The organism is Azospirillum brasilense (assembly GCF_008365405.1).
Classification (GTDB): Bacteria; Pseudomonadota; Alphaproteobacteria; order Azospirillales; family Azospirillaceae; genus Azospirillum; species Azospirillum brasilense_D.
Map to the genome: position 1 here is coordinate 1 of NZ_QOKV01000004.1, position 112,877 is coordinate 112,877.

At 69.2% G+C, this 112,877-nt stretch carries 102 protein-coding genes, 1 tRNA gene and 1 pseudogene (1 of these 104 running past the window's edge); 63 read left to right on the forward strand and 41 right to left on the reverse strand.

The genetic code is table 11. The features are described 5' to 3' along the window. The 3 genes and pseudogenes from DS837_RS08520 to odhB form a co-directional block, all read left to right on the forward strand. Positions 1–293, forward strand: a pseudogene (locus tag DS837_RS08520) (succinate--CoA ligase subunit alpha); the annotation flags it as partial. A 150-nt stretch (positions 294–443) separates the two neighbouring features. Then, positions 444–3,368 (forward strand): 2-oxoglutarate dehydrogenase E1 component, encoded by a 2,925-nt coding sequence (locus tag DS837_RS08525; protein ID WP_149164348.1) that lies wholly within the window; start codon positions 444–446, stop codon positions 3,366–3,368. A 42-nt stretch (positions 3,369–3,410) separates the two neighbouring features. Continuing rightward, the gene (odhB, locus tag DS837_RS08530; protein ID WP_149164349.1) at positions 3,411–4,661 is read left to right on the forward strand and encodes a 2-oxoglutarate dehydrogenase complex dihydrolipoyllysine-residue succinyltransferase; all 1,251 of its coding nucleotides are present in this window, start codon (positions 3,411–3,413) and stop codon (positions 4,659–4,661) included. 141 nt (positions 4,662–4,802) lie between these two features. Here the strand turns inward: odhB and DS837_RS08535 are convergent, their stop codons facing one another. Continuing rightward, complete coding sequence (locus tag DS837_RS08535) at positions 4,803–7,016, reverse strand: ATP-binding protein (RefSeq protein WP_247889828.1); 2,214 nt, start codon at positions 7,014–7,016, stop codon at positions 4,803–4,805. Between the two features lie 281 nt (positions 7,017–7,297). On the opposite strand from DS837_RS08535, the gene DS837_RS08540 reads away from it, so the two are divergent. The 3 genes from DS837_RS08540 (at position 7,298) to DS837_RS08550 (ending at position 10,510) form a co-directional block, all read left to right on the forward strand. Further along, positions 7,298–8,677 (forward strand): diguanylate cyclase, encoded by a 1,380-nt coding sequence (locus DS837_RS08540; protein WP_149164350.1) that lies wholly within the window; start codon positions 7,298–7,300, stop codon positions 8,675–8,677. A 131-nt stretch (positions 8,678–8,808) separates the two neighbouring features. Beyond that, positions 8,809–9,963: a cell division protein ZapE gene (gene zapE / locus DS837_RS08545; protein ID WP_149164351.1), complete on the forward strand. Its 1,155-nt coding sequence runs from the start codon at positions 8,809–8,811 to the stop codon at positions 9,961–9,963. 166 nt (positions 9,964–10,129) lie between these two features. After that, complete coding sequence (locus DS837_RS08550) at positions 10,130–10,510, forward strand: hypothetical protein (RefSeq protein WP_149164352.1); 381 nt, start codon at positions 10,130–10,132, stop codon at positions 10,508–10,510. Between the two features lie 12 nt (positions 10,511–10,522). Here the strand turns inward: DS837_RS08550 and DS837_RS08555 are convergent, their stop codons facing one another. Together DS837_RS08555 and pdxY are read right to left on the reverse strand one after the other, a co-directional pair. Beyond that, positions 10,523–11,101, reverse strand: a complete 579-nt coding sequence (locus DS837_RS08555; RefSeq protein ID WP_149164353.1) for an LOG family protein — start codon at positions 11,099–11,101, stop codon at positions 10,523–10,525. 47 nt (positions 11,102–11,148) lie between these two features. After that, positions 11,149–12,009, reverse strand: a complete 861-nt coding sequence (pdxY, locus tag DS837_RS08560) for a pyridoxal kinase PdxY (RefSeq protein ID WP_149164354.1) — start codon at positions 12,007–12,009, stop codon at positions 11,149–11,151. A gap of 165 nt (positions 12,010–12,174) precedes the next feature. On the opposite strand from pdxY, the gene DS837_RS08565 reads away from it, so the two are divergent. Beyond that, positions 12,175–13,056: an HpcH/HpaI aldolase/citrate lyase family protein gene (locus DS837_RS08565; RefSeq protein WP_149164355.1), complete on the forward strand. Its 882-nt coding sequence runs from the start codon at positions 12,175–12,177 to the stop codon at positions 13,054–13,056. Positions 13,057–13,085: 29 nt separating this feature from the next. On the opposite strand, the gene DS837_RS08570 is transcribed toward DS837_RS08565, so the two are convergent. Further along, positions 13,086–13,604 carry a hypothetical protein gene (locus DS837_RS08570; RefSeq protein ID WP_149164356.1) on the reverse strand — a complete coding sequence of 173 codons (519 nt, stop codon included), beginning with the start codon at positions 13,602–13,604 and terminating at the stop codon, positions 13,086–13,088. A gap of 199 nt (positions 13,605–13,803) precedes the next feature. On the opposite strand from DS837_RS08570, the gene DS837_RS08575 reads away from it, so the two are divergent. Continuing rightward, positions 13,804–14,124, forward strand: coding sequence for a con-10 family general stress protein (locus DS837_RS08575; RefSeq protein ID WP_149164357.1), 321 nt, complete (start codon positions 13,804–13,806; stop codon positions 14,122–14,124). A 102-nt stretch (positions 14,125–14,226) separates the two neighbouring features. Here the strand turns inward: DS837_RS08575 and leuB are convergent, their stop codons facing one another. Together leuB and leuD are read right to left on the reverse strand one after the other, a co-directional pair. Further along, positions 14,227–15,342 (reverse strand): 3-isopropylmalate dehydrogenase, encoded by a 1,116-nt coding sequence (leuB, locus tag DS837_RS08580; protein WP_149164358.1) that lies wholly within the window; start codon positions 15,340–15,342, stop codon positions 14,227–14,229. 137 nt (positions 15,343–15,479) lie between these two features. Continuing rightward, on the reverse strand, positions 15,480–16,091 hold the full coding sequence (leuD, locus tag DS837_RS08585) for a 3-isopropylmalate dehydratase small subunit (protein ID WP_014241647.1): 612 nt from the start codon (positions 16,089–16,091) through the stop codon (positions 15,480–15,482). A gap of 261 nt (positions 16,092–16,352) precedes the next feature. On the opposite strand from leuD, the gene DS837_RS08590 reads away from it, so the two are divergent. The 32 genes from DS837_RS08590 to DS837_RS08745 all read left to right on the forward strand — a co-directional run bounded on the left by DS837_RS08590 (position 16,353) and on the right by DS837_RS08745 (position 51,100). Further along, complete coding sequence (locus tag DS837_RS08590; RefSeq protein ID WP_149164359.1) at positions 16,353–17,981, forward strand: hypothetical protein; 1,629 nt, start codon at positions 16,353–16,355, stop codon at positions 17,979–17,981. A gap of 55 nt (positions 17,982–18,036) precedes the next feature. Continuing rightward, on the forward strand, positions 18,037–19,077 hold the full coding sequence (locus DS837_RS08595) for a glycosyltransferase family 2 protein (protein WP_149164360.1): 1,041 nt from the start codon (positions 18,037–18,039) through the stop codon (positions 19,075–19,077). A 2-nt stretch (positions 19,078–19,079) separates the two neighbouring features. Continuing rightward, positions 19,080–19,514, forward strand: coding sequence for a GtrA family protein (locus DS837_RS08600; protein WP_149164361.1), 435 nt, complete (start codon positions 19,080–19,082; stop codon positions 19,512–19,514). A 152-nt stretch (positions 19,515–19,666) separates the two neighbouring features. Next, on the forward strand, positions 19,667–19,981 hold the full coding sequence (locus DS837_RS08605) for a hypothetical protein (protein WP_149164362.1): 315 nt from the start codon (positions 19,667–19,669) through the stop codon (positions 19,979–19,981). A 75-nt stretch (positions 19,982–20,056) separates the two neighbouring features. After that, positions 20,057–20,893, forward strand: coding sequence for a diaminopimelate epimerase (gene dapF / locus DS837_RS08610; RefSeq protein WP_149164363.1), 837 nt, complete (start codon positions 20,057–20,059; stop codon positions 20,891–20,893). Positions 20,894–20,922: 29 nt separating this feature from the next. Further along, positions 20,923–22,182 carry a tRNA (N(6)-L-threonylcarbamoyladenosine(37)-C(2))-methylthiotransferase MtaB gene (gene mtaB, locus DS837_RS08615; RefSeq protein ID WP_149164364.1) on the forward strand — a complete coding sequence of 420 codons (1,260 nt, stop codon included), beginning with the start codon at positions 20,923–20,925 and terminating at the stop codon, positions 22,180–22,182. Positions 22,183–22,198: 16 nt separating this feature from the next. Then, a complete protein-coding gene (ftsY, locus tag DS837_RS08620; RefSeq protein ID WP_149164365.1) occupies positions 22,199–23,461 on the forward strand; it encodes a signal recognition particle-docking protein FtsY in 1,263 nt (420 codons plus the stop codon). 82 nt (positions 23,462–23,543) lie between these two features. Further along, complete coding sequence (locus DS837_RS08625; RefSeq protein WP_149164366.1) at positions 23,544–25,073, forward strand: AMP nucleosidase; 1,530 nt, start codon at positions 23,544–23,546, stop codon at positions 25,071–25,073. Between the two features lie 87 nt (positions 25,074–25,160). Beyond that, positions 25,161–26,237: a lipid A deacylase LpxR family protein gene (locus DS837_RS08630; protein ID WP_149164367.1), complete on the forward strand. Its 1,077-nt coding sequence runs from the start codon at positions 25,161–25,163 to the stop codon at positions 26,235–26,237. 273 nt (positions 26,238–26,510) lie between these two features. Continuing rightward, a complete protein-coding gene (locus DS837_RS08635; RefSeq protein WP_149164368.1) occupies positions 26,511–27,086 on the forward strand; it encodes a septation protein A in 576 nt (191 codons plus the stop codon). A 34-nt stretch (positions 27,087–27,120) separates the two neighbouring features. Continuing rightward, positions 27,121–28,038, forward strand: a complete 918-nt coding sequence (puuE, locus tag DS837_RS08640) for an allantoinase PuuE (RefSeq protein ID WP_149164369.1) — start codon at positions 27,121–27,123, stop codon at positions 28,036–28,038. A gap of 181 nt (positions 28,039–28,219) precedes the next feature. Then, positions 28,220–29,353, forward strand: a complete 1,134-nt coding sequence (locus tag DS837_RS08645) for an SPOR domain-containing protein (RefSeq protein ID WP_170295788.1) — start codon at positions 28,220–28,222, stop codon at positions 29,351–29,353. A gap of 219 nt (positions 29,354–29,572) precedes the next feature. Then, a complete protein-coding gene (locus tag DS837_RS08650) occupies positions 29,573–29,989 on the forward strand; it encodes a response regulator transcription factor (protein WP_149164371.1) in 417 nt (138 codons plus the stop codon). Beyond that, positions 29,986–32,193 (forward strand): 3'-5' exonuclease, encoded by a 2,208-nt coding sequence (locus DS837_RS08655; RefSeq protein WP_149164372.1) that lies wholly within the window; start codon positions 29,986–29,988, stop codon positions 32,191–32,193. Before DS837_RS08650 ends, DS837_RS08655 begins: the two co-directional genes overlap by 4 nt. After that, positions 32,190–32,438: a hypothetical protein gene (locus DS837_RS08660; RefSeq protein ID WP_211102148.1), complete on the forward strand. Its 249-nt coding sequence runs from the start codon at positions 32,190–32,192 to the stop codon at positions 32,436–32,438. The genes DS837_RS08655 and DS837_RS08660 overlap by 4 nt, the downstream gene beginning before the upstream one ends. 1 nt (position 32,439) lies before the next feature. Beyond that, on the forward strand, positions 32,440–35,178 hold the full coding sequence (locus DS837_RS08665; RefSeq protein ID WP_149164373.1) for a sensor histidine kinase: 2,739 nt from the start codon (positions 32,440–32,442) through the stop codon (positions 35,176–35,178). A gap of 180 nt (positions 35,179–35,358) precedes the next feature. Continuing rightward, a complete protein-coding gene (locus DS837_RS08670; RefSeq protein WP_149164374.1) occupies positions 35,359–35,670 on the forward strand; it encodes an STAS domain-containing protein in 312 nt (103 codons plus the stop codon). Further along, positions 35,655–36,032 carry a response regulator gene (locus DS837_RS08675; protein ID WP_014241666.1) on the forward strand — a complete coding sequence of 126 codons (378 nt, stop codon included), beginning with the start codon at positions 35,655–35,657 and terminating at the stop codon, positions 36,030–36,032. The genes DS837_RS08670 and DS837_RS08675 overlap by 16 nt, the downstream gene beginning before the upstream one ends. 30 nt (positions 36,033–36,062) lie before the next feature. After that, positions 36,063–38,303 carry a chemotaxis protein CheA gene (locus DS837_RS08680; protein ID WP_149164375.1) on the forward strand — a complete coding sequence of 747 codons (2,241 nt, stop codon included), beginning with the start codon at positions 36,063–36,065 and terminating at the stop codon, positions 38,301–38,303. Between the two features lie 10 nt (positions 38,304–38,313). After that, positions 38,314–38,871: a chemotaxis protein CheW gene (locus DS837_RS08685; RefSeq protein ID WP_149164376.1), complete on the forward strand. Its 558-nt coding sequence runs from the start codon at positions 38,314–38,316 to the stop codon at positions 38,869–38,871. Positions 38,872–38,995: 124 nt separating this feature from the next. Continuing rightward, positions 38,996–41,923 (forward strand): methyl-accepting chemotaxis protein, encoded by a 2,928-nt coding sequence (locus DS837_RS08690; protein ID WP_170295789.1) that lies wholly within the window; start codon positions 38,996–38,998, stop codon positions 41,921–41,923. Beyond that, a complete protein-coding gene (locus DS837_RS08695; protein WP_149164377.1) occupies positions 41,920–42,840 on the forward strand; it encodes a CheR family methyltransferase in 921 nt (306 codons plus the stop codon). Before DS837_RS08690 ends, DS837_RS08695 begins: the two co-directional genes overlap by 4 nt. A gap of 3 nt (positions 42,841–42,843) precedes the next feature. Then, entirely contained in the window at positions 42,844–43,470 is a 627-nt protein-coding gene (locus DS837_RS08700) for a chemotaxis protein (RefSeq protein ID WP_014241672.1), read from the forward strand. Between the two features lie 3 nt (positions 43,471–43,473). Then, a complete protein-coding gene (locus DS837_RS08705) occupies positions 43,474–44,538 on the forward strand; it encodes a protein-glutamate methylesterase/protein-glutamine glutaminase (protein ID WP_149164378.1) in 1,065 nt (354 codons plus the stop codon). Between the two features lie 11 nt (positions 44,539–44,549). Continuing rightward, a complete protein-coding gene (locus DS837_RS08710) occupies positions 44,550–45,716 on the forward strand; it encodes a methyl-accepting chemotaxis protein (RefSeq protein WP_149164379.1) in 1,167 nt (388 codons plus the stop codon). A gap of 113 nt (positions 45,717–45,829) precedes the next feature. After that, positions 45,830–46,135, forward strand: coding sequence for an STAS domain-containing protein (locus DS837_RS08715; RefSeq protein WP_014241675.1), 306 nt, complete (start codon positions 45,830–45,832; stop codon positions 46,133–46,135). 5 nt (positions 46,136–46,140) lie between these two features. Next, the gene (locus tag DS837_RS08720) at positions 46,141–46,869 is read left to right on the forward strand and encodes an ATP-binding protein (protein ID WP_149164380.1); all 729 of its coding nucleotides are present in this window, start codon (positions 46,141–46,143) and stop codon (positions 46,867–46,869) included. Next, a complete protein-coding gene (locus DS837_RS08725; RefSeq protein ID WP_149164381.1) occupies positions 46,869–48,044 on the forward strand; it encodes a response regulator in 1,176 nt (391 codons plus the stop codon). Before DS837_RS08720 ends, DS837_RS08725 begins: the two co-directional genes overlap by 1 nt. After that, on the forward strand, positions 48,041–49,243 hold the full coding sequence (locus tag DS837_RS08730; protein ID WP_149164382.1) for a PP2C family protein-serine/threonine phosphatase: 1,203 nt from the start codon (positions 48,041–48,043) through the stop codon (positions 49,241–49,243). Before DS837_RS08725 ends, DS837_RS08730 begins: the two co-directional genes overlap by 4 nt. Positions 49,244–49,267: 24 nt before the next feature. Further along, positions 49,268–49,723 carry a putative toxin-antitoxin system toxin component, PIN family gene (locus DS837_RS08735; RefSeq protein WP_149164383.1) on the forward strand — a complete coding sequence of 152 codons (456 nt, stop codon included), beginning with the start codon at positions 49,268–49,270 and terminating at the stop codon, positions 49,721–49,723. Positions 49,724–49,837: 114 nt separating this feature from the next. Then, entirely contained in the window at positions 49,838–50,269 is a 432-nt protein-coding gene (locus tag DS837_RS08740) for a hypothetical protein (RefSeq protein WP_149164384.1), read from the forward strand. A gap of 255 nt (positions 50,270–50,524) precedes the next feature. Next, entirely contained in the window at positions 50,525–51,100 is a 576-nt protein-coding gene (locus tag DS837_RS08745; RefSeq protein WP_237904919.1) for a DedA family protein, read from the forward strand. A gap of 78 nt (positions 51,101–51,178) precedes the next feature. On the opposite strand, the gene DS837_RS08750 is transcribed toward DS837_RS08745, so the two are convergent. From DS837_RS08750 to DS837_RS08760, 3 genes are read right to left on the reverse strand one after another with little or no spacing between them, the layout of a single operon-like run. Next, a complete protein-coding gene (locus tag DS837_RS08750; RefSeq protein WP_149164386.1) occupies positions 51,179–52,336 on the reverse strand; it encodes a PP2C family protein-serine/threonine phosphatase in 1,158 nt (385 codons plus the stop codon). 19 nt (positions 52,337–52,355) lie between these two features. Further along, a complete protein-coding gene (locus tag DS837_RS08755) occupies positions 52,356–53,138 on the reverse strand; it encodes an ATP-binding protein (RefSeq protein ID WP_149164387.1) in 783 nt (260 codons plus the stop codon). 7 nt (positions 53,139–53,145) lie between these two features. After that, positions 53,146–53,451 carry an STAS domain-containing protein gene (locus DS837_RS08760; protein ID WP_149164388.1) on the reverse strand — a complete coding sequence of 102 codons (306 nt, stop codon included), beginning with the start codon at positions 53,449–53,451 and terminating at the stop codon, positions 53,146–53,148. A gap of 237 nt (positions 53,452–53,688) precedes the next feature. Here DS837_RS08760 and DS837_RS08765 point away from each other — a divergent pair, with 237 nt between their 5' ends. From DS837_RS08765 to DS837_RS08775, 3 genes are all read left to right on the forward strand, one after another. After that, positions 53,689–56,010 carry a PAS-domain containing protein gene (locus DS837_RS08765; protein WP_149164389.1) on the forward strand — a complete coding sequence of 774 codons (2,322 nt, stop codon included), beginning with the start codon at positions 53,689–53,691 and terminating at the stop codon, positions 56,008–56,010. Continuing rightward, positions 56,007–58,973, forward strand: coding sequence for a hybrid sensor histidine kinase/response regulator (locus DS837_RS08770; RefSeq protein ID WP_149164390.1), 2,967 nt, complete (start codon positions 56,007–56,009; stop codon positions 58,971–58,973). The genes DS837_RS08765 and DS837_RS08770 overlap by 4 nt, the downstream gene beginning before the upstream one ends. 95 nt (positions 58,974–59,068) lie before the next feature. Further along, on the forward strand, positions 59,069–60,409 hold the full coding sequence (locus tag DS837_RS08775) for a DUF1329 domain-containing protein (protein WP_149164391.1): 1,341 nt from the start codon (positions 59,069–59,071) through the stop codon (positions 60,407–60,409). A gap of 33 nt (positions 60,410–60,442) precedes the next feature. Here the strand turns inward: DS837_RS08775 and DS837_RS08780 are convergent, their stop codons facing one another. Together DS837_RS08780 and DS837_RS08785 are read right to left on the reverse strand one after the other, a co-directional pair. Further along, a complete protein-coding gene (locus tag DS837_RS08780; protein WP_014241688.1) occupies positions 60,443–60,667 on the reverse strand; it encodes a hypothetical protein in 225 nt (74 codons plus the stop codon). Continuing rightward, positions 60,664–61,119 (reverse strand): Fur family transcriptional regulator, encoded by a 456-nt coding sequence (locus tag DS837_RS08785; protein WP_149164392.1) that lies wholly within the window; start codon positions 61,117–61,119, stop codon positions 60,664–60,666. Before DS837_RS08785 ends, DS837_RS08780 begins: the two co-directional genes overlap by 4 nt. A 465-nt stretch (positions 61,120–61,584) precedes the next feature. On the opposite strand from DS837_RS08785, the gene DS837_RS08790 reads away from it, so the two are divergent. Continuing rightward, entirely contained in the window at positions 61,585–63,021 is a 1,437-nt protein-coding gene (locus DS837_RS08790) for a DEAD/DEAH box helicase (protein ID WP_149164393.1), read from the forward strand. A 23-nt stretch (positions 63,022–63,044) separates the two neighbouring features. Here the strand turns inward: DS837_RS08790 and DS837_RS08795 are convergent, their stop codons facing one another. The 9 genes from DS837_RS08795 to DS837_RS08835 all read right to left on the reverse strand — a co-directional run bounded on the left by DS837_RS08795 (position 63,045) and on the right by DS837_RS08835 (position 71,372). Next, positions 63,045–63,554 carry a hypothetical protein gene (locus DS837_RS08795; RefSeq protein WP_149164394.1) on the reverse strand — a complete coding sequence of 170 codons (510 nt, stop codon included), beginning with the start codon at positions 63,552–63,554 and terminating at the stop codon, positions 63,045–63,047. Positions 63,555–63,744: 190 nt separating this feature from the next. Continuing rightward, positions 63,745–64,179: a VOC family protein gene (locus DS837_RS08800; RefSeq protein ID WP_149164395.1), complete on the reverse strand. Its 435-nt coding sequence runs from the start codon at positions 64,177–64,179 to the stop codon at positions 63,745–63,747. A 109-nt stretch (positions 64,180–64,288) separates the two neighbouring features. Continuing rightward, positions 64,289–64,894, reverse strand: a complete 606-nt coding sequence (gene gstA, locus DS837_RS08805; protein WP_149164396.1) for a glutathione transferase GstA — start codon at positions 64,892–64,894, stop codon at positions 64,289–64,291. Positions 64,895–64,974: 80 nt separating this feature from the next. Next, a complete protein-coding gene (locus tag DS837_RS08810) occupies positions 64,975–66,060 on the reverse strand; it encodes a sn-glycerol-3-phosphate import ATP-binding protein UgpC (protein WP_149164397.1) in 1,086 nt (361 codons plus the stop codon). Between the two features lie 3 nt (positions 66,061–66,063). Then, positions 66,064–66,936 carry a sn-glycerol-3-phosphate ABC transporter permease UgpE gene (gene ugpE, locus DS837_RS08815; RefSeq protein WP_149164398.1) on the reverse strand — a complete coding sequence of 291 codons (873 nt, stop codon included), beginning with the start codon at positions 66,934–66,936 and terminating at the stop codon, positions 66,064–66,066. After that, complete coding sequence (gene ugpA / locus DS837_RS08820) at positions 66,933–67,817, reverse strand: sn-glycerol-3-phosphate ABC transporter permease UgpA (RefSeq protein ID WP_149164399.1); 885 nt, start codon at positions 67,815–67,817, stop codon at positions 66,933–66,935. The genes ugpE and ugpA overlap by 4 nt, the downstream gene beginning before the upstream one ends. A gap of 172 nt (positions 67,818–67,989) precedes the next feature. Then, positions 67,990–69,327 (reverse strand): sn-glycerol-3-phosphate ABC transporter substrate-binding protein UgpB, encoded by a 1,338-nt coding sequence (gene ugpB / locus DS837_RS08825; RefSeq protein ID WP_149164400.1) that lies wholly within the window; start codon positions 69,325–69,327, stop codon positions 67,990–67,992. A 314-nt stretch (positions 69,328–69,641) separates the two neighbouring features. Continuing rightward, the gene (locus DS837_RS08830) at positions 69,642–70,034 is read right to left on the reverse strand and encodes a hypothetical protein (RefSeq protein WP_149164401.1); all 393 of its coding nucleotides are present in this window, start codon (positions 70,032–70,034) and stop codon (positions 69,642–69,644) included. A 207-nt stretch (positions 70,035–70,241) separates the two neighbouring features. Beyond that, positions 70,242–71,372, reverse strand: a complete 1,131-nt coding sequence (locus DS837_RS08835) for a sensor histidine kinase (protein ID WP_149164402.1) — start codon at positions 71,370–71,372, stop codon at positions 70,242–70,244. A 198-nt stretch (positions 71,373–71,570) separates the two neighbouring features. Here DS837_RS08835 and DS837_RS08840 point away from each other — a divergent pair, with 198 nt between their 5' ends. Then, positions 71,571–72,389, forward strand: a complete 819-nt coding sequence (locus DS837_RS08840; protein ID WP_149164403.1) for a M48 family metallopeptidase — start codon at positions 71,571–71,573, stop codon at positions 72,387–72,389. 63 nt (positions 72,390–72,452) lie between these two features. Beyond that, positions 72,453–73,637: a multidrug effflux MFS transporter gene (locus tag DS837_RS08845; RefSeq protein ID WP_149164404.1), complete on the forward strand. Its 1,185-nt coding sequence runs from the start codon at positions 72,453–72,455 to the stop codon at positions 73,635–73,637. Here the strand turns inward: DS837_RS08845 and DS837_RS08850 are convergent. Beyond that, positions 73,621–74,106: an MgtC/SapB family protein gene (locus DS837_RS08850; protein ID WP_149164405.1), complete on the reverse strand. Its 486-nt coding sequence runs from the start codon at positions 74,104–74,106 to the stop codon at positions 73,621–73,623. The two genes, DS837_RS08845 and DS837_RS08850, sit on opposite strands and share 17 nt — an antisense overlap. A 442-nt stretch (positions 74,107–74,548) precedes the next feature. Here DS837_RS08850 and DS837_RS08855 point away from each other — a divergent pair, with 442 nt between their 5' ends. Beyond that, positions 74,549–75,685 carry a type III PLP-dependent enzyme gene (locus DS837_RS08855; RefSeq protein ID WP_149164406.1) on the forward strand — a complete coding sequence of 379 codons (1,137 nt, stop codon included), beginning with the start codon at positions 74,549–74,551 and terminating at the stop codon, positions 75,683–75,685. A 163-nt stretch (positions 75,686–75,848) separates the two neighbouring features. On the opposite strand, the gene DS837_RS08860 is transcribed toward DS837_RS08855, so the two are convergent. Further along, positions 75,849–76,067 (reverse strand): DUF1127 domain-containing protein, encoded by a 219-nt coding sequence (locus tag DS837_RS08860; RefSeq protein ID WP_145622892.1) that lies wholly within the window; start codon positions 76,065–76,067, stop codon positions 75,849–75,851. Positions 76,068–76,378: 311 nt separating this feature from the next. Between DS837_RS08860 and DS837_RS08865 the strand changes: the two genes are divergently transcribed. Together DS837_RS08865 and DS837_RS08870 are read left to right on the forward strand one after the other, a co-directional pair. Continuing rightward, the gene (locus tag DS837_RS08865) at positions 76,379–77,065 is read left to right on the forward strand and encodes an HAD family hydrolase (protein WP_149164407.1); all 687 of its coding nucleotides are present in this window, start codon (positions 76,379–76,381) and stop codon (positions 77,063–77,065) included. Positions 77,066–77,076: 11 nt separating this feature from the next. Next, positions 77,077–77,436 (forward strand): cupin domain-containing protein, encoded by a 360-nt coding sequence (locus DS837_RS08870; protein ID WP_247889829.1) that lies wholly within the window; start codon positions 77,077–77,079, stop codon positions 77,434–77,436. A gap of 7 nt (positions 77,437–77,443) precedes the next feature. Here the strand turns inward: DS837_RS08870 and DS837_RS08875 are convergent, their stop codons facing one another. The 6 genes from DS837_RS08875 to DS837_RS08900 all read right to left on the reverse strand — a co-directional run bounded on the left by DS837_RS08875 (position 77,444) and on the right by DS837_RS08900 (position 81,029). After that, entirely contained in the window at positions 77,444–77,821 is a 378-nt protein-coding gene (locus DS837_RS08875; protein WP_149164408.1) for a hypothetical protein, read from the reverse strand. A 147-nt stretch (positions 77,822–77,968) separates the two neighbouring features. Then, the gene (locus DS837_RS08880; protein ID WP_149164409.1) at positions 77,969–78,373 is read right to left on the reverse strand and encodes a gamma-butyrobetaine hydroxylase family protein; all 405 of its coding nucleotides are present in this window, start codon (positions 78,371–78,373) and stop codon (positions 77,969–77,971) included. Continuing rightward, entirely contained in the window at positions 78,373–78,609 is a 237-nt protein-coding gene (locus DS837_RS08885; protein ID WP_149164410.1) for a Trm112 family protein, read from the reverse strand. Before DS837_RS08885 ends, DS837_RS08880 begins: the two co-directional genes overlap by 1 nt. A gap of 56 nt (positions 78,610–78,665) precedes the next feature. Beyond that, entirely contained in the window at positions 78,666–79,361 is a 696-nt protein-coding gene (locus DS837_RS08890) for an LON peptidase substrate-binding domain-containing protein (protein ID WP_149164411.1), read from the reverse strand. 96 nt (positions 79,362–79,457) lie between these two features. Beyond that, positions 79,458–80,408 (reverse strand): thioredoxin family protein, encoded by a 951-nt coding sequence (locus DS837_RS08895; RefSeq protein WP_149164412.1) that lies wholly within the window; start codon positions 80,406–80,408, stop codon positions 79,458–79,460. A 54-nt stretch (positions 80,409–80,462) separates the two neighbouring features. Beyond that, positions 80,463–81,029: a prolyl-tRNA synthetase associated domain-containing protein gene (locus tag DS837_RS08900; RefSeq protein ID WP_149164413.1), complete on the reverse strand. Its 567-nt coding sequence runs from the start codon at positions 81,027–81,029 to the stop codon at positions 80,463–80,465. 164 nt (positions 81,030–81,193) lie between these two features. Here DS837_RS08900 and DS837_RS08905 point away from each other — a divergent pair. The 5 genes from DS837_RS08905 (at position 81,194) to DS837_RS08925 (ending at position 86,953) form a co-directional block, all read left to right on the forward strand. Further along, positions 81,194–81,268 (forward strand) — tRNA-Gly (locus DS837_RS08905). A 615-nt stretch (positions 81,269–81,883) separates the two neighbouring features. Continuing rightward, on the forward strand, positions 81,884–82,561 hold the full coding sequence (locus tag DS837_RS08910; protein ID WP_149164414.1) for an RraA family protein: 678 nt from the start codon (positions 81,884–81,886) through the stop codon (positions 82,559–82,561). A gap of 80 nt (positions 82,562–82,641) precedes the next feature. Continuing rightward, complete coding sequence (locus DS837_RS08915; protein WP_149164415.1) at positions 82,642–83,571, forward strand: AEC family transporter; 930 nt, start codon at positions 82,642–82,644, stop codon at positions 83,569–83,571. 545 nt (positions 83,572–84,116) lie between these two features. Beyond that, positions 84,117–85,100 carry a tripartite tricarboxylate transporter substrate binding protein gene (locus DS837_RS08920; RefSeq protein WP_149164416.1) on the forward strand — a complete coding sequence of 328 codons (984 nt, stop codon included), beginning with the start codon at positions 84,117–84,119 and terminating at the stop codon, positions 85,098–85,100. Between the two features lie 155 nt (positions 85,101–85,255). Beyond that, the gene (locus tag DS837_RS08925; protein WP_149164417.1) at positions 85,256–86,953 is read left to right on the forward strand and encodes a methyl-accepting chemotaxis protein; all 1,698 of its coding nucleotides are present in this window, start codon (positions 85,256–85,258) and stop codon (positions 86,951–86,953) included. Between the two features lie 89 nt (positions 86,954–87,042). Here the strand turns inward: DS837_RS08925 and DS837_RS08930 are convergent, their stop codons facing one another. Together DS837_RS08930 and DS837_RS08935 are read right to left on the reverse strand one after the other, a co-directional pair. Then, the gene (locus tag DS837_RS08930; protein ID WP_149164418.1) at positions 87,043–88,014 is read right to left on the reverse strand and encodes a tripartite tricarboxylate transporter substrate binding protein; all 972 of its coding nucleotides are present in this window, start codon (positions 88,012–88,014) and stop codon (positions 87,043–87,045) included. Between the two features lie 247 nt (positions 88,015–88,261). Further along, complete coding sequence (locus tag DS837_RS08935; RefSeq protein WP_149164419.1) at positions 88,262–89,929, reverse strand: HD-GYP domain-containing protein; 1,668 nt, start codon at positions 89,927–89,929, stop codon at positions 88,262–88,264. Positions 89,930–90,160: 231 nt separating this feature from the next. On the opposite strand from DS837_RS08935, the gene DS837_RS08940 reads away from it, so the two are divergent. From DS837_RS08940 to DS837_RS08960, 5 genes are all read left to right on the forward strand, one after another. Further along, a complete protein-coding gene (locus DS837_RS08940; RefSeq protein WP_149164420.1) occupies positions 90,161–95,017 on the forward strand; it encodes an NAD-glutamate dehydrogenase in 4,857 nt (1,618 codons plus the stop codon). A gap of 129 nt (positions 95,018–95,146) precedes the next feature. Further along, positions 95,147–96,781 carry a tetratricopeptide repeat protein gene (locus DS837_RS08945; protein ID WP_149164421.1) on the forward strand — a complete coding sequence of 545 codons (1,635 nt, stop codon included), beginning with the start codon at positions 95,147–95,149 and terminating at the stop codon, positions 96,779–96,781. 68 nt (positions 96,782–96,849) lie between these two features. Beyond that, positions 96,850–97,065 (forward strand): hypothetical protein, encoded by a 216-nt coding sequence (locus DS837_RS08950; protein WP_149164422.1) that lies wholly within the window; start codon positions 96,850–96,852, stop codon positions 97,063–97,065. Positions 97,066–97,073: 8 nt separating this feature from the next. Beyond that, the gene (locus DS837_RS08955) at positions 97,074–98,378 is read left to right on the forward strand and encodes an MFS transporter (protein WP_345772113.1); all 1,305 of its coding nucleotides are present in this window, start codon (positions 97,074–97,076) and stop codon (positions 98,376–98,378) included. Between the two features lie 81 nt (positions 98,379–98,459). Then, entirely contained in the window at positions 98,460–98,711 is a 252-nt protein-coding gene (locus DS837_RS08960) for a hypothetical protein (RefSeq protein ID WP_149164423.1), read from the forward strand. A 133-nt stretch (positions 98,712–98,844) separates the two neighbouring features. Here DS837_RS08960 and purH read toward each other — a convergent pair whose 3' ends face one another. From purH to htpX, 6 genes are all read right to left on the reverse strand, one after another. Further along, a complete protein-coding gene (gene purH / locus DS837_RS08965) occupies positions 98,845–100,449 on the reverse strand; it encodes a bifunctional phosphoribosylaminoimidazolecarboxamide formyltransferase/IMP cyclohydrolase (RefSeq protein WP_149164424.1) in 1,605 nt (534 codons plus the stop codon). 368 nt (positions 100,450–100,817) lie between these two features. Continuing rightward, entirely contained in the window at positions 100,818–102,449 is a 1,632-nt protein-coding gene (locus DS837_RS08970) for a heparinase II/III family protein (RefSeq protein WP_149164425.1), read from the reverse strand. Positions 102,450–102,597: 148 nt separating this feature from the next. Then, the gene (locus DS837_RS08975) at positions 102,598–103,914 is read right to left on the reverse strand and encodes an RsmB/NOP family class I SAM-dependent RNA methyltransferase (RefSeq protein ID WP_149164426.1); all 1,317 of its coding nucleotides are present in this window, start codon (positions 103,912–103,914) and stop codon (positions 102,598–102,600) included. A gap of 87 nt (positions 103,915–104,001) precedes the next feature. Further along, entirely contained in the window at positions 104,002–104,736 is a 735-nt protein-coding gene (locus DS837_RS08980; RefSeq protein ID WP_149164427.1) for a hypothetical protein, read from the reverse strand. A gap of 8 nt (positions 104,737–104,744) precedes the next feature. After that, positions 104,745–105,677 carry an exopolyphosphatase gene (locus DS837_RS08985; protein WP_149164428.1) on the reverse strand — a complete coding sequence of 311 codons (933 nt, stop codon included), beginning with the start codon at positions 105,675–105,677 and terminating at the stop codon, positions 104,745–104,747. Between the two features lie 91 nt (positions 105,678–105,768). Then, positions 105,769–106,659, reverse strand: a complete 891-nt coding sequence (gene htpX / locus DS837_RS08990) for a zinc metalloprotease HtpX (protein ID WP_149164429.1) — start codon at positions 106,657–106,659, stop codon at positions 105,769–105,771. A gap of 168 nt (positions 106,660–106,827) precedes the next feature. Here htpX and DS837_RS08995 point away from each other — a divergent pair, with 168 nt between their 5' ends. The 3 genes from DS837_RS08995 to DS837_RS09005 all read left to right on the forward strand — a co-directional run bounded on the left by DS837_RS08995 (position 106,828) and on the right by DS837_RS09005 (position 108,096). After that, positions 106,828–107,010 (forward strand): DUF1674 domain-containing protein, encoded by a 183-nt coding sequence (locus DS837_RS08995; RefSeq protein WP_149164430.1) that lies wholly within the window; start codon positions 106,828–106,830, stop codon positions 107,008–107,010. Between the two features lie 163 nt (positions 107,011–107,173). Next, a complete protein-coding gene (locus DS837_RS09000; RefSeq protein ID WP_247889830.1) occupies positions 107,174–107,659 on the forward strand; it encodes a thermonuclease family protein in 486 nt (161 codons plus the stop codon). Positions 107,660–107,739: 80 nt separating this feature from the next. Continuing rightward, complete coding sequence (locus tag DS837_RS09005) at positions 107,740–108,096, forward strand: hypothetical protein (RefSeq protein ID WP_149164431.1); 357 nt, start codon at positions 107,740–107,742, stop codon at positions 108,094–108,096. A 69-nt stretch (positions 108,097–108,165) separates the two neighbouring features. Here DS837_RS09005 and acs read toward each other — a convergent pair whose 3' ends face one another. After that, a complete protein-coding gene (acs, locus tag DS837_RS09010; RefSeq protein WP_149164432.1) occupies positions 108,166–110,106 on the reverse strand; it encodes an acetate--CoA ligase in 1,941 nt (646 codons plus the stop codon). A 341-nt stretch (positions 110,107–110,447) separates the two neighbouring features. On the opposite strand from acs, the gene DS837_RS09015 reads away from it, so the two are divergent. Further along, positions 110,448–110,753 (forward strand): hypothetical protein, encoded by a 306-nt coding sequence (locus DS837_RS09015; protein ID WP_149164433.1) that lies wholly within the window; start codon positions 110,448–110,450, stop codon positions 110,751–110,753. 45 nt (positions 110,754–110,798) lie between these two features. Here the strand turns inward: DS837_RS09015 and DS837_RS09020 are convergent, their stop codons facing one another. The 4 genes from DS837_RS09020 to DS837_RS09035 all read right to left on the reverse strand — a co-directional run. Continuing rightward, complete coding sequence (locus tag DS837_RS09020; protein WP_149164434.1) at positions 110,799–111,212, reverse strand: EVE domain-containing protein; 414 nt, start codon at positions 111,210–111,212, stop codon at positions 110,799–110,801. Between the two features lie 16 nt (positions 111,213–111,228). Then, a complete protein-coding gene (locus DS837_RS09025; RefSeq protein WP_035669394.1) occupies positions 111,229–111,513 on the reverse strand; it encodes a YciI family protein in 285 nt (94 codons plus the stop codon). A gap of 210 nt (positions 111,514–111,723) precedes the next feature. After that, complete coding sequence (locus tag DS837_RS09030; RefSeq protein WP_149164435.1) at positions 111,724–112,734, reverse strand: NAD(P)H-dependent glycerol-3-phosphate dehydrogenase; 1,011 nt, start codon at positions 112,732–112,734, stop codon at positions 111,724–111,726. 84 nt (positions 112,735–112,818) lie between these two features. Then, a protein-coding gene (locus DS837_RS09035) for a GNAT family N-acetyltransferase (RefSeq protein ID WP_149164436.1) crosses the window boundary here: on the reverse strand, positions 112,819–112,877 show its 3' portion. Its footprint extends 409 nt past the window's final position; 59 of the gene's 468 nt are visible here — the last part of the coding sequence; the start codon falls outside the window, past its right edge — the gene reads right to left on this strand; the stop codon is at positions 112,819–112,821.

Consider the following 112,877-nt stretch of genomic DNA (forward strand, 5'->3'; position numbering starts at 1 on the left):
TCCTGAAGGACCCGGAGACCGAGGGCATCATCATGATCGGCGAGATCGGCGGCGACGCCGAGGTCAAGGGCGCGGAGTTCATCCGCGACTCCGGGACCAAGAAGCCGGTCGTCGGCTTCATCGCCGGCCGCACCGCGCCTCCGGGCCGCCGCATGGGCCACGCCGGCGCGGTGATCTCCGGCGGCAACGACACCGCGGACTTCAAGATCGACTTCATGAAGTCCGTCGGCATCGCCGTCGCCGACAGCCCCGCGAGCCTGGGCTCCACCATGCTCAAGGTCTTCAAGGGCTGATAAAGCGGTCGGCGGGACCCCATATTCCCGCCGACTGCCGAAGGACCGCCGGCCCCCGCGTCTCCACCCGGAGATCCGGGGGCCGTCCGGACCCCAGCGACAAGCAAAAAAACTCTCTGAGGGAACCGGGCAAACGCCCGAGGCAAACAAATGTCCGCTAATCTGGAGAAGACCTCGTTCCTGTTCGGCTCGAACGCCGAATATGTCGCGGAGTTGTACGCGCGCTTCCTGAAGGACCCCTCCTCGGTGGATTCGAGCTGGAACGGCTTCTTCAGGGAGCTGGACGACGACTCCCGCGCCGTCCTGAACGAGCTGAACGGCCCGTCCTGGAGCCTGGAGGAGGGCACGCTCGCCAACGGCGCGCTCGACCCCGTCGCCGCCTCGCTGGACAGCATCGGCGCCCCGGCCGCCACCAACGGCAACGCCGGCCTCGTCGCCCACGCCCAGCAGGTCTATGGCGGCATCAGCCACCAGCAGCTGCGCGCCGCGACGCTCGACAGCATCCGCGCGCTGATGCTCATCCGCGTCTACCGCGTGCGCGGCCACATGAACGCGCATTTCGACCCGCTGGGTCTCGAGAAGCGCGAACCGCACCCGGAACTGGACCCGGCGACCTACGGCTTCGGCCCGGGCGACATGGACCGCCCGATCTTCCTGAACTATTCGCTGGGCCTGGAGACGGCGTCGCTGCGTCAGATCCTGGAGATCCTGCAGAAGACCTACTGCGGGAACATCGGCGTCGAGTTCATGCACATCCAGGACCCGGAAGAGAAGGCCTGGATCCAGGAACGCATCGAGGGCGGGCGCAACCACACCGAGTTCACGGTGAACGGCAAGCGCGCCATCTACGAGCGACTGATCGCCGCCGAGGGCTTCGAGAAGTTCCTCCAGCTGAAGTACACCGGCACCAAGCGCTTCGGCCTTGAGGGCGGCGAGTCGATGATCCCGGCGCTGGAGCAGGTCCTGAAGCGCGGCGGCCAGCTCGGCCTGAAGGAGGTCGTCGTCGGCATGGCCCACCGCGGCCGGCTGAACATGCTGACCAACTTCATGGGCAAGCCCTTCGCCGCGGTCTTCTCGGAGTTCCAGGGCAACCCGTCCAGCCCGCAGGACGTGCAGGGCTCCGGCGACGTGAAGTACCATCTCGGCACCTCGTCGGACCGCGACTTCAACGGCAACATCGTCCACCTGTCGCTGACCGCCAACCCGTCCCACCTGGAATGGGTGAACCCGGTCGTGCTGGGCAAGGTGCGCGCCAAGCAGGCGCAGCGCAACGACCTCGACCGCGAGCAGGTCATGGGCGTGCTGATCCACGGCGACGCCGCCTTCGCCGGTCAGGGCATCGTGGCCGAGACGCTGGGCCTGTCGGAGCTGCGCGGTTACCGCACCGGCGGTACCGTGCACTTCATCATCAACAACCAGATCGGCTTCACCACGAACCCGACCTATTCGCGGTCCGGCGTCTACTGCTCGGACATGGCGAAGATGGTCCAGGCGCCGATCTTCCACGTCAACGGCGACGACCCCGAATCCGTCGTCCACATCAGCCGCATCGCCGCCGAGTTCCGCCAGAAGTTCAAGCGGGACGTGGTGATCGACATGGTCTGCTACCGCCGCCACGGCCACAACGAGGGCGACGAGCCGGGCTTCACCCAGCCGCTGATGTACAAGAAGATCCGCGCCCACGGGACCACGCGGGAGCTGTACGGCAAGCAGCTCGTCGAGGAGAACGTCCTCACCCAGGCCGAGTCCGATCAGATGATCCAGGACTTCATGAAGAAGCTGGAGGGTGAGTTCGAGGCCGCCAACTCCTTCAAGCCGAACAAGGCCGACTGGCTGGAAGGCAAGTGGTCGGGCCTGGAGGCCGCGAAGACCGACGACGAGCGCAAGGGCAACACCGGCGTGGCGATCGACGTGCTGCGCGAGGTCGGCAACAAGCTCTGCGAGTATCCGAAGGACTTCGCGATCAACTCGAAGATCGCCCGCCAGCTCGAGGCCAAGAAGAAGTCGCTGGAAACCGGTGAGGGCATCGACTGGGCGACCGCGGAAGCGCTCGCCTACGGCACGCTGCTGGTCGAGGGCAACGGCGTCCGCCTGTCGGGCCAGGACTCGGGCCGCGGCACCTTCTCGCACCGCCACGCGGTGATGTACGACCAGAACACCGAGAACAAGTACATCCCGCTGAACCACCTGCGCCCCGACCAGGGCCCGTTCGAGGTTCATGACAGCCCGCTGTCCGAGGCCGCCGTGGTCGGCTTCGAATACGGCTATTCGCTGGCCGAGCCGCACAGCCTGACCCTGTGGGAGGCGCAGTTCGGCGACTTCGCCAACACCGCCCAGACCATCATCGACCAGTTCCTCTCGTCGGGCGAGTCGAAGTGGCTGCGCATGTCCGGCCTCGTGCTGCTGCTGCCGCACGGCTACGAGGGCCAGGGTCCGGAGCACTCCTCGGCCCGTCCGGAGCGCTTCCTCCAGATGTCCGCCGAGGACAACTGGCAGATCTGCAACCTGACGACCCCGGCGAACCTGTTCCACGCCTTCCGCCGCCAGATGCGCCGGCCCTTCCGCAAGCCGCTGGTGCTGTTCACGCCGAAGTCGCTGCTGCGCCACAAGCTGTGCGTCTCCAGCCTGTCGGAGCTGGCCGAGGGCACGAACTTCCGCCGCGTGCTGGGCGAGACGGCGACGGACCTGCTGCCGAACGAGCAGATCCGCCGCATCGTGGTCTGCACCGGCAAGGTCTATTACGACCTGCTGCAGGAGCGCACCGCGCGCGGCATCAAGGACGTGGCGCTGGTCCGGTTGGAGCAGCTCTACCCGTTCCCCCGCTCCGCCCTGACCGAGGAGTTCGCCCGCTACCCGAACGCCGAGGTGGTGTGGTGCCAGGAGGAGCCGGAGAACCAGGGTTATTGGGCCTTCGTCGACCGCCGTCTGGAAGGCGCCCTCACCTCGATCGAGCACAAGGCCTCGCGCCCCAGCTACGTCGGCCGCCCGGCCGCCGCGTCGCCGGCCACCGGCCTGCTCAAGCGTCACAACCAGGAGCAGGCGAAGCTTCTGGAAGACGCGCTCGTCATCCGCTGACTCGACGCCCAGGCGTAGAACAAGAAAGTACGAGAGGAACTTATGGCTACCGAAATCAAGGTCCCCACCCTGGGCGAGTCCGTCTCCGAGGCGACCGTTGCCCGCTGGCTGAAGAAGGTCGGCGACGCGGTCGCCGCCGACGAGGCGCTGGTCGAGCTGGAGACCGACAAGGTCACGCTTGAGGTGAACGCCCCGTCCGCCGGCACGCTGGCGGAGATCGTCGCAGCCGACGGCGCCAACGTCGGCGTCGGCGCCCTGCTGGGCGTGCTGGGCGAGGCCGGCGCCGCCGTGGCCGCCCCGGCCAAGGCCGCCGCTCCCGCCGCCGCACCGGCTCCGGCCGCTGCCCCGGCGGCGGCTCCGGCCCCGGCGGGCGCCACCGCTCTGGCCGACGCCGGCCCGGCGGCCCGCAAGCTGGTCGCCGAGAAGGGCCTCGACGCCTCGCAGATCGCCGGCACGGGCAAGGACGGGCGCATCACCAAGGGCGACGTGATCGACCACGCCGCCAAGCCGGCCGCGGCCCCCGCCGCCGCTCCGGCCGCCGCCCCGCAGAAGTACCAGTGGACCGCCGGCACCGCGGGCGACCGTCCGCGCGCCGCGCAGGAGGAGCGGGTCCGCATGACCCGTCTGCGCCAGCGCATCGCCGAGCGCCTGAAGGAGGCCCAGAACAGCGCCGCCATGCTGACCACCTTCAACGAGGTGGACATGACCAACGTCATGGCGCTGCGCAACGAGTATAAGGACTTCTTCGAGAAGCGCCACAAGGTGCGTCTCGGCTTCATGTCCTTCTTCGTGAAGGCCGCCATCCAGGCGCTGAAGGAGATCCCGGCGGTCAACGCCGAGATCGACGGCACCGACCTCGTCTACAAGAACTACTACGACATCGGCGTCGCCGTCGGCACGCCGCAGGGTCTGGTGGTTCCGATCGTCCGCGACGCCGACAAGCTCGGCTTCGCCCAGATCGAGGGCAAGATCGGCGAGCTGGGCAAGAAGGGCCGCGACGGCAAGCTGTCGATGGACGAGCTGACCGGCGGCACCTTCACCATCTCCAACGGCGGCGTCTACGGCTCGCTGATGTCCACCCCGATCATCAACCCGCCGCAGTCGGCGATCCTGGGCATGCACAAGACCCAGGAGCGTCCGGTCGTCGTGAACGGGAAGATCGAGATCCGTCCGATGATGTATCTGGCCCTGTCCTACGACCACCGCATCATCGACGGCAAGGAGGCGGTGACCTTCCTCGTCCGCATCAAGGAGAACATCGAGGACCCGCGGCGCCTGCTGCTGGACGTCTGATACGCACAAGGGAACACCGACAAGGGGATTGCGGGGGGCACCGTCCTCCCGCACCCGACCGCCGGGGACGAAAGCCTCCGGAACCTGAGGAAAGGCGCCGCAAGGCGCCTTATTTTTTGCCGTCACACCGTCGAACGCCCATCACACCAGCACGGCGGCGATCCGGGCAGCGGTGTCCTCCGGCTTCACCACCCGCTCGGCGGGCAGGCGCAGCGTCATGGTCGTCCCGGAGCCCAGCGTGCTGACGCAGGTCAGCGAGCCGCCGTGCAGCTCCATGAAGTTCTTGGAGATCGACAGTCCCAGCCCGGTGCCCTCGAACTGGCGGCTCGCCGAGTTGTCGGCCTGTCGGAAGGGCTGGAACAGATGCTCCATGAAGTCCTTCGGGATGCCGATCCCGGTGTCGGCCACCGACAGGGCCAGGGCGCCGTCCTCCTCGACGCGGGCGGCCAGGGTGACGCTGCCGCCCTCCGGCGTGAACTTCACCGCGTTGGACAGCAGGTTCAGCAGCACCTGCTTGAAGGCGCGTCGGTCCACCCAGATGGCGGGAAGGCCGCCGGACACGCCGTTGCGCAGGTCCACCCCGCTGTCGGCGGCACGGTCGCGGACCATGGTCAGGCACTGGGCCACCGCCTCGCAGGGGTCGATCACCTCTTCGGACAGCTCGTAGCGGCCCGCCTCGATCTTCGACATGTCGAGCACCGCGTTCACGATGTCCAGCAGATGCTTGCCGCTGTCGTGGATGTCCTTCGCGCAGGATTTCTGGCGGTCGTTGAGCTTGCCGAAGAACTCGCTGTCGAGGATCTCCGAGAAGCCGATGATGGCGTTCAGCGGCGTCCGCAGCTCATGGCTCATGTTGGCCAGGAATTCGGACTTGGCGCGGTTGGCCATTTCCGCCTGGCTCTTGGAGGCGAGCAGTTCGGCCTCCTGCTGCCGGCGCTTGGTGACGTCGCGGATGACGCCGACGAAGACGCGCCGCGCCGCCCCATTCTCCTCCGGCCCACTCTCGTCCGGTCCGCTCTCCCCATCCGGTCCACCCAGCCGCAGCGCGCTGACCGCCAGATTGATCGGGAAGGTGCTGCCGTCGCGGCGCAGCGCCAGGACCTCGCGATCGTTGCCGATGATGCGCGAGCCGGCATTCGGGCGGTAGCCGGCCATCGAACGGTCGTGGCCGGCGCGGAAGCCTTCCGGCAGCAGGATGTTGACGCTCTGCCCCACCACCTCCGCCTCGGCATAGCCGAACATGCGCTCCGCCGCGGGGTTGAAGGTCTCGATGATGCCGCGCGAGTCGATGGTGACCACCGCGTCCACCATGGATTCCAGGATTCCGCGGATGCGGCGGGAGGCGCGCTCCAGCCGGTTCTGGTCCTGCTCCCGCCGGGACTGCTGCCGCTCCACGTACCAGGTCAGCAGGGCGATCACCACGGACATGGCGAGGCCCATGGCGATCCATACCGCGCTGTCGCGCTTCCATTCGCCCAGCGCCTCGGCCTTCGGCAGGGTGGCGGCGACGGTGAAGGGATAATCGGCGACGCGGCGGACGCTGGCGATGCTGGGGCGCCCGTCGGTGGGCAGCACAGTGTCCAGAGTCGCCGCATCCCGCGTGCGCAGCACGGCGTCGACTTCCGGCCAATCGGCCAGCGTGGCGAGGCGCCGGCGGCCCTCGTCCCAGGGGCGGTGGATCAACACCGTGCCGTCGGCCAGCGCCAGGGTGACCGTGCCCTCCAGCCCCAGCCGCAGCCCCTCGAAGCCGGCCCCCAGACGCAACGGATTGATCATGGCGACGACCACCCCGGCGAAGCTGCCGTCCGGGTGGGACCAGCGGCGGCTCATCGGAATGACGTAGGTGCCGGGGAAGGCCATGCTGGGGACCGGCGCGCCGATGTGAAGCCCGCCGTCCGAGGCGTTCTCGTCCCGGTGGGCCGCGAAATAGGGCCGGTTGGTCAGGTCGAAGGCCGGGGGGCTGCTGTCGGCGGAGTGGTGCAGGACGCGGCCCTGCTCGTCCACCACGATCAGGCCGGAGATCGGGCCGATGGCGTCGCGCCGGTTGCGCAGAAGGGCGTTCACCGACGGCGCCGCCGCGGTGCGGGCCTGCGGATGGGTGTCCAGGATGGTGACCAGATCGGACAGCAGCAGGTCCACGCTGAACACCGTTCGGACGGCCTGCTCCTCCAGGATGCGGGCGAGGTTGCGGGTCGAGCGCTCGGCCCCATGGACGGCCTCGGCGTGGCGCTGCCAGACGCCGTAGGCGATCATCGCGTTCACCACGACGATGAAGGCCACCCCGGACGCCCTCATCAGGAAGCGCACCGACCCCAGAATCTCGAACAGCCGCTCCCCCAGTCCGGAGGGTGGCAAGTTCTCATCGCGAACCGGATTGCGGCTGGCCATGGCTGTGAACAAATCTCCGCACGCAGTCCAAACGGGGCCGTTAAGGGACCGACCGCGTGGCATTACCCAACGCAAGACGGTACCGCCCTCGGCCACCGCCAATCTCGCGCGAAAACCATAATGGAAGTTTAACCTTAATGCATCAATGAACCCGACCCGCCGGACGGTCGATTGGCGCTTTGCCTGACGCCCGCCGAGCGTTAAGAATTCGCGGGGGTCGGGGATCGTTGCGCAAAGGAACAGGGACGATGAACAGCCAGAAAGACCGCAAGGCCGCGATCCTCGCCGCCACGCTGTCGTCGCTGTGGACGGACACCGAACCCGCCGTGCGCGAGCGCGTGACCGCCATCGCGCTCGCCGACGCCGACGCGATCTCGGACATCTTCTACGCAATCCTGCTGGACCGCCCGGACAGCAACGCCTTCCTCAGCCACACGCTGGTCCAGGAACGGCTGCGCCCGTCGCTGGCGCGCTGGATCGCCGCTCTCTTCACCGCCTCCACCGACGAGGCCATTGCGGCGGTGCTGGAGCAGAATTACCAGGTCGGGCTGATCCACGCCCGCATCAACATCCCGCTGACGCTGGTCAACGCCGGAATGCGGATCGTCAAGAAGGAGCTGTCCACCCGCCTGCTGGCCGCCGACCTCAGCCGCGCGCAGACCGCGTCCGCCATCCTGTTCGTCGGCGAGTTGCTGGACACCGTGCTGGACAACATGCACGAGGCCTATCTGGGCGACCTGTTGGGCAACGTCCGTCACCAGCAGTCGCTGAAGATGTTCATGAGCGGCCCCAACCTGGCGCTGGAGGGCGAGCGGCTGAAATCATCGCTGTTCGATTGGCTGCGCAACACGGTTGTGTCCTTCTACGCGCACGAGGACAGCAATCACGCGAGCCCGCCGCCCATCGAATCGTCCGATTTCGGCCTGTGGCTGAACCACAAGGCGGAGCTGACCTTCGGCCGCGTGACCGAATTGGACCTCATCCGCGAGCGCACCACCCGCATCAGCGCCAAGGTGACCGCCGCGGTGGAGGGCGGCTTGATCACCCCCGCCTTCGTGAAGGAGCTGAACAACGACGTCACGGAGATCGCCTACGTCCTCGGCACCATCATCGGGAAGGCGATGGAGATCGAAAGCGGGCGCGACCCGCTGACCCGCCTGCTGACGCGGCGCTTCATGCCGGCGATATTCCAGCGCGAGGTGGCCATCAGCCTGCGTCACGGCAAGCCCTTCGCCGTGCTGCTGATGGACGCCGACCATTTCAAGACGATCAACGACACGCTGGGCCATCAGGCTGGCGATTCCGTCCTGTCGGACATGGCCGAACTGCTGCACACCCATGTCCGGGCCGGCGATTTCGTCTTCCGCTACGGTGGGGAGGAATTCCTCATCCTGCTGACCGAAATGGACGAGGCGGCGCTGCGCGTGAAGGCCGAATGGCTGCGTCAGACGGTCGAGGAGCATTGTTTCCATGGCACCGGGGGCGCCGGCAACGGGCTGCGGGTCACCGCCTCCATCGGGGCGGCCCTGCACGAGGGGCACCCGGATTACGAACACACCGTCCGCCGCGCCGACGCCGCGCTCTACGAGGCCAAGCGCCAGGGCCGCAACCGCGTGGTGATTGCCTGAATGGTGATTGCCTGAATGGTGATTGCCTGAATGGTGATCGCCTGAGCGTGGCTGCGTCCCGGCATCGGGCGTTGCCCTGCGGTGACGCATCGGATACGTAAGACCTTTCCCTGCCGAGACCTGCGAATTCCATGTCTGACGGACCGCTTTCGCTCTACCGGGCCCGCCGCGGCACCGGGACGCTGCGCCCCGACCCCGATCAGGAGCTGGCCGCCGAGAAGCTCCAGAGCCTCCACAAGGCGCTGAAGGGCTACAGCCCGCAACCCGCGGGGAAGGCCGGCGGCGCGAAGGCCGGCTGGCTGGAGCGGTTCGGGCTGGGCCGCCCGCGCTCCGAACCGGCGGAGGCGCCGCAGGGCCTCTACCTGTACGGCGGCGTCGGACGCGGCAAGTCGATGCTGATGGACCTGTTCTTCGACACCGCCCCGGTGGAGAAGAAGCGCCGCGTCCATTTCCACGAGTTCATGCTGGAGGTGCACGAGCGCATCCACCAGCACCGCCAGTCGGGCAAGAGCAAAGGCAAGGACGCCGACGACGCTCTGCCCGAACTGGCCCGCGCGCTGGCCGACGAGGCGTGGCTGCTCTGCTTCGACGAGTTCCACGTCACCAACGTCGTGGATGCGATGATCCTCGGCCGGCTGTTCACCAGCCTGTTCGACCTCGGCGTGGTGGTGGTCGCGACGTCCAACTGGCCGCCGGACATGCTCTACAAGGACGGGCTGCAGCGCGAGCTGTTCCTGCCCTTCATCGCCCTGCTCAAGGAAAAGCTCGACGTCCTGGCGCTGGAGGGCCCGACCGACTACCGGCTGGACCGGCTCCAGGGCAAGCCGGTCTATTTCTGGCCGCTCGGCGCGGAGAGCGACGCCAGGATCCGCCGGACCTTCGAGACGCTGACCGATGGCGCCCGGGGCGAACCGGCCCATCTGTCGGTCCAGGGCCGGCGGGTGGAGATCGCCTGCGCCGCCAAATGCGTCGCCCTGGTGGATTTCTGGAGCCTGTGCGGCAAGCCGCTGGGGGCGGCCGACTACATCGCCATCGCGACGCACTTCCACACCGTGCTGATCCACGGCGTGCCGACGATGAAGGACGAGCTGCGCAACGAGGCCAAGCGCTTCATGACGCTGATCGACGCGCTCTACGAGCACAAAGTCAACCTCGTGGTCGCCGCCGAAGGCCCGCCGGAGCGGCTGTACCCCGAGGGCACCCACGCCTTCGAATTCGAACGCACGGTCAGCCGCCTGATGGAGATGCAGTCCGAAGACTACCTGCGCCAGCAGCACCTGACCTGAGGGGCCGGGGCGTAGCGCCTCCGCCCGTGTTACCACGGCGATGCCGCCCTACTCCCGTTTCGCGCCGAAGCTAAACGGGCGCCCGACGTTGTATTGCTGAACGTCGGTCCAACGGCGAGGGAGAGGGCGAGGCATGCCTTGGCGGTCCCAGTGCGGTGCACTGACGATGGCGCTATTTCTGACGGCACCGATCCAGTCCGCCCCCGCCGCCGCGGCGGGCAGCGTCGACTGCTGGCTGCTCGACGGGGAGGCGCTGACCCAGGCGCGCGAGGGCGGCTTGTGCAAGGACGCCTTTTCCCGCAATTCGCAGACCGGGGCGGCGCCGGTCGTCCCGGTCACCGCGGCTCCACTGCCGGCCCGCAAGCCCGACCCGCCCCCGAAGAAGCGGGTCGTCACCGTCCAGCGCAAGGCGAAGGCGCAGCCGGACTCCCAGGCGGCGGCCATCGTCCGGCCCGCGGGCCGGAGCGGAGCGGTCGCCGAGGTGGATTTCGGCACCCAGTTCAAGCGCGACTGGAACGCCCTGATGAAGAAGCTGCTTGAGCCGTAAGGCCCCGCCGGGTCAGGTGCGGGCTTCGTCCAGCCACTTCCTCACCGCGGGCGGCTCGTAGGCCGCGAAGGCGTCCAGGATGCCCGCCGCCGTGTCGCGGACGATCAGCATGTCGCGGTGCTTGGGCTGCATGAAGCGCTCTCCCGCCACATGGTCGAGGAAGCCGGCCAGCCCGTCGTAGAAGCCAGCGGCGTTGAGCAGGCCGCAGGGCTTGTCGTGGCGGCCGAGCTGCGCCCAGGTCCACACCTCGAACAGCTCCTCCAGCGTGCCGATGCCGCCGGGCAGCGCGATGAAGCCGTCCGACAGCTCGGCCATCAGGGCCTTGCGCTCGTGCATGGTGGCGACGATCCGCAGCTCCTGAAGGCCCTGGTGGCCGACCTCCTTGTCCATCAGGAATTGCGGGATGATGCCGGTGACCGTGCCGCCGGCCGCCAGGACCGAGTCGGCGATCCGCCCCATCAGGCCGGTCCGCCCGCCCCCGTAGACGAGGCCGATGCCACGCTCCGCCATGTGGCGGCCAAGCTGCTCCGCGGCCTCGCCATAGGCCGGGTTGGTGCCGGGGTTGGACCCGGCGTAGACGCAAATCCGCATGTCGTTCCTCTGTGCGCGCCGTCTCTCGGACGCGTGTCGTAAGGGGCTTACCGGACGCGGGTGACCGTGAAGCGCTGGCTGGGGTTCACGAACTCGTCCTGCGCCGCGATCAGTTGCAGTTCCCGCGTGCCCATCCGGCGGGTGGTCTGGAAGATGGCGTAGATCGCCGCCGCCGCCTGCTCCAGCGCCTCGGCCGGATCGAAGACCTTCAGGTAATGGGCCAGGAACAGGGCGGCCACCGCGTCGCCCGACCCGTTGGGCGGCGGGTCCAGCGGCAGGCGCGGGGTGGAGACCAGCCACGCGCCATCCCGGTCGTCGGCCAGCATCTCGATGTGGCCGGGGTCGGCGTCCTTACGGGTCAGGCTGGTCACCAGGACCAGCCGCGGCCCGCGCTCCCGCAGGGCGGCGGTGGCGGCCAGCGCGTCGTCCAGCGTTTCCACCGTCCGGCCGGTCAGATACTCCAGCTCGAACTGGTTGGGCGTCATCAGGTCGGCGGCGGGCACGGCGTGGTCGCGGATGAACTCCGGCAGGCCGGGACGCACGAAGAAGCCGCGCCCGACGTCGCCCATCACCGGGTCGCAGGCGTAGACGGCGCGCGGGTTGGCGGCCTTCAGCCGGGCCGCCGTCTCGACAATGACCTGACCCAGCCCGACGTCGCCCATATAGCCGGAGAGCAGCGCGTCGCAGGTCGGGAGAACGCCGCGCGCGGCGACGCCGTCCATCAGGTCGGCCACATGCTCCGCCGTGAAGACCTGCCCGGTCCATTCGCCGTAGCCGGTGTGGTTGGAGAACTGCACCGTGTTCACCGCGATGGCGTCGCATCCCAGCCGTTGCAGCGGGAACACCGCGGCCCGGTTGCCGACATAGCCGTAAGCGACGTGGGACTGGATCGAAATGACGGTCTTCATGGGCGGACGATCCGAAAGGTTGGGGGCGCATCCTAAACCGTCCGCGCCACACGCTGGGGATGTTTCCATGCAGACCAGAGTTTCACGCCCTACGCGCCGCATGGACAGGGCGCGCGGGCGCGGCTAATCCTGCGGCAACGACACGAGACCGCTTGAGGGAATGCCATGGCCGCCACCGCCCGCCCGCGCCGCAGCGTGCTTTACATGCCCGGCTCCAACGCCCGTGCCCTGGAGAAGGGGCGCAGCCTGCCCGCCGACGGGCTGATCCTCGATCTGGAGGACGCCGTCGCCCCTGACGCCAAGGCGGAGGCCCGCGCCACCATCAAGGCGTCCATCGCCGCCGGCGGCTATGGCGGGCGGGAGCTGGTGGTCCGCAGCAACGGGCTGAACACCCCCTGGGGCTACGACGACCTCGTGATGGCCGCCACCAGCGGGGCCGACGCCGTGCTGCTGCCGAAGGTGGAGAGCGCCGACATGGTCCGCCAGGCCGAGGCGATGCTGCGCGCCAACGGCTCGCCGGAAGGACAGACCATCTGGTGCATGATGGAGACGCCGCTCGGCATGCTCAACGCCAAGGAGATCGCCGGGGCCAGCCCGAAGCTGGGCGGGCTGGTGATGGGCACCTCCGACCTCGCCAAGGATCTCCACGCGGCCCACACGCGCGACCGGCTGCCGATGCTGACCAGCCTCGGCCTTTGCCTGCTGGCGGCGCGGGCCTACGGCCTCGCCATCCTGGACGGGGTTCATCTCGACCTGAACGACGACGCGGGTTTCGCCGAATCCTGCGCCCAGGGGCGGGAGCTTGGCTTCGACGGCAAGACGCTGATCCACCCCAAGACCATCGCCGCCTGCAACGCCGCCTTCGCCCCCGGCGAGGAGGAGGTCGCCCAGGCCCACCGCATCATCCAGGCCCACGCCGAGGCCGTCGCCCAGGGCAAGGGGGTTGTTCTGGTGGATGGGCGGCTGGTGGAGAACCTGCACGTCGAGAACGCCCGGCGCCTCGTCGCGCTGGACGAGGCGATCCGGGCGCTGGCGACGGCGGGCTGAGGCCCGCCGCTCCGCTCACCGGGAAACGCTCAGGAATCGCGGCGCGCCTGGGCGTCCTTCACGAACTGCGACACCCGCCCGATCTCGCGCGGGTCGGTGTCGACCGTCCGGCGCCCGCTGGGGATCGGGCGCATGCCCTTGCGGGGGGTGCGTCCGGGCGATGGATGCTGGGGCTCCGCGTCCTTCCTGCGCTTCAGGGCGTCTTGAAGGTTGGCTTGGATGATCTCCCGCCGCCGCTCGGCGCGGAACCGCTCCAGCCGCCCGTTCACCCGCTTCAACGCCCGCGCGTAGACCTGCTTCTTGGCGGACAGGCCGCGCTCGCTGGCGTCGGCCGATTGCTGGCCGGTGCCGCTGGCCTTGCCCCGCCGTCCGCGGCGGCGCGAGGCGATGATGTCGCGCGCCCGGTCGCGCTCCCCGCGCAGCCAGCGGGCGAGCGTCAGGGTTTCGTCAGGCGCCAGGGACTCCAGGTCCGGGTAATGGCTGCGGCGGACCTGCTCGAATTCCTTCTCGGACAACAGCCGTCGTTCGCTCGTGAGTTCGACTCCCATCGTAGACCCTCTCTGCTTCGTGGTCCCGCTTCGGCTTACCCCCGTCCGGTCAACCGATCGGGACGCGAAGCGTTCCCCGGTACTGTCCGATGGATCCTGATGCCACTTAGGGGTGCCGAAGGAATCGGAATCACGACCTCCCCGGAACCAAGTCGCCCCCCATCGGTTTTCCGACATGTGGCAGAGGTGGAGGTTGAAGATGGCCTCGAAAGACAACGGCCAAGACGAAGTCCAAACCGGGAGCGGTCGCACGTCGAACCGCGGCTTCGCGTCGATGGACCGTGACCGGCAGCGCCAGATCGCCAGCAAGGGCGGGGAAAGCGTGCCAGCCGACAAGCGCAGCTTCTCCAAGAACCCGGAACTCGCCGCGGAGGCAGGGCGGAAGGGAGGCCGGAGCGTACCGGCGTCCTCCCGCAGCTTCTCCAAGAACCCGTCCCTGGCCGCCGAAGCCGGGCGGAAGGGCGGGCAGGCGAGCCATGGCGGACGCGGTGCCGCCCTGCGTCCGGGCGAAGGCGACTGACGGCACCGACGAAAAAAGCCCCTCTCCGCATTGGAGAGGGGCTTTCTTTGCGTCGTCCTCTGGTCGGCGTCCTCCGACCCGCCGGGCCGGGGACGCGACCGGTCAGGAGGCCAGCTTGTCCAGCTCGCGCAGGATCGAGTCGCCCATGACGGTCGTGGAGCAGCGGGCCATGCCCGGCGCCATGATGTCCGCCGTGCGCATGCCGCCCGACAGCACGTTCTGCACGGCCTTCTCCAGCATCTTCGCTTCCGTGTCCATGTCGAACGAGTAGCGCAGGCACATGGCGAAGGACAGCAGCGTCGCGCAGGGGTTGGCGAGGTCGCGGCCGGCGATGTCCGGAGCGGAGCCGTGCACCGGCTCGTAGAGCGCCTTGCGCTGGCCGTTGGCGTCCGGAGCGCCGAGCGAGGCCGACGGCAGCATGCCGAGCGAGCCGGTCATCATCGCCGCCTCGTCCGACAGGATGTCGCCGAACAGGTTGTCGGTGACGATCACGTCGAACTGCTTCGGGTTCTTCAGCAGCTGCATGGCGCCATTGTCGGCGTACATGTGCTCCAGCGTGACGTCGGAGAACTCCTCCTGATGGAGCTTCGTGACTTCCTGGCGCCACAGGAGGCCCGATTCCATCACGTTGGCCTTCTCCATCGAGTGGAGCTTGTTGCCGCGCTTGCGCGCCAGTTCGAAGGCGACGCGGGCGACGCGGCGGATCTCGCTGGTCGTGTAGACCTGGGTGTTGACGCCGCGGCGCTCGCCGTTGCCGATGTCGGTGATGCCGCGCGGCTCACCGAAATAGACGCCGCCGGTCAGCTCGCGGACGATCAGGATGTCCAGGCCCCTGATGACGTCGGCCTTCAGGGTCGAGGCGTCGACCAGGGCGTCGAACACCACCGCCGGGCGCAGGTTGGCGAACAGGTTCAGCTCCTTGCGGAGCGTCAGCAGACCGGCTTCCGGACGCTTGGTGTAGTCGGTGGGGTTGTCCCACTTCGGGCCGCCGACGGCGCCCAGCATCACCGCGTCCGCCGCCAGCGCGTCGGCCAGCGTCTCATCCTTCAGGGGAACGCCGTAGGCATCGATCGCCGCACCGCCGACCAGCCCCTCGGTGACGTCGAAGGTGACGTTGCGCTTGCGGTCGAGCCAGTCGATGACCCGGCGCACCTGGCGCATGACCTCCGGACCGATCCCGTCGCCGGGCAAAAACAGAAGCTTCTTGTTGGCGGGCATGGCGCACGCACTCCCCATTGGAGACTTTATCAGTGTTGTCTAATCCGCGGACCGACAGGCCGGAAGGTGGGTCCATCCCCGCCGGTCCGCAAGGCCGTCATGGCCTGTATCGATTGGCCCGATACCGTTGACCCGGATCAGCCCCAGAGCCAGGGCTGGCCGCCGCGCTGCTTGCCTTCATACTGGTCGATGAAGGCGGCCTGCTGCATGGTCAGCCCAATGTCGTCCAGCCCGTTCAGCAGGCAATGCTTGCGGAAGGGATCGACCTCGAAGCTGATCTTGCCGCCGTCCGGACCGGTGATCTCCTGTTTCTCCAGATCCACCGAGACGATGGCGTTCGACCCGCGCGACGCGTCGTCGAGCAGCAGGTCGACCTGCTCCTTCGGCAGCTTGATCGGCAGGATGCCGTTCTTGAAGCAGTTGTTGAAGAAGATGTCCGCGAAGCTCGGCGCGATGATGCAGCGGATGCCGAAATCGGCGAGCGCCCACGGCGCATGCTCACGCGATGAGCCGCAGCCGAAATTGTCACCCGACACGAGGATCTTGGCGCTGCGGTAGGCCGGCTTGTTGAGGACGAATTCCGCGACCTCGGCACCGTCGGGGGTGTAGCGCATCTCGTCGAAAAGATGCTTGCCCAGCCCGGTCCGCTTGATGGTCTTCAGGAATTGCTTGGGAATGATCATGTCGGTGTCGACGTTGATCATCGGCAGCGGCGCCGCAACACCGGTGAGAACCGTAAACTTTTCCATCGCCAGAATCCTGTCGCGCAAAAGAGGCGCAAGCGTGTGCATGCGGAGTTCGGTGAATAGCAGACCCGTCCCGCCATTGCCAGAGGAAGCTTGCCGCAAATGCCGCCCGCGGCGCGCGATTCCGCATCCCGGAACACAGCCGGACGCAACGAAATTGCTCCCGAATTCCCTCCGCCACCTTCAGCCCGGCATCCCGTCCTTGCTGCGGGGCGCTCCCTCGCCTACCAAGGGGCCGACGCTCCCCTGGGTTCCGCGATCTCCATGACATTGCTCCCCGCCGCCCGCCGCCCGCGCACCGCTGCACTCGCCTTTTTGCTGCTGGCCCCGCCGCTCTATGGCCTGCTCGGGCTGGCGCTCGGCATGGACGCCAATTGGGACCTGAGGAACTACCATTGGTACAACGCCTACGCCCTGCTGACCGGGCGGCTGGGCATGGACATGCTGCCGGCGCAGATGCCCAGCTTCTACAACCCCCTGCTGGACGTGCCCTTCTATCTGCTCGCCAGCCATCTGCCGGCGCGCGCGGCGGGCTTCGTCTGGGGGACGCTGCACGGGCTGAATCTGGCGCTGGCCTTCCTGCTGGCCCACGCCACGCTGCGCGTCGGCGGCGCGGGGCCGCGGGTGGCCCTGGCCGCCCTGCTGGCGGTGATGGCCGGCTTCGGGGGCGGCACGCTGGGGCTGCTCGGCACCACCTTTCACGACAACATGGTCAGCCTGGGCGTGCTCGGCGCGCTGGTCGTGGTGGCGGGGTCGCTGCCTCGGCTGATCGACGGGCCGGCGCCCGGCGCCTTCGCGCGGGTGGCCGCGGCGGGGCTGATGGCCGGGGCGGCGATGGGGATGAAGAACCCGACGGTGATCTACGCGGTCGGGCTCTGCCTCGCCTTCCTGGCTGTACCGGCGCGGCCCTGGCGGCGGCTGTGGCTGTCCTTCTTCTTCGGCGTCGGGGTGCTGGGCGGGCTGGCGCTGTGCGGCGGCTTCTGGATGGCCCATTTGTGGGTGGAGTACGGGAATCCCGTCTTCCCGCACATGAACCAGATCTTCAAGTCGCCCTTCGCCGCGCTGTCCGGTTACGTCAACGTCAGCTTCTTCCCGGACTCGCGGCTGGAGCGCCTGTTCTTTCCGTTCTTCTTCCCCTTCGCACCGCTGAAGGTCGGCGAGGTGCCCTTCTTCGACCTGCGCGTCCTGGTGCTGTTCGTCCTTGTGCCCGTGGCCGCCGCGCTGGCGCTGCTCGGGCGGGCGCTCCGCCGACCGTCAGCGGAACTGACCGACACCGCCGCCACCCGCTACCTGCTGACCGCCATGGCGGTGACCTACGCGCTGTGGGTGGGGATGTTCTGCATCTATCGGTATCTGGTGCCGCTGGAGATGCTGGCCCCGCTGGCCATCGTCATGGCGGCGGGCCTGCTGCCGGTTCCGCGCCGGGCGGCACTCGCCCTGGCGGCACTGCTCCTGCTGCTGGTCCAGGCAACCGCCCGCCCCGCCGACTGGGGTCGCGCGCCGTGGAGCGAGCGCTGGGTGGAGGCCGCCGTTCCGCCCATCGAGGACCCGAACGACACGATGGTGCTGATGGCCGGCTACTGGGCGATCTCCCACGTCATCCCGGCCTTCCCGCCGCGCATCCCCTTCGTGCGCATCCAGTCCAACTTCCTCCAGCCGGACTCGGTCGGCAACGGCTACCTCGCCCTGATGCAGGACAAGGTGGGGGCGCACCGCGGTCCCTTCCTGATGCTCAGCACGATCCCCGACACGCCCGGCGCGGCGAAGGCCGCCGCCCTTCTGGGGCTGCGGGTGGCGCAGGACAACTGCCGCGACATCCCCAACAACCTGGGCGAGCCGCTGAACCTCTGCGCCGTGACGCGCATGGCGGACCATGAAAGGTCAGTGGATTAAATCAGGCGATTGTGCTGTTTAACCCTGCATCGGCACCGTTTCGAAGCGCATCGCCATGACCGTCTCCGCCATCGACCGCCCTGCAGCGTCCGCAGCCCCAACCACGGAGCCGGACCCGGACACGGCGCCCGCAATGACGCCCGTGGTGGCCCCGGTGGTGGCGGTGCTCATCCCCTGCTACAACGAGGAGGCGGCCATCGCCGCCGTCGTGCAGGATTTCCGCAAGGCCCTGCCCGACGCGACGGTCTATGTCTACGACAACAACTCGTCCGACCGCACGGTGGAGGTGGCGAAGGCCGCCGGCGCCGTGGTCCGGCACGAGCCGTTGCAGGGCAAGGGCAACGTCATGCGCCGCATGTTCTCCGACATCGAGGCGGACGTCTATGTGCTGGTGGACGGCGACGACACCTACCACGCCCCCTCCGCGCCGCTGATGGTCAAGCGGCTGTGGGACGACCAGCTCGACATGGTCAACGGCGCCCGCGTCACCGAGATCGTCAAGGCCTACCGGCCCGGCCACCGCTTCGGCAACATGCTGTTGACCGGCATGGTCGCGCTGATCTTCGGCAACCGCATCGGCGACATGCTGTCCGGCTACCGCGTCTTCTCGCGGCGCTTCATCAAGTCCTTCCCGGCGCTGGCCAGCGGCTTCGAGACGGAGACGGAGCTGACCGTCCACGCGCTGGAGCTGAACATGCCCATCGCCGAGATCAAGGCCCCCTACAAGGACCGCCCGCCCGGCTCGCACAGCAAGCTGAACACCATCCGCGACGGCGTCCGCATCCTGCGCACCATCGTCAACCTGGTGAAGGAGGAGCGGCCGCTGCCCTTCTTTTTCGCCATCTTCGCGGCGCTGGCCGCAGCGTCGATGATCCTCGCCTGGCCGGTGGTGACGACCTACCTGCAGACCGGGCTGGTGCCGCGCCTGCCGACCGCCGTGCTGTCCACCGGGCTGATGTTGCTGGGCTTCCTCAGCCTGACCTGCGGGCTGATCCTCGACACGGTCACGCTGGGCCGCCGCGAGGCCAAGCGCATGCGCTACCTGTCCATCCCCGCACCGGGCTTCCATCCGGTCCGCAAGGCCGCCGGATCCTGACCATGCGCGATCTCAGCGGCACCCTGTCCGCCGACCGGCTCGGCCGGCTGGCCGTGCAGTTCGGCAAGTTCGGCCTCGTCGGCGTGGTCGGTCTGGTGGTGGACACGGCGGTGGTCTACGCGCTGGTGTTCGGCGCCGGGCTGGAGTTCTTCGCCGCCCGCATCCCGGCCTATCTGGCCGCCGCCACCACGACCTTCGCGCTGAACCGCGCCTTCACCTTCCGCGGGGCCGCCGACGCGCCGCTCTACCGCCAATGGGCGACGTTCCTGGCCGCCAACGCCTTCGGCGGGGTGGTGAACTACGGCGTTTCGGTCGGGCTGGAGGCCGCCCTGCCGCTGGCCGAGGCCCATCCGGTGCTGGCCGTCGCCGCCGGTTCGCTGTCCGGCATGGTGCTGAACTTCGCCGCCTCCAAGCATCTGGTCTTCAAGGACGCCTGATCCTTGGGCTCCTAAGGCACCCCTCTCCTTCCGGATAGCGCCGGAAGTCCCATTGTGCGCCGCCGCAAACACCCGAAGTCCATGGAATGGGGCGCATCCGACGGGAATGGCCCCGACACCGACCTGCCTTGGCAAGGAGCCGGGAGGGAGCCATGAACAACAGCGACGTGCTGTGGGCCTGGGTGGCCGGAGTCACCGTGTCCGTAGCCCTGCTGGTCGGGCTGTCCCGCGCGCACGGACCGCCGACCCACGCCACGGACGGGCATTTCACCCTGCCGGAAATGGCGATGGGCGGCGCGGGTTGGGACTACGAGGCGTGGGAGCGGACCGGCGGAACGCCGCCGCGGCCCGAGTCGGAGGACACCCTCGCCCGGATGCTCGACCTGCTGGAGGGCATCCCCCCGGCATCGGGCGCGCCCCTGCCCGACGGGGACACGGCCGACACCGGCGGAGCCGAAACCCAGTGACCCCGTGAACTGTTTGCCACGACCACCCCGTGCAGCCATGGACTCCGCAGCCCCGGTCGCCATATAACGGCGGTCATGACGCGCGAATTCCTGAAGATGCACGGGCTCGGCAACGACTTTGTCGTGATCGACGCCCGCAACACGCCGTACACGCCGGCCGAGGCCGAGGTGCGTGCCATCGCCGACCGCAAGACCGGGGTGGGCTGCGACCAGTTCATCGTGATCGAGCCGGCGAAAACGGACGGCACGGCGGGCTTCATGCGCATCCGGAACGCCGACGGCGGTGAGGTGTCGGCCTGCGGCAACGCCTCGCGCTGCGTCGGCTGGCTGCTGATGGAAGAAGCGGGGGCGGAGCGCGTCGCCTTCGAGACCAACGCCGGCATCCTTCAGGCCAGCCGCGCCGACAACGGGCGCATCACCGTGGACATGGGTCCGGCCAATCTGGACTGGACGCAGATTCCGCTGGCGGAACCGGCCGACACGCTGCGCCTCGACGCGGTGGCGCACGGCGGCTTCGCCGGCCCCACGGCGGTCAGCATGGGCAACCCGCACGCCGTCTTCTTCGTGGACGACGCCGAGGCGGTGCCGCTGGCCGAGGTCGGCCCGGTGTTCGAGACTCACCCGGCCTTCCCCGAGCGCACCAACGTCGAGTTCGTCCAGGTGCTCTCCCCCACCGCCGTCCGCATGCGGGTGTGGGAACGCGGGGCCGGCGTCACCCAGGCCTGCGGGACCGGTGCCTGCGCCACCGCGGTCGCCGCGATCCGCCGTGGGCTGACCAACCGCAAGGTCGACGTGATCCTGGACGGCGGCACCCTGACAATCGAATGGCGTGAGGACGGCCGCGTGCTGATGACCGGCCCCGTCGCCCTCAGCTACACCGGGCGGCTGTCCGCGGAGTTGGCGGCCACCTGAACGAATAGCCGCCGTTAGGCTGAAAGAGCATGAGCGACACTGTGACCAACGAGCCGGAGATCGTCACCTTCGGCTGCCGCCTGAACACCTACGAATCCGAGGTGATGCGCACCCACGCCCGCAACGCCGGGCTGGAGGACGTCGTCATCGTCAACACCTGCGCGGTGACCTCGGAAGCGGAACGGCAGGCCCGCCAGACCATTCGCAAGCTGCGCCGCGAGCGCCCGAACGCCCGCATCGTGGTGACCGGCTGCGCCGCCCAGATCGACCCGCAGCGCTACGGCGCCATGCCGGAGGTCGATCAGGTGCTCGGCAACCAGGAGAAGCTCCAGCCCGAGAGCTGGGGTCTGGCCCCGGCGGAGAAGGTGCTGGTCAACGACATCATGTCGGTCAAGGAGACCGCCGGCCACCTGATCGGCGGCTTCGAGGACCGGGCGCGCGCCTTCGTCCAGGTCCAGCAGGGCTGCGACCACCGCTGCACCTTCTGCATCATTCCCTACGGCCGCGGCCCGTCGCGCTCCGTCCCCATCGGCGCGATCGTGGAGCAGGTGCAGGCGCTGGTGAAGGCCGGCTACAACGAGGTCGTGCTGTCCGGCGTGGACATCACCAGCTTCGGCCCCGACCTGCCGGGCACGCCGACGCTGGGGCAGATGGTGCGGCGCCTGCTCGCCCTGGTGCCGGAGTTGCCGCGGCTGCGCCTGTCCTCGCTCGACTGCATCGAGATCGACGACGACCTGTGGCGCCTGATCGAGACGGAGCCGCGGCTGATGCCGCACCTCCACCTGTCGCTCCAGGCCGGCGACGATATGATCCTGAAGCGCATGAAGCGCCGGCACAGCCGCGCCGATGCCATCGCCTTCTGCGAGCGCGTGCGCTCCCTGCGCCCCGACATGGTGTTCGGCGCCGATTTCATCGCCGGCTTCCCCACGGAAACCGACGAGATGTTCGAGAACACGCTGCGGCTGGTCGAGGAGTGCGGCCTGACCTGGCTGCACGTCTTCCCCTACAGCCCGCGCCCCGGCACCCCGGCCGCCCGCATGCCGCAGGTCGACGGCGGCGTCCGCAAGGAGCGCGCGGCCCGTCTGCGCGCGCTCGGCGCCGAGGCCGAGGCCCGCACTCTGGCCTCCCTGGTCGGGCGCGAGGTATCGGTGCTGGTCGAGAAGGACGATCTCGGCCGCACCCAGCATTTCGCCGAAATCCGCCTGGGCACGCCCCGGCCTCCCGGCTCCGTCCTGCGCGCCACGGTCACCGGCGTGGCCGGCGGCGCGCTGACCGGCACCCCCCTTTGAGAACAGTGGACACGCCATGATCCTGCGTTGGTTCGGCCGCAAGAAGCCCGAAGAGCAAGCCCGCAAGGACGAGACGACCGCCCCGCTCCCGGAAGCGGTCCCCGCCGAGCCTGCGCTCGCGGAGCCGGTCGCCGAAGAGCTGGTCCAGGAGCCGCCTGTTCCGGAACCGGTCGCCGAGGAGCCGCCCCCGGTGCCCGAGGTGGTGCCGGAACCCGAACTCCCACCGCCGCCCGCGGTCGAAACCCCGCCCCCGCCGCCCATCGCCCCGCCGTCCGAGCCGGAGGAGCGCGAGGACGCGCCGGAGATCGTCCGCGACGACCTTCCCGCGGCGCTGGCGGCCGAGGAGGAGAAGCCCAAGAAGGGCTGGTTCGCCCGGCTGAAGGACGGCCTGTCCAAGTCCTCGTCCAAGCTGACCGAGGGCATTTCCGGCATCTTCACCAAGCGCAAGCTCGACGACGAGGCGCTGGAGGAGCTGGAGGAGCTGCTCATCACCGCCGACCTCGGCCCGACCACGGCGGCCAAGGTGACGGCGGAACTGGCGCGCACCCGCTTCGGCAAGGAGGTCAGCCCCGAGGAGGTCAAGGCCACGCTGGCCGCCGAGGTGGCGAAGATCGTCGGCCCGGTCGCCAAGCCGCTGGAGATCGACGCCACGCTGAAGCCCCACGTCATCCTGGTGGTCGGCGTCAACGGCACCGGCAAGACGACGACCATCGGCAAGCTGGCCCGACAGTTCCGCGCCGAGGGCAAGACGGTCATGCTGGCCGCCGGCGACACCTTCCGCGCCGCCGCGGTCAGCCAGTTGAAGATCTGGGGCGAGCGCACCGGCTGCCCGGTGATCGCCCGCGACACCGGGGCCGACGCCGCCGGCCTCGCCTTCGACGCGCTGGAGGAGGCGCGGCGCCAGGGCGTGGACATCCTGCTGATCGACACCGCGGGCCGCCTGCAGAACAAGGCCGGCCTGATGGAGGAGCTGCGCAAGATCGTCCGCGTCATCAAGAAGGTGGACGAGAGCGCCCCGCACACCACCCTGCTGACGCTGGACGCCACCACCGGCCAGAACGCGCACAATCAGGTGGAGGTGTTCCGCGACATGGTGAACGTCTCCGGCCTGATCCTGACCAAGCTGGACGGGTCGGCGCGCGGCGGCGTGCTGGTCTCGCTGGCCGAGCGCTTCAAGCTGCCGGTGCACGCCATCGGCATCGGCGAGGGCGTCTACGACCTGCGCCCCTTCGACGCCGACCAGTTCGCCAAGTCTCTGATGGGGTTGCCGTCCCAGTAACGGCGCCCCCAGCACGGGCAGGCGGGCGGGGAGAGCGAGAAAGGGACTTCCGGCCGCTTCGCCCAAGCCCTATCTGAAGACCATGACGGCTGCCAAGACCTCCCCCTCCCCCGTTCCTCCCGGTCCTGTCGAGCGCTTCACCGACGCGGACGCCGCCCTGGCCCTCGTCAAGGACCTCTACGACCGCAACACCGCCTATCTGCGCGACCGCTTCGCCGCCTTCACCCGTGGCTCGGACGGCGGACGGCGGGAACAGGCCCATTACCCCTATGTCCGGCTCTCCACCGCCTCGGCGGCCACGGTGGACACGCGGCTGGCCTACGGCTTCGTCGAGGGGCCGGGCACCTACGCCACGACGCTGACCCGCCCCGACCTGTTCGACCGCTATTACCGCGAACAGCTCTCGCTCCTGCTGCGCAACCACGGCGTTCCGTTGGAGGTCGGCATCAGCGACGAGGCGATCCCGATCCACTTCGCCTTCCCCCAGGGCATGCACGTCGAGGGCGACCTGACGCCGGAGCGGCTGGCCGGCCTGCCCGACCTGTTCGACCTGCCCGACCTCGCCCGCATGGACGACACCATCGTCAACGGCACCTACGAGGAGTCGCTGGACGCGGTGAAGCCGCTGGCCCTGTTCACCGCACCGCGTGTGGATTTCTCACTGCACCGGCTGCGCCACTACACAGCGACGGCGCCGGAGGACTTCCAGAACTTCGTCCTGTTCACGAACTACCAGTTCTACGTGGACGAGTTCATCCGCATGGCCCGCGAGATCATGGAGCCGGCCTCCGATCCCGAGCTGGCCGCCTACCGCAGCCAGTACGACCGCTTCGTCGAGCCCGGCGGCATCATCGCCCATAACGCCAATCTGGGGGGCAATCCCGGCGAGGCGCCCACCAACGGCGCGCGGCTGCTCCGCCTGCCGCAGATGCCCGCCTACCACCTGACCCGCCCGGACGGCAACGGCATCACGCTGGTCAACATCGGCGTCGGCCCGTCCAACGCCAAGACCATCACCGACCACATCGCCGTGCTGCGCCCGCACGCCTGGATCATGCTGGGCCACTGCGCCGGGCTGCGCAGCACGCAGCGGCTGGGCGACTATGTGCTGGCCCACGGCTATGTCCGCGACGACCATGTGCTGGACGCCGACCTGCCGACCTGGGTGCCCGTCCCGGCGCTGGCCGAGGTGCAGCGCGCCCTGGAGACGGCGGTGGAGCGGGTGACCGGCCTGTCCGGCTACGCGCTGAAGAGCATCATGCGCACCGGCACCGTGGCGACCATCGACAACCGCAACTGGGAACTGCGTGACCACCGCGAGCCGCTGATGCGCTTCAGCCAGAGCCGCGCCGTCGCGCTGGACATGGAAAGCGCCACCATCGCCGCCAACGGCTTCCGCTTCCGCGTTCCCTACGGCACGCTGCTCTGCGTCTCCGACAAGCCGATGCACGGGCAGTTGAAGCTGCCGGGGATGGCCGACCGCTTCTACCGCGAGCGGGTGGACCAGCATCTGAAGATCGGCGTGCTGGCCATGGAGCTTCTGCGCGAGCACGGCATGGAAACCCTGCATTCCCGCAAGCTGCGCAGCTTCGCCGAGGCCGCCTTCCAGTAAGCCATCTTGCCTCATCCGAAAGTGCAGGCGCCGAAGGGCGGCTGCGTACTATCTTAGGATGCCCGGCAACAAGGAAACTGGACGATTATGGCCGTGCGTGCAGGTTGGAGCGTCATCGCCGCCCTTTCACTCGGACTGGCGACGGGACCGGTGCTGGCCCAGGACAATGTTCCGAAAACCGACAGCGTCCCGAACACGGACACCACTCCGCCAGCGGAAACCACGCCCCGGTCCGGCCCGTCCATCGGCTTCTGGGTCGACAACGACCTGTTCGGCGGCGGGACGGACCGTTACTACACGAACGGAGTCCAGTTCTACTACGTCTCCGGCGACCGCCCGACCTACGGCAACATCGATTGGCTGGCCAACCTCGTCCCCTGGATCGGGGAGCATGGGGTGCGGCGCTACGGCATCGCCTTCGGCCAGAACATGTACACCCCCAGCGACATCACCAAGCCGATCCCCGACGCCACCGACCGCCCCTACGCCGGCTGGCTGTACGGCCGCCTGTCGGTGATTTCGGAAGAAACGCGGCAGGTGGACCGCATCGACCTGGACCTCGGCATGGTCGGCCCGGCATCGCTGGCGGAGCAGACCCAGAAGACGGTGCACCGCATCGTGCCCGGCGCCCGCTGGCCGGAGGGCTGGGACTACCAGCTCAAGAACGAGCCGGGCATCATCCTCAGCTACGAGCATGTCTGGCGCGCCGAGCGCCCGACGCGCATCGGCCCCTTCGAGGCGGACATCAGCCCCCACGTCGCCGGCAGCGTCGGCAACGTCCTGACCTTCGGCGGGGCCGGCGTCACGATGCGGCTGGGCGGCAACATGGCGCCGCCGGTCGGCGCGCTGATCCTGCGCCCGACCGCCAGCATCCCCTATCAGGACAGTGTGGCCGCGGGGGCGCCGCGACCGCCCTTCTCCTGGTACGTCTATGCCGGGGCGGAGGGGCGCGCCGTCGCCCGCAACATCTTCCTCGATGGCAACAGCTTCCGCGACAGCCGGTCGGTGGACAAAAACAACTTCATCGCCGCCTTCCAGCTGGGCGTGACGCTGCGCTACGACCGGTTCGGCATCTCCTACGCCCAGAATTTCCTGTCGCCGGAGTTCGAGGGGCAGAAATCCTACACCAACTACGGCTCGATCCGCGCCTCCTACCGGTTCTGACCGCCTCCATATGCCCTCGGCCTTCGATCCCTCTCCCGCCCCGGGAGAGGGAGGGACCCACCGCGAAGCGGTGGGAGGGTGAGGGTACCGCCAAGGATCAGTGCCTTGATCCTCGCAATACCCTCACCCGGCTCTCAGCGGATGCCATCGTCATCCGCCTGACGCCGTCAGCGCTGGCCTTCGGCCAGTGCGAGAGGCCCTATGGGCCACCCTCTCCCGGGACGGGAGAGGGATTCACTTTATCCCAAGCCCGGTTCGGTCTATGTGAGGGTCATGAACCAATACGCCCGACTGCTGATCGAAGCCGGCCCGCTGGCGGCCTTCTTCATCGCCAATTCCCAGGCCGGCATCATGATCGGCACCGCCGTCTTCATGGTGGCGATCAGCATCTCCGTGCTGGTCTCCTGGCGGTTCGAACGCAAGGTGCCGGTGATGCCGGTGGTCGGGGCGGGCTTCGTCCTGCTGTTCGGCGGGCTGACCCTGTGGCTTCAGGACGACCTGTTCATCAAGATCAAGCCGACGCTGGTCAACCTGCTGTTCGCCGCGGTCCTGTTCGCGGCGCATCTGACGCGGCGCAACGTGCTGAAGCATGTCCTGGGGTCGGTGCTGAACCTGTCCGACGCGGGGTGGCGCACGCTGGCGATCCGCTGGGCATGGTTCTTTCTGCTGCTGGCCGTGCTGAACGAGGTGGTGTGGCGCACCATGTCCACCGACGCCTGGGTGAATTTCAAGGTGTTCGGCATCATGCCGCTGACCTTGCTGTTCAGCGCCCTCCAGGCCCCGCTGATCCTGCGCCATCAGGTGCCGGAGGAGCCGCCGGTCGAGAAGTCCTCCACCTCCGCCTCCTGACCGTCCCCCTCCTCCCTGACGGAGCGCCCCCACCATGTCACACGACTACCCGCGCGACCTGATCGGCTACGGGCCCCGTCCGCCGCACCCTTACTGGCCGGGCGGGGCGCGGGTGGCGGTGCAGTTCGTCATCAACTACGAGGAGGGCGGGGAGAACTGCGTCCTGCACGGCGACGCCGCGTCGGAGGCCTTCCTGTCGGAGATCGTCGGCGCCCAGCCCATCGTCGGCATGCGGCACATGAACATGGAGTCGATCTACGAGTACGGGTCCCGCGCCGGCTTCTGGCGGCTGCACCGGATGTTCACGGAGCGCGGCCTGCCGGTGACCGTGTACGGCGTCGCCATGGCGCTGGAGCGCAACCCGGACGCCGTCCGCGCCATGCAGGACGCCGGGTGGGAGATCGCCACCCACGGCTATCGCTGGATCGACTACCAGCATCTGCCGGAGGCGGTGGAGCGCGAGCACATGCTGCGCGCCATCGAGATCCACACCCGCGTCACCGGCTCCCGCCCGCTCGGCTGGTATCTCGGGCGGTGCAGCCCCAACACCTGGAAGCTGGTGTCGGAGGAGGGCGGCTTCCTCTACAACGCCGACAGCTACGCCGACGACCTGCCCTATTGGGACGACCGCTTCGGCCGGCCGCAGCTGATCGTGCCCTACACGCTCGACGCCAACGACATGCGCTTCGCAACCAACCAGGGATTCAACACCGGCGAGCAGTTCTTCACCTATCTGAAGGACAGCTTCGACGTGCTCTACGCCGAAGGCGAAGACCAGCCGAAGATGATGTCGGTCGGGCTGCATTGCCGTCTGGTCGGGCGCCCGGGGCGCGCCGCGGCGCTGGCCCGCTTCCTCGATTATGTGCGGGGTCACGACAAGGCGTGGGTCGCCACCCGGCTCGACATCGCCCGCCATTGGATGGCCGAGCACCCCTACCGACCGGCGGCCTGAGCCGGGAAAGGGCGTCCCGGGCGCGCTCCCGGCCCAACTTTCTCACGCCAATTCGTCGCATCGGCGTTTGAACCAACGTCGAAATACAGTAGAAGGTCTTTGGATCGTGGCGCGGCCCTTCGAAGCCGCGTCCCCGTGACTGCCGACTTCTTGCGATCTTCAACTGGGTGCGCACGCCGCCGTGACGTTCAAGGATGAGATGAAGGCCGCCGGTCGGACGGCGGATCACAAGGCGCGCCCCATGGCGGATGCCCCCGCCGACGATGGGGGAGAGGCCCGGGACGACATCGCCCGCCTTCTGCGCGCCCTCAACGATGACCTCAAGGCCGACCCGGCGGAAGAGGACGATCTCCTGTCCCCGGACGCCGGGCGGAAGGCGGAGCGGCATCTGCCCATCGGCAAGATCGCCGCGGCGCTCGCCGCCGCCATCGGCATCGGCGCGGTCGTCGTGATGCTGGACCAGGGCGGGGAGGCGCCGTCCGCACCCCCCGCACCGCTCATCACCGCCGTCCCAAGCGCACCGGCCCCCGGCGGCGCTTCGCCCGGCACCGTGACTCCGGCAAAGCCGGAACCGCTGATCACCCGCGCAGCGCCCGCTCCTGCACCGCCCCAGCAGGCGCCGATGCAGACGCAGACCATCGTCGCGCCGCCCACCGTGGCCACGCCGCCCATGGCGCTGCCGCAGATCCCGCCGCCGGCGCTGAAGGTGCCGGAGCCACCGGCTCCGCCATCGCCCGCTCCCACCGTCACCAAGCCGGCCGACCCCGTCCCCGCGCCGCACCCCGTGGAAACGGTGGAGAGCGCGAAAGCCCCGACGCATCCGCCGGCTTCGACCCTGACGGCGCCCCCGGCCGAACCCATCAAGGCACCGGCCCCCGCCAAGGCTACGGAAACGGCGGAACTTCAGGCCATGCTGTCGGCCCCGCCCCCGCCGGCCGCGGCCCAGCGCCCGGCCGCCGCAACGCGCCCGGCGCCGCAGCCTGCCAAGCCGGCGCCCAAGACCGCCTCCACGCCGCCCGCCACGGCTCCATCGTCCGGCGTGCTGACGCCGCCGCCCGCCGCCGCTGCTCCTCCGGACGGGCGCTACACCGTGCAGGTCGGGTCCTTCCAGCAGGCCGACAACGCGGAAGGGCTGGTCCGCCGCCTGCGCGGTCTCGGCTTCAACGCCTACGCGCTGGACTGGACCGACGCCGAGCAGCGGTCCTGGCACGTCGTCCGCGTCGGCGGCTATGCCGACACCGCCGCCGCCCGTCAGGCCGCCGCGTCGCTGAAGGGCAAGGTGGAAGCGCAGCCCATCGTCGTCTCGACGCGCTGACCGCAGGCAACGGCGCTGCCGCGACAAACTGTCGCTCCCGTCTATTCCGCTTCTTTCCTTTCGGAATGCCCGCCCGCAATTTCGGTATTGCGGGCGGGCTTCGTCTTGATCTGTGCTTATCCTTGCCGCTAACATGGGATTGAACAGGCACGCATATTAGAACAAGCGCAGCCGCAAGAAGCCGGCGCATCAGACCGGCGAACCGGAGGAAACCCTGGTATGAAGCCGACGATCCTGGTCGCCGACGATGAGCCCAGCATCGTCCTCTCCCTGCAGGTCCTCTTGCAGAAGGCGGGCTTTGCCGTGCGCATCGCCCGCAATGGCGAGGAAGCCCTTGAATCGGTTGCGGAAAGCACGCCCGACCTAATTCTGCTGGACGCCATGATGCCGCGGCGCGACGGGTTCGACGTCTGCCAGTCGCTGCGCGCCGACCCCGCCTACCAGTCGCTGCCCATCATCATGCTGACGGCCAAGAGCCGCGACGTGGAGCGGCAGAAGGGCATGGCGTTGGGCGCCACCGACTATATCACCAAGCCCTTCTCGACCCGCGACCTCGTCACCACCGTCCGCAAGTACCTGAACCCCGAAAGCAACCAGGACAGCGCGCCGGGCGGGGCCGCGGAGCCTCAACCATGAGCGCCCCGGCGACCACCGGAAGTGCAGGAACCGCCGCTCCGGCAACCGCCCCAGCGGAGCCGCGCCGGATCATCCCGCTGGCCTTCCGCGCCGCCGGCGTCGGCCTGCCCCTGCTGTCGGTGGGGGCCGCGGTCGGCTTCGGCGCGAACGGCGACCCCAACGCCTTCGTCACCTACGCCGTCACCATGACCGCCGCCGTCACCGCCGCGGTCTGGGGCCTGTGGGGGCTGGTCGATCGGCGGCTGCTGCGCGCCTCGGAAACGCTGAGCCGCGAGGCCGGGCTGATCGCCCATGGCGCGGCGGACGGCAAGACCGGCGCCCGCATCCCGCTGGCGCGCTACGGCGATCTCGCCCCGGTGGCCAAGGCGGTCAACGAGCTGTCGGACAAGCTGTCCGCCGCCCGCCGCGACACCGCTCGCACCGTCGCGGAGTCGACCGCCAAGGCGGAGGAGCAGAAGACCCGGCTGGCCGCCGTCCTGCGCGACCTGCATGAAGGCGTCCTGGTCTGCAACCTCAAGCACCAGATCCTACTCTACAACCAGACGGCGCTCGACATCCTGCAACTGGCCGGCGACCTCGGGCTGGGCCGCTCCCTGCTGCATTTTGTGGTGGCGGAGCCGGTGATCCACACGCTGGAGCGGCTGACCCTGCGCGTGCGCGAGGGGCGGCACGTCAACCACGAGCACGGCACCACCGCCCAGTTCGTCGGCGCCACCACCGACGGGCGCATCCTGCTGGCCGGGCGCATGAGCGCCATCCTGCAGGACCCGCCGGAGGGCTCGGACGAGTTGCCGACGATCACCGGTTACGTCATCACCCTGTCCGACGCGACCAGCGAACTGGCCGCGCTCGGCCAGCGCGACGCCCTGCTGCGCGAGGCGACGGAGGGCTTCTGCGCCCCCATCGCCAACCTGCGCGCCGTGCTGGAGACGCTGGAGGACACGCCGGAGCTGGGGCCGGAGGAGCGCGCCGCCTTCCAGGCCGCGCTGATGGAGTCGTCCAACACGCTGTCGGAGCGGCTGGCCCGCGTCACCAACGAGTACCGCAGCGTCGTCACCGGCTCCTGGCCGATGAGCGACATCCACTCCACCAACCTCATCAACCTGATCCGCCACCGGGTCGGGCCGGAGGCGCAGTACGGCGTGACGCTGACCGGCCTGCCGCAATGGGTGCACGGCGACAGCTACAGCCTCGTCATCCTGTTCGGCTATCTGATCGAATACGTCTACGCGCTGACCGGGGTTCCCGCCTACGACCTGTCGGTGGAGACCGGGGACAGCTGGGTCTATCTGGACATCACCTGGCGCGGCCCGTCGGTGCCCAGCGGCATCGTGGACAGCTGGCTCGACCACCCGCTGCCCGACGCGCTGGGCGGCCTGACGGTCGGCGACGTGCTGCAGCACCACAAGAGCACGATGTGGAGCGAGCCGGTGAAGGGACCGGGATCGGAAGGCGAGCTGCTGTCGCGCCTGCGCGTGCCGCTGCCGCCCGCGCTGAAGCCGCCGTCCGCCCACACCGCGGCGCGCGGCGGGGCGCGGCCGGAATTCTTCGACTTCAACCTGCTGCACCAGCCGCTGGCGACCAGCGAGCTTGGCCGCACACCGCTCGACCAGCTCCATTACGTGGTTTTCGACACCGAGACGACGGGCCTGTCGCCCAGCACCGGCGACGAGATCATCCAGATCGCCGCCGTGCGCGTCGTCGGTGGGCGCATCCTGACCGGCGAGACCTTCAACACGCTGGTCAACCCGAAGCGGAGCATCCCGGCGGAATCGATCCCCTTCCACGGCATCACCGACGCGATGGTGGCCGACAAGCCGACCATCGACAAGGTGCTGCCGCAGTTCCGCGGCTTCGTGTCGGGGGCGGTGCTGATCGCCCACAACGCCGCCTTCGACCTGAAATTCCTGAAGATGAAGGAACGGGCCTCGGGCGTGCGCTTCGACAGCCCCGTGCTCGACACCATGCTGCTGTCGCGGATGCTGCTCGGCGAGGGCGGCGACCACACGCTGGACGGCATCGCCGAACGGCTGGGGATCGAGGTGGTGGACCGCCACACGGCGCTGGGCGACAGCCTCGTCACCGCCGCGGTCTTCCTGCGCATGGTCGAGATGCTCAAGGAACGCGACGTCCGCACGCTCGACGACGCCATCCGCGGCGCCAACATCATCGTCGAGCTGGCGGCGCGGGAGCGCGCCTTTTGACCGGGGGACCAACCCTGCACCCCGCTTCCCCGCACCCCGCACCCCCTCCACCGCGTCGGGCGGGCGCCGACCGCCTGATCGCGCTGTTCCTGTTCGGCGTCGTCGCCTTCAACCCGCCGCTGCTGCGCGTCTTCGGCGCCGGGGACACGCTGTTCGGCCTGCCGCTGCTGTACGTGTACGCCCTAGGGGTGTGGGGCGGGGTGATCGCGCTGTCGGCGGTGCTTCTGGAACGCGGGGGGCGGTGACATGCCCTGGCCCGCCATTGTCGCCGCCAGCTTCGCCTACCTGCTCCTCCTCTTCGCCATCGCCTGGTGGGCGGACCGACGGGCGGACGCCGGGCGCAGCGTCATCGCGTCGCCGTACGTGTACGCGCTCTCGCTGGCGGTCTACTGCACCACCTGGACCTTCTACGGCTCGGTCGGGCGGGCGGCGTCGCTGGGCATCGGCTTCCTGCCGATCTATCTCGGACCCACCCTGCTGATGCTGCTGGGGCCGCTGGTGCTGCGCAAGATCCTGCGCATCGCCAAGGCACAGCGCATCACCTCCATCGCCGACTTCATCGCCTCCCGCTACGGGCGCAGCCAGGGGCTGGGCGGGCTGGTGGCGCTGACCGCGGTGATCGGGGTGACGCCCTACATCGCCCTGCAGCTCAAGGCCGTGGCGGTCAGCTTCGACGTGCTGTGGGGCACCGACCCGTCCGGCGCCACCGGCGGCCTGTCCCTGCCCGTCGTCCTGGACAACGCCTTCTACGTGGCGGTCGTCATGGCGGCCTTCGCCATCATCTTCGGCACGCGCCACATCGACGCGGCGGAGCATCACGAGGGCATGGTGGCGGCCATCGCCTTCGAATCCGTGGTCAAGCTGGTCGCCTTCCTGGCGGTCGGCGCGGCGGTGGTCTGGGGGCTGCACGACGGCCCCACCGAACTGTTCGCCACGGCCGCCGAGCATCCGGAGATCCAGGCCCTCTACACCTCCGCCCCGGCGCTGGCCGACGGGTCGTGGCTGACCATGACGCTGCTGTCGATGGCGGCGGTGCTGTGCCTGCCCCGCCAGTTCCAGGTGACGGTGATCGAGAATGTGGACGAGCGGCACCTGACCCGCGCCTTGTGGCTGTTTCCGCTCTACATGCTGCTGATCAACCTGTTCGTCCTGCCGGTGGCGGTGGCCGGGCTGATGCGCTTTCCCGACCGGGCGGTGGACCCGGACATGTTCGTGGTGGCGCTGCCGCTGGCCGCCGGGAACGAGTGGCTGGCCCTGCTCGCTTTCATCGGCGGGCTGTCGGCGGCCACCGGCATGATCGTGGTCGAGGCCATCGCGCTCTCCACCATGGTGTGCAACGACATCGTGATGCCGCTGCTGCTGCGCGCCCGCAGCGCCCGGCTGGAGCGGCTGCACGACCTGTCGCCGCTGCTGCTGACCATCCGGCGCGCCGCCATCGTGGCGATCCTGCTGCTCGGCTACCTGTATTTCCGCATCGCCGGCTCGGCCTACGCGCTGAGCGCCATCGGCCTGATCTCCTTCACCGCGGTGGCGCAGTTCGCCCCGGCGCTGATCGGCGGCGTCTATTGGGCGGGGGCGACCCGGCGCGGCGCGCTGGCCGGCCTCGGCACCGGCATCCTGACCTGGGCCTACACGCTGCTGCTGCCCAGCTTCGCGCGCTCCGGCTGGCTGCCCGCCGCCTTCATCGACCAGGGGCCGTGGGGCGTCGCCCTGCTGCGGCCCTACGCGCTGTTCGGGCTCGACGGGATGGACCCGCTGACCCACACGCTGTTCTGGAGCATGCTGCTGAACATCGGCCTCTACGTGGTGGTCTCCCTGCTCGACCGGCCCGGCCTGGGCGAGCGGGCGCAGGCCACCGCCTTCGTGGAGGTGTTCCAGCACCGCGACACCCCCCTGCCCACCGGCGTCTGGCGCGGCACCGCCACGGTCGGCGATCTGCAGCGCATCGTCGCGCGCTTCCTCGGTCCGCAGCGCGCCGAGGCGGCCTTCGCCCAGCATGTCCGCCGCAACGGGCCGCTGGAGCCGGACCGCCGGGCCGGGGCGGAGCTGGTGCGCTACGCCGAGCGGCTGCTCGCCGGGGCGATCGGCGCCGCCTCGGCGCGGGTGGCGCTGGCCTCCGCGGTGGAGGGCGGCGAGGTCAGCTACCCCGAACTGATGCGGATGCTCGACGAGACCAGCCACGTCATCGAATACAGCCGCCAGCTCGAACACAAGACGGCGGAGTTGCAGCGCGCCTCCGCCGCGCTCCGCGCCGCCAACGAACGGCTGACGGAGCTGGACCGGCTGAAGGACGAGTTCCTGTCCACCGTGACGCACGAGCTGCGCACGCCGCTGACCTCCATCCGCGCCCTGACGGAGGTGCTGCACGACAACCCCGACATCGAGCTGGAGCAGCGGCAGGAGTTCCTCGGCCTCGTCATCACCGAGAGCGAGCGGCTGACCCGCCTGATCAACCAGGTCCTCGACATGGCGAAGATCGAGGCCGGGGAGATCGACTGGCAGGTCCGCCCGATGGACCTCGGCGCCGTGCTGGAGCAGGCGGCGGCGGCCACCGCCCGGCTGTTCCACGAGCGCGGCATCGCTCTGGCCGTCACCATCCCGCAAGGCTTGCCGCCGGTGCGCGGCGACCACGACCGGCTGGTGCAGGTGGCGGTGAATTTGCTATCCAACGCCGCGAAGTTCACCCCGGCGGGCGGACGGGCCTCGCTGTCCGTGGCCGTGGAAGGCGAGGCCTTGCGCGTGTCGGTCACCGACAGCGGCCCCGGCATCGCCGCGGAGCATCAGGCCATCGTCTTCGACCGCTTCCGGCAGGTCGGCGACACCATGACCGACAAGCCGCAGGGCACCGGGCTGGGGCTGGCCATCAGCAAGCGCATCGTCGAGCATCTCGGCGGGCGCATCTGGGTGGAGAGCGTCCCCGGCGCCGGCTCCACCTTCGCCTTCACCGTGCCGTTGGCGGAAGCGCGTGTGGAAGCGGCGCCCTGAATCAATCGGAAGACGAAACAATCGGGACGCCCCGCCCGATGACACCCCTGGTTGACACAGGTCAGTCCAGTTGCCTTAACGAATCCTTATACGTGTTTCAGGCAGGTTTTTTACCAAATGCCGGACATGATCGGTCTCCCGGACGGGGCGTTGCCCGGTCGGGTTGCAAGGAGACGAACGGTGACCTTGATCAAATGGAGCGACGAGGGGGGGACGGTGCGCCTGGGCCTGCCCAGCGATCTCGACCTCGCCATGGCGCAGCCCCTGCTGGACAGCCTGCGCGCCGGCTTCGCCGCCTCCGAGACGGTCATCGCCGAGGCCGCGGCGGTGGAGCGGGTCAGCACCGCCTGCGTCCAGGCGCTTCTGGTCGCCTCCCGGCACGCCGCCGAACAGAACCGCACATTCGCCATCGCCCAGCCGTCCGAGGTCCTGGCGGAAGCCTGCGAGGATCTGGGGCTGGACGGCTGGTTGAAGCAATGGAGCCAAGCGTGAAGAAGAAGGTACTCACCGTCGACGATTCGCGGACCATGCGGGACATGGTCTCCTTCACGCTGAAGGGCGCCGGCTACGACGTGGTCGAAGCCGCCGACGGCCAGCAGGCGCTGGGCGTCATCGGCGCCAACAAGGTGGACCTCGTCATCACCGACCTGAACATGCCGGTGATGGACGGGCTGACCCTGATCCGCCGCCTGCGCGCCACCCCGGCGCACCGCACGCTGCCCATCCTGATGCTGACCACCGAGGCCGACGAGAAGAAGAAGTCCGAAGGCCGTGCGGTGGGGGCGACCGGCTGGATCGTGAAGCCCTTCAATCCGGAGAAGCTGATCTCCGTCGTGCAGAAGGTGTGCGGCTGACGCCGCATCCTGGCTTGTGAGGGGGCGCCCGTGGAAGACCTGAGCCGGTTCAAGCAAACCTATTTCGACGAAAGCGCGGAGCTGCTGGAGGTCGCCGAGGCCGGCCTGCTGCGGCTGACCCCGGGCGAGGTCGATTCCGACGAGGTCAACGCCATCTTCCGCGCCGTCCATTCCATCAAGGGCGGCGGCGGCGCCTTCGGCTTCACCGAACTGGTCGCCTTCGCGCACGAGTTCGAGACGGTGATGGACGGGGTGCGCAACAACACCGTCCCCGTCACGACCGAGCTGGTGGACACGCTGATCCGCGCCAACGACCTGCTGGGCCAGATGCTGGCCTACGCGCGCGAGGGCGACCTCGCCCCGGCGGGGACCACCGACGGCACCGTGGCCGCCCTGCGCCGCCACCTGTCGGGAGGCGCTCCGCAGGCCCAGGCTCCGGCGGCGGTTGCCCCCACCGCCCCGGCACCCGCCCCCGTCTACGCCGACGACGAGGACGACGAGGCCGGGCTGTTCGGCGACGCCATGGCCGCCATCGCCGCCGCCCGTGCGGAGGAGGACCCGGTTCCCCCCGGCAAGCTGCGCTGGACCATCGTCTTCCGGCCGCGGTCCGACCTGCTGATGTCGGGCAACGAGCCGGCCTTCATGCTGCGCGCGCTGCGCCGGCTGGGCGACGCCACCGTCGAGTGCCACACCGACGCCCTGCCCAACCTCCAGAACCTGGAGGCGGAGCTTCTCCACCTCTCCTGGACGGTCACGCTGATCGCCGATCCGGACGTCGATCTGGACAAGATCAACGACGTCTTCGAGTTCGTGGCCGACGACTGCGACATCCGCATCACCGCGGAGGCCCCGCCGCCCGCCGCCCCCGAAGCACCGCCTCCGGTCACCGATCCGGTGCCCGTCGCCACCCCGCCGGCGGTGGTCGCCGCGGTCCCCGAAGCGCCCCCCAAAGCCCCTGGGGCTGAAACCCCGAAAGCCGAAGCCGCCCGCCCGCGCCCCAACGGCGGCGGGGCGGAGCATGCCGGGCTGACCAGCCACACCATCCGCGTCGATCTCGACAAGATCGACCGGCTGGTCAACATGGTCGGCGAGATGGTCATCACCCAGGCGATGATCGCCGAGCATGTGCGCGAGCTGCCCCCCGGCGAGTTCCAGGAGCTTCTGGAAGGGCTGGAGCAGCTGGCCCAGCACACCCGCGAGCTGCGCGAGAGCGTGATGTCGATCCGCGCCCAGCCGGTGTCGAGCGTCTTCTCCCGCATGCCGCGGCTGGTCCGCGAATGCGCCGCCACGACGGGCAAGGAGGTCCAGCTCGTCACCAGCGGCGAGACGACCGAGGTGGACAAGACGGTGGTGGAGAACCTCGTCGATCCGCTGACCCACATGATCCGCAACTCCATCGACCACGGGCTGGAGGGGCCGGAGGAGCGGGAGCGCGTCGGCAAGCCGCGGGCCGGCACCGTGCATCTGTCGGCGCAGCACCGCTCGGGCCGCATCGTCATCGAGATCACCGACGACGGGCGCGGCATCAACCGGCCCAAGGTGCTGTCCAAGGCCATCGAGAAGGGGCTCGTCCAGCCGGGCGCCACCCTGTCGGACGAGGAGATCGACAACCTGATCTTCCTGCCCGGCTTCTCCACCGCCGATCAGGTGTCCAACCTGTCGGGCCGCGGCGTCGGCATGGACGTGGTGCGGCGGAACATCTCCTCGCTCGGCGGGCGCATCGGCGTCTACTCCACGCCGGGCGAGGGCTCGCGCTTCGTGCTGTCGCTGCCGCTGACCCTGGCGGTGCTCGACGGCATGGTGATCTCCGTCGGCGAGGAGCGCTTCGTTCTGCCTCTGACCAACATCGTGGAGAGCCTGCGCCCCAAGGCGGCGGACCTGCACGGGCTGGTCGGCAAGTGCGACGTGATGATGGCCCGCGGCGAGTATGTGCGGCTGGTCTACCTGCACCAGCTGTTCGGCATCCCCGGCGCCGTCGCCGACCCCACCCACGCGCTGGTCGTTCTGGTGGAGACGGAAGACGGCGCCCGCCTTGGCCTCGTCGTGGACGAGGTGCTGGGCCAGCAGCAGGTCGTCATCAAGAGCCTGGAAGCGAACTTCCGCCGCCTCGACGGCGTGGCCGCCGCGACCATCCTGGGCGACGGCCGCGTCGCCCTGATCCTGGACGTCGCCGGCCTGCGCGAGATGAGCCGGCACATGGATTCCAGGGCGCCGCGTCCGCCGTCTCCGCCGGTGGCCGCGCTGCCCGCACCCGCACTCGAACCGGTCTGAGGCCACAGCGATGAGCAGTTCCACCGCGCTCGCCACCGTCGGCGGTATCCGCACCGACGCGCGCAACGACGTCATGGCGGTCAACGCCGCCGAGGAGCAGTACGTCACCTTCACCGTCGGCAGCGAGGAGTACGGCGTCAACATCCTGTCGGTCCGCGAGATCCGCGGCTGGACGCCGGAAAGCCGCCTGCCGAACCTGCCGGACTATGTGCGCGGCGTCATCAACCTGCGCGGCATCATCATCCCCATCTTCGACCTGCGCGCCCGCTTCGGCGGCGGCGCCACGTCGGTCACCAAGCGCCACGTCGTGGTGGTGATCCAGGTGGGAGAGCGCACCCGCGGCATCCTGGTCGACGCCATCTCCGACATCCTGGCGATCGGCCACGACGCCATCAAGCCGCCACCCGACGTGGACGGGGGCATGGTCGACGCCGAGTATCTCAGCGGCCTCTACACCGCCGACGACCGCATGGTCACGCTGCTGAGCGTCGAGAAGCTGTTCTCCGTCGAGAACAGCGAGCTGGACTCGGCGACCAAGGCCCTGCCGGCGCTGGAGCGGGCGTCCTGAACAGCGCCCCACGGAGGTGCCCACACCAGGCGCCGACGGGGGTGCGTCATGTCGCGGCTTTTCACACGGTTTTGTTTCAAATAAGGGCTGACGCCGGTACGACACGGCGGGCAAGGGGGATGGCATGGCGAAAGGCGTCGGTTCGTTCGTTGGGTCGATGGGCATCTCGAAGCGGCTGTGGCTGGCCTTCGCGCTCCTGCTCGCCCTGCTGGCCGCCCAGGTCGCCGCCAGCCTGCTGAGCATCCGCAGCCTGAACGGCAGCGTCGACGCGGTGCTCACCGGCAGTGAACTCGCCACCTTCGCCAAGGACCTCTCGGCCCGCCTCGCCAACCAGCGCATCCACGGGCGCGACTATCTGGTCACCGGCGATCCCGCCGCGCTCAACCGCCAGCGGGCGCTGCGCACCGAGTTCGATCAGGCGCTGGCCGCCCACGGCGCGGCCATCCAGCGCTCCAGCCAGGCGGCGGCCTTCGCCGAGCTGGCCCGGCTGCACACCGAATACCACACCCAGTTCGAGGCGATCCGCGTCGTCCGCGACCGCTACGACGCGGCCATCCGCCAGACCATGGACCCGCTGGGCACCCAGATCACCGAGACGCTGGAGCGCATCGTCGAGGGCGCCCAGGCCACCGGCGACAAGGACGCCGCCTTGGTCGGGGAAGAAATGGAGAAGCACTGGGTGCTGACCCGCCTCTTCGCCAACCGCACGCTCGGCATGCGCGATGCCGCCGCAGCAGGGCCGATGGAAAAGAACCTGGACGAGATGCTGGAGCATGTGCGCGAGGCGCAGGCCCTGCTGACCGAACCCCGCGTGGCGGCGATGCTGCGCGAGGTGGCGGAGCGGGCGCCGGGCTACCGCACCGCCTTCCGCGACGCCGTCGCCGCCGACAAGGAGATCGACCGCCTGCGCGCCGAGATCGTCGCCAAGATCGTCACCGCCCTGACCGCGACGCTGGACTCAATCGCCACCACCATCCACGCCGAGCAGAAGGGGATCGAGACCCGCGCCGAGACGGAGGTGGAGAACAGCGTCCTGCTGGCCCTGGTCCTGGGTGGTCTGTCGCTGCTGCTGGGCATCGGCGCCGCGCAGGTCATCGCCCGCTCCATCACCGGCCCGGTCCAGGGCATCCGCAAGGTGATGACCGACCTCAGCGACGGGCATCTGTCGGTCACCGTCCCCCACACCGACGGGCGCGACGAGCTGGGCGCGATGGCCCGCGCCGTCGCCGCCTTCAAGGAGGACGCGGTGACCGCGGTGCGGGCCGGGATCGCGCTCGACCGCGTGTCGTCCTGCATCATGACGGTGGGCGAGGACGGGACCGTCACCTATTGCAACGCCGCCGCCCTGGCGATGTTCAAGGCCGCCGAGAGCGACCTGCGCAAGGCCTTGCCCGCCTTCGACGCCGCCGGGCTGATCGGGAAGACTCTCGACGCGCTCGACACCGAGGCCCCGCGCCTGCGCTCCAGCCTGACCGACCTCGCCAGCCCCCACAAGGGCATGGTCAAGGCGGGCCGCCGCAGCTTCGAGATCACCGCCAGCCCGGTCGCCGGGCGCCACGGCGAGAAGCTGGGCCTCGTCGTCGAATGGCGCGACCTGACCGCCGAGCTGTCCATCGAGGCGGAGATCGCCGCCATGGTGGACAGCGCCGTGCGCGGCGACTTCACCCAGCGGATCGCGCTCGACGGCAAGACCGGCTTCTTCCGGCTGGTCAGCGAGGGCATGAACCGGCTGGCCGCCAACGTCTCCGGCGTGACCGAGGATCTGGCCGCCATGCTGGAATCGCTGTCGCAGGGCGACCTGTCGCGGCGCATCGACAAGCCGTACGAGGGCGTGTTCCTGCGCCTGAAGGACGATTTCAACGGCACGGCGGAAAAGCTGTCGGAGATCGTCCGCCGCATCAACGGCGCCGCCGAGTCCATCGCCGCGGCCAGCCGCGAAATCGCCGACGGCAGCCTCGACCTGTCCGAGCGGACCGAGCAGCAGGCCTCCTCGCTGGAGGAGACGGCGGCGAGCATGGAGGAGCTGGCGGCCACCGTCCGCTCCAACGCCGACAACGCCCAGCAGGTCAACGCCTTCGCCAACGACGCCCGCCGCGCCGCCGAGAAGGGCGGTCAGGTCGCCGCCAGCGCCGTGGAGGCGATGCGCGGGATCGAGCGTTCGTCGCAGAAGATTTCCGACATCATCGGGGTGATCGACGAGATCGCCTTCCAGACCAACCTGCTGGCGCTGAACGCGGCGGTGGAGGCGGCGCGGGCCGGCGACGCGGGCCGCGGCTTCGCCGTGGTGGCGCAGGAGGTGCGCAACCTCGCCCAGCGCTCGGCCCAGGCGTCCAAGGAGATCAAGACGCTGATCCTCGACAGCGGGGCGCAGGTCAAGGACGGGGTGGAGCTGGTCCGCTCCGCAGGCTCCTCGCTGACCGACATCGTGGCGGGCATCGCGCGGGTCGCCGACCTCGTGTCGGAGATCGCCCGGGCCACGGCCGAGCAGGCGTCCGGCCTGGACGAGGTCAACACCGCCGTCGCCCAGATGGACGAGATGACCCAGAAGAACGCCGCGCTGGTCGAGGAAAGCACCGCCGCCGCCCGCTCGCTGGAGGAGCAGGCCGGGCAGCTCCGCCAGCAGATGGCCTTCTTCTCGCTGGACGCCGGCCACGGCCACGGCGGGTCCGAGCTGGCCCGCCACATCCAGTTGATCGAGAACACCAAGATCGACCATGTGACCTTCCGCGACACCGTGCTGAAGACCGTCCAGGGCCACGGCGAGGCCACCGCGGATCGGCTGGCCGACCATCACGGCTGCCGCCTGGGCAAGTGGTACGACACGGTGAGCGACGCCGCCGTGCGCTCCTGCCCGTCCTTCGACCGGATCGCCGAGCCGCACGCCCGCTTCCACGAAGCCGGCAAGCGCGCCCTGCGCGCCCATGAGCAGGGGGACGACGACGCCGAGGCCCAGGCCCTGGCCGATCTCGACCGGCTGTCGGGCATCGTGCTGGGCCTGCTGGACAAACTCGCCAGCGAAGCGCGGGCCCAGGCCCGCGGGCGGGCGGCATGACCGCGACCCCCAGCCCTTCCCCCGATGCGGCCTTAGAGGCGGCTGACCGCGGCGCCGTCCCCGCGGCGACCTCCGGCCGGCGGGAGTTCCCGTTCGAGCGGCGGCACTTCGACTTCATCGCCCGCATGCTCTACCAGCTCGCCGGGATCGCGCTGGCCCCGCACAAGATCGAGATGGTCTATTCCCGCCTCGCCCGGCGGCTGCGCGACCTGCGCCTGGGCGACTTCGACAGCTACTGCGCCTTGCTGGAGAGCGAGGAGGGGGCGAACGAGGTCGGCTTCCTGGTCAATGCCCTGACCACCAACCTGACCAGCTTCTTCCGCGAGTCGCACCATTTCGACTTCCTGGCGAAGACCGCGGTGCCGGAGATGCGCGCCCGCCACGCCGGGGAGTCCTCCCACCCGCGGCTGCGCATCTGGTCCGCCGGCTGCTCCTCCGGGCAGGAGCCCTACACCATCGCCATGGTTCTGGCCTCCAGCTTCGGGCCGGAGCTGCGGCGCTGGGACGCCCGCATCCTGGCGACCGACATCGACACCCACATGGTCGACACCGCCCGGCGCGGCGTCTATCCCGCCGATCTGGCGAACAGCATCCCGGCCCCGCTGCGCGACCGCTTCACCCGGCGCCAGCGCGAGGGCGGCGAGCCGATGGTGGCGATGGAGGAGGAGCTGAAGCGGCTGATCACCTTCAAGCCGCTGAACCTGCTGGAGCACTGGCCCATGAAGGGGCCGTTCGACGCGATCTTCTGCCGCAACGTGCTGATCTATTTCGACCGCGTCGGGCGGACCCAGGTCATCGGCAACTTCGCCCGCATGCTGGAGCCCGGCGGCTATCTGTTCCTCGGCCATTCGGAGAGCCTGTACGGCGTGTCGGACCGCTTCCGCCAGACCGGCCCCACCATCTACCGGAGGCTGTGACGCATGACCGCATTCGCAAGCCGCCGCGCGGCGGAGGCCCGGCAGACCGGCGGCTACTTCCATCCGCAGTTCCGCGCCCACACGATGAAGGTCTTTCTGGGCCATCATCTGGTCAGCGACCGCTCGGACGTGATGATGGTGACGACGCTGGGCTCCTGCGTGGCCGCCTGCGTCCACGACCCGGCGACGGCGATCGGCGGCATGAACCATTTCCTGTTGCCTGAGGTGCCGGAGTCCGAGGACGCCGGCACCGGGGCGGCGGCACGCTACGGCTCGGTCGCCATGGAGCGGCTGATCAACGACCTGCTGGCCCGCGGTGCCCAGCGCGGGCGGCTGGAGGTGAAGCTGTTCGGCGGCGCCCGCGTCATCGATTCCAGCTTCGACGTCGGCCAGCGCAACGCCGCCTTCGCGCTCGACTACGTGCGGCGGGAGGGGCTGAAGCTGATGGGCCAGGATCTCGGCGGCGCCTCGGCCCGGCGCATCCACTACTTCCCCCACACCGGCAAGGCCATGCGCAAGATGCTGCGGCCGGAAGCCCTGTCGGAGACGGCGAACCAGGAACTGCATTTCCGCTCCAGCCTGCGGCACCAGCCGATCGAGGGCGACGTGGAACTGTTCGGGGAGGACTGAGCCATGACACGCTCCATCCGCGTCGTGATCGTGGACGACAGCAGCCTGATGCGGGAGATGCTGAAGGCCGTCATCTCGGACGAGCCCGGCATCGAGGTGGTCGGCGTCGCCCGCGACCCCTACGAGGCGCGCGACGTCATCAAGCGGACCAACCCGGACGTCGTCACGCTGGACGTCGAGATGCCGCGGATGGACGGGCTGTCCTTCCTGGAGAAGATCATGACGCTGCGCCCGACGCCGGTCGTCATGGTCTCCTCCCTGACCCAGGAGGGGTCGGAGGCGACGATCCGCGCGCTGGAGATCGGCGCGGTGGACTGCGTGGCCAAGCCCGACGGCTCGGAGGGCCACGGCTTCGAGGCGATGGCCCACGAGCTGGTCGGCAAGATCCGCATCGCCGCCACCGCCCGCCTGTCGATGCGGCGGCCCAGGCCCGCGGCCTCGCCCCTCCAGACGCCGCGCCGCGCCGGGTCGGGCACCCGCTTCATCGCCATCGGCGCCTCGACCGGCGGGGTGGAGCGCATCCGCGACGTGCTGGCGGTCATGCCCGCCGACTGCCCGCCCATCGTCATCACCCAGCATATGGGACCGAGCTACGTCCCCAGCTTCGCCGCCCGGCTCGACCGCATCTCGCCGCCGTCGGTGGAGGTCGCCACCCAGGGCGCCCGGCTGGTCCAGGGCAAGGTCTACATCGCCCCCGGCGACCGGCATCTGGTGATCATCCGCGACGCCCAGGGCTATTCCTGCCACATCCTGGACGGCCCGGCGGTCAGCGGCCACCGCCCGTCGGTGGACGTGCTGTTCTCCTCCGTCGCCAAGGCGGCGGGGGCGAACGCGGTGGGGGTGATCCTGTCCGGCATGGGCCGCGACGGGGCTTCGGGCATGCTGGCGATGCGCGATGCGGGGGCCTATACCATCGGCGAACAGGAATCGAGCTGCGTCGTCTACGGCATGCCGCGCGCCGCCCGGGACGCCGGGGCGGTCGCCGTCGAACTGCCGCTGGCGCAGATACCGGCCGAGATGCTGCGCGCGTTCGACGCCATCGGCGAACACCGCACGCGCGCGAACTGAGGAGCAGCACCATGTCTTTCTACGGCCGCGCGCCCCGCCTGGAAGCCGGACCGGAACCGGAGAAGCCGGACCTTCCCGACGATGGCGCTCCCGTGCACAGCCTGCCCGAGATCGGCGAGAAGATCGCGGTCACCGGCGAGCTTCTGGCGACCTGGATGGGCTACGCCGACATCCAGCGCCGCACGCTGGAGGCGGTGCAGAACGAGCTGACGCGCACCTCCTCGACGGTCGAGGACGCGACGCTGGACCTCTCCTCCCGCTTCCGCGAGCTGGCCGAGAAGGCCATGCAGCAGTCGGAGCGGGTGGAGGAGATCGTCGGCATGGCCGGCTCCGTCTCCATCGACGGGGAGCGGGTGCCGATGGACCAGCTGGTCACCGGCATGCAGCAGATGATCGCGGACATGATCTCCAACATCGTCATTCTGTCCCGCCACGCCATGAGCATGGTCTATCTGCTGGACGACGTGCAGAAGGACGTGGCGGAGCTGGAGAAGTCGATCGGCGACATCGACGCCATCAACCGCCAGACCAACTTCCTGGCGCTGAACGCCACCATCGAGGCGAGCCGCGCCGGCGAGGCCGGACGGACCTTCGCCGTGGTCGCGCAGGAGGTGCGCCACCTCTCCCGCTCCACCGGGGCGCTGGCCGACCGCATGCGCTCCAAGGTCACCGCGGTGGTCAAGGGCGTGCGCAACGGCCACGACATCCTGCGCCAGATCGCCGACACCGACATGTCCCCCCAGATGCTCGCCAAGGAGCGGGTGGACAAGACCATGGACAGCCTGGTCGACCAGACCAACCACTTCCAGGCGGTGCTGGAGACGGCGGCGACCGTGTCGTCGGACATGTCCGCCACCATCAGCCGCATGGTCACCGGGATGCAGTTCCAGGACCTGACCAAGCAGCGGCTGGAGGCCATCAACGACAGCCTCGCCATCATGGCGGAAGGGCTGAACGAGCTGGAAAACCGCACCCGCGTCGAAATGCCCGCTTCCTTGGGGCCGCAGGTTCCGCAGGAATGGCTCGACGAGCTGCTGGGCCGCTTCAAGCTGAGCGAGATGCGCCAGCGCTTCGTGCGCCGTCTGCTGCTGGAAGGGACGGCGCTGGACGAGCATGGCGTCCTTGACGTCGATGCCGGCCAGGACGACAGTTCCGGCGGCGACATCGAACTTTTCTGAAGCCGAGGGATTCTGTGGAATCCCCGGCCTGACTTGCCCCATTCTGGCGTGGTCCGCACAAGGCCACCCGCCCCAATGCCCCTTCAGGAACACCCTTCAGGAACACCGGACCGATGGACTACGGAATTGAGGACAAGGAGCAGGAGACCCTGGTTCGGTTGCGCGGTCGCCTGACATTCAACGACCACGCCAAGCTGCGCGCCCTGATCCGGGAGATGCTGCAGAACAAGGCCAAGCGTCAGGTGCTCGACCTCTCCACGCTGGAGTTCGTCGATTCGGCGGGAATCGGCATGCTTCTGATCGCGCGGGAGGAGATGGCGAACGCGGACAAGCAGCTCGTCCTGCGCTCCGCCGCCGGGCAGGTCAAGCGCGTGCTGACGGTGGCCCAGCTCAACAAGATCGTCACGATCGAGGACTGATCCCCTTGGTCCCCTCCCCCACCCACGTTGCCGCCCTGCAAGGCCTGGGCGTGCCGACCGACCGGCTGGAGCGGCTGTCGGCGGCGCTTCGGCTTCCGCACCGGCGGCCCGGCTCCCCGGCGGGGGAGGCGTTCGGCGCCTCCGTGCTGCTTCTGGTGGGCGATGCCGGCGCCGTGGAGGCGCCGGAGTTCTGGCAGCGGCCCTTCGGGGCCTGGATCGAGGTCGCCGGCCTGTCCGACGCCCAGATCGTCGAGGCTGCGCACCGCGCCGCCCGCGCCGACCTGTTCGCCTGCGTGACGACGGTGACCGCCAACCGCCTGCATCTCGCCGGCCGCGTCCTGAACGGGCTGGCCGCCCTGCATCCCATGCCGGAGGCCCAGCGCGACGACATGGAGCTGGCGCTGCACGAAGCGATCAGCAACGCGGTGGTGCACGGCAACCTCCAGGTCGAAGGCATGAAGGGACTGAGCGTGGAGGCGCTGGAGCGCTTCTCCCACGATCTGGCCGCGCGCATGGCCGACCCCACCTTCGCCGACCGCCGGATCGAGGTCGCCGCTTGGCTGGAGAGCGCTTGCGCGGTGGTCGAGGTTGCCGACGAGGGAACCGGCTTCGCCCGGCCGGAGCGCATCGACTACGGCGCCTCGGGCCGCGGGCTGGACCTGATCGCCGCCATCGTCGAGGAGCTTCAGCTTCTCGACGGCGGGCGCCGCATCCGCATGAGGTTTCCCCTCTGATGGACGACGCCATCGCCGCCTGCCGCATCCTGGTGGTGGATGACACCGACTTCAACCGCACACTGATCGGCGCGCTGCTCAGCGAAGCCGGCTTCCAGAACATCGTCTACGCCAAGGACGGCTTCGACGCGCTGGCCCAGATCGCCGCGGAGGCGCCGGACCTGCTGATCCTCGACATCATGATGCCGGGGATGGACGGGTTCGAGGTGTGCCGCCGCCTGCGCGCCGACCACGCCTACGCCGACCTGCCGGTGCTGGTGCAGACCGCCCTGTCGTCCAGCGACGACCGCAACCGCGCCTTCGCCGCCGGCACCACCGACCTGATCTCCAAGCCGCTGGACCGGACGGAGCTGGTCGCCCGCGTGCGCATCCACCTGCAGAACCGGGTGCTGATCCGCAACCTTCAGACCTACCGGGCGCGGGTCGAGGGGGAGCTGGCGATGGCCCGCTCCATGTACGACCATCTGCTGCCTTCCCCGGCGCTGTGCGCCACGCTGACGGACAGCGCGGGGGTGACGCTGCGGTCGCACACGGCGCTGTCCTCCGACCTCGGCGGCGACCTCTGGGGGGTGCTGCCGCTGGCCGGCGGGCGGTTCGGGCTGTTCCTGCTGGACATGGCCGGGCGCGGCGTGTCGGCGGCGCTGAACGCCTTCCGCATGCACACGCTGATCCACGAGCTGGCCCCCCATCTCGGCGAGCGGCCCGGCGCCTTCCTGACCGAACTGAACGAGCGGGCCGTCTGCCTGCTGGAACTTGGGCAGCACGCCACGGTGATCTATGGGGTGGTGGACGGCGCGGCGGAACGCTTCACCTACGCGGCGGCGGCGGCAGCCCCGCCGGTCTTGATACCGCCGGCCCCCTCGCCGCTGGTCTTCGGCGAGGGGGCCGGCCAGCCGGTGGGGGTCGCCACCGGCGCGCACTACGAGGAGCGCAGCCTGCCCCTCCCGCCGAAGTCCGTGCTGGTCCTGCACTCCACCGCGGTGCTGGAGACGCTGGGCGGGCGCAACGGCGGCCTCGCCGCCCTGCTGCGGAGCGCCACCGTCCGGAACGCCATGGCCGACGGCAGCGGCGGCGACGCCTTCACGGCGGTCACCGCGGCGCTCGCCGCCGCCCAGGGCGACGTGCCGCTCGATGACCACACGCTGGTCTGGATCGGGCACGGGGGTGCGCGATGAACAGCCTGCCGGAGGTTCCGGGGCTGGAAACGGCCCGCGTCCTGGTGGTGGACGACAACCGGGTGAACCGCCACCTGCTCCAGGCCCTGCTGGAACGCGGCGGCGTCACCCGCATCGACATGGCGGAGGACGGCAACGACGCGCTGGCCCGGCTGGACGCCTTTCGGCCCGACCTGATCCTGCTCGACCTGATGATGCCGAACCTGGACGGGTTCGAGATGTGCCGGCGCCTGCGCGCGATCCCCGCCTGGAAGGATCTGCCGGTCCTCGTGCAGTCCAGCCTGAACCGGGCCGAGGACCGCGCCAAGGCCTTCGCCGCCGGGGCCACCGATTACGTGACCAAGCCGATCAACGCGGTCGAACTGCTGGCCCGCGTGCGCATCCATCTGCAGAACCGCGCCCTCCTGCACGATCTCCAGCGCTTCCACGAGCGGACGGAGAGCGAACTGTCGCTCGCCCGCAAGATGCAAGAACGGCTGATGCCCTCGCCGGAGCGGCTGGCCGAGGTGGAGGCCGCGGCAGGGGTGGGCATCGCCGCCCATTTCGCCCCCTCGTCGGAGCTGGGGGGCGATTTCTGGGACCTGCGGCACGACGCTATTGCGCCGGGACAGGGACAGGTGCAGGGACAGGGCCGGACCATGCTCTACATGGTCGATTTCTCCGGCCATGGCGTCGGGGCGGCGCTGAACACCTTCCGCCTGCACGCGATCTGCCAGCAGATGGACATGTCCGGCCTGACCCCGGCCGAGTTCCTGTCCACCGTCAACCGGCGGCTGTGCGCGCTGCTTCCCAACGGGCAGTTCGCCACCATGCTGGCCGGGGTGGTCGAGCCGGCGGAGAACCGCTTCGTCTACGCCTCGGCCGGGTCCACGCGCCCGATGGTCTGGGCGCCCGGCGATGCCGCGCCGCTTCTGGGCGACAGCGCCGGCCTGCCGCTCGGCCTGCTGGCCTCGGCGGAGTATGAGGAGCGCTCCCTCCCCCTGCCCCCCGGCGGGCGCCTGTTCCTCTATTCGGACGGCGCCATCGAGATCCCGGTCGGGAGCGACGTTCTGGACGAGCCGGGCCTCGCCGCCCTGGTCGCCGAGCGGATGGGCGAGACCGAGGGCGGCCGTTTCCTGGACGGGTTGCTGGACCGCCTGCGCGCCGTCGGTCCGATCGACGACGACCTGACCGCGCTGCTGCTGACCCGCAAGGGCTGAGCAGGGCATGGAACCGACGGGCGCATGACCGCCAGCCCCCACCACGCCGCCCAATCTTTCCGGGCCGTTCTGGACACCAACATCCTCGTCGGCTACGCCCTGTCGGGCGCCGAGGTGCCCCGCCGCAGCCTGGCCATCCAGCGCAGCGTCGAGGCGGTGCGGGTGCGGGGAGCCGCCTTCGTCTCCGACGCCACGCTGGCGGAGCTGCGGGAGGTGCTGATGCGCCCGGACTTCGACCGCTACCGCCCGGCGGGGGAGCGCGCCGCCTTCCTGGCCGCCTTCGCCGCGGAGGCCCGGCGGGTCGAGCCCGCCCCGGTGGGGCGGCTGTGCCGCGACCCCGACGACGACATGTTCCTGGCCGTGGCGCTGGCCGCCGACGCCGACTGGCTGGTGACGGTGGACCGGCAGCTTCTGTCGGTGCGCCAGGTGGGCCGTACCCGCATCCTGCGCCCCGAACGGTTCCTGGACGCGATCGGCTGACTCCGCGTTTCACAGGTCCGCCCAAAAAGTTTCCACTCGACTTCCGTTCTTCGTTCTCTAGAATGAAAAGAGAACACTTCGCAAACTAGCGGTGAACGGATCGCGGGTGACCGGATGAGCACGCAACCTCTCCTGTTCGACAGCCTGCCCGAGACGGAGCGGGCGCGCAAGCCGGCGCGCCGGTCCCGCGCCACCACCGTGGCGGCGCCGGTGGCCGTGGACGTGGTGCGGGAGGACGTTCCGTCACCATCGGCGCCGCCGCCGATGACCCTCGCGCTCGTCCCGCCGCCGCACGTCCCGATGGCGCCGCGCGCCGACTTCGACCCGGCGGCCCTGACCAACGCGGAGCTGCGGGCGCTGGCGCAGACCCTGCCCGACCAGAAACTGGCCCATCTGCTGATCGAAGCCGCGCGCGAACTGAAGCGCCGCGCCGCTCCGGGGGCCTGGGAGGAGGAAGAGGGAGAGGACGGCCCGTCCGAACCGAATCCCCTCCTGCTGCGCGCCGCCCGGCAGGCGGTCGGCGAATTGTCGGGGGAGGATGGCTGACCAAGTCACGAACACTGACCGATTCACAGAATACGTGTCCGGAAACAAAATAATCCCGCCGCAATAGATCGTTTCGTACCCCAACTTTGTACGGTTCCCTCCCCCCGATTCGGGAATGATTGCGCGACAGGACACGCACTTATGTGCAATGATGTGTCCGTAGCCTGACCAATGGCCGCGCCTGCGTTTCCCTGGCGCCTCGCCGGCGGTCAGAGCCGAAAAGGAACGACCCGCGGGGAGGGTGATTTGGACTGGATGACCTGGCTCCAGGATTGGGGCGATGCCTTCTATCCCCTGGCCTTCATATGGGCCTTCTTCGAAGGCGAGACCTTCGTCATTTTCGGTGGGATGGGCGCGCATCTGGGGATCATCAACCTATACTGGTTGGTTGCCGCCGTGTGGATCGGCAGCTTCATGGGCGATCAGTGCTATTTCTGGATCGGCCGCAAATGGGGCGGCAAGGCCCTGGCCCGCTTCCCGGCGGCGGAGGCCCGCGCGACGCGCGTGCTGTATTGGCTGGAAACCTACGGCGTCGGCTTCATCCTGGCCTTCCGCTTCCTCTACGGGGTGCGCAACATCGCGTCGGTCGCCGTCGGCACGTCCCGCATGCCCTGGCGAAAGTTCCTGTTCTGGAACTTCATCGCCGCCGGCATCTGGGCCTGGAGCTTCGCCGGGGCCGGCTACCTGTTCGGCGAGGCCGCCGCCGCCATCGGCGAGAACGGCCCGAAGATCCTCCTGCTCATCGCGCTGGGCATCGGCGTCACGATCTTCGCGGTGAAGAGCGTGATGTGGGTCCGCCGCCGCTACGCCGCCTCCGAGACGCAGGCGTAACGGCGCCTCTCCCCTCGGCACCAAGGCAAAGGGCCGCTGCGGACTACCGCGGCGGCCTTTCTCCTTTCAAGGGTGCCCTCACGCCCGGCGGGCGATCCACACGGCGGTCAGGTCGTCGCGCAGCGGCAGGCTGGTGCGGGCGTAGAAGCGCTCCAGAAGCGGCCCCAACGGTCGGGCGCGGTTGGCGGCCATGGCGCCGCGCAGCAGACCGGGCACTCCGTCCTGGCCGATCGGATCGTTGTCCGGACCGCTGCATTCGATCAGCGCGTCGCTGTAGAGGAACAGGCAGCTTCCACGCGGCAGGCGCAGGCTGCGGTCGGCATAGACGGCGCGGCGCGACGCCCCCAGCACCAGCCCCGCCGAGTCGAGCAGCCGAAGCTCCCCCGCGATCCCCACCACCGGATTCGGCGCCCCGGCCGAGGCGTAGGTCAACGTGTCGGTGTGCAGGTCGAGGATGCCGAAGAAGGCGGTGGCGAACTGCCCGACCGGCAGCACCTCCTTCAGCGCCCGGTTCAGCCCGGCCAGCCATTCCGAGGGCGGCACATGCTGCATGGGAAAGCGGTCGATCAGCGTGTGCAGGCGGAAGGTGTTGATGGCCGCGGTAATGCCGTGCCCGGCGAAATCGACCAGCAGGAAGGCGACGCGGTGGCTGTCCAGCGGGTAGACGTTCCAGAAATCGCCGCCCAGTTCCGACGAGGTTTCGAAATGGGCGTCCAGCACCAGCTCGTACCGCTCGGCGACCGCCTCCAGCTCCTTCGGCTCGGGCAGCAGGGACAGCTGCATCGCCTTGGCGTGCTTCAGCTCCCGCTCGACCCGCTCGCGGAAGTTGGCGAGGTCGGTGAACAGCTTGCGCTTTTCGAGCTGGTGGCGGACGCGGGCGACGCACTCGCCGGGCTTGATCGGCTTGGAGATGAAGTCGCTGCCCCCGGCCTCGAAGCAGCGAACCTGCTCCTCGTCGCTGTCCAGCGCCGTCTGGAACAGGATCGGCAGCTCCTCGTGGGTCAGCCGCTCGCGCAGGCGCCGGCACATCTCCAGCCCGTCCATCACCGGCATGCTGACGTCGAGCAGCACCAGATCGGGGCTGAAGCTCTCCACCTTGCGCAGCCCCTCCACGCCGTTCTCGGCGACCTCGATCTGGGTCAGCCCGGCGCGGCGGATCATCAGGGCCAGCGACTTCCTGTTGAACTCGTTGTCATCGACGATCAGGACACGGCTGGCGGCGAGGGAAATGGGCATGCGCGGACCCGCCTGTCCGTCACAGGTCGAATTGCAGCAGGGTGCAGCGCCCGCCGTCGGTCACGTGGATGCGCCGGGCCAGCGCCCGCATGAACACGAAGCCGCGGCCCGAATGGGCGCCGCTGTCGGTGTCCTGCGGCAGGGCCGCGGCGTCGAACCCGTTGCCCTGGTCGACCACCGCGATGGACAGGCTGTCGGCGGTCCAGCGCGCGAAGATGTCGATCCGCCGTTGCCGCACGGCGCCGTCGCCCAGCCGTTCGCGCAGCAGCCGGCTGAACAGGCGGTAGCCCTCCGGCTGCTCCTTGGTCGCGCTGGGAATGCCCAGATTGCCGTGGACGATGGCGTTGGCGATGGCCTCGTGCAGGCACAGCTCGACGTTGCCGCGCCGCTCCGGCGTCAGCACACCGCGCCGGGTCAGCTCGTCGCAGACCAGAACCGCGCATTGCAGGCCATAGGCCGTGCCGGTGGTCAGCGACAGGTAGAACCCCCGCTCCACCGGCGGGGCGCCCAGCCAGTCGGCGTCGATGGCGCCGCTCCCCTCCTCCCGCTCCGTCAGCTCCACCGTCAGGAAGCGGTTGAGCCCGAAGGCGCCGCGCAGGATGTCCCGGTCGGCCTGGGCCAGCAGCACCGCGGCCGCGGCCCGGCCATCCACCGCGTCTGCGGCGCCCCCCGCGGCCTCGCCCAGGCCGAAGCGCGCCGCGACCCGCGCGGCGATGTCCGCCGGCACGCGGTCCCGCACCACGCTGAAAGGTCGCACGGCGCCGGCCGGACCGGGGGGAAGACAGGCGGAGGAACCGTCCATCGTCCGCTCACCGCTCGATGGCGACGACTTCGCCGATCCGCGCCAGGTCGATGGATCGCAGCACATCGCCCTGCAGCTTGCGGAGGATCAGCTTGATGTTGCGCTGCTCCGACTCGTCCTGAAGGATCAGCAGCATGCCGATCCCGGCGGAATCGATGAAGGTCAGCCCGTCCATGTCCAGGATGAAGCGGCGCGTGCCCTCGCCGTCGAGCAGCTCCACGATGTCGGGAAGGCTGTCATGGTCGGTGAACTCCAACCGGCCGCTCAACAGCACCTCGATGGTTTCAGAGGACCGGCGCACCTGGAAATTCATGACATCCTCTTGTGTTGCACCGCGCAAGCGGCTCCCCCGAACAGTAGTGCAAGGCCGATCCCCCCTCAAGCTTCAAGCATAGATTTCGTCAATTTTATCGACCACAGGACGAAATTTCACGCTCCACACGCCATAGACGGATGGTGCCGGTTGATAGTACAACCGCACAGCCGGTGAAGGCGGCGCCGTGCCGCCGCTCCGCCCCGGTCATGCGACCCCGCAGCGGGATACCCCTTCATGACGGTGATCGAGCAGGCGTGGAAAACGGTGCCGACGGTGTCGGCGAAGTTCCTGCTGATCCTGATTCCCATCCTGATGCTGACCACGCTCGGCTTCTCCTCGATCTTCTTCTACGGCAAGTACAAGGATCTGCGCGGCGCCCTGCGCGACCGGATCGAGGCGGTGGCGGAGATCAACGCCGTCGCCCTGTCCTCCAGCCTGTGGGCTGTGGACGTTCCGGCCATCCGCAACATCATCCAGGCGATTTCCGTCAACCGCGAGCTTCTGTGCATCGAGGTGGCGGACGAGCTGGCCGACGGCCGTTTCGCATGGCCGGACGCCGATTGCCGTCCCGTCGCCGGGCGCGAGACGGTGCGCCGTCCGATCCAGGTGCAGAACCGCCGGCTCGGCACGCTGACGCTCCATTTCAGCTACGCCCCGGTGGACGAGCAGATCCGTCAGGAGATGGTCAACACGCTGTGGCTCCTGCTGCTGATGCTGGTCGGCACGCTGGTCACCGCGCTGACCGCCCACCGGCTGACCATCGGCGTGCCGCTGGGCCGGCTGATCGCATCCATCCGCACCGCGGAGCAGGAGCATCTGCGCCAGCCCGTGCACTGGTCGTCGGCCGACGAGCTGGGGCGGGTGATCGCCGCCTACAACGGCATGCTGACCCGGCTCGACGAGGAGGAGGCCGCCCTGCGGCAGAGCGAGGAACGGCTGGGGCTGGCCATCGCCGCCACGCGGTCCTCCGTCTGGGATTACGATCTGCGGACCGGCCAGTACTGGTGGTCGAACGAGTTCCCCGCCCTGCTCGGCTACGGCCCGGCCGAACTGGCGATGACCGCGCGAACCTGGGAATCGCTGATCCATCCGGAGGAGCGGCGGCGGGTCATCGCGGAGTCCCGCAGCCGCGTGCGCGACAAGGACAGCGCCCATTCCATCGTCTACCGCATGCGGCGGCGGGATAGCGGCTGGAGCTGGATCGAGGATCGGGCGACGGCCCTGCGCGACGGCGAGGGAACCGCGGTCCGCCTGACCGGCACCATGTCCGACGTGACGGAGCGCATGCAGGCCGAACGGGATCTGGCGCGCGAGCGGAACGTCCTTCAGATCACGCTCGACAACACCGACCAGGGCATCATCATGGTGGACCGCAACCTGCGCGTCGTCATGTCCAACCGCCGCGCGGCGGAGCTTCTCGACGTGCCGGCGGCCTTCCTCGCCCGCAACCCGCTGTTTCCCGAGATCATCCAATTCCAGCGTGCCCAGGGCGCCTTCGAGGATTTCAGCATCGACCCCGACCTGGAGCTGGACGAGACCGCCGTGGTTCCCGACCAGCCCTTCGCCTTCAAGCGGCGGCGGCCCGACGGCACGATCATCGAGGTGCGGTCCAACCCCCTGCCGGAAGGCGGATTCGTCCGCACCTTCACCGACGTGACGGTGGAGGCGCGCTCCGCCGAGGAGGTGTTCCACGCCATGGAGGCGCTGGAAACCGCCTACGCCGACCTCAAGGAGACCCAGAACAGCCTCGTCCAGGCGGAGAAAATGGCCTCGCTCGCCCTGCTGGTGGCCGGCGTCGCGCACGAGATCAACACGCCGGTCGGCATCGCCTACAGCTGCTCCACCCATCTGGCGTCGAAGACGCGGACGCTGACCGAGGCCTTCGCGAAGGGCACCATGAAGAAGTCCGACCTGACCGCCTATGTGGCGGCGGCGGGCGAATCCTCGCGCCTGATCGAACAGAACCTGACCCGCGCGGCGGAACTGATCCAGAGCTTCAAGCGCGTCGCCGTCGACCAGACCAGCCAGGAGCGCCGCCGCTTCGACCTGCGCTCCTATCTGGACGAGATCATCACCTCGCTGGGTCCGCGCCTGCGCAAGAGCCCGCACAAGATGACCGTCGCCTGCGCGGACGGCATCACCATGGACGGCTATCCCGGCGCGCTCAGCCAGGTCATCACCAATCTGGTCATCAACGCGCTGACCCACGCCTTCCCCGACGGCCGCGAGGGCACGATGGCGCTGAGCGTGGAGGAGCTGCCGGACGGCGAGTTGGACATCCGCTTCTCCGACGACGGGGTCGGCATCGCCCCGGACAATCTGCCCAAGGTGTTCGAACCCTTCTTCACGACCAAGCGCGGCACCGGAGGCAGCGGGCTCGGCCTCCACATCGTCTTCAATCTGGTGACGCAATCGCTGGGCGGCCGGATCTCGGTGGACAGCCCGGCCCCAAGCGACTCCGCGCGCGACCACCCCACAGGCAGGGGCACCAGCTTCCTCCTGCGGATTCCCGCGACGGCGCCCCGGATGGCCGACGCCCCGGAGGAGGACGCATGACCGACGAGCTGATCATGCCCGACACCGATCCCGACACCGACGACGAGATCCTGTTCGCCGACGAGGAGGGCGAGGACAGGGACGAGACCCCGCCCTGGCCCATCCTGGTGGTGGACGACGAGGACGACGTCCATTCCATGACCGCCCTCCTGCTGGACGACGTGGAGTTCCAGGGCCGCCGGCTGGAGCTGATCGGCTGCCGCTCCGCCGCCGAGGCGCGCGCCGTCCTGCGCGCCCGCCGGGACATCGCCGTCATCCTGCTGGACGTGGTGATGGAGGAGGACGACGCCGGGCTGACACTGGTCCGCTGGATCCGCGGCACGCTTGGCAATCTCGACGTCCGCATCATCCTGCGCACCGGCCAGCCCGGGCAGGCGCCGCAGCGGGACGTGATCGTCGGCTGCGACATCAACGACTACAAGTCGAAGGCCGACCTGTCGGCGGAAGGGCTGTTCACCGCGGTGATCGCGGCGCTGCGCGCCTACGACCACATCCGCTTCATCGAGACCAAGGTGGCCGAACGCACGCACGAGCTGCGGCAGAGCCGCGAGCAGATGCGCGCCATCCTGGAGTCGAGCCCGGTCGGCGTCTGCGCCTACACCCATGACGGCGTGCTCGTGACGTGCAACGACCGGCTGGTCCATCTGCTGGGCGTGCCGAAGGAGCGGCTGGTCGGCGTCTCCATCGCCGACCTGTTCATCGAGCCGGACAACACCGAGGCGCACGAGACGCATTGGACCTTCTTCCGCCGCTCGCTGCGCGACGCCGAGGTGCGGGTGCGGCGGGCCGACGGCTCGACCTTCTGGGCGCTGGTGTCGGTGGACCCGACGCTGCTCGACGGCCGCCCGGTCCATCTCGCCTGGGTCTACGACATCACGCGGCGCAAGCTGGCCGAGCGCCAGATGGAACGCGCCAAGGAGCAGGCGGAGCAGACGACCACCGCCAAATCCGCCTTCCTCGCCACCATGAGCCACGAGATCCGCACGCCCATGAACGGCGTGCTGGGCATGCTGGAACTGCTGGAGCGCACGCCGCTGGACGGCGGGCAGCGCGACACCGTGGCGACCATGCGGGAGTCGGCGACCTCGCTGCTGCGGATCATCGACGACATCCTCGACTTTTCGAAGATCGAGGCCGGCAAGATGGACCTGGAGCAGGTGCCCGTCTCCATCCCCGCCCTGGTCGAAGGTGTGGCCGACACGCTGGCCCCGGCGGCGCGGGCCAAGGGGCTGGATCTGCTGACCTATGTGGAACCGGCGATTCCACCGGCCCTGATCGGCGATCCGGTGCGGTTGCGCCAGATCCTCTTCAACCTGTGCGGCAACGCCATCAAGTTCACCGAGCGCGGGCGGATCATCGTCCAGGCCACCCTGGCGGCGCGGACGGGCGACGATACGCAAGGCGGCACCCGGCTGCGCATCGAGGTGGCGGACACCGGCATCGGCATTTCCGAGACGGCGCGCCGCCAGCTCTTCCAGCCCTTCACCCAGGCGGAAAGCTCGACCGCCCGGCGCTTCGGCGGCACCGGGCTGGGCCTGTCGATCAGCCGGCGGCTGGTCGCGCTGATGGGCGGGACGATCGGGGTGGACAGCGCGCCGGAGGCGGGTTCCACCTTCTGGGTCGAGCTGACGCTGAGCGCCGCGGCCGACCCCGCCCCGCCCGTCCCCCCGCCCAGTCACTCGACGGTGGACGAACCGGACCTCTCCGACCTGACCGTCCTGGTCGGCCTGCCGGACACGGAGGAGCGCCGGATCGTCGCCCGTTATCTGGAAGCCGCCGGAGCGCGCGTGCTGGCCGCCGGACAACCGGACGCGCTGGCCGAACAGGCCCGCATGGCCCAAACGGAACGCGGCGCCCTGAACGTCGTGGTGGTGGACGAGGCGCTGCACACCCCCGCCGCCGCCCAGGCGCCGCAATTGCTGGGCCGCCGCATCGGGGAAGCGCAGGTGCCGACGGTGCTGCTGCAGGACCCCACCGCCATCGGCGGCCGCCTCGCCGACGGGTCGGTCCCGGTGAGCCGCCCGGTCCGCCGCACGCCCCTGGTGCGCGCCGTGGCGGTGGCCGCCGGGCGCGCCCTGACGGTCGCCGCACCCGGCGAAGACCCGCCGCCCGCCGTGCGCTGCGCCCCGGCCGTTCTCAGTCCGGAGCGCGTCATCGCCGAGGCGGAGGCCATCGGGCGATTGATCCTCGTGGCGGAGGACAACGCCATCAACCGGAAGGTCCTGCAGATGCAGCTCACCTCGCTGGGCCACACGGCGGAACTGACCAACGGCGGGGCGGAGGCCCTGGCCGCGCTGGGGCGGCGGCGCTACGGCCTGCTGCTGACCGACATCCAGATGCCCGAGGTGGACGGGTTCGAGCTGACCCGCCGCATCCGCGCGACAGAGCGCGCCACCGGCGCCCATCTGCCGATCGTCGCCCTGACCGCCAACGCCGCCCCGGCGGACATCGAGAGCTACCGCGCGGCCGGCATGGACGAGGCGCTGAGCAAGCCGCTGGATCTGGCGAAGCTCGACGCCGCGCTGTCCCGCTTCCTGCCGCCCGCGGTCGCGGACCCGGTGGCACCCTCCCTTTCCTTCCCATCCTCGACGAACCCGCCGATCGACTTGCCCCCGATCAACCTGCCCCCGATCAACCTCGATGTCCTGCGCCGGCTCTGCGGCGACGATCGGGCGCTGATCGACGAGCTGCTGAACGACTTTGTCGGGATCGGCCGCCACATCGCGGACGAGATCAGCGACGCCGTCGCTGCGCGGGACGGAACGGCGATCCGCGCCGGCGCCCACAATCTGAAGGGTTGCGCCCGCAACGCCGGGGCGACGCTGCTCGGCGACGCGGCGCAGGCGCTGGAGCAGGCGGTGATGCAGGACGCCCCCTGGGAGCGGGTGACCGCGCTGGCCGCAGCGCTGGAGCAGGCGATGCGGGAGGTCGAACGCTTCATCGCTACGGCATCGGATCCTTGAACGCCCCCTGAACACCCCCTGAACATCCTTTGTCCGTTCGAACCGGCGCGCGATTGGGGTATCGTCCCCGCGACCCGCCACGCCGCGAGACGCGCATGAACCGCCGCCAGTTCTCAAGCCTGCTGCTCTCCCTGCCGGTGCTCCCCTACGCCGCCCCGATCGCCGCGCAGGAGAAGGTTCCCGCCCTTGGGGAGGAGCTGACCCCCTTCGGCGCGGTGCGGGGCGCCAGCCGGACGCGGGCCATCCCGCCCTGGAAGGGAGGGTTGACCGCTGTCCCCAGCGGCTGGAAACCGGGCACCCATCTGCCCGACCCCTACGACGAGGATGGGCGCTGGTTCACCGTGGGCCCGGGGGATCTGGACCGCTACAAGGTCCGCCTGTCCGCCGGCCTCCAGGCGATGCTGACCAAATATCCGTCCTTCGAGATCCCGGTCTTTCCCAGCAACCGCAGCGCCGCCGCCCCCCAGCGCGTCTACGACGAAACGATCGAGAACGCCAAACGCGCCAAGCTGGGCGAGAACGGTCTGGCGTTGAGCGGAGCGCGGGTGGGCGTGCCCTTCCCCATCCCGGCCAACGGCGTGCAGGCGATGTGGAACCACATCCTGCGCTGGCGCGGCACGTCCTTCAGCCGCACCGGCGCCACCGTCCTGCCGGAGGCCGGCGGCATCCACACCGCGGCGGTCTACCGCGAGGACTGGCAATCCAGCTACGCCGCCGGGATCGACGGCGGGCGTCCCTTCCACTACCGGCGCACCACCCTGATGCCCAAGGCGGAGGCCGGGACGACCCTGCTGCTGCACGGCACGCTGAACCCGATCCAGTCCGGTTTCGCCGCCTGGTTCCGGCAAGGAGAAACCGGCAAGCCCGTCCGGGCGCCCGACTTCGTCTACGACACGCCGGACCCGGCCAGCGGCGGCATCCGCACCGCCGACATGCTGGACATGTTCGGCGGCCCGCTCGACCGTTTCGACTTCGCGCTGGTGACGCGGCGGGAGATGTATGTGCCCTACAACGCCAGCCGGATGAACACGGCCAATCTGGCGCCGGTGGATTTCCTGTGGCTGGGCCATCCCAACCCGCAGTTCCTGCGCTACGAGATGCACCGGGTGTGGATCGTCGAGGCGCGGCTGAAGTCCGGCTTCCGCCACGCCCTGCCAGAGCGCACCTATTATCTGGACGAGGATTCCTGGCAGATCGTCATGGCCGACCATTACGACGGCAAGGGCAATCTGGTCCGCTACGCGGAGGCGCACGGGATCGCCTATCCCCAGCTGCCCGTCTTCGCCCCGGCGCTGGAGATCACCTACGACCTCACGGGCGACCGCTACGTGGTGAACGGCCTCGACAACCAACTCGCCCCGCCGGACTTCGCCAAGACCCTGCGGCCCGAGGACTTCGCCCCCGACACGCTGGAGCGCAAGCGGCGGCCCTGGTGAGATAGGCGGAGTGAGACGGACAGAGGACGGCGGTCAATGCCGGACCGGACCGGCCACCCACTGGCTGACGATGGTTTCCGCCTGGAAGGGCGGGGTTTCCGGATGGTGGTAGCGGAAGACGGTCACCGCCGCTTCCAGCGCGTAGCGCTCCGGCTGGCCGCAATCGCACAGGCCGGCGTAACAGCGCTGGACGGCGTCGCGGCAATTCAGGCTCACCGCCGGGTAGGGGTCGATCGTCAACCAGCGCATGCTCTTCATCGACGCTCCCCGCCATCCACAGAGTTGCCGTCCAGCGCGTCGCCGCCATCGAGAGGGACGCCGTAGATTTCCAGCCGGTGACCGACGATGCGGTAGCCCAGTTCCCGCGCGATGCGCTCCTTCAGCGCCTCGAGCTCCGGGCTGGCGAATTCGATGATCCGCCCGCTGCGCGTGTCGATCAGGTGGTGGTGATGGTCGGTGGACGCTTCTTCATAGCGGGCGCGTCCGTCGCCCAGGTCCACCTTCTCGATCACCTGCGCGTCTTCCAGGAGGCGCATGGTGCGGTAGACGGTGGCGATGGAAATGCGCGGGTCGATCAGGACGGCGCGGCGGTGGACCTCCTCCACGTCGGGATGGTCCTCCGACTCCGACAGGACCTGGGAAATGACCCGGCGCTGGCCGGTCATCTTCAGTCCTTTCTCCAGGCACAAGGATTCGAGACGCGACGTCATTGCCCCACCGCCTTTGCCATCCGTTGCGGCGCCGTGTCCCGCAATCCGGGGCGCCATGCTGCAGCGCCGATCATAATACTGAAATTCATTCGCAATCCTATACCCCGTTTTTTATTCCGGGAATTCACGCGGCAAAATGCCTCACCCACCGACGCGGCCCCTCCCCGCCATCCCCACCGTCCCCTGGAACCGCCGCCCGGCACAGGGACATTTCCGGTCCGAAACGCGGCCAAGGTCCTTGATTGCTTGCCAAAAGCCGCCTCAACGCCTATGTGTGATCGGTCGATTTTGCTTTGGGGCTGCCGGCTCCTCGTCGTCCCGGTACCGGCGCCGCTTGCGCCTTCCCACGGTGAATTGATGGCTCCGCGCACTCCCGCGGCGGAGCGCCCCAAGCCACGCCGCCCCGGCACCGTCCGGGCACGGCCCAGGTGCAGCCTCTGTTCACGTGACCAGGACCCTCCCCGTATGACCGAATTCAGTGGCCTCGGCCTGATCGAGCCCCTTCTGCGCGCCGTCGCCGAAGAGGGTTACCAGACCGCCACGCCGATCCAGGCCGGCGCCATCCCCGTCCTTCTGGAGGGCCGCGACGTGCTCGGCCTCGCCCAGACCGGCACCGGCAAGACCGCCGCCTTCACCCTGCCGATCCTCCAGCGGCTGTTCCAGAACAAGAAGCGGACGCAGGCCAAGGCGCCGCGCACGCTGATCCTGACGCCGACGCGCGAGCTGGCGCTGCAGATCGGCGAGAGCTTCCGCACCTACGGCCGGCACCTGCCGATCCGCCGCACGGTGATCCACGGCGGCGTCGGGCAGAGCCCGCAGGTGGCGGCGCTGGCCCGCGGCACCGACGTGCTGGTGGCGACTCCGGGCCGCCTGCTCGACCTGATGGCCCAGAAGCAGTGTGTGCTCGACCAGGTCGAGATCTTCGTCCTGGACGAGGCCGACCGCATGCTCGACATGGGCTTCATCCGCGACGTGCGGAAGGTGGTCGCGGTCCTGCCGAAGCAGCGCCAGACCCTGCTGTTCTCCGCCACCATGCCGGAAGCCGTGGTCGAGCTGGCGCACAGCATCCTGACCGACGCCGAGCGGATCGAGGTGGCGCCGCAGTCCACCACGGTGGAGCGCATCGCCCAGCGCGTGCTGTTCGTGGACCGCGCCGACAAGCGCCGCCTGCTCGCCGACCTCCTCCAGGAGGGCGCCATGGAGCGGACGATCGTCTTCGCCCGCACCAAGCACGGCGCCGACCGCATCGCCGACCATCTGAAGAAGGCCGGCGTCCCGGCCGACGCGATCCACGGCGACAAGTCGCAGTCGGCCCGCGTGCGGGCGCTGGAGTCCTTCCGCAGCGGCGACCTGAAGGCGCTGGTGGCGACCGACATCGCGGCGCGCGGCATCGACATCGACGGCATCACGCACGTCATCAACTTCGACCTGCCGAACGAGCCGGAGAGCTACGTCCACCGCATCGGCCGCACCGCCCGCGCCGGCACCGACGGCAGCGCGGTGTCCTTCTGCGACGCGGAGGAGGTGGCCTATCTGAAGGCCATCGAGAAGACCATCCGCCAGCCGGTCCCGGCGGACCACGACCACCCCTACCACGCGTCGGTGGTGGCGGCGATCCATGCCTCCTCGGCCAAGCCGCCGAAGCCGGCGCCCAAGCAGCCCCGTCCGGGCCGCGGTCAGCCCCAGCAGCAGCCGGGCGGCGGCAAGCCGCAGGGCCAGCGGGCTCAGGCGCCGAAGGCCCAGGGTGCGAAGCCGCAGGCGCCGCAGGGCGCGCGGGTTGCCGGCGCCACCGGCGACCAGCCGCTGAAGGCCAAGGTGTCGGCCAACCAGCAGAACCGCCACAACCGCCGCCCCGCCCCGCATGGCGGCCAGCCGGGCGGAAACAAGCGGTCCGCGGCGTAAAGTCTGTTCGGTGCGCGGCGGGATCACCGTCCGTCGCGCACCGCCCGATTTGCCGCGGCCTGCTCGTCGATCACCGCGCCACGCGTCGGCGCCGCGCCGCTGTCGCCATAGCGCTGGACCTGGACGCTCCCTCCAATCTGTTTCGTGATGGCCGCGGCGATCACGTCCCGGCGCTGCGCTTCGGGCAGGGCGGCGGTCTGCCGCTCCAGCGCGCTCCAATCCAGCCGCGCCGCAAGCCCGTTGCTCATCTGCGTCTGGCCGTCCCGCCAAACGGCGGCGACGACCTGACCGCCCTGCCGGAACACGGTGTGCGCCTGCACGGCGCGGCTGCGCGCCGCGACCGCCGGGTCCACGGCGTTGGGATCACCGGCGATCCTCATCTGCTGCTGAAAGGCGGAATCGCCGCCCCCGACCCGCGCCATCATCTCCGGCGTGGCCTTGGTCGCCCCGGAAACGCGGGTGACCATGCCACCGTTCAGCGCGTGGATGCCGGACGATCCGAATCCCGGCGCGGCGGCGGGCAGACTGCTCATGAAGCACCTCGGGGTTGATTGGTGGAACCGCTTTGGCAATCGGCCATTAGCAGGTTCCATGCCATCCCCGACAGCGCGTGACCGCTGCCCTTCCCCGGTGCGGCGGGGCAAACCGGACCGTCGGACCGGGCCGAATGTTCCCCTCCACGGTGCAGGAAATGCCGATGGCGTCGAAGCATTGCCGCCGGTGTCACCGCGCGAAAATCTGCCCCATGTCCTGGAAGCTCTTGAACTCCAGGGCGTTCCCGCTCGGGTCGAGGAAGAACATGGTGGCCTGCTCGCCAACCTGCCCCTTGAAGCGGATCTGCGGCTCGATGAGGAATCGCACGCCTTCGGCCTTCAACCTGTCGGCCAGCGCGTGCCAGTCGTCCCAATTCAGAATCACGCCGAAATGGCTGGCCGGCACGTCCTCGCCATCGACCGGGTTGGTGGCGCGGGTTCCGGCATCCTCCGTCACATGCGCCACCACCTGATGGCCGTAGAGGTCGAAGTCGATCCAGCGGTCGGACTCACGTCCCACCCCGCAGCCCAGCAGGCCGGCGTAGAAGGCGCGCGCCTCCTCCTTGTCGCGGACGGGGAAGGCGAGGTGGAAGGGCGGAACGGGTTTGCGGTCGGTTGCGCTCATGCTCACGGGAGCCGAAGCCCCCCTCCCTGCTGGTGATTGCCCAAGCAGTCTACTCGGGCAATCACCAGCCTGTCTCGGGATCGAACAGGTGCGTCCCCTCCCCGTGCGGTCAGGCGATCCCTTCGGCCGCCAGCGCCGCAGCCACCGCCGGGCGCGCGGCGACGCGGGCCATGTAGGCGGTGATGCTCGGGCAGCCGTCCAGCGGCAGGCCGACCCGCGGCGCCCAGCGCAGCACCGTAAAGCAATAGGCGTCGGCCACCGTGAAGCGATCGCCCGTCAGGTAGTCCTTGCCGGCCAGCCCGGCCTCCACCACCGCGAACTTGGCGGTCAGCGTCTGCTTGGCGATCTCCTTGAAGGCGTCCGGCGTGGTCGGACGGAACAGCGGGCTGAAGGTCTTGTGCATCTCCGTGCCGATGAAGTTCAGCCACTCCAGCACGCGGTAGCGCTCCATCGTTCCGACGGCCGGCAGCAGACCGCTCTCCGGCACGCGGTCGGCGATGCACTGAACGATCGCCGCGCCCTCGGTCAGGACGGCGCCGTCGTCGAAGGCCAGCGTCGGCACTTGGCCCTTCGGGTTGACAGCCAGGAAATCGCTGCCGTCCTCCAGTTTCTTGGCGACAAGGTCGACGGCCGCGATGTCGAAGGCCAAGCCGCTTTCGCGCAGGACGATGTGCGGCGACAGCGAGCAGGCGCCCGGCTTCAGGTAGAGCTTCATGGCGTTTCTTATCCTTGTTTCCGGCGGGACATGACGGATCGACAGTGGAGCATGGGCGGCAGCGAATGCAACCGGCCCGTTCAATCCGGCAGCCGCCGCCCGCTCTCCGCGTCGAACAGGTGCAGGGCGTCGGGCGGAGCACCGACGCGCAAGGTCTCGCCCTCGCGGCAGAACGGCAGACCGGCGACCCGGACCACCAGCGCCTCGCCGTCCGGCAGGCGGCCGTAGACCACCGTGTCGGCGCCCAGGGCCTCCACCAGATCGACCGTGACGATCAGCGGCCCGTCGCCGGACGTGCCCAAATTTTCTGGGGCCAGATGCTCCGGCCGCACGCCGAGCTTGACCGGCCGCCCGGCCATGTCGGGCCGCGGGCGCGGCAGGACGAAGGCGGTGCCGCCGGGCAGCGCCACCCCCTGCCCGGCGGCGTCGAAGCGCGCGTCCAGCACGTTCATCGGCGGCGACCCGATGAAGCCCGCGACGAACAGGCTGGCCGGGCGCTGGTAGACCTCCAGCGGCGTGCCGACCTGCTCGGCCACCCCGTGATTCATCACCAGGATGCGGTCGGCCAGCGTCATCGCCTCGACCTGATCGTGCGTCACGTAGAGGCTGGTGATGCCCAGCCGGTCCTGGAGCCGCTTGATCTCGACGCGCATCTGGGTGCGCAGCTTGGCGTCCAGGTTGGACAGCGGCTCGTCGAACAGGAAGGCGGCGGGTTCGCGCACGATGGCGCGGCCCATGGCGACGCGCTGGCGCTGCCCGCCCGACAGCTGGCTGGGCCGGCGGTCGAGGAAGCGGCCAAGCTCCAGGATCTCCGCGGCCTTGGCCACGCGCGCCTGGATCTCCGCCTTGGGCAGGCCGCGGATCTTCAGCCCGTAGGCCATGTTGTCGAACACGCTCATGTGCGGGTAGAGCGCGTAGTTCTGGAACACCATGGCGATGTCGCGGTCCTTGGGCTCCAGCCCGTTGACCACCCGCCCGCCGATGGCGATCTCGCCGCCGGTGATGCTCTCCAGCCCGGCGACCATGCGCAGCAGCGTGGACTTGCCGCAGCCCGAGGGGCCGAGCAGCACGAGGAACTCCCCGTCCGCGACGCTGATGTCGATGCCCTTGATGGCCTCGACGGCGCCGTAGGACTTGCGGACCCGATTCAGATCGACCGTTGCCATTTCTTATTTCTCGCTGTCCACAAGGCCTTTGACGAACCAGCGCTGCATCAGCACGACCACCGCCACCGGCGGCAGCATGGCCAGCACCGTCGTCGCCATGATGAGGTTCCAGTCGGTCGCGGCCTCGCCGTTGCCGATCATCTTGGTGATGCCGATGACCACCGTCTCCATCTCCGCGCTGTTGGTGATCAGCAGCGGCCACAGATACTGGTTCCAGCCGTAGATGAAGAGGATGACGAACAGCGCCGCGATGTTGGTGCGCGACAGCGGCAGCACCACGTCCACGAAGAAGCGCAGCGCCCCCGCCCCGTCGATCTTCGCGGCCTCGATCAGTTCGTCCGGGATGGTCAGGAAGAACTGCCGGAACAGCAGCGTCGCCGTGGCCGAGGCGATCAGCGGGATGGTCAGCCCGGCGTAGCTGTCGATCAGGCCGAGGTTGGCCACCACCTCGTAGGTCGGGATGATCCGCACCTCCACCGGCAGCATCAGCGTGATGAAGATCATCCAGAAGAAGACCATGCGCAGCGGGAAGCGGAAGAAGGCCACCGCATAGGCCGAGATGATCGAAATGGCGATCTTTCCCAGCGCGATGACCAGCGCCATGACGAGGCTGTTCCACATCATGATGCGCACGGGGGTGTGCATGACGCGGTTGCCCTGCGATTCGCTCCAGGCCGAGGCGTAGTTGTTCAGCATCTCCCCGCCGGGCGTCAGCGGCAGGTTGCCGCGCCCGATGGTGGCGGCGTCCCAGGTCGAGCCGATGACCGTCACGTAGATCGGGAAGGCGAAGATCAGGACACCCAGCATCAGGATCAGGTGCGGGACCATGTCCATCAGGCGCCCGCCGGAGCGCGGGTTGGCGCGGTCGCGGTTCATGAGTAATGCACCTTGCGCTCGACGAAGCGGAACTGGATGGCGGTCAGCGCGATGACGATGACCATCAGGATCACCGACTGCGCGGAGGAGCCGCCCAGGTCATGGTTGACCACGCCATCCTGGTAGACGCGGAAGATCAGCGTCTCGGTCGCCTTGCCAGGCCCGCCGTGGGTCAGGGCGTGGATCGTGCCGAAGGTTTCGAAGAAGGCGTAGACGATGTTCACCACCAGCAGGAAAAAGGTGGTCGGCGACAGCAGCGGGAAGGTGATCGTCCAGAAGCGGCGCACCGCCCCCGCCCCGTCGATGCTCGCCGCCTCAAGGACGGAGCGCGGGATGGCCTGCAGCCCGGCCAGGAAGAAGATGAAGTTGTAGGAGACCTGTTTCCAGCTTGCCGCCAGGATGACCATGGTCAGCGCCTGCCCGTCGTTCAGCCGGTAGTCCCAGGCGTAGCCCAGGTCGTTCAGCGCGCGGCCCAGGATGCCGATGTCCGGGTTGAAGATGAACATCCACAACACCGCCGCCACCGCGGGCGCCAGCGCGTAGGGCCAGATCAGCAGCGTCTTGTAGGCCGCCGCCGCCCGGATCTTCGCATCGGCCAGCACCGCCAGCCCCAGCGCGGAGACCAGCGAGAGGACGGTCACCGACGCGCTGAAGACGATGGTGGTCTTGACCGTCTCCAGATAGTTCGGGTCGCTCAGCACCGCCTGGAAATTCTCCAGCCCGACGAACTGGCTGCGCAGCCCGAAGGCGTCCTGGAGATGCACCGACTGCCACAGCGCCTGCGCCGCCGGCCAGATGAAGAAGATCAGCGTCACCGCCACCTGCGGCGCCAGCAGCAGGTAGGGCAACGCCCTGTTGTCGAAAATCACGCGACGTTGCATGGAATCCCTTTCAACCCTCTCCCCTCCGGGGAGAGGGAGGGACCCGCCGCGAAGCGGTGGGAGGGTGAGGGTGCCGGCAAGGATGGGTTCCTTGACCCTTGATCGACCCTCACTCGCCCGCTTCGCGGGCACCCTCTCCCGGGACGGGAGAGGGGATAAGCCACAGAACCACTCAGTTCTTGTTGGCGCGCTCGAAGTTGCGCAGGACCGTGTCGCCACGCTTCACCGCGTTGTCCAGCGCCTGCTGGGCGGTCTGCTGGCCCTGGAACGCCCGCTCCATCTCCTCCTGGATGATGTTGCGGATTTCCGGCAGGTTGCCCAGCCGCAGCCCCATGGTGTTCTCCGTGGTGGCCGTGCGGGTCAGCTGCTCCGCCGGCACTTCGGCACCGGGGTTCTTGTCGTAGAAGCCTTCCTTCTTCGCCAGCTCGAAGCCCTGGAGCGTCACCGGGACGTAGCCGGTGTCCATGTGCCACTTGGCGTCCACTTCCGGACGGGCGAGGTAGCTGAAGAAGGCGGCGACGGCCTTGTACTCGTCGGCGGTGCGCTTGGGCGAGGTCATCACCCAGAAGGCGGCGCCGCCGATGATCGAGTTCTTCGGCGACGAGATGGCGTCCGGCCAATAGGGCAGCGGCGCGGCGCCCCAATTGAACTTGGCCTCCTTGACGATGCGCCCGCGCAGGCCGGACGAGGCCTGGATCATCGCGCATTCGCCCGACGGGAACAGCGAGTCCGCGGCGTTGTCGCGGCCGCCGTAGCGCAGCGCGCCTTCCTTCTGCAGGTCGATCAGCGTCTGGAGATGCTTCACGAAGAACGGGTCGTTGATCTTCAGCGTGGCGTTCAGCCCGCCGAAGCCGTTGGCCTCCGACGCGAAGGGCTTGTCGTGCAGCGCGCCGACCTGCTCGAACTGCGTCCAGGTCGGCCAGGAGAAGGTCATCGGGCAGGTCACGCCCGCCGCCTTCAGCTTGCGCGCCGCGTCGGCCACTTCCGGCCAGGTCGCCGGCGGCTTGTTGGGGTCGAGCCCGGCCTTCTGGAAGGCGTCCTTGTTGTAGAAGGTGATGGTGGTCGAGCTGTTGAACGGCAGGGCCATCATCTTGCCGTCCTTGGAGCTGTAATAGCCCCGGACCGCCGGGATGTAGGCCGCGGCGTCGAGGCCAGACCCCGTCTCGCTCATCAGCTGGTGCACCGGCTTGATGGCCGGGCCGGCGGACAGCATGGTGGCGGTGCCGACCTCGAACATCTGCACGACGTGCGGAGCGTTGCCGGCGCGGAAGGCGGCGATGGCCGCCTGCATCGTCTCCGGGTAGCTGCCCTTGAAGGTCGGGTTGACCTGGACCTTGTCCTGGCTGTCGTTGAAGCCCTTCACCACCTGCTCGAGCTGGCCGCCGAGCGGCTGGGGCAGGCCGTGCCAGAATTCGACGACGGTCTTCTGCTGGGCGTAAGCGGCGCCGGTGAAACCGGCGGCGAGCGCGAAGGCGGCCGTCGAGACGGCGAGCTTGCGGCGGGTCAGCATGGTGGTCTCTCCCTGGAACCAATCGATTGCGTGATGTGCTGACATGCAGGGCGCGGGTTGCGGTCCCGCGACGGTCTTTTGAAGATTTGATGACGTGTCCCGAACGCGCGCGCAGGGGCGCGCCGCATCCGCTCCTCGCGGTTGCAACGTCGGTCCTGCGTAAGGCATGGAACGGGACTTAAGGCGGTGACGGGCGCTGCGCCGGCATCGATGGTTTTCCTCCCCGTATGTGTGTTTCTTTTTTGCAAGCCTTAAGGATAGAAGGGGAGGCTGTCAATCAGCCGTACGTATCAGTGCGGACTATCACCTTTACGTCATCTCTCGGGGTGCCATGTTTGGGCGAGCGCCCACAGCGCGGAGTCGTCCCGGCACAGGGACCCGGCCATCTGCGACAGGCTGTCCCCCATCAGGCCGGAGGAGCGCAGCAGGCAATAGGACCGGCTCGGCGCCGACAGGTAGAGCGCCGCCGAGGGAGGCGCGACCGGAGGGACCGGGTAGAGCGCGGCGGGCGGCGGGCAGTAATAGGGCTGCGCACCGGGGTTGTAGCCGGGCACCAGGCGATCCAGGCCGGGCCGCGGCCCGAAGACGCAGCCGCGCTGGTCCCAGTCCAAACTCGTCGTCTGCGCGGCGGCGGGCAGGACGACGAAGGCGGCCATCGTCATCCCCGCCAGACAACCGGCCAGCCGGCACCCTGCTTTGCGATGCATGCTTCCCTCCGATCCCAGGCCGCGCCTGTGGCGCACCCAGACCATGACGCCGGGGCCGGCGGGCCGTGAACGGCCTCGGCCTTCGGAGGAAGTATGCGCGCTCCATCGACGCCCGGCGCGGCGCCGATGGACGGGTCGGCGAGCGCAAGCGAGAACGGCGCTCTCTGTTCGTTCGGTGGGAAGGAGGAATGGCGGCTCCCCGCCCCGTCACGCCGCGCTGCTGCTCTCGACCGGCAGTTCCGCGGCGCTCTCCGCCGCCAGCGGGACGTCCACCGCGAAGACCGAGCCCTTGCCGGGCACCGAGCGCAGCGAGACCGGCAGGCCCATCAGCGCCGCCAAGCGCCGCACGATGGCAAGGCCGAGCCCCAGCCCGTGCCGGCGGTCGCGGTTCGGGTTGCCGAGTTGGCGGAAGTCGTCGAAGATCGCCGCATGGTCGGCGGGAGCGATGCCGAGGCCAGTGTCCCACACCTCGATGCGCAACGCCGCGCCGCGCCGCCGCGCCGCCAGCAGCACGCCGCCCGACTCGGTGAAGCGCAGGGCGTTGGACAGGATCGGGCGCAGAAGCTGCTCCAACAGGACCGGGTCGGTGCTCACCTCCGCGTCCGCGGGGCGGACGTTGAAGCGCAGGGCCTTGGCGTCGGCCTCCGGCGCGAATTCGTTGAGCAGGCGGCCCAGCGTCTCGTCGATGGGGAAGGTCTGCACCTGCATCCGGACCAGCCCGGCCTCCAGCTTCGACACGTCCAGCAGGGCGCGCAGAAGCCCCTCCGCCGCCTCGATCGACATCTCCAGCTTCTCGCCCAGATCGCGCGCGCCGGGATCGGTCAGGCGGCCCATCAGCAGATGGTGGAACAGGTGCATGGCCTGGAAGGGTTGGCGCAGGTCGTGGCTGGCCGCCGACAGGAAGCGCCCGATGGCGGTGCGGCCCGTCTCGGCCTCCTGGCGGACCCGCTCGGTCTCGGCCTTCGCCCGCTCGGCCTCGGCGCGGGCGGCGGCCAGCGCGGCGGCGTTGGTGTCGGCGATGGCGGCGACCGCGGTGACGACCCCGTCCGCGTCGCGCACCGGGCTCAGCACCATTTCGCCCCGGGGCAGCAGGCCAAAGGCCGACACCGGGACCCCGGTGAGGACGACACGGCGGACCTGTGCCTCCACTTGGGACACGATGGCCGCCGGAACGCCCAGCTCGGTCAGCTCCTTGCCGTCCGCCTCCTCCGGCAGGCGGCCGAAGGCCGCGGCAAAAGCCTGGTTGACCACGAGAAGCCGAGCGTCCAGCCCAAGCAGAGCGTGAGCGGCGCCGTTGGCGGAGACCAGAGCCTCAAGCCAGATCGCACGATCAGTCATATGACCTTCGGTTGAGTTCTTCTGGGTATACTCGACCACAACTTCACCGCAAAAACTGAGATTACAGCACACTTATCCGGCCACTTGGGCATCGGAGTCAAATATCACATGCAAAACTCACTTGGGACAAATTCCGTTTGAATGTGAAGGACAACGCCCCCATTGGCCCAAGCCGGCCGCGCAGGCTATAAGTCAGGTATGCTCTTCCGCCGCAAATCCCACTCCTCCAAAACCCAGGCCAAATCCCAGGCCAAACCCCAGGCGCCACGCCCGAAGGCCCCGCGCGCGCTGGCCGTCGCCGGCCTGCCCGTGCCGCTGGAGCTGCGGGAAAGCGCCCGCGCCCGCCGGATGACCCTGCGGGTGGACGCCGGGCGCGGGCTGATCCAGGTGGTGATCCCGGTGGGCGTTCCGGAGGCCGAGGCTCTGCGCTTCGTCGGGCGGCACGACGGCTGGGTCCGGGCGCGGCTGGCCGCCCTGCCGCCGCAGCTTCCCTTCGCCGACGGGGCGGTGGTGCCCTATCTCGGCGTCGATCACGTCGTCCGGCACAGCCCGGACCTGCGCGGGGCGACCCGGCGCGAGGACGGCGCGATCCTGGTCGGCGGCCGGGTGGAGCATGTCGCCCGCCGGGTGCGCGACTTCCTGATGGCGGAGGCGCGGCGCGAGCTGGCCGAACGGTCGCGCGCCAAGGCCGCGCTGATCGGCGCGCGGGTCGCCGCCGTCACCGTGCGCGACACCAAGAGCCGCTGGGGAAGCTGCTCCGCCACCGGGCGGCTCTCCTTCTCCTGGCGGCTGATCCTGACGCCGGAGTCCGTGCTGGATTACGTGGTGGGGCACGAGGTGGCGCATCTGCGCGAGATGAACCACTCCCAGCGCTTCTGGACCCTGTGCGCGCAGCTGACCGGCGACGTGCGCACGCCCCGCCTCTGGCTGAAGGCCAACGGCGCGCGGCTGCTGCGCTATGGCGAGGGAGCGGAAATGGTTTCACCTGCAAATGACGGTCATGCCGAAACGCCGTGACGGGGGCGCGCCGAGGCTCTGCTAGAGTGCGCCACTCCCACCGTCCCCGGCCCGACTCCCTCCATGCCCCGTCCCGATTCCCTGACCGTCCGCGTGCTGCTGACGGCGCTCGTCGCCTTCGGCCCGCTGTCCACCGACCTCTACCTGCCTTCCCTGCCGACGCTGGTCACCGTGTTCGGCACGGACATCGCCACGGTGCAGCTGACCCTCTCGGTCTTCCTTGCCGGCTTCGCGGTGTCGCAGCTCGTCTACGGGCCGGTGTCGGACCGGTTCGGGCGGCGGCCCGCCCTGCTCGGCGGCATCCTCATCTATCTGGTGGCGAGCGCCGCCTGCGCGCTGACCGACGACATCGAGACGCTGATCGGCGCGCGCTTCTTCCAGGCGCTGGGCGCCTGCTGCGGCCCGGTGGTGGCGCGGGCGGTGGTGCGCGACGTCTTCGGGCGCGACCGGGCGGCCACCGTCCTTGCCTACATGGCGATGGCGATGACCCTGGCCCCCGCCGCCGGCCCGATCCTCGGCGGCGTCCTGACGGAGTGGTTCGGCTGGCGGAGCAACTTCCTGCTGCTGACCGGCTTCGCCGCCCTGATCCTGGCCGCCACCTGGGCCCTGATGGGCGAGACCAACGCCAACCGCGACGAGACGGCGCTCCAGCCCGGCCGGCTGCTCGCCAATTACGCGCTGCTGCTGCGCGACCGTGGCTTCGTCGGGCAGATGCTGACGGTGGCCTTCGCCTACAGCGGCATCTTCGCCTTCATTTCCGGCTCCAGCTTCGTGCTGATCGGGCGGCTGCACCTGACGCCCGCGCAGTTCGGGGCGAGCTTCGGCGCGGTGGTGCTGGGCTACGCCGTGGGCTCCTTCCTGGCCGGGCGGCTGAGCGCGCGGCTGGGCGGGCCGCGGATGATCCGCACCGGCACGGCGGTGTCGCTGGCCGGCGGGCTGCTGGGGGTGGGGCTGGCTGTGGGCGGGGTGCTGCATCTGGCGGCGGTCATCGTCCCGGTCTTCCTCTTCCTGTTGGGCGCCGGGCTGACCCTGCCCAACGCCATGGCCGGGGCGGTCGGCCCCTACCCGATGATGGCCGGGCTGGCCTCCTCGCTGGTCGGCTTCGTGCAGATGACCGTGGCGGCGCTGATCGGCGTGGTGCTCGGGCACACCCACGCGGACAGCCAGCTTCCCATGATGACGGCGATCGGGCTGGTCGCCCTGGGCGCCGCGCTGGCGCACCGGCTTCTCGTCACTCCTCGCGCTTGACGGACTCCGGTATCCAGCGCAGGGCGTAGGAGAAGACGATGGTGACGGCGAGGCAGAGCGCCAGCGCCATGCCCGCCAGCACGTAGAATCCGGCCCCGCAGGCGATGCCCAGCGCGCCCGCCATCCAGATCACCGCCGCGGTGGTCGCCCCGCGCACCGTGGTTCCGGCGCGGAACATCACCCCGGCGCTGATGAAACCGATGGCCTGGGCGATGCCCTGGATGACGCGGGTGGGGTCCATGTCGCCCCCGCCGCTGCCACCGCCGCCCTTATGCCCGGCCATGCCCCAGTAGAGTTCCAGCGCAACCAGAGTCGTCACCGCCGCGCTGATGGCCACCAACGTGTGGGTGCGCAGCCCCGCCGCCTTGCCCCGGATCTCCCGGTCGAGTCCCAGCGCCGCCCCGCAAACCGCCGCCGCGGCCAGCCGGGCCGCCATGTCCCAGACCGGAATGGCCGTACTCAAGTCCATGTTATTCCTCCTTATTTTTACCTTTGCGTAACGCTTGCTACTTTTTTGCGCCCGGTCGCATTTTTCACTTTAAAAGGCGGCCCGTTCGATCTATGTAACCGCAACTCGCAAGCGCACGTGCCGCTGGCCCGCCCCTCGTCCTTTTCGAGATGTGGTTATGCAACGACGTAACGCGTGATCCCCGACCGTCCCTTAAGCAAGGCGGCGTCTTGGAGGTTACGATGGTTCATGTTGTTGTGGGTGGGCGCCGGCTCACCCGTCTCCGACTCTTTCCGGTTCTGTCCCGTTTGGCTCTTCCCCGCAAGGCGACACGGCAGTCCAGTATGGGCGGCCTGAGCGCCTGACCGTCTTTTCTTTCTGACCGGTCAGCAGCGCGCGGCCGCTCCGCCCCTGCTTTTTCACAATTCGTCCGACACCTTCATCTTGCGTCCGGGAGACTGAGATGACCGATAAGATTGCGCGCTTTTTCGAAGAGCAGCGCCCGCAGACCCCGTGCCTCGTCGTCGATCTGGACGTCGTGGAAGCAAACTACCACGACCTGGAGGAAGCGCTCCCGGACGCCCGGATCTTCTACGCCGTGAAGGCCAATCCGGCGCCGGAGATCCTCGGCCTGCTGACCCGTCTGGGCTCCGCCTTCGACACCGCCAGCGTCCCGGAAATCCAGATGGTGCTGGCCGCCGGCTGCGCGCCGGAGCGCATCTCCTACGGCAACACCATCAAGAAGGAAGCGGACATCCGCCGTGCCTTTGAGCTGGGCGTGCGCCTGTTCGCCTTCGACAGCGAGGCGGAGCTGGAGAAGATCGCCCGCGCCGCCCCCGGCGCCCGCGTCTTCTGCCGCATCCTGACCTCCGGCGAGGGCGCCGAATGGCCGCTGTCGCGCAAGTTCGGCTGCGACCTCGCCATGGCGCGGGAGCTGCTGCTGAAGGCCAAGGGCATGAACGTCGTTCCCTACGGCGTGTCCTTCCACGTCGGCTCGCAGCAGAAGGACCTGATGCAGTGGGACCACGCCATCTTCCAGGTGGCGCAGCTGTTCCGCGAGCTTGAGGTGCTGGGCGTCGATCTCGGCATGATCAACCTGGGCGGCGGCTTCCCGACCCGCTACCGCACCGACGTGCCGGAGACCACCGCCTACGGCCAGGCCATCTTCGAGTCCCTGCGCACCCACTTCGGCAACCGCCTGCCGGAAGCCATCGTGGAGCCGGGCCGCAGCATGGTCGGCAACGCCGGCATCATCGAGAGCGAGGTCGTCCTCGTCTCCCGCAAGTCGGCCAACGACGTGAAGCGCTGGGTCTATCTGGACATCGGCAAGTTCAGCGGTCTCGCCGAGACGATGGACGAAGCGATCCAGTACCCGATCCAGGTGATGGGCGACGACGGCGAGGGCGACAGCGAGGCGGTCGTGCTGGCCGGCCCGACCTGCGACAGCGCCGACGTGCTCTACGAGCGCGCCGAGTACAAGCTGCCGATGGACCTGAAGGCCGGCGACCGCGTGCGCATCCACGCCACGGGCGCCTACACGACCACCTACTCGGCGGTCTGCTTCAACGGCTTCGCCCCGCTCCAGCAGATCTGCATCTGATCGAGCAACGGTCCGTTTCAAAGAAAAGCCCCTCGTCCTTCGGGACGGGGGGCTTTTTCTTTGGCCGCTTGCGGAAATGCCGGGACCCGAATGCGAAAAGGGCCGCTCCCTTACACAGGGGCGGCCCTTTTCCTTGCGGTCTCCCGCAGCCGTGACGGCGGCATCAAGCCTTCCAGAACGGCTTGCTGATCTCGCCTTCGACGTCGATCTGAGAGATGCCGATGTCGTGCAGCATCCGGTCGTCCAGCCGAGCCAGCTCGCGGCGGGTGATGGTGCGCTGCCGCCACAGGGCGAACGTGTCCAGAACGCTGTCCAGCACATACGCCACCGGAGCAGGGCGCAGGGTACGGCCGACGGGGGCCGTGCGCAGAGCGATTGCCATGGTGGTCATCCTATCTTTGAAGGTCCCGAGGGGGCCTGCCGGAAGTGGCCGCCGCACCCTCGCTTTGTGAGAAAGAATATTGCTCATCCTGCGCAAACCCGCCACCGCCATGTGGGTATGCGAGCCGTGTGCTTTCTCGATAGCTGTCGTAGGAATATCACCGATGCAAGAATAATGGACGAATGCACAGCTTTTGGGCGCCACAAATTGTGCAGTTCACCAACAAACAGTGTTTGAAACGGAGCGCTGGACAGCCGCCGCGGCGCGTCCTACCTCTGATCCCGACCGTCGTCCGACACCGAGTTCTTCCCATGATCGACACCATCGCCTTCGACGGCGACGACACGCTGTGGCACAACGAGTCCCTGTTCTCGATGACGCAGGACCGCTTCCGCGCGCTGCTCGCCAACCATTTGGCCGACCCGGCGGACATCGACCGGCGGCTGCTGCAGGCCGAGCGCGAGAACCTCCGCGTCTACGGCTACGGCATCAAGGGCTTCGTCCTGTCGATGATCGAGACGGCGGTGGATCTGACCGACGGGCGCATCGGCGGGCGGGACATCCAGAGTCTCGTCGAGTTCGGCAAGGCGATGCTGGAACACCCGGTCGATCTGCTCGACGGAGTGCAGGAGGTGGTGGAGGGGCTGTCCGGGCGCTACCGGCTGCTGCTCGTCACCAAGGGCGACCTGTTCGACCAGGAAAGCAAGATCGCCCGCTCCGGCCTCGCCGGGCGCTTCGACGCCATCGAGATCGTCAGCGAGAAGGACCCGGCCACCTACCGCCGCCTGCTCGACCGCCACGGGGTGGACCCGGTGCGCTTCGTCATGGTGGGCAATTCCGTGCGGTCGGACATCCTGCCCGTGCTGGCCGTCGGCGGCCACGCCGTCCATGTGCCCTACCACGTCACCTGGGCGCACGAGGTGGCCGAGCCGCCCGCCGAGAATTACCGCCGCATCGACAGCCTGCACGGCCTGCCGCCGCTGCTCGCCGCCTGGTGAATGGGAGACGTATGATGAGCTTCGCCCTGCTGACCGACCCCGCCCGCCCCGCCGTGGAACCCGAGACCGGCGGCCCGGCCCCCGACCGCGTCCTGTCCGGCGCCCCGGTCTTCACCACCTGGAACGAGTACGAGTCGGCGGACGGCAAACGCTTCGCCGGGGTCTGGCGCTCCACCCCCGGCTCCTGGCGGATCGTCTATGACGAGTGGGAGTATTGCGAGATCCTGGAGGGCGCCAGCGTCATCAGCCACGCCGACGGGCGCCGCTGGACCGTCGGCCCCGGCGACCGCTTCACGCTGGAACCGGGTTTCGAGGGCGTGTGGGAGGTGCTGGAGACCACGACGAAACGCTACGTGGTCATGCTGCCTTGAGAGGCGCTCAGCCACGCTCCCCGAACAGGTGAACGGCGCCGAGATCGGCGCGGTTCAGCACAACCACCGCCTTGCGCCCGATTTCGACGGCCAGCACGGCGAGCGCCAGCATCGACACCGCCAGGACGATCCGCGCGATGTCGCGCGCCCAGGCCCGCCGCTTGCGCCGCCGGGCTGCCAGATGCGCGGCCAGCTTTTGCCGCAAGGCGCTGCCGCGCCGCCCGTAGCCGCGCGTCCATCCACCCCAGCCACTCTCTATGGGCGGCGGATCATTCGGCGCGGGTGTCGTGGGAACGGGCAGTGCGGCGCCGCCCGCAGGCGGCGAATCGGCGTCGGGCGCGGTGGTCCGGCTGGCGGTCGCGCCGGGCGGGTCGGTCGCGGTCACGGCGGTCTTCCTGCGGCGGAGGAACGGTCGATGGGCCGTTATCTACGCCATTTTCATGAAAGCGCAACACGCGGCGCCCCGGCGCCCGGAAAGGACACGCGAAAAAGGCGAGGCCGCGGCGGATTGCCTCGCCCCGCCTCCACTGCGTCAGCGACGGCCGCGGGGATCGCGGCTCAGCCCCTTGCTTTCCAGCTCCGCCAGATACTCCGTCCACAGGCGATCCTGGTCCTCGCCCAGCTCGTACAGCAGCTTCCAGGAGTAGATGCCGCTGTCGTGCAGGTCGTCGAAGACGATCCGCAGGGCGTAATGGCCGATGGCCTCCAGACTCATGATGCCGACATGGCGGCGGGCCGAGACGGTCTGCTTCTGGCCGGGACCGTGGCCCTGCACCTCGGCGCTGGGGCTGTGGACGCGCAGGAACTCCGCCGGGTAGGAGAAGGTCCGGCCGTTGTCGAAATCGACCTCCAGCCGCTTCTCCTCCTTCTTCAGCCGGACTTCCACCGGCCAGTGCTTGGTGCCGAAGGCGTCCGACGCGAACCGCTCGTCGGACATCAGGCGGCTCCCGGCTTCCCGTCGAGGCTGCGGGCCTCGTCGATCAGCATGATCGGGATGCCGTCGCGGATCGGATAGGCCAGCCCGGCGCGGTCGCTGATCAGCTCGGCGCGCTCGGCGTCGTAGCGCAGCGGCCCCTTGGTCAGCGGGCAGACGAGGATCTCCAGAAGCTTCGGATCGACGCGCGCCCGCGTCTTGCCGTCGGCTTGCGGATCGTCGTGGGGATGGGCGCTCATGGATCGGGCCTCGCAGTCGGAAAGTGCAGTGTCGGTTGTAAGGACGATGGGCGCGGTCAGTGGCGCAAGGCGCCGCCGCCGTCCCCCTCGTGACCGTCGAGAATGGCCATCTCGACCAGGGCGATCAAGAGCTTCGCACGCTCCGGCAGGTCGGGCGTCTCCAGAAGGGCCTGCTTTTCACTGGGCGAGAAGGGGCAGATCATGGCCAGGGAGGTGACCAGCCGCTCGTCCGGCGTGCCGTCGATGGCCTTCCAGTCGACCGACAGCCCCTGCATCCGGAAATAACCCTTCAACCCGGCCAGCAGACGCGGGCGGTCCAGCGCGCATCCGTCGCCCATGGCTCCCCCGCGCTCCAGCGGATCGATCAGGTCGCCGGAGAAGCGGTCCCAGTCCGCGGCGACGCGGCGGTAGCCGCGCTGGCCCTCCAGCTCCCGCATGATGGCGAAGCGGCTGACTCCGGTCAGGGTGATGATGTAGCGGCCATCCTCGGTCTCGGCGAAGCTGGTGATCCGCCCGGCGCAGCCGGTGCCGTAGACCGCCGGCTCACGCAGGCGGCAGGCCGGGTCGGTCGGCTGGACCATCCCGATCATGCGGTCGCCGGCCAGCGCGTCCTCGACCATCGCGAGGTAGCGCGGCTCGAAGATGTTCAGCGGCAGACGCCCGCGCGGCAGCAGCAGGACCCCCGCAAGCGGGAAGATCGGGAGCTGCCGCGGGAAGCGGTCCGGTGACGGGTCGATGGGGTTCCGGCTCATGCGACGAATATAGAACCCCCGCGCACGGCGAACAGAGCGGCCTGGAGCGGAACAGGCCGCGGTCCGGAGTCGCCTCTGGACCGCCGCCCCCCGCGATCAGCGGAACAGGATCGAGGACAGCCGGCGGCGCGTCTGGATCGTCAGCGGATCGGTCGGGCCGAAGGCCTCGAAGAATTTGACGAGCTGCTTGCGGGCGGCCTCGTCGTTCCAGCCGCGGTCGCGGCGCACCAGTTCCAGAAGCTCGTCCACCGCGGCCTCGCGCTTGCCGGCGGCGAACAGGGCGAGCGCGAGGTCGAAGCGGGCCTCGTGGTCGTCGTGATTGCGGGCGACCTTCTCCATCAGCTCCGGGATCGGGCCGGCGTTGGCGGCCTGCTCGGCGACCTCCAGCGCGCTGCGCACCGCGGCGATCTCCTTGTCCTTGGCGATCGGTTCCGGCACCTTGTCGAGCATCTGCTTGGCGCGGGCCAGCTCGTCGTTGACGATCAGGCAGCGGACCAGCCCGGCGTAGGCCACGGCGTTCAGGTTCTCCGGATCGGCCTGCAGGATCTCGCCGTAGATCTCCGACGCGGTCTGGGTGTCGCCGGCCTCCAGCGCCTCCTTGGCCTGGGCCAGCGCCTCCTCGATGACGTCGCCCGCGTCGCCGCCCGCGGCCCCGGCCAGCTTCACCAGCTTCTCCACGAAGGCCTTCACCTGCGACTCTGGCAGGGCACCCATGAAGCCGTCGACCGGACGCCCCTGGAAGAAGGCGTAGACCGCCGGGATCGACTGCACGCGGAGCTGCGAGGCGATCATCGGGTCCTTGTCGGTGTCGATCTTGACCAGCCGCACCTTGCCCTTCGCGGCCAGCACCGTCTTCTCCAGGATCGGGCCGAGCTGCTTGCACGGGCCGCACCAGGGCGCCCAGAAATCGACGATCACCGGCACGGACTGCGACGCCTCGATGACGTCGGCCATGAAGGCGCGGTCGCTGCTGTCCTTGATCAGGTCACCGGCGGCGGGGGCGGCACCGGCGGCGGCGGGCTTGTTGGCGGGCGGAATGGAGAACATGGCGGTCACGTATCCCTTTGCGATCTCGCGTGATAGATGAGCGCACGGGGCGCGTTAAGCAAGCGTCGGCTGAGAGTCCGGCGGCTCCTCGCCGAAGGGCACGATCAGCGGCTCGTGCCCGCCGGCCCGCAGGAAGCGCAGCAGATCCGCGGCGGCGATGGCCGTGGTGCGGTCGTTCAGCAGCGGATGGTAGTTCAGCGGGTCGTGGGCCAGCATCTGCTCCTGCAGCACCACCCGCACCCGCCGCTCGCGGTCGTTGACCAGCGCGAAGGGCGTGACCGAACCCGGCCGCACGCCGAGATGCCGCCACAGCCGGTCGGCGGAGGCGAAGGACAGCCGCGCCGACCCGATCACCTTGTCAAAGCGGTTCAGCTCGACCCGCGCATCCTCCAGCGCGACGACCAGCCAGTGCTGCTCCTTCTTGTCCTTCAGGAACAGGTTCTTGCAGTGGCCGCCGGGCAGCGCGCCGCGCAGCGCCTTGCTCTCCTCCACCGTGTGCAGCGGCGGATGACGGTGGGTCACGGTGCGGATGCCGAGCGCCGCGAGATGCTGCAGAAGCTGCTCCGGGCTCGTCGGCAGCGGCTCCTCGGCCCTGCCCTCGGGGGTGTCGCGGGTGTCCATGGAGCCATCTTTAGCGTTGCCGGGAATATTCGTCCGGGAAAATCCGTCCAGGCGCCCGAGAAAAGTGAAACATGACGCTTGCATTGCGCCGATCCATGAGTATAGTCCGCCGCACGCCGCCGGACGGCACCGGAACAACGGTCCGAACGGCAGCGAAACGGAGCGCGGGCGTAGCTCAGGGGTAGAGCACAACCTTGCCAAGGTTGGGGTCGAGGGTTCGAATCCCTTCGCCCGCTCCATTTTCCCGACGGAGGCGGTGATCCTCCAGGCGGGAAACAAGACAGTGGATGGAAAGGCTGGGCCTTCGGGTGCCGGCCTTTTTCGTTTTTTCCTCCCGAGTCATCCCGCTCCCCGCGCGTTGCGATTCCGCAACCGACGCCTCACCCTCCCCGACTCCCCTCGCCCCGAATCAACGCAGCCATACAGGGCGCGCCACCAAATGGCGCAATCGAAAGGTGCGAATCCTGGCAAATCCCATACTTATGTAGGTCATTCCCCGCGCTCATATCCCATATGAACGCGTGAATAAATTTACTTATTGGCAACCTACTTGCGTATGACCCCCGGAAGGACTAAGCTTCAAATGCGAAACAAATAGAACTTCTATCCGTTTAGGGTTGTATGCACCATGGATGGTCCGGTCATGTCGGACGGGCTAAGCCCGTGATTTTCCCGGATAGGACGCTCCTGTCCGGCCGGCGTCCGCCGCTCCGGCAACGCCGGCCCTCCCCCGCCTGATCGTCACCGGCTCCGCTGTCGTCGCGCTGCGACCGGCGGTGCCGCTGGTCGCGCTTCCAAGCCCCGCTTCGTACAGCCCAGACGGCAATCCGCCCAGACGACAAGAGGTCCTTCCCATGGCTATGCAACGCTACATCGTGAATTTTCCGCGCCTGTCCCCGGACATGCTGGACATCTGGAAGACGGTCCCCAGCAGCATCGCGTCCGACGTGCAGAACCGCTGCCAGAGCATGGACGCCCGGATCAAGCCCTGCGCCCCAGGCATGCGCATCTGCGGGCAGGCCCGCACCGCCGTGTCGATGCCGGGCGACAACAGCATGCTGCTGACCGCCTGCAGCCTGGCCGAACCGGGCGAGGTTGTGGTGGTCGCCGGCGCCGGCCTGGAGGAGGTGGCGCTGGCCGGCGAATGGGTGGTCCGCGGCTGCAAGTCGCGCGGCCTGGGCGGGCTGGTGATCGACGGCTCCGTCCGCGACCTTCAGGAAATCCGGACCATCGGCTTCCCGGTCTTCGCCAAGGGCTCGGTGCCGCGCGGCCCGCACAAGTCCTTCGGCGGCAAGATGGACGTGCCGGCCGGCGTCGGCGGCATGGTGGTCAATCCGGGCGACCTCATCATCGGCGACGACGACGGCGTGACCGTGGTGCCGCTGGCCGTGATGGACGAGGTGCTGAGGCGCTGCCTGGAGCTGATGGCCAAGGAGAAGGTGTGGTCGCAGCAGCTCGACGCCGGCAAGTCGCTGATGGAGGTGCTGGGCGTGCCGGAACCGGAGATCGTCGAAACGCCCACCCTGCGCTGACCCCCAGCGCCTCCGCCGGACCACGCGCGCCGGCGAACCGCACAGCCCCTTGAGCCGCCCCAAGACCGGTTTCCGCTGCCATGACGCTCATCTTTCAAATCGTGCTGCCGATGTTCGTCCTGGTCGCGCTCGGCTTCTACGCCGGGAAATCGGGCAATTTCAGCAACACGGCGGCTCAGGGGCTGTCGCGCTTTCTCGGCATCTACGCCCTGCCCGCGCTGCTGTTCGCGGCGATGGCCAAGGCGAAGATCCCCGATCCCATCGAATGGGGCTTCGTGGCGTCCTTCTTCGTCGCGGCCTTCATCATCTTCGGGCTGGGTGCCGCCTGGATGCTGTCCATCCGGCGGCGGGACGAGGCGGCGATCGGCGGCTTCGCCCCCTCCTTCTCCTCCATCGGCCTGCTCGGCGCGCCGATCCTGATGGACGCCTACGGATCGTCGGTGGCCATCCCGGTGATGCTGCTGATCCTGTTCCAGTCGCCGCTCCTCTTCACCACGGCGACGATGATCGCCGAGGCGCAGCGGACGGCGGGCGGGCGGCCGGTCGCCGCCGCGGTCAATGCCGTCAAGGCGACCCTGCTCAGCCCGATGATCCTGTCCATCGTCGTCGGCATGGGCTTCAACCTGACCGGCGTTCATGTGCCGGACGCGGTCATGAAGGCGGCGGACTACGCCGCGGCCACCGTTCTGCCCTGCGCCTGCTTCACGCTGGGTACCGCGCTGTCCTTCGGGAAGCTGTCGGGCAAGTTCGGCCAGGCGCTGGTCCTGGCGGTGATGAAGACGGTCCTGCACCCGGTGCTGACCTGGGTCCTGGCGGTGGAGGTGTTCCACCTGCCGCCGGACTGGCTGGCCCCCGCCGTGACCGCGGCGGCGCTGCCCATCGGCGTCAACGTCTACGCCTTCGCCGAGCGCTACCAGACGGGGCGGGAACTGGTGTCCATGTCGCTTCTGCTGTCCACCCTGATGTCCCCGATCTCGATTTCCGTCGCCTTCATGGTGGCGATGGGCTGACACGGTCATTTCGACGCAGGCGACTTTCATTATGCGTCCATTTGACGCTTATCACGCACGCCCGACCGTGCGGAACTCCAGAAAACCACGCCAGATAGAAAGCATTCGTCGAAAATCGCTGTTATTTCCGAATGTCCGGTTCGGTCAACACGATTGATACACGAATAGAGACTCTGTATCTTCCACCTTGAAGCGTCAAAACCGCTTTCATCAGGTCGATCTGACAGCGTTGGTTCTATGAAACGCTCCTTTTTGCGAGAAAGACGACTGAACTCCGCCGCCGCGCCGGCGACGGGATCGGCCACCCACGAAGACAGACATACCGAAGTATGCACCCATCCTGCTCAAAGCCAGGACGGCTCTTCGTCTCGTTCATGACCCGATATTCCAATGCTGTCGAAATCAAAGAGCATCGATCTTTACGAGAATTTCAGAAAAGGAGGCCCAGCCTGTGTCCGCATCGGGACGGGCGGGATCTCCCGGGACCCCACCGCGCCCGCGGCCAAGGGGTCTTCCGCAATACCGCAGGAAAGAAGGGCATCCAGATGATCATTCGCAGCAAGTTCCTGGCGCTGGCGGCCGGGACACTGGCGCTGGCCATGTCGACGACCGCGCTGTCGACGGCCCGGGCCGCCTATCCCGAGAAGCCGATCACCGTGGTCGTCGCCTACGACGCCGGCGGTTCGACCGACGTGACCGCGCGCCTGCTGGCGCCCTTCATCGAGAAGCATCTGGGCGGCACCCGGATCGAGGTGGTGAACAAGCCGGGCGCCGGCGGCGAGATCGGCTTCGCGGCCATCGCCGACGCCGCGCCGGACGGCTATTCCATCGGCTTCTGCAACACGCCGAACATGGTCTCGATCCCGATCGAGCGTCAGGCCCGCTTCTCGGCGGACCGGCTGGACCCGCTGGTGAACGTCGTCGACGATCCGGGCGTGTGGAGCGTTCCCGGCGACAGCGCCTTCAAGACGCTGAAGGACGTCGCGGAGCACGCCAAGGCCAACCCGAACACCGTCACCGTCGGCACCACCGGCGTGGGCTCGGACGACCAGCTCGCCATGCTGCTGGTGCAGCGCCAGGCGGGCGTGCAGTTCACCCATGTGCCCTTCTCCGGCTCCGCCGCCAACTACAAGGCGATGCTCGCCAAGAAGATCCAGATCAGCGGCCAGAACCTCGGCGAGGGGCTGCGCGGTCAGGCCTCCGACCAGATCCGCGTGCTGGGCGTGATGAGCAAGGAGCGCTGGAAGGCCGCCCCGGACATCCCGACCTTCGCGGAGCAGGGCTACCCGGTGCTGATGGCCTCGCTGCGCGGCGTCTGCGCGCCGAAGGGCCTGCCCGCCGACGTCCGCGCCAAGCTGGTGGACGCCGTCACCAAGGCCGCGACCGATCCGGAGTTCGTGGCGAAGGCCGAGGCCAAGGAGACCTTCCAGCCGCTGCGCGTCCTCGGCCCCGACGCCTTCGCGGCGGAGCTGAAGCAGCTCGACACCGAGCTGAAGTCGCTGTGGCAGTCGTCGCCCTGGCTGAAGTGATCCGGGGCTGACGCGACCCGGGCGGGCTGGTCCGTCCGGGTCCGGCCCATCCGCGAAACCACCCGCCGCCGGCCGCCCGGCCTGCGACGGGTGCGGTTCAAGCCCCCTGACCATCCGGCGCCAACGGACCGGCCAATGGTTGAAGCAGGTGCTCCATGACTTTCCTCAATCACCTCCACATTCCCACCAAAATGGGAATCCCGGCGGCGACAGCGATCCTGGGCATGCTTGCCATCGCGTTGCTCGGCGGCTCCGCCATCACGGAACAGTCACGCCTGCTGGACACGCTGTTCAATCGCTCCTTCACGCGGGAAGCGGATGTCCAGGCGTTGACCGACACGCTGACCGTCGCCCACGCCGGCCTCTACCGAACGGTGATCCTCAGCACCGCCAACGCCTCTCCCAAGGCGGTCGAGGATGAATCGAAGGCCCTGACCGAACAGATCACCAAGCTGAAGACCCAGGCGGACAAGATGAAGGGCCAGTCCGCCGCGACCGAGGAGGAGGGGCAGATCCTCCAGCGCTTCGGCTCCGACACCGCGGCCTATCAGGCGAAGGTGACCAGCTTCCTCGACCTGCTGAAGATGGGCGTCGATCCGCTCGACTTCCTGCAGGAGGTCCAGGCGGCCTACGGGCGCCTGAACGGCACCGCCCGCGACTACCTGACCTACCAGCGCCAACAGTCGGCCGACGCCTACGCCAATGTGAACGCGTCGGTCGACGCGACCACCCAGGCCTTCGTCGCCTCGGCGATCGTCGCCCTGCTGATCACGGTGGGCGTCGCGCTGTTCATCGGCTTCAACATCGCCCGTCCGGTGGTCCGCCTGACCATGGTCATGGAACGGCTGGCCCAGGGCCGGCTGGAGGACGAGGTGCCCGCCGCCGAGCGCGGCGACGAGATCGGCCAGATGGCCCGCACCGTCCGCGTCTTCAAGGAGAACGCGCTGCGCGTCCAGGAGATGGCGCGCGAGCAGGAGGCCATGCGCGCCCGCGCCACCGAGGAGCAGCGCCGGGCCATGAACAGCCTCGCCGCCGATCTGGAGGCGTCGGTCAAGGCGATGATGGGCGAGGTGGTGCGGTCCGCCACATCCATGCGCGGCGAAGCCAACGTCATGCTGGAGAACGCCCGCCAGACCAGCCACCACAGCGACTCGGTCGCCCACGCCGTGCAGGAGGCCACCAGCGAGGTGGAGAGCGTCGCCGCCGGCGCCGAGCAACTCCGCGCCTCCATCGACGAGATCACCCGCTCCATCACCCAGTCGACCCAGCTCGCCCGCGGCGCGGTGGACGAGGCCGGGCGGACCGACTCGATCGTCCAGGGCCTCAGCGAGGCCAGCCGGAAGATCGAGGAGGTGGTCGGCCTCATCAACAACATCGCCGGCCAGACCAACCTGCTGGCGCTGAACGCCACCATCGAGGCGGCCCGCGCGGGAGAGGCCGGCAAGGGCTTCGCCGTGGTGGCCCAGGAGGTCAAGAGCCTCGCCAACCAGACCGCCAAGGCCACCGACGAGATCGGCGCGGAGATCGCGGCGGTTCAAGCGGCGACCACCGCGGCGGTCAACGCCATCCGCGCCATCGTCAACACCATCCGGCAGGTGGACGAATCGCTCAGCACCGTCGCCGCGGCGGTGGAGGAGCAGGACGCCGCCACCCGCGACATCAGCGAGCGTTCGCAGCGCGCCGCCACCGACACGGTGGCCGTGCTCCAGGAAATGCGGCTGGTCCAGCAGGCGGCGGAGACCACCGGCCATTCCGCCGGCGCCGTCCAGACCACGACGGAGGAGCTGTCGCGCAGCTTCAACCGGCTGGACAACGAGATCGAAGCCTTCATCACCCGCATCACCGCGGCCTGACCGGACAGGACGCCGCCCATGAAAAAGGCCCCTCTTCCGCTTGGGAGAGGGGCCTTTCCTATGTGGCCTGTCCTGTTCGCTCGCCCCGGTCACTTCAACCAGGGGAACTCGCGCCAGAGGTTGCGGAAATCGCCGTCCAGCTCCTTCAGCTCCGCGGAAAAGGCTTCCGAATCGAGGATGCGCAGCGGCTGGTAGGTGTCGCGGGCCTTGCTCTGGAATTCCGGGTCGTTGGCGGCCTTGGTTACCGCCTCCACCAACTTGGTGCGGATCTCCGGCGGCAGGCCCTTCGGCGCGCCGACGCCGCGCAGCGACGCCATGGTGATGTTGTAGCCCAGTTCCTTGAAGGTCGGCAGGTCGGGCGCCATGTCCCAGCGCTGCGTGCTCATCACGCCCAGGATGCGGATGTTGTCGCCGCCGGCCTTGCCGCGCAGCCCCTCGCCCAGATTCTGGCCGCAGATCTGGGTGTGGCGGCCGAGCATGGAACGGTAGTTCTCAGCGCTGCCCGGAAACGGCACGTGGGTGAAGCGGACGTCCGCTTGGCGCTGGAGCAGCAGCATGCCCAGATGGTCGTCCGACCCGACGCCGGTGGAGCCCAACGTGATGGTGTTCGGGTTGGCCTTGGCCTGGGCGACCAGATCCTCCACCGTCTTGTAGGGGCTGTCGCCGTGGACCGTCATGATGCCCGGGTCGTCGACGATGTTGACCAGCGCGTCCAGCCGGTCGAGCGTGAAGCGGGCATTGCGCTCGATCGGGATGGTGACGACGTTCGGCGTGTTGATGAAGCCGATGGTGTAGCCGTCCGGCGTGGCGTCGGCGATGGCCGCGAAGCCGATCTCTCCCCCGGCGCCGCCGCGGTTCATCACCACGATCCGCGCGCCGCCGCCCAGATATTTTTCGATGTAGGGCGCCAGCATGCGCGCGGTCACGTCGGTCGATCCGCCGGCCCCGTAGGCGACGATCATGGTGATCGGCTTGTCCGGGTAGGCGGCCTGGGCCGCCGTCGCGCCCAACAGCAGGACGCAGGAGGTCAGGAGGCTTGAAAAGAAACGTCTGGCTTTCATGGTCGGCTCCGCCAAATGCTGCCGCCCGATTACCACAACGGAGCGCCGCCAAGGAGCGCGCCCGTGGCATCGGTTGCACAATTCATAGTAACACGATTTTTTGTACACTATAGTATTTATGGCGCAACCGTAATGAGAGTGCCGGACACCGCGTCGCACCGGCCGGCATCACCGCAGGACGACGGCGAAATGGCCTTTCCACTTAGGAAAGGCCGTTCGGTCAGGTTCCGTCACACAACGACGCGGGTCAGTTGATCGGCTCGGCGCGGTTGCCGAACAGGGCGCGCAGCTTGCGCCCGATCGCCGACACCAGCAGGCCCTGGTTGCCGCCCTCCGGCTTGGGGAACCAGTCCGGCTCCTCGGCCTGGATGCGCCGCACCACCGTCAGGAACGCCTCGACCACCAGCGGGTCGAAATCCTTGCCCGCCCGCTCGGCGATCCAGGCGATGGCGTGCTCGACCCCCCAGGCCTTGCGGTACTGGCGGTCGGTGATGAGGGCATCGAACACGTCGGCCACCGCCATGATCCGCGCCGAAACCGGAATGGCCCCGCCGCGCAGCCCTTCCATGTAGCCCGACCCGTCGTAGCGCTCGTGGTGGTAGCGGGCGATCTCCGCGGCGATGGACAGCAGGCTGCGCCCGCGCAGGGGCAGCGCCGCCTCGCTGAGGATGCGGTGGCCGATCAGGGTATGGCGCTGGATGGCCGCCATGTCGTTGTTCGCCAACTCGCCCGGAATGCCCAGCGTCTCGTCCGACACGCTCAGCATGCCGACGTCGTGCAGCAGGGCGGCCAGCCCGACCTTCTCCGCCAATTCGTCGTCCAGCTCGTCGGCGAAGCGGCCGTGGACGCGCAACTCGCGCGCGATGTCGCCGACCAGCCGCTCGATGCGCTGGAGATGGCCGGCGGCGGCGTTGTCCTTGTATTCGGCGAGCGAGCCCATGGCGAGGACGGTGGCCTTCTGGGCGGTGTTCAGCTCCTCGAACAGCAGGGCGTTCTCGAAGGCGATGGAGCATTTGTTGCGGAACAGCTCCAGCAACTGCCACTCGCGCGCGGTGCCCTCGTTGTTGTGGCCCTCGACGTAGATCATGCCGATGATCCCGCCATGGGCGCGCAGCCGCAGCGCGCAATAGCCCGGCTCCACGATGGTCTCGGAACTCGGGCTCAGCCGTTCCAGCGCGGCGGCCACGCTGGGCTCGCCCAGCTCGGCGACGTCCACGTCCTTCCATTTGGCGAAGCGCCCGGTGGAGGCGCGCACGCGGATGCGGCGGTCGCGCGGCAGCGTGTCGCCCTGGATGCACAGCAGCGCGTGCCGCCCGATGCCCAGCAGCCCGACGACGCGCGGCAGGATGTTGGGGAACAGCACGTCCGGGGTGCGCATCTCCAGCAGGCCGGTGGTCGCCACCAGCATGCGGGCCAGCGCCTTGCGCCCGGCGGCCTGGGTCTGCAGGTTGAGGAAGGCGCGGAGCCGCGGCACGACCGCGGTGCGCAGCGTGCGCGCCGTCAACCCGTCCTTCAGGCGGTAGTCGCTGACGTCGTGGCCCTCCACCACCTCCTCCTCCGGCGCCCGCTCGGGATGGGCGGTGCAGACCAGGATGCGGACGCGGCTGTTCCCCAGATCCTTGCGGATGTGGTCGATGAGGCCGAGCCCTTCCGGCACCCCATCCGCCGCGGGGTCCAGCACCGGCTCCAGCAGGACGGCGGCGGTGCTGGGGTTGCGGTACAGCGCCTCGCGCGCCTCGGCGGCGGTGGCGGCGGTCAGCACCGTCACCGGCGCCCCGTCCAGCGCGAAGCCGTCGAGCGCGGCGCGCGTCAGCCCGGCCAGCGCCGGGTCGGGATCGACCACGAGGACGTGCAGGCGGGGCTTGGCGGGGGGAACCGGGTTGGCCTCCGGCGGGCGGGCGTCGTCGTTGGGCATGATCGTCTCGTTGGTTGCGCGCCGCAAGCGCGCCGGCACGAAAAATACGCCCACTCCCGGACTCATTCAACTTTCATCGATTTGGACACGAAGGGCCGCTCCGTAATAACCGCCTCAATAACCGCCTCTTCCGGTTACGCCCCTCCGCCTGTTGCCTGTCGCAGCAAATCGGCTACCCTCTGCCTACAACGGCGGCAAACCGCCGCAAAAAATCAGGGAAGGATTGGAGCGATGGCTCTCAGGGCCGAACAGCTCAAGGACGAGCTGACCGAAGAGGTCGTGCGGCAGGTTCGCGAGCGGCTGGGCCGCAGCCGTGCGGCACCGGCGGAGCGCTTCGTACGGCAGTTCTACGACAACGTCCCGCCCGACGACATCATCCAGGCTCCGGCGGAGCAGCTCTACGGCGCGGCGCTGGCCATGTGGCAATGGGGTCAGCAGCGCGAGGCGGCGGACCGCGCCAAGGTCCGCGTCTACAATCCCCGTGTCGAGGAGCATGGCTGGCAGTCCCACCGCACGGTGGTGGAGATCGTCAACGACGACATGCCCTTCCTCGTCGACTCGGTGACCGCGGAGCTGAACCGCCAGGGGCTGACCGTCCATCTGGTCATCCACCCCGTGGTGCGGGTCAAGCGCGACGCCGACGGCCAGCTGGTGGAGATGTACGAGCCGGCGGCGGCCCCCACCGACGCGGCCCCCGAATCCTTCATGCATGTCGAGGTCGGCGCGGTCACCGGTGCCGCCGCGCTGGACCAGGCCCGCGAAGGGTTGGAGCGCGTGCTGGCCGACGTGCGCGCCGCCGTCGCCGACTGGCGGGCCATGCGCCAGCAGGTGCGCGCCGCCATCGTGGAGGCCGACTGCGCCCGCGCCGCCGTCCCGGCGATCATCCCCGACGACGAGGTGGACGAGGCCAAGGCCTTCCTGTCCTGGGCCGACGACGACCACTTCACCTTCCTCGGCTACCGCGAATACCGCTTCGAGAGCGGCGCCGACGGGGCGGACTCCTCGCTGGGTCTGGTCGCCGGCAGCGGTCTGGGCATCCTGCGCGACGACTCCGTCACCGTCTTCGACGGGCTGCGCAACTACGCCACCCTGCCGCCCGACGTGCGCGACTTCCTGCGCAACCCGCGCGTGCTGATGGTGACCAAGGGCAACCGCCCTTCCCCCGTGCACCGCTCCGTCCCGATGGACGCCATCCTCATCAAGCGCTTCGACGCCGAGGGGCGGATCGTCGGCGAGCGGCTGGTCGCCGGGCTCTTCACCTCCGTCGCCTACAACCGCAGCCCGCGCGAGATCCCCTATCTCCGCCGCAAGGTCGCGGAGGTGATGGAGCTGGCCGGCTTCGACCCGCAGGGCCATGACGGCAAGGCGCTTCTGCACATCCTGGAGACCTACCCGCGCGACGAGCTGTTCCAGATCCAGGTGCCGGAGCTGCTGGACATCGCGGTCGGCATCCTGCACCTGCAGGAGCGGCAGCGGCTGGCCCTGTTCGTGCGCAAAGACCCGTTCGAGCGCTTCGCCTCCTGCCTCGTCTACGTGCCGCGCGACCGCTACGACACCACCCTGCGCCGGCGCATCCAGTCCATCCTGGAGGCCGCCTACGCCGGCACCTGCACCGGCTTCACCACGCAGCTGACCGAAAGCGTGCTGGCCCGCCTGCATTTCATCATCCGGACCGAGCCGGGCCGCGTGCCCGCCGTCGACGCCACCGATCTGGAGGCGCGGCTGGTCCAGGCGTCGCGCGGCTGGGACGACCATCTGCGCGACGCGCTGGTCGAGGCCCATGGCGAGGAGCAGGGGCGCACCCTGTTCCGCCGCTACGCCGACGCCTTCCCCACCGCCTACCGCGAGGAGTTCAACGCGGAAGCCGCCGTCTTCGACATCGACCGCATCGAGAAGGCGACGGCCCAGGGCACGTTGGGCATCAACCTCTACCGCCCGCTGGAGGCCGAAGGGGACGAGCTGCACGTCAAGATCTACCACGAAGGCCGCCCGGTGCCGCTGTCCGACGTGCTGCCCATGCTGGAGCACATGGACCTGAAGGTGATCACCGAGGCCCCCTTCGAGATCGCCATCGCCGGCCACGCCGCCCCGGTGTGGATCCACGACTTCACCGCGCGCTCCCAGAACGGGCTGCCCATCGACTGCGCGATGGTCAAGGAGAAGTTCCAGGACGCCTTCGCCGCCGTCTGGGACGGCCGGATGGAGGATGACGGCTTCAACCGCCTCGTGCTCCGCGCCGGCCTGACCGCGCGGGAGGTGACGGTGCTGCGCGCCTACGCCAAGTATCTGCGCCAGGCCCGCATCCCCTATGGGCAGGACGTGGTGGAAAGCACGCTGGCCGGCCATCCGGCCATCGCGCGCAAGCTGGTCGCCCTGTTCCACAGCCGCTTCGACCCGGCCCGCCGTTCGCAGAACGATCCGGGGCTGGCCGCGGAGATCGAACGCGCGCTCGACGGGGTGAAGAACCTGGACGAGGACCGCATCCTGCGGCGCTTCCTCAACCTGCTGTGCAACACGCTGCGGACCAACGCCTATCAGAACGGCGCGGACGGGCGGCCCAAGACCTACCTCTCCTTCAAGATCGACAGCCGCCACATCGACGACCTGCCGCTGCCTCGCCCGATGGTCGAGGTGTTCGTCTACAGCCCGCGGATGGAAGGCGTCCATCTCCGCGGCGGCAAGGTGGCGCGCGGCGGCATCCGCTGGTCCGACCGGCGCGAGGATTTCCGCACGGAGATCCTCGGCCTGATGAAGGCCCAGATGGTCAAGAACACCGTCATCGTGCCGGTCGGCTCCAAGGGCGGCTTCGTGGTGAAGCGCCCGCCGCCGCCGTCCGCCGGGCGCGAGGCGGCGCTGGCCGAGGGCATCGAGTGCTACAAGACGCTGATGCGCGGCCTGCTCGACATCACCGACAACCTCGACGCCGAGGGCGCGGTGGTGCCGCCGCCCGAGGTGGTCCGCCACGATGGGGACGATCCCTATCTGGTGGTCGCCGCCGACAAGGGCACCGCGACCTTCTCCGACATCGCCAATTCGGTGTCGGTGGACCACGGCTTCTGGCTGGGCGACGCCTTCGCGTCGGGTGGCTCCGCCGGCTACGACCACAAGAAGATGGGCATCACCGCCCGCGGCGCCTGGGAATCGGTGAAGCGCCATTTCCGCGAGCTGGGGCACGACACCCAGACGCAGGACTTCACCGTCGTCGGCGTCGGCGACATGTCGGGCGACGTGTTCGGCAACGGCATGCTGCTGTCGAAGCACATCCGCCTGCTCGCCGCCTTCGACCACCGGCACATCTTCATCGATCCCGACCCCGACGCCGCGCGGAGCTGGGAGGAGCGGCAGCGCCTGTTCGACCTGCCGCGCTCCTCCTGGGCGGACTACGACGCGGCGCTGCTGTCCGCGGGCGGGCGGGTGTTCGACCGCTCGGCCAAGTCGCTGGAGCTGACGCCGGAGATTCGCCAGCGCTTCGGCATCGCCAAGGACCACGTCACCCCGCTGGAGCTGATGCAGACCCTGCTGAAGGCCGAGGTGGACCTGCTGTGGTTCGGCGGCATCGGCACCTACCTGAAGGCGGCGGAGGAAACCAACGCCGAGGTCGGCGACAAGGCCAACGACGCGCTGCGCATCGACGGGCGCGACGTGCGGGCCAAGGTGATCGGCGAGGGCGCCAACCTCGGCGTCACCCAGCGCGGCCGCATCGAGGCGGCGCGGCACGGGGTGCGGCTGAACACCGACGCCATCGACAATTCGGCGGGCGTCGACACCTCCGACCATGAGGTGAACATCAAGATCCTGCTGAACGACGTGGTCGTCCGAGGCGACATGACGCTGAAGCAGCGCGACCAGCTGCTCGCCGCCATGACCGACGAGGTGGCCGGTCTGGTGCTGGCCGACAACTACCTGCAGAGCCAGGCCCTGACCGTCGCCCGCGCCCAGGGTCCCGACGCGCTGGAGGCGCAGGCCCGGCTGATCCGCTCGCTGGAGAAGGCGGGGCGGCTCAACCGTGCCATCGAGTATTTGCCCGACGAGGAGGAGCTGTCCGCCCGCATGGCCAACCGCGAGGGGCTGACCCGGCCCGAGCTGGCCGTGCTGCTGGCCTACGCCAAGATCACGCTCTACGACGATCTGCTGGCGTCGGACCTGCCGGACGATCCCTTCATGGCCGACGACCTCACCCGCTACTTCCCCAAGCCGCTGCGCAAGGCCCATGCGGAGGCGGTCGGGCGGCACCGGCTGCGGCGGGAGATCATCGCGACCAGCGTCACCAACAGCCTCGTCAACCGCACCGGACCGACCTTCGTCAAGGAGATGATGGAGAAGACCGGCATGGGGCCGGCGGACGTCGCCCGCGCCTACACCATCGTGCGCGATGCCTTCGGCCTGCGCTCGCTGTGGACGGGGATCGAGGACCTCGACACCGTCGTCCCGGCCGCGCTCCAGACCAGCATGATCCTGGAGACGGTCCGCCACATGGAGCGAGCCGCCGCCTGGTTCCTGGCGAGCTGCCAGCAGCCGCTGGACATCGCCCGCGAGACGGAGGCCTTCCGGCCCGGCATCGAGACGCTTCTCGCCGGTCTCGACAACGTGCTGGACGCCGAGGAGACGGCCCGCCTGACCGCCCGCGTCGCCTCCTACCAGGAGCAGGGCGTTCCCGCCGAGCTGGCCCGCCGCATGGCGGCTCTGCCGGTTCTGGCCGCCGCCCCCGACCTCGTCCGCATCGCCGGGCGCACCGGACGCGGGGTCGCGGACGTCGCCGCGGTCTACTTCATGCTGGGGCGCCGCTTCGGCCTGGAGTGGCTGCGCGACAAGGCCGCCGCTGCGAAGGCGGAGAACCATTGGCAGAAGCAGGCGGTGGCCGCCCTGGTGGACGATCTGTTCGCCCACCAGACCGCGCTGACCACCCGCGTTCTGGAGTCGGTGGACCAGCTTCCCGCGGAAGCCCCCGTGGAGGCCTGGATCGCCCACCGCCGCCCAGTGGTGGAACGGGTGGAGCAACTCCTGTCCGAGTTGCGCACCCAGCCCAACGTCGACCTGTCGATGCTGGCGGTGGCGAACCGGCAGCTCCGCGGCCTGACGGCGGGGTAAAAGGCTTAAAAACCCCTCTTCCGGCCCCCTTCGGGCGGGTCCGGAAGAGGGTTTCCCATGCGTCCGCCCCGCTTTCCGGCTATGGTGCGGCCATTCCAAGGAATGTCCGCCCAACCGGAGCCCGCCGCGATGACCGACCCCCAGCCCACCCTGAACGACGCCATCCGCCTGCTGCGGACGAACGATCTGGGCGGGGCGGAGGCGGCCTGCCGGGCGATCCTGGCGACCGACCCGCACAACGCGCAGGCCCTGCACCTGCTGGGAGTCGTCGCCGCCCACACCGGCCATCCCGACGGCGCGCTCGACCTCTTCGCCCTGGCGATTTCCGAGGATGGCAAGGACCCGTCCTTCCACAACAGCCGCGGCAGCCTGCTCTTCCAGCTCGGCCGCGCGGCGGAGGCGGAAGAGGCGTTCCGCGCCGGCATCGCCCTCAACGACCGCCTGCCGGAGCTTCACGGCAATCTGGGCAACGCGCTGAAGGCGCTGGGCCGGCTGGAGGACGCCGAGGGCGCCTTCCGCGCCGCCCTTGCCCTGCGCGGCGACGCGCCGGAGATGCACAATTTCCTGGGCACCACCCTGCGCGAGCTGGGCCGGCTGGACGAGGCGGAGGCCGCCTTCCGCGCCGCGCTGGAACGGGCGCCGGAGTATCTGGAGGCCCGCTACAACCTCGCCGAGGCGCTGAGCACCCGCGGCGCCCTGGAGGAGGCCGAGGAGGCCTTCCGCGTGGTGATCGCGGCGGCGCCCCGCTTCGTCCCCGCCCATGTCGGCCTCGCCCACACGCTGCAGAGCCTCGACCGCGCCAACGAGGCGGTCGAGGCCGTTGAGGCCGCCCGCGCCATCGCGCCGGACCACCCGCTGGTGCAGTTCACCCGCCGGCTGATCTATTCCAACGCCGTCCCCGGCTGGCACCTGCCGATGATCAACGATTTCGAGCGCAACGACGCCTACGAGGCGGCCCTGAAGCGCGCGGTGACCCCGGACTCGCTGGTCCTGGAGATCGGCACCGGCTCGGGCATCGTCGCCATGATGGCGGCGCGCGCCGGGGCGCGGAAGGTGGTGACCTGCGAAGTGAATCCGATCCTCGCCCGCATCGCCCGCGAGACCGTCGCCAACAACGGCTACGCCGAGCGCATCGACGTGGTGCCGAAGCTGTCCACCCGCCTGTCGGTGGGCGCGGGCGGCGACCTGCCGGAGAAGGCCGACGTCTTCGTGTCGGAACTCATCAACATCGGCATGCTGGCGCCGCGCATGCTGTCGGTGCTGCAGCACGCGCGCACCCATCTGGTGAAGCCCGGCGGCGCGATCATCCCGCGCGCCTCGACCGTCTACGCCATGCTGGTGGAAACGCCGGAGCTGGCCCGCATCAACCCGGTGAAGCGCATCGGCGGCTTCGACATGTCGACCTTCGACGTCTTCCGCTCCCCCGGCTATCAGCAGATCGACCTCGGCGCCGACACCCACACACCGCTGTCGGCCCCCTTCACCGCGCTCGATTTCGACTTCACCCGCAACATGCCCGAGGAGGGCGGTCGCGAGATCGCCGTGGAGATCACGGCGGAGGGCACCTGCCACGGCGTGGCCTTCTGGTTCGACCTGCAGATGGACGAGGAGGTCACCTACCGCTCCGAAAGCCGGGCGCGGACGAACCACTGGAAGCAGGCGATGACCTATCTGGAGACGCCGATCCGCGTGCGCCCCGGCGATTGGCTGACCATCGTCGCCCGCTACGACAACAACCAGATTTCGTTCGGCGTGGGCGGTTGAGCGGCACACGCCCCGGGTTTTCCCGCAGGCCGAAGCCAGCCGATCGACGCCGAACCGGAGAGGCCCCCATGAGCACCGATAAGACTTCCGACCGCGTCGCCGCCGACGTCGCCGTCCCGCTGCCGGACCTGTCGGATCTGGAGCGCCAGAAGGCGGAGATCGAGGCGATCCAGGCGCAGATGATGCAACTGCGCGCCCGGATCGATCAACGGCTGGACGACCAGCGCCCCACCATCGACCTCGTCCCGGTCCGCCTCGACCCGCCGCCGCCGTCCGTCGAGTAATCCGACCGATGGCCAACGACACGCCGAGCCGCCGTGCCATCGCGTCCTGGTGCCTCTACGACTGGGCGAACTCGTCGTACAACACCATCGTCACGACCTTCATCTTCTCCGTCTACTTCGCCCGCGGCGTGGTCGGGGACGAGGTGGCGGGCGCCTCGCGCTGGAGCGCGGCGCTGACCGTCGCCGGGCTGCTGATCGCCCTGCTCAGCCCCGTGCTGGGCGCGGTGGCCGACCGGACGGGGCGGCGCAAGCCGTGGATGGCGCTGTTCACCGCCCTGACCGTGGTCTTCTGCGCCGCCCTCTGGTGGGTGAAGCCCGACCCGTCCCACGCTTTGTTCGCCCTGGTCTGCGTGGTCATCGGCACCGTCGCCTTCGAACTGGCGAACGTTTTCTACAACGCCAGCCTGACCGCGCTGGCGCCGCCACGGATGCTCGGGCGGATTTCCGGCTGGGGCTGGGGCATCGGCTATTTCGGGGGCTTGGCCTGTCTGGTGGTCGCGCTGTTCGTCTTCGTGAAGTCGCCTGCCCCGCTGTTCGGCCTGCTCGACACCGCGGAGCAGGCGCCGGTGCGCGCCACCGCCCTGCTGGCCGCCGCCTGGTATGGGCTGTTCGCCCTGCCCTTCTTCCTGTTCGTTCCGGACGTGCCGGCGACCGGCCTCGGCATCCGGCAGGCCGCTCGGGAGGGCATGACGACGCTGCGGCGGACGCTGGCGGAGACGCGCAAGTACCGCAACACGCTGCGCTTCCTGATCGCCAGCGCGATCTACCGCGACGGCATCAACACCATCACCGCCTTCGGCGGCATCTTCGCCGCCCACGCCTTCGGCATGAGCTTCGAGGAGATCCTGCTCTTCGCCATCGCGCTGAACGTGGTGGCCGGCGTCGGGGCCATCGGCTTCGCCTGGGTGGACGATCGGATGGGGGCCAAGCCGACCATCCTGGTCAGCCTGATCGGCCTGACCGCCTTCGGCGTGCCGCTGCTGCTGGCGACGGAGAAGGCGTGGTTCTGGGTGCTGGCCCTGGGGCTGGGCGCCTTCTTCGGGCCGGCGCAGGCGGCCGGGCGATCGATGATGGCGCGGCTGGCCCCGCCGGGCATGGTGGGCGAGATGTTCGGGCTCTACAGCCTGACCGGGCGCATGGCCGGCTTCGTCGGGCCTCTCGCCTTCGGGCTGGCGACCGCGCTGTTCGAGAGCCAGCGGGCCGGCATGGCGAGCGTTGTGGCTTTCTTCGTCATCGGTTTTGGGCTTATGCTGACGGTTCGGGAGCCGGCACCGGGCGATGCGAATACGGTGCGACAGTCCGCCGCAGCCTGACGGCGGATTCACCCAGCGGAAGCTGCTAACTTGCCTTTTGCTGCGACGCACAACGAATTTTGCGCGGAGGGCGGAACGGACATGTTGCACATCAAGGACATCGAGGCCTTCGCGCACATCAACGAGGCGCTGGCCCGCGACCACGCCGCGGCGCGTGGAGAAGGCGATTTGGCGGGGCATCCTTCGCCCCATCATCCCGCGATGCATCCGGCGATGCTGATCGCCATGGCGGCGACCGGGCGGCTGAAGCCGGACGAGGGGACGGACGGGGATTCCCCCCAGGGCGGGGCTGCCGCCATGCTGGCGCGGATGTTGGGGGCGCGGCGGGGGTAAAAAGTACTGGGAACGTCGGCGTATTGCCCCCACCCCGACCCTCCCCCGCTTCGCAGGGGAGGGAGAATGGTCCCCTCCCCTGCGAAGCGGGGGAGGGTTAGGGAGGGGGCAATGGATGCAGCCCCTGCGCGCCTCAGTGCCGGAAGTGGCGCATCCCCGTCAGCACCATCGCCAGTCCCTTCTCATCGGCGGCGGCGATGACGTCGTTGTCGCGGATCGAGCCGCCGGGCTGGATCACCGCCGTCACCCCGGCTTCCGCTGCGGCCAGCAGGCCGTCCGCGAAGGGGAAGAAGGCGTCCGAGGCGACCACCGAGCCCTTGGTCAGCGGCTCCGACAGGCCGGCGGCCTTGGCGGCCTCCGCCGACTTGATGGCGGCGATGCGGGCCGAGTCGACGCGGCTCATCTGGCCGGCGCCGACGCCCACCGTGGCGCCGTTCTTGGCGTAGACGATGGCGTTCGACTTCACATGCTTGGCGACGCGGAAGGCGAAGAGCAGATCGGCCAGCTCCTGCTCCGTCGGGGCGCGCTTGGTCACCACCTTGAGGTCGGCAGGCGTGATGCGGCCGTTGTCGCGGTTCTGCAGCAGGAAGCCGCCGGACAGCTGCTTCACCATCATCCCCGGCTCGGCCGGGTTCGGCACGTCCTTGGTCAGCAGGACGCGCAGGTTCTTCTTGGTGGCGAGCAGGGCGCGGGCCGCGTCGTCGGCGTCGGGGGCGATCACCACCTCGGCGAACAGCTTGGCGATTTCCTCCGCCGTGGCGGCGTCCAGCGGACGGTTGACGGCGATGATGCCGCCGAAGGCGCTGACCGGATCGCACAGCAGGGCCTGCTTGTAGGCGTCGAGCAGGTTCGCCCCCTCGGCGACGCCGCAGGGGTTGGCGTGCTTGATGATGGCGACGGCCGGGCGCTCGAACTCGGCGACCAGCTCGAAGGCGGCGTCGGTGTCGTTCAGGTTGTTGTAGGACAGCTCCTTCCCCTGGAGCTGGATCGCCGTCGCGACACCCGGACGCTGCTCGCCGGTGACGTAGAAGGCCGCCTGCTGGTGCGGGTTCTCGCCGTAGCGCAGGGTCTGGCTGAGCTTGCCCGACAGGGTGGTGCGCGGCGGGAAGGTCTCGCCGAGCTGGTCGGCCAGCCAGGAGGAGATGGCCGCGTCGTAGGACGCCGTGCGGGCGTAGGCGCGCTGGGCCAGGGTGCGGCGGAGATTCAGCGTAACGGCGCCGTCATGGGTCGCCAGTTCGTCCAGCACCGCCTCGTAATCCTCGGGGTCGGTGACGACGGTGACGAAGTCGTGGTTCTTGGCCGCCGCGCGGATCATCGCCGGGCCGCCGATGTCGATGTTCTCCACGCAGTTGGCGTAGTCGGCGCCCTTCGACACCGTCGCCTCGAACGGGTAGAGGTTCACCACCACGAGGTCGATCGGCGGGATGTCGTGGGTGGTCATCGCCTCGGCGTGGATGTCACGGCGGGCCAGGATGCCGCCGTGCACGCGCGGGTGCAGCGTCTTGACGCGCCCGTCCATGATCTCCGGGAAGCCGGTGTGGTCGGAGACCTCCTTGACCGGGATGCCGGCCTCGGCCAGCCGCTGGGCGGAGCCGCCGGTGGACAGGATCTCCACGCCCTTGGCCGCCAGCGCCTGACCGAGCGCGACGAGGCCCGTCTTGTCGGACACGGAGATCAGCGCGCGCGTGATGCGGACCAGATCGGGGGCGGGCGAGTGGGCGACGTTCGGCGGGCTCATCGGGGCATCCTGGCTGTCATGGAACCGGCTGCGGCGGGCAGGGCCTGGGAAGACGGGACCTGAGGAAAAGCGAAACACCCCGCTTCGTCACCCCCGCTGGGGCGCAAAGAGCGCTGACATCAGCCGTCCGCCGCCACTTTCATCATCCGTCATTCCCGCGAAGGCGGGAATCCAGTGTTCCCAAGGCTTGACGCAACAGCGAAGCCTGGATTCCCGCCTTCGCGGGAATGACGTGGACAGATGTGTCTCCACATCCGGAAGCGGCGTTTCCAGCCAAGCCAGCGCCCATGCGCCTTTCCAGGAATCACGAACGCAGGAGGTCGGTGTCTCCGTATTCCCACGGCCTGTCCGCCGCGGATGCGCGCGGTTTACCCCCCCTTGCGCTCGCGGCGCAAGGCCCATTTCACCGTCTTGATGGCGGGGCCGGTATGTCCGGAGACGGCGATCTGGGTGGTCCGCCGCGGCTCGTCGCCGCTGCCCAGATAAATGCTCTCCTCCAGCTCCAGCGTGCCGCCCGACGCGCGCAGCCGCCAGGCGGCCCCGCTCGGCAACTTCAGCTGCACCTGCCCGCCCTGGACGAGGGTCGCCTGGACCGCGGGGTGCAGATGGAAGCGGATGGTGAAGGGCCGCGGCTCCGGCGTGGCGCCGATCACCGGCTCCAGCATGTCCTCGCCGCGCAGGTCCTCACCGTTCTCCGCCAGATAGACGCGGCGGCGGTGCAGATAGCCGAAGTTGCGGCTGTAGCCGTTGTGGGTGGCGACGACCAGCACCGCCCCGTCGTTCTCCTGCCGCTCGCAGCCGACGTGGGAGGGGCGGCGGCCCAGCCCGCCCGCCTCGATCACCTCCGACGAGTTGGTCTCGGCCAGCACGACGGTGGAATGGGCGGCGGTGCCGGCCAGCGCGGCGCGCCAGGGGCCGGTCTTCACCGGATGGGCGCCGCAATTGACGATCAGACGTTCCTTGCCGACCGACATCTCCAGCGACAGGGTGCCGGCGTGGGCGGTGGCGTCCAGACCGGTGACCGGTGGCACCCCGGTGTCCATCAGCACCATGGTGCGCCCGGCGATCAGCCGCTCGAAGCCGGTGTGCGGCGCGCTCTTCAGCGGGCGCCCGCGGGCGTCGGCCTGGGCCAGCACCGTGTCGACCAGCGCCGCGTCCTCCTCCCGCCCGCCGTTGAACAGGGCGAGGCCGCCGTCGCCGTGGCGGAAGAAGCGCAGGGCCGGGGTCATGCGGTCGATGGCGTGCTGCAGCGCCTCCGGTACGTCGGCGCGGGCGGTGCGCAGGACCGACCGCATGTCGATCAGGTCGCGCAGGATGCGCAGCTGCACCGAGGGGCAGCGCTCGACATGGCCGCCGTCCGGCAGGATCTGGCGCGGCAGCTCCCGCTCCAGCAGCTTCAGCGCGTCCTGGCCGATCCGCTCATGCTCCGGCAGGCAGAAGCCGCCATAGACGAGGCCCTTGGCCGCGGTGACCAGCGCCTTCCCGTCCAGCGCGCCGGGCACCACGCGAGTCAGATGCTTGACCTGCCGGGCGAGGCTGTCGAAGACCGCGGCGCGGAACTCGTCGTCGGCGGAGGCGCAGTAGAAGTCGTGCAGGCTGATCCAGGCGGCGATGCGGGCGCCCAGCACCTCCGGCGCCCAGGTCTGGGCGTTCCAGCTCCCGTTGTGGTCCAGCCAGGACAGCACCAGCGCGCGGGCGCGCCGCCGCGCCGTGTCGCCGCCGACCGCGCGCAGGTCGCGCAGCCATTCGAAGCCGTGCAGGGCGTCCTGCCAGACGGCGCCGCCGGCCCGCCAGTTCGGCGCGCCGTGGGCGTCGGCCGCCGCGGCCTGCCCGCCGAAGCGGAAGACGCCGGCCAGGATCGCCGAGCCTTCCCCGGCGTCGCCCGGCCAGGGGTCCGGCGGCACCGCGGACAGGGCGGTCGGCGCGCGGCCGCCCAAGGTCAGCTTGTAGATCGGGTTGCCGAAGGCGATCTGCGCGACCCCGTCCCGCAAGCGGCCCATTTTCCCACGTCCGGCGCTCATCGGCTCACCCCGTCACACGGCAGGGGGAGGCGATGGCCGGCGCTTCGCTGAAGGCATTCGGGCGATCGGGGGGATGCATCCTGTTGTCGTATCAAATTCGCCTCGACCCCCGCAAGCCGGTGGTGCCCTAATCGTGCAGCCGTCGCAGCCGTGCCACGAAGAACCCGTCGATCCCGCCGAGGTCCCCGAGCATGCCCGGCAGGGATCGTACCTCACCGCGCTCGTTGATCAACTCGGCCAAATTGCCATCCCCCGCATGACCGCCGCCCAGATCAACCGGTGTGATCGGCAGGCGCTCGACCCGCTTGTCGCGGGCCAGGATGCGGTCGACCTGCGCCTCGCCCTCCTCCGGCTGGATGGAGCAGGTGCAGTAGATCAGCGTTCCGCCGGGCTTCACCAGATCGACGGCGTGGGCCAGCAGACGGCTTTGCGCCTTGGCCAGCTTGGCGATGTCCTCCGGCGACTTGACGCGCAGGATGTCGGGATGGCGGCGGATCGCCCCGGTGGCCGAGCAGGGGGCGTCGAGCAGCACCGCGTCGGCGGGCTGGTCCGGGGTCCAGGTGGCGGCGTCGGCCGCCAGCACCTCCGCCGAGAGGTTGAGGCGGGCCAGATTGTCCCGCACCCGCTCCAGCCGCTTGGCGGAGCGGTCGACCGCCGTCACCTGCGCCCCTTGCGCGACGAGCTGCGCGGTTTTGCCGCCGGGGGCGGCGCACAGGTCGTAGACGCGCTTGCCGGCCAGATCGCCGAACAGCTTGGCCGGCAGCGAGGCGGCGAGGTCCTGCACCCACCACGCGCCCTCGGCGAAGCCCGGCAGCTCCGTCAGGTTGCCGCCGGCGGCGCGGCGCAGCGTGCCGGTGGGCAGCAGCCTGGCCTCCAGCTGCTCGGCCCAGGCCGCGGGGTCGGTCTTGACGGTGATGTCCAGCGGCGCCTCGTGCAGATGCGCCTCGACGATGCCGCGGGTGCGGCCGATGCCGTAGGCCTGCCGCCAGGCCAGCCACAGCCAGTCCGGCGTGTTCAGGCGTCCGGCGTCCTGCTGGGCGGCCAGCTCCGCCCCCTCGCGCCCGATGCGGCGCAGGACGGCGTTGATCAGCCCCTTGTAGGGTTCCGCCCCCCTGGCCGCGGCCAGCTCCACCGCCGTGTCGACGGCGGCGTGGGCGGGCGTGCCGAGGAAGACGAGCTGGGCCGCGCCCAGCCGCAGGATGTCGTGCACGGTGGCCTTGGGCAGACCCGGCTTGGCGAGGCTGCCCTGGATCAGCGCGTCGATCTGGCCGAGCCGGCGCAGCACGGTGGCGGTCAGCAGCCGCACGAAGCCGCGGTCGCGCGGGTCGAGCCCGCGCAACTCCGGATGCGCGTCGAACGCATCGTCGAAGGGGATGGATTTGCGCAGCACGTCGCGCAGAAGGTCGAGCGCGGCGGAGCGCGCGGCGAGGGAGGCGTCGGACATGCCGCTGGATGTAGCGCGCCGGACGGCGGGTGTCGAGTAGCCGCAGCGCGGGACCAAACGGATTCCGCCATGCCTCAGCGGGGCGCCTCAACGGGCCAGGGCGCCCCGCCGTCCGCCTTCGTGGTCGGGATAGGGGCCGACGTCCTCGACAAAGAAGCAGACGACGCCCCGCAGCTCGCCCCGGCGCAGGATGAAACGGTTGCCGTTGCCGGCCTTCATCCCCCACAGCTCCGTGCCCTCCAGTGGGCTCAGCTCCAGCTCCGGCGGCACCGGGTCCTCGCCCAGCCGCTTGAGGAAACGGTCGGCGCGCACGCGGTCGTCCGGCGGCAGGCTGCGCGCGGCGCGGGCGTCGTAGCGGTCGCTCTTGACGTAGCGGGTCCCCACCCCCTGGATGGGGCTGGACGGCCCGCCGGGATCGGCGACGGCGCGCTCCAGCATCAGCGCCCAGCGGGCGTCCCGCGCCATCGCCAGGGCGCGGCGGTGGACGGCGCGGCACTGCTCGGCCAGCTCGTGGAAGCGGGGCATCAGGTCGCGCTTGCGGAAGCCGACCTCCATCATCACACGCTCCACCGCCCCGTCCGCCGCAGTGCCGGAGGCGGGAATGCCGCGCGTCTCCAGCGCCAGCAGGGCGTCGATGCGCCGGTCACGCTCCGCCGCCGGGATGCCCTGCGTCAGCGTCCGCCCGAGTCGCTCCAGCGCCGCCTCGGCGCGGCGTTCGGCCTCGGCGATGCAGAGGAGCACGTCATCGCGGCTGGTGGCGGCGGAAGCGCTCAGCCACCCCGAATCGAACAGCGGAGTCTTGTCGAGAAACAGGTCCGGCACGATTCCCGTCAGCCGTCGGCGCGCATGCGCCCGACGATCTCCTCCAGCACCGCTTCGGCCTTGTCGTTGTCCACCTGGCAGGTGCCTGCCGCCTCGTGCCCGCCGCCGCCATACTCCAGCATCAGCGGGCCGATGTTGGTCTTGGAACTGCGGTTGATGATCGACTTGCCGCAGGCCAACACCGTGTTCTGCTGCTTCAGGCCCCACAGGACGTGGATCGACACGTTGGACTCCGGGTACATCGCGTAGATCATGAAGCGGTTGCCGGCGTAGATGGTCTCCTCCCGCCGCAGGTCGATGACCACGACGTTGCCGCGGATCGTGCTGCAGCGGGCGAGCTGGTCGGAGAACGTCGCCTCATGCTCGGTGTAGAGGTCCACCCGCTCCTTCACGTCGGGCAAAGCGAGGATCTCGTCGATGCCGTGGCTGCGGCAGTAGTCGATCAGCTCCATCATCAGCTGATAGTTGGAGATGCGGAAGTCGCGGAAGCGGCCGAGGCCGGTGCGCGCGTCCATGATGAAGTTCAGCAAGGCCCAGCCCTGCGGCTTCAGGATGTCCTCGATGCCGTACTGGGCGGAGTCGGCCTGATCGACCGCGGCCATCATCGCGTCGGAGATGGTCGGGAAACGCTCCTTGCCGCCGTAGTAATTGTAGACGACGCGGGCGGCGGAGGGGGCGTCGGCCTCGATGATGTGGTTGTCGCGCTTGCCGACGCGGATCGTCTCCGACAGATGGTGGTCGAAGGCGAGATGGACGCCGGGCACATAGGGCAGGTTGGTGGTGATGTCGCGGTCGGAGATTTCGACCTTGCCGTCCTGCATGTCCTTGGGATGCACGAACTTGATCTCGTCGAGGATGCCCAGCTCCTTCAGGAGCACGGCGCAGACCAGCCCGTCGAAGTCGGACCGGGTGACGAGGCGGTATTTCGTGACGTCGGACATGCGGTTTCCCCTGATCGCCCCACAATCGGCAAGCGGAGGGAAGGTAGACTTACGTCTTTCGACGTGCAACCGCGAACCGATCCGCCTCCGCTCATCCCCAGGGGCTGCGCGGCATGAAGGAGGGGCCGGCCATGCCGCGCAGGCGGCGCACCCGTTCCTCCATGTTCGGGTGGGTGGAGAACAGGCTGTCGAGGCTGCGCCCGTGCAGCGGATTGGCGATGAACAGATGCGCCGTCGCCGGGTTGGATTCCGCCGCGTAATTCGGGATCTGGTGGGCGTAGGTGTGGATGCGGGTCAGCGCGTCGGCCAGCCACAGCGGGCGCCCGCAGATCTCCGCGCCGATGCGGTCGGCCTCGTATTCGCGGGTGCGGCTGATCGCCATCTGGACAATCATCGCGGCGAAGGGAGCCAGGATGGCAACCAGGATGCCGCCGATCAGCCCCAGCGGGTTGCCGCCCTGCCCATTCTGGCTGTTGCCCTGCGACGCGCCGAAGAACATGCCGAAGTTGGCGAGCATGGAGATGGCGCCCGCGATGGTCGCCGTGATCGTCATGATCAGCGTGTCGCGGTTCTTCACATGGGCCAGCTCATGCGCCATGACGCCGGCGACCTCCTCCGGGCTCAACAGGCGCAGCAGGCCGGTGGTGGCGGCGACCGCGGCGTTCTCCGGGTTGCGCCCGGTGGCGAAGGCGTTGGGCTGGTCGTTTTCCATGATGTAGACGCGCGGCATCGGCAGGCCGGCGCGCTCGGCGAGCTGCTGAACGATGCCGTAATATTCGGGGGCGGTGTAGGCGTCGACCTCCCGCGCGCCGTACATGGACAGCACCATGTCACCGGAGTTCCAGTAGCTGAACAGGTTCATGCCCAGCGCCATGACGAAGGCGATCATCATGCCGCCCTTGCCGCCGATCAGATAGCCGATGCCCATGAACAGGGCGGTCAGGCCGGCGAGGAGGATGGTGGTCTTCACATAGCTGGTCATGGCGGTGTTCTCTTGGCGGTGTTCCGGGCGATCTTCTGGACGGTTTCACTGTTGGTTGGACGAGACGGCCCCGGCGGGGCTTTCCGCCGGACCTGTCTGGTGATATGGGCTTGGCGGAAGGCATCGTTCAAGATGGCCCGGCACCGCACCCGACCCCAGAGGACGGCCATGACCGAGACGAAGACCACCGGCCCGGCACCGGAAGACGCCGCGAAGCCCGACGCCGAAACGACCCCAGAAACCGGCGCCAAGGGGCCCGAGCAGATGCCCGGCGAGATCGGCGGTCCGAAGGGACCGGAGCCGACCCGCTTCGGCGACTGGGAGTTCAAGGGCCGCTGCTCGGACTTCTAAATCACACTTTCTAGGACCGATTGCCTGAACACCCCGCCCTGAAATTGAATACATAAGCAACCAGGATGGAATACCTAGGTTGTGCTTGATACGTTCCCGTTCGCGCGCTACTCTGTGACCGGTTCGCCCCTTCGCGAACCGGTGCCCAGGGGGAGTTCGCGCCATGGGATCGCACAGGCCCGTCACCCCATGCCCGCCCCGCCCCGCCGGGATGTGGCTCTTCCTTCTCTCCACACTGCTGGCCGGCACCGTCCAGGCCGCTCCGCCCGCCCTGCCCGGTCCAATCCCGGCGGAGGTGCTGGAGGTTCTGGACGGCGACACGCTGCTGGTGCGGGCCACCATCTGGCTGGGGCAGGTGGTGGAAACCCACGTCCGGGTGGACGGGCTGGACGCGCCGGAGATGCGCGCCCGCTGCCCGCGTGAGCGGGAACTGGCTGAAAGCGCCCGCGACCACGCGCGCCGCCTGATCGGGCCCGCCCCGGTGCGGCTGCTCGACGTCCAGCCCGACAAATATGGCGGGCGGGTGCGCGCCCGCGTGCTGACCGGCGAAGGCGCCGATCTGTCGGCTGCGCTGATCGCGGCGGGACTCGCCCGCCCCTACCACGGCGAACGGCGCCAGCCCTGGTGCGACGGGGCGGGCATGGGCTAACCCGGCTCCACCAAAGGATGAGTCGGGAACCCGCCGTCTCGCTCCGCTGTTGCCCCTCCCACCAAGGAGGAGAGCGAACCATGACGACCCAGGCCTCGTCTTATGTCCCCGGCGCCATCGCCTTGCTGGCCGCCAGCCTCGCCCTGACCGGTGCCGCCGTGGCGCAGGACGCCAAGACGATGGAGGGTGGTCTCGGCGCCGCCCCGCCATCCCAAGGCGAAGCCTGGATGGAATCGACCGGCGCCCAGGACCCGACGCTGGGCGAGCGCCGCACCGAGAAGCAGAAGAACGCGGCGGAGACCCGCGCGCAGGGCCGCATCGGCTCCGTCCCCGACGCGGCGAGCGGCGAGTCCGGCCTGAAGCCCGGCACCGCCGAGTCCGTGAAGACCCAGTCCGGCAGCGGTGCGTCCGGCGGATCCGACAGCGCTCCCAAATAACGCCCCAAAAACGAAACCGGGGGCCACGAAGGCCCCCAGTCCGTAGACAAACCCCGATGAACGCCGCGATCAGGCGTTGTTCATGCGGTTCTCGATCAGGTCGGTCACGACGGTCGGATCGGCCAGCGTCGAGGTGTCGCCCAGGCTGTCGTGCTCGTTCGCGGCGATCTTGCGCAGGATGCGGCGCATGATCTTGCCCGAACGGGTCTTCGGCAGGCCCGGCGACCACTGGATCAGGTCCGGCGAGGCGATCGGGCCGATCTCCTTGCGCACCCAGGCCACCAGCTCCTTGCGCAGCTCCTCCGTCGGGCTTTCCCCGGCGTTGAGCGTGACATAGGCGTAGATGCCCTGGCCCTTGAGGTCGTGCGGGTAGCCAACGACGGCGGCCTCGGCCACCTTCGGGTGGGCGACCAGCGCGCTTTCCACTTCCGCCGTGCCCATGCGGTGGCCCGACACGTTGATCACGTCGTCCACGCGGCCGGTGATCCAGTAATAGCCGTCCGCGTCGCGGCGGCAGCCGTCACCGGTGAAGTAATAGCCCGCGAAGGTCGAGAAGTAGGTCTGGACGAAGCGCTCGTGGTCGCCGAACACCGTGCGCATCTGACCCGGCCAGCTGTCGGCGATGCACAGGTTGCCTTCCGTCTCGCCGTCCAGCTCCTTGCCGTCGTTGTCCACGACAACCGGCTTCACGCCGAAGAAGGGCTTGGTCGCGGAACCCGGCTTCTGCCCGATGGCCCCCGGCAGCGGGGTGATCAGGATGCCGCCGGTCTCGGTCTGCCACCAGGTGTCCACGATCGGGCAACGCCCATCGCCGACCACGTTGTAGTACCAGAGCCAGGCTTCCGGGTTGATCGGCTCGCCCACCGACCCCAGGATGCGCAGCGAGGACCGCGAGGTCTTCTTCACCGGCCCCTCACCCTCGCGCATCAGCGAGCGGATGGCGGTCGGGGCGGTGTAGAAGATGTTGACCTTGTGCTTGTCCACCACCTGCCAGAAGCGGGAGATGTCCGGATAGGTCGGCACGCCTTCGAACATCAGCGTGGTGGCGCCGTTGGCCAGCGGGCCGTAGACGATGTAGCTGTGGCCGGTGACCCAGCCCACGTCCGCCGTGCACCAGTAGACCTCGCCGTCCTTGTAGTCGAAGACGTACTGGTGCGTCATCGACGCGTAGACGAGATAGCCGCCGGTGGTGTGCAGCACGCCCTTCGGCTTGCCGGTCGAGCCCGAGGTGTAGAGGATGAACAGCGGGTCCTCCGCGCTCATCTCCTCCGGCGGGCAGTCGGCGGACACCGACGCGATCTCCTCGTGGTACCAGAGGTCGCGGCCCTCGGTCCAGGCGACGTTGCCGCCGGTGTGCTTGACGACCAGCACATGCTGGACGCCCGGCGCCGCGGCGACGGCCTTGTCGGCGTTGGCCTTCAGCGGAACCTTGCGGCCGCCGCGCAGACCCTCGTCGGAGGTGATGACGAAGTGGCTGTCGCAGTCGACGATGCGGTCCTTCAGGCTGTCCGGCGAGAAGCCGCCGAACACGATGGAGTGGATGGCGCCGACGCGCGCGCAGGCCAGCATGGCGTAGGCGGCCTCGGGGATCATCGGCAGGTAGATGGTGACGCGGTCGCCCTTCTTGACGCCGTTCTTCTTCAGGACGTTGGCGAGGCGGCAGACCTGCTCGTGCAGCTCCTTGTAGGTGATGTGCTTGGAAACGCCCGGATCGTCGCCCTCGAAGATGATGGCGGTCTGGTCGCCGCGCGTCGCCAGGTGGCGGTCGACGCAGTTGGCGGAGACGTTCAGCGTGCCGTCGTAGAACCACTTGATGTGGACGTCGCCGGTGTAGCTGACGTCCTTCACCTTGCTGTAGGGCTTGATCCAGTCGATGCGCTTGCCCTGCTCGCCCCAGAAGGCTTCCGGATCGTTGATCGATTGCTCGTACAGGCGGGCGTAGGCGGCTTCGTCCACGTAAGCGGTCTTGGCGATTTCCGGCTTAACAGGAAAAAACGAATTGTCGGACATTGGCTCGCGATTCCCCCGTAGTGCTTCTGGTTACGCCCTGAAGGGCTGTTGGGGAGCGGCTTCCGGCCGCCCCTGTTGCGGGACATTATCCACACAAGTTCCCGTCTCTACAAGCAGAACGGCTGATTGTCCGCCCTCTCCATCGGGGCTTTCCGTTCCACTTTGTTGCAGCGCACCGCCCGTTCTTTTGATTTCACAGGCATTCGCGACGACACGGCGGCGCGACTATTTGTCGCGCATAGCACGAAAGCATGATAACGCGCCGCGGAGGGGCGCTTAACCCGGTCTTAACCGAGGCATCGTTAGCGTGCATGGCGTTCCCCCAACTGCAGGACACCGGCATGGCCAGCACGACCGACGCGGACGGCACCACCGGAAACGGCACGGCCAATGGCGGCGCCGGTCATGGCACGGAACTGGCCGGGCGCCTGTCGGAAATGGGCAGCCGCACCAGCCTGATGGTGATCGACGCGGCCCTGCGCACGGCGTCGCTGGCCGAACTGGAAGCGTCCGGCTCCGCCGCCCTGGCGCCGTTCGGGGAAGACGCGGGCTTCGCCGGAGCCGCGGCGGAGATGCAGGCGCTGGCCCGGCGGATGCTTCAGGCCACCCAGGATTTCCAGGCGGCCATCTGCGAACCGGCGGACTGATCCGCCGCCGCAGACGGCCGCGCTCTCAACAGGTCCAGAGAACCGTCACGCCTCGATCCCGGCCAGCGCGCAGACATGCGCCCATTCGGCGTCCGACACCGGGCAGACCGACAGGCGCGACTGCTTGACCAGGGCCATGCCCTGAAGCAGCGGGTCGGCCTTGATCGTCTTCAGCGTGACCGGCGTCTTCACGGGCAGCAGCGCCCGCACGTCGACCATGCCGAAGCGCCCCGCCTCATCGCTCGGGTCCGGGTAGTATTCCCGCGCGATCTCGACGACGCCGACCACCTCCAACCCCTCGTTCGAGTGGTAGAAGAAGGCGCGGTCGCCGATCTTCATGGCCTTCAGGTTGTTCGACGCCTGATGGTTGCGCACGCCGTCCCAATGGGTGGTGCCGTCGGCGACCATGCGCTCCCACGAATATTTGAAGGGCTCCGACTTCAGAAGCCAGCGGGCCATCGCTGTCCGCCCCCGGTCAGGACTTCGGGTAGACCCGGCGCCACGCCCGGATCTCCACGCTCTCGAACAGCCCGGCCTGGGCGTAAGGGTCATTGGCGGCGAAGTCCTTCGCGGCGGCCTCGTCGGCGCACTCCACGATCAGCAGGCTGCCGGCCATGCCCTGGCCGTCGTCGGACAGCAGCGGGCCGGCGGCGAACAGACGGTCGGCGTGCGCTTCCAGATAGGCCAGATGGGCCGGGCGGTTGTCGGCCCGCACCTGCGCGGCGCCGGCCTTGTCGGTGCAATGGAACATGTACAGCATGGGGAACCCCTCCGTTCGGTCGGGCGGGAGCCTAGCGCAGCCGGAGCCGCTGCGGAAGGTGCCGCGAGTGGAAGCGATTCACCACGAAGACACGAAGGCACAAAGATTTTCACGAAGAACCCCCAGCACACCCGACACCGGGCGGACAATGCCGAACCCCTTCGTGCAGGCCTTGTGCCTTCGTGTCTTCGTGGTGAAAAACGCTCCCCCTCAGCGCCCTTCCTCGCGGAACGGCCGCGACAGCAACCCATCGATCGTCGCGTCTAGCCCGGCGCCGCGGTTCAGGATGGCGTCCACGGCGGCGCACAGCGGCATGTCCACGCCCTTCTTCCCGGCCAGCCCGACCACCGCGGCGGCGGTGTAGACGCCCTCGGCGACGGAGCGGCGCTCGGCCAGGATCTCGGCGAGCGTCCGGCCGGCGCCCAGGGCGGCGCCCAGCGACATGTTGCGCGATTGCAGGCTGGAGCAGGTCAGCGTCAGATCGCCCAGCCCGGACAGCCCCATCAGCGTCTCCGGCCGTCCACCGAGCGCCAGGGCCAGCCGCGTGATCTCCGCCAGCCCGCGGGTGATCAGCGCCGCCCTTGCGTTGTCGCCCAGCTTGCGGCCTTCCACCACGCCGCAGGCGATGGCCAGCACGTTCTTCACCGCCCCGCCGATCTGTGACCCCACCACGTCGTCGGACAGGTAGGGGCGGAAGGTGCGGCTGCCCAGCGCCTCGACCAGCCGGGCGCCCAGCGCGGCGTCGGCGCAGGCCAGCGTCACCGCGGTCGGCAGGCCGCGCGCCACCTCCGCCGCGAAGGTCGGGCCGGACAGCACGGCCAGCGGGGTGCCCGCCGGCAACGCGGCCTCCGCCGCCTCGCTCATCAGGGCGTGGCTGTCCAGCTCGATCCCCTTGGCGCAGATGACCAGCGGGGTGCCCGGCCGCAGATGGGCGGCGAGGCCGGCGCAGGCGCTGCGCAGATGCTGGGCCGGGGTGACGAGCAGGATGGCGTCGCAGGCGGCGGCCTCGGCCAGATCGGCGGTCGCGCGCAACTCCGCCGGCAGGGTCACGCCCGGCAGATAGTCGCGGTTCTCCCGCGCGGTGTTGACCGACTCGACCACCGCCGGCTCGCGCGCCCACAGCAGGGCCTCCCGCCCGGCGCGCAGGGCGGCCAGAGCCAGCGCCGTGCCCCAGGCTCCACCGCCGATCACGCCGATGCGCCGGAAGTCCGTTGCCGCCATGGATTCCCCCCGTTTCTACTGTTCTGGCTTGATGGATGTGGCCGACTGTTTAGGCGGAGCGTCCCCGGTCCGCAACCTGGTCGGTCAAGCCTCCGGCGTCAGCATGAGCTTCATCCCGACATGGCTCGCCCGGAAGCCCAGCC

Excerpts from the sequence above, each read along its gene's own strand:
- DS837_RS08525 (WP_149164348.1), top strand. The coding sequence starts at position 444 with ATGTCCGCTAATCTGGAGAAGACCTCGTTCCTGTTCGGCTCGAACGCC.
- odhB (WP_149164349.1), top strand. The coding sequence starts at position 3,411 with ATGGCTACCGAAATCAAGGTCCCCACCCTGGGCGAGTCCGTCTCCGAG.
- DS837_RS08540 (WP_149164350.1), top strand. The coding sequence starts at position 7,298 with ATGAACAGCCAGAAAGACCGCAAGGCCGCGATCCTCGCCGCCACGCTG.
- zapE (WP_149164351.1), top strand. The coding sequence starts at position 8,809 with ATGTCTGACGGACCGCTTTCGCTCTACCGGGCCCGCCGCGGCACCGGG.
- DS837_RS08550 (WP_149164352.1), top strand. The coding sequence starts at position 10,130 with ATGGCGCTATTTCTGACGGCACCGATCCAGTCCGCCCCCGCCGCCGCG.
- DS837_RS08555 (WP_149164353.1), bottom strand. The coding sequence starts at position 11,101 with ATGCGGATTTGCGTCTACGCCGGGTCCAACCCCGGCACCAACCCGGCC.
- pdxY (WP_149164354.1), bottom strand. The coding sequence starts at position 12,009 with ATGAAGACCGTCATTTCGATCCAGTCCCACGTCGCTTACGGCTATGTC.
- DS837_RS08565 (WP_149164355.1), top strand. The coding sequence starts at position 12,175 with ATGGCCGCCACCGCCCGCCCGCGCCGCAGCGTGCTTTACATGCCCGGC.
- DS837_RS08570 (WP_149164356.1), bottom strand. The coding sequence starts at position 13,604 with ATGGGAGTCGAACTCACGAGCGAACGACGGCTGTTGTCCGAGAAGGAA.
- DS837_RS08575 (WP_149164357.1), top strand. The coding sequence starts at position 13,804 with ATGGCCTCGAAAGACAACGGCCAAGACGAAGTCCAAACCGGGAGCGGT.
- leuB (WP_149164358.1), bottom strand. The coding sequence starts at position 15,342 with ATGCCCGCCAACAAGAAGCTTCTGTTTTTGCCCGGCGACGGGATCGGT.
- leuD (WP_014241647.1), bottom strand. The coding sequence starts at position 16,091 with ATGGAAAAGTTTACGGTTCTCACCGGTGTTGCGGCGCCGCTGCCGATG.
- DS837_RS08590 (WP_149164359.1), top strand. The coding sequence starts at position 16,353 with ATGACATTGCTCCCCGCCGCCCGCCGCCCGCGCACCGCTGCACTCGCC.
- DS837_RS08595 (WP_149164360.1), top strand. The coding sequence starts at position 18,037 with ATGACCGTCTCCGCCATCGACCGCCCTGCAGCGTCCGCAGCCCCAACC.
- DS837_RS08600 (WP_149164361.1), top strand. The coding sequence starts at position 19,080 with ATGCGCGATCTCAGCGGCACCCTGTCCGCCGACCGGCTCGGCCGGCTG.
- DS837_RS08605 (WP_149164362.1), top strand. The coding sequence starts at position 19,667 with ATGAACAACAGCGACGTGCTGTGGGCCTGGGTGGCCGGAGTCACCGTG.
- dapF (WP_149164363.1), top strand. The coding sequence starts at position 20,057 with ATGACGCGCGAATTCCTGAAGATGCACGGGCTCGGCAACGACTTTGTC.
- mtaB (WP_149164364.1), top strand. The coding sequence starts at position 20,923 with ATGAGCGACACTGTGACCAACGAGCCGGAGATCGTCACCTTCGGCTGC.
- ftsY (WP_149164365.1), top strand. The coding sequence starts at position 22,199 with ATGATCCTGCGTTGGTTCGGCCGCAAGAAGCCCGAAGAGCAAGCCCGC.
- DS837_RS08625 (WP_149164366.1), top strand. The coding sequence starts at position 23,544 with ATGACGGCTGCCAAGACCTCCCCCTCCCCCGTTCCTCCCGGTCCTGTC.
- DS837_RS08630 (WP_149164367.1), top strand. The coding sequence starts at position 25,161 with ATGGCCGTGCGTGCAGGTTGGAGCGTCATCGCCGCCCTTTCACTCGGA.
- DS837_RS08635 (WP_149164368.1), top strand. The coding sequence starts at position 26,511 with ATGAACCAATACGCCCGACTGCTGATCGAAGCCGGCCCGCTGGCGGCC.
- puuE (WP_149164369.1), top strand. The coding sequence starts at position 27,121 with ATGTCACACGACTACCCGCGCGACCTGATCGGCTACGGGCCCCGTCCG.
- DS837_RS08650 (WP_149164371.1), top strand. The coding sequence starts at position 29,573 with ATGAAGCCGACGATCCTGGTCGCCGACGATGAGCCCAGCATCGTCCTC.
- DS837_RS08655 (WP_149164372.1), top strand. The coding sequence starts at position 29,986 with ATGAGCGCCCCGGCGACCACCGGAAGTGCAGGAACCGCCGCTCCGGCA.
- DS837_RS08665 (WP_149164373.1), top strand. The coding sequence starts at position 32,440 with ATGCCCTGGCCCGCCATTGTCGCCGCCAGCTTCGCCTACCTGCTCCTC.
- DS837_RS08675 (WP_014241666.1), top strand. The coding sequence starts at position 35,655 with ATGGAGCCAAGCGTGAAGAAGAAGGTACTCACCGTCGACGATTCGCGG.
- DS837_RS08685 (WP_149164376.1), top strand. The coding sequence starts at position 38,314 with ATGAGCAGTTCCACCGCGCTCGCCACCGTCGGCGGTATCCGCACCGAC.
- DS837_RS08690 (WP_170295789.1), top strand. The coding sequence starts at position 38,996 with ATGGCGAAAGGCGTCGGTTCGTTCGTTGGGTCGATGGGCATCTCGAAG.
- DS837_RS08695 (WP_149164377.1), top strand. The coding sequence starts at position 41,920 with ATGACCGCGACCCCCAGCCCTTCCCCCGATGCGGCCTTAGAGGCGGCT.
- DS837_RS08700 (WP_014241672.1), top strand. The coding sequence starts at position 42,844 with ATGACCGCATTCGCAAGCCGCCGCGCGGCGGAGGCCCGGCAGACCGGC.
- DS837_RS08705 (WP_149164378.1), top strand. The coding sequence starts at position 43,474 with ATGACACGCTCCATCCGCGTCGTGATCGTGGACGACAGCAGCCTGATG.
- DS837_RS08710 (WP_149164379.1), top strand. The coding sequence starts at position 44,550 with ATGTCTTTCTACGGCCGCGCGCCCCGCCTGGAAGCCGGACCGGAACCG.
- DS837_RS08715 (WP_014241675.1), top strand. The coding sequence starts at position 45,830 with ATGGACTACGGAATTGAGGACAAGGAGCAGGAGACCCTGGTTCGGTTG.
- DS837_RS08725 (WP_149164381.1), top strand. The coding sequence starts at position 46,869 with ATGGACGACGCCATCGCCGCCTGCCGCATCCTGGTGGTGGATGACACC.
- DS837_RS08730 (WP_149164382.1), top strand. The coding sequence starts at position 48,041 with ATGAACAGCCTGCCGGAGGTTCCGGGGCTGGAAACGGCCCGCGTCCTG.
- DS837_RS08735 (WP_149164383.1), top strand. The coding sequence starts at position 49,268 with ATGACCGCCAGCCCCCACCACGCCGCCCAATCTTTCCGGGCCGTTCTG.
- DS837_RS08740 (WP_149164384.1), top strand. The coding sequence starts at position 49,838 with ATGAGCACGCAACCTCTCCTGTTCGACAGCCTGCCCGAGACGGAGCGG.
- DS837_RS08745 (WP_237904919.1), top strand. The coding sequence starts at position 50,525 with ATGACCTGGCTCCAGGATTGGGGCGATGCCTTCTATCCCCTGGCCTTC.
- DS837_RS08750 (WP_149164386.1), bottom strand. The coding sequence starts at position 52,336 with ATGCCCATTTCCCTCGCCGCCAGCCGTGTCCTGATCGTCGATGACAAC.
- DS837_RS08755 (WP_149164387.1), bottom strand. The coding sequence starts at position 53,138 with ATGGACGGTTCCTCCGCCTGTCTTCCCCCCGGTCCGGCCGGCGCCGTG.
- DS837_RS08760 (WP_149164388.1), bottom strand. The coding sequence starts at position 53,451 with ATGAATTTCCAGGTGCGCCGGTCCTCTGAAACCATCGAGGTGCTGTTG.
- DS837_RS08765 (WP_149164389.1), top strand. The coding sequence starts at position 53,689 with ATGACGGTGATCGAGCAGGCGTGGAAAACGGTGCCGACGGTGTCGGCG.
- DS837_RS08770 (WP_149164390.1), top strand. The coding sequence starts at position 56,007 with ATGACCGACGAGCTGATCATGCCCGACACCGATCCCGACACCGACGAC.
- DS837_RS08775 (WP_149164391.1), top strand. The coding sequence starts at position 59,069 with ATGAACCGCCGCCAGTTCTCAAGCCTGCTGCTCTCCCTGCCGGTGCTC.
- DS837_RS08780 (WP_014241688.1), bottom strand. The coding sequence starts at position 60,667 with ATGAAGAGCATGCGCTGGTTGACGATCGACCCCTACCCGGCGGTGAGC.
- DS837_RS08785 (WP_149164392.1), bottom strand. The coding sequence starts at position 61,119 with ATGACGTCGCGTCTCGAATCCTTGTGCCTGGAGAAAGGACTGAAGATG.
- DS837_RS08790 (WP_149164393.1), top strand. The coding sequence starts at position 61,585 with ATGACCGAATTCAGTGGCCTCGGCCTGATCGAGCCCCTTCTGCGCGCC.
- DS837_RS08795 (WP_149164394.1), bottom strand. The coding sequence starts at position 63,554 with ATGAGCAGTCTGCCCGCCGCCGCGCCGGGATTCGGATCGTCCGGCATC.
- DS837_RS08800 (WP_149164395.1), bottom strand. The coding sequence starts at position 64,179 with ATGAGCGCAACCGACCGCAAACCCGTTCCGCCCTTCCACCTCGCCTTC.
- gstA (WP_149164396.1), bottom strand. The coding sequence starts at position 64,894 with ATGAAGCTCTACCTGAAGCCGGGCGCCTGCTCGCTGTCGCCGCACATC.
- DS837_RS08810 (WP_149164397.1), bottom strand. The coding sequence starts at position 66,060 with ATGGCAACGGTCGATCTGAATCGGGTCCGCAAGTCCTACGGCGCCGTC.
- ugpE (WP_149164398.1), bottom strand. The coding sequence starts at position 66,936 with ATGAACCGCGACCGCGCCAACCCGCGCTCCGGCGGGCGCCTGATGGAC.
- ugpA (WP_149164399.1), bottom strand. The coding sequence starts at position 67,817 with ATGCAACGTCGCGTGATTTTCGACAACAGGGCGTTGCCCTACCTGCTG.
- ugpB (WP_149164400.1), bottom strand. The coding sequence starts at position 69,327 with ATGCTGACCCGCCGCAAGCTCGCCGTCTCGACGGCCGCCTTCGCGCTC.
- DS837_RS08830 (WP_149164401.1), bottom strand. The coding sequence starts at position 70,034 with ATGCATCGCAAAGCAGGGTGCCGGCTGGCCGGTTGTCTGGCGGGGATG.
- DS837_RS08835 (WP_149164402.1), bottom strand. The coding sequence starts at position 71,372 with ATGACTGATCGTGCGATCTGGCTTGAGGCTCTGGTCTCCGCCAACGGC.
- DS837_RS08840 (WP_149164403.1), top strand. The coding sequence starts at position 71,571 with ATGCTCTTCCGCCGCAAATCCCACTCCTCCAAAACCCAGGCCAAATCC.
- DS837_RS08845 (WP_149164404.1), top strand. The coding sequence starts at position 72,453 with ATGCCCCGTCCCGATTCCCTGACCGTCCGCGTGCTGCTGACGGCGCTC.
- DS837_RS08850 (WP_149164405.1), bottom strand. The coding sequence starts at position 74,106 with ATGGACTTGAGTACGGCCATTCCGGTCTGGGACATGGCGGCCCGGCTG.
- DS837_RS08855 (WP_149164406.1), top strand. The coding sequence starts at position 74,549 with ATGACCGATAAGATTGCGCGCTTTTTCGAAGAGCAGCGCCCGCAGACC.
- DS837_RS08860 (WP_145622892.1), bottom strand. The coding sequence starts at position 76,067 with ATGGCAATCGCTCTGCGCACGGCCCCCGTCGGCCGTACCCTGCGCCCT.
- DS837_RS08865 (WP_149164407.1), top strand. The coding sequence starts at position 76,379 with ATGATCGACACCATCGCCTTCGACGGCGACGACACGCTGTGGCACAAC.
- DS837_RS08870 (WP_247889829.1), top strand. The coding sequence starts at position 77,077 with ATGATGAGCTTCGCCCTGCTGACCGACCCCGCCCGCCCCGCCGTGGAA.
- DS837_RS08880 (WP_149164409.1), bottom strand. The coding sequence starts at position 78,373 with ATGTCCGACGAGCGGTTCGCGTCGGACGCCTTCGGCACCAAGCACTGG.
- DS837_RS08885 (WP_149164410.1), bottom strand. The coding sequence starts at position 78,609 with ATGAGCGCCCATCCCCACGACGATCCGCAAGCCGACGGCAAGACGCGG.
- DS837_RS08890 (WP_149164411.1), bottom strand. The coding sequence starts at position 79,361 with ATGAGCCGGAACCCCATCGACCCGTCACCGGACCGCTTCCCGCGGCAG.
- DS837_RS08895 (WP_149164412.1), bottom strand. The coding sequence starts at position 80,408 with ATGTTCTCCATTCCGCCCGCCAACAAGCCCGCCGCCGCCGGTGCCGCC.
- DS837_RS08900 (WP_149164413.1), bottom strand. The coding sequence starts at position 81,029 with ATGGACACCCGCGACACCCCCGAGGGCAGGGCCGAGGAGCCGCTGCCG.
- DS837_RS08910 (WP_149164414.1), top strand. The coding sequence starts at position 81,884 with ATGGCTATGCAACGCTACATCGTGAATTTTCCGCGCCTGTCCCCGGAC.
- DS837_RS08915 (WP_149164415.1), top strand. The coding sequence starts at position 82,642 with ATGACGCTCATCTTTCAAATCGTGCTGCCGATGTTCGTCCTGGTCGCG.
- DS837_RS08920 (WP_149164416.1), top strand. The coding sequence starts at position 84,117 with ATGATCATTCGCAGCAAGTTCCTGGCGCTGGCGGCCGGGACACTGGCG.
- DS837_RS08925 (WP_149164417.1), top strand. The coding sequence starts at position 85,256 with ATGACTTTCCTCAATCACCTCCACATTCCCACCAAAATGGGAATCCCG.
- DS837_RS08930 (WP_149164418.1), bottom strand. The coding sequence starts at position 88,014 with ATGAAAGCCAGACGTTTCTTTTCAAGCCTCCTGACCTCCTGCGTCCTG.
- DS837_RS08935 (WP_149164419.1), bottom strand. The coding sequence starts at position 89,929 with ATGCCCAACGACGACGCCCGCCCGCCGGAGGCCAACCCGGTTCCCCCC.
- DS837_RS08940 (WP_149164420.1), top strand. The coding sequence starts at position 90,161 with ATGGCTCTCAGGGCCGAACAGCTCAAGGACGAGCTGACCGAAGAGGTC.
- DS837_RS08945 (WP_149164421.1), top strand. The coding sequence starts at position 95,147 with ATGACCGACCCCCAGCCCACCCTGAACGACGCCATCCGCCTGCTGCGG.
- DS837_RS08950 (WP_149164422.1), top strand. The coding sequence starts at position 96,850 with ATGAGCACCGATAAGACTTCCGACCGCGTCGCCGCCGACGTCGCCGTC.
- DS837_RS08955 (WP_345772113.1), top strand. The coding sequence starts at position 97,074 with ATGGCCAACGACACGCCGAGCCGCCGTGCCATCGCGTCCTGGTGCCTC.
- DS837_RS08960 (WP_149164423.1), top strand. The coding sequence starts at position 98,460 with ATGTTGCACATCAAGGACATCGAGGCCTTCGCGCACATCAACGAGGCG.
- purH (WP_149164424.1), bottom strand. The coding sequence starts at position 100,449 with ATGAGCCCGCCGAACGTCGCCCACTCGCCCGCCCCCGATCTGGTCCGC.
- DS837_RS08970 (WP_149164425.1), bottom strand. The coding sequence starts at position 102,449 with ATGGGCCGCTTGCGGGACGGGGTCGCGCAGATCGCCTTCGGCAACCCG.
- DS837_RS08975 (WP_149164426.1), bottom strand. The coding sequence starts at position 103,914 with ATGTCCGACGCCTCCCTCGCCGCGCGCTCCGCCGCGCTCGACCTTCTG.
- DS837_RS08985 (WP_149164428.1), bottom strand. The coding sequence starts at position 105,677 with ATGTCCGACGTCACGAAATACCGCCTCGTCACCCGGTCCGACTTCGAC.
- htpX (WP_149164429.1), bottom strand. The coding sequence starts at position 106,659 with ATGACCAGCTATGTGAAGACCACCATCCTCCTCGCCGGCCTGACCGCC.
- DS837_RS08995 (WP_149164430.1), top strand. The coding sequence starts at position 106,828 with ATGACCGAGACGAAGACCACCGGCCCGGCACCGGAAGACGCCGCGAAG.
- DS837_RS09000 (WP_247889830.1), top strand. The coding sequence starts at position 107,174 with ATGGGATCGCACAGGCCCGTCACCCCATGCCCGCCCCGCCCCGCCGGG.
- DS837_RS09005 (WP_149164431.1), top strand. The coding sequence starts at position 107,740 with ATGACGACCCAGGCCTCGTCTTATGTCCCCGGCGCCATCGCCTTGCTG.
- acs (WP_149164432.1), bottom strand. The coding sequence starts at position 110,106 with ATGTCCGACAATTCGTTTTTTCCTGTTAAGCCGGAAATCGCCAAGACC.
- DS837_RS09015 (WP_149164433.1), top strand. The coding sequence starts at position 110,448 with ATGGCCAGCACGACCGACGCGGACGGCACCACCGGAAACGGCACGGCC.
- DS837_RS09020 (WP_149164434.1), bottom strand. The coding sequence starts at position 111,212 with ATGGCCCGCTGGCTTCTGAAGTCGGAGCCCTTCAAATATTCGTGGGAG.
- DS837_RS09025 (WP_035669394.1), bottom strand. The coding sequence starts at position 111,513 with ATGCTGTACATGTTCCATTGCACCGACAAGGCCGGCGCCGCGCAGGTG.
- DS837_RS09030 (WP_149164435.1), bottom strand. The coding sequence starts at position 112,734 with ATGGCGGCAACGGACTTCCGGCGCATCGGCGTGATCGGCGGTGGAGCC.